At 70.5% G+C, this 115011-nt stretch carries 99 protein-coding genes and 1 pseudogene (2 of these 100 running past the window's edge); 67 read left to right on the top strand and 33 right to left on the bottom strand.

Going from position 1 to position 115011, the window contains the following annotated elements; translation table 11 throughout:
* Together DNL27_RS12060 and DNL27_RS12055 are read left to right on the top strand one after the other, a co-directional pair.
* Window positions 1-455, top strand: partial view of an amidohydrolase gene (locus DNL27_RS12060; protein WP_112235691.1) — the 3' end only. 1207 nt of this gene lie to the left of the window's left edge; 455 of the gene's 1662 nt are visible here — the last part of the coding sequence; its start codon lies off the left edge, out of view; it ends in the stop codon at window positions 453-455.
* A 43-nt stretch (window positions 456-498) separates the two neighbouring features.
* The gene (locus DNL27_RS12055) at window positions 499-1299 is read left to right on the top strand and encodes an SDR family NAD(P)-dependent oxidoreductase (protein WP_112235690.1); all 801 of its coding nucleotides are present in this window, start codon (window positions 499-501) and stop codon (window positions 1297-1299) included.
* Window positions 1300-1338: 39 nt separating this feature from the next.
* Here DNL27_RS12055 and DNL27_RS12050 read toward each other — a convergent pair whose 3' ends face one another.
* Complete coding sequence (locus DNL27_RS12050) at window positions 1339-1779, bottom strand: PaaI family thioesterase (protein ID WP_012399306.1); 441 nt, start codon at window positions 1777-1779, stop codon at window positions 1339-1341.
* Window positions 1780-1980: 201 nt separating this feature from the next.
* Between DNL27_RS12050 and DNL27_RS12045 the strand changes: the two genes are divergently transcribed.
* Window positions 1981-2931, top strand: a complete 951-nt coding sequence (locus tag DNL27_RS12045; protein WP_012399305.1) for a helix-turn-helix domain-containing protein — start codon at window positions 1981-1983, stop codon at window positions 2929-2931.
* A gap of 216 nt (window positions 2932-3147) precedes the next feature.
* Here DNL27_RS12045 and DNL27_RS12040 read toward each other — a convergent pair whose 3' ends face one another.
* Together DNL27_RS12040 and DNL27_RS12035 are read right to left on the bottom strand one after the other, a co-directional pair.
* Window positions 3148-4479, bottom strand: coding sequence for an NAD(P)/FAD-dependent oxidoreductase (locus tag DNL27_RS12040; RefSeq protein ID WP_012399304.1), 1332 nt, complete (start codon window positions 4477-4479; stop codon window positions 3148-3150).
* Between the two features lie 169 nt (window positions 4480-4648).
* On the bottom strand, window positions 4649-6133 hold the full coding sequence (locus DNL27_RS12035) for an APC family permease (protein ID WP_012399303.1): 1485 nt from the start codon (window positions 6131-6133) through the stop codon (window positions 4649-4651).
* A gap of 209 nt (window positions 6134-6342) precedes the next feature.
* Between DNL27_RS12035 and DNL27_RS12030 the strand changes: the two genes are divergently transcribed.
* The 3 genes from DNL27_RS12030 (at window position 6343) to DNL27_RS12020 (ending at window position 9524) form a co-directional block, all read left to right on the top strand.
* Window positions 6343-7749, top strand: coding sequence for an aldehyde dehydrogenase family protein (locus DNL27_RS12030; RefSeq protein ID WP_012399302.1), 1407 nt, complete (start codon window positions 6343-6345; stop codon window positions 7747-7749).
* 237 nt (window positions 7750-7986) lie between these two features.
* On the top strand, window positions 7987-9069 hold the full coding sequence (locus DNL27_RS12025; RefSeq protein WP_112235689.1) for an alkene reductase: 1083 nt from the start codon (window positions 7987-7989) through the stop codon (window positions 9067-9069).
* Window positions 9070-9317: 248 nt separating this feature from the next.
* Window positions 9318-9524 (top strand): cold-shock protein, encoded by a 207-nt coding sequence (locus tag DNL27_RS12020; protein WP_012399300.1) that lies wholly within the window; start codon window positions 9318-9320, stop codon window positions 9522-9524.
* A 188-nt stretch (window positions 9525-9712) separates the two neighbouring features.
* On the opposite strand, the gene DNL27_RS12015 is transcribed toward DNL27_RS12020, so the two are convergent.
* Window positions 9713-11317, bottom strand: coding sequence for a GMC family oxidoreductase (locus DNL27_RS12015; protein WP_112235688.1), 1605 nt, complete (start codon window positions 11315-11317; stop codon window positions 9713-9715).
* Window positions 11318-11643: 326 nt separating this feature from the next.
* Here DNL27_RS12015 and DNL27_RS12010 point away from each other — a divergent pair, with 326 nt between their 5' ends.
* From DNL27_RS12010 to DNL27_RS11995, 4 genes are all read left to right on the top strand, one after another.
* Complete coding sequence (locus DNL27_RS12010; RefSeq protein WP_112235687.1) at window positions 11644-12900, top strand: MFS transporter; 1257 nt, start codon at window positions 11644-11646, stop codon at window positions 12898-12900.
* A 49-nt stretch (window positions 12901-12949) separates the two neighbouring features.
* The gene (locus tag DNL27_RS12005) at window positions 12950-14566 is read left to right on the top strand and encodes a D-serine ammonia-lyase (RefSeq protein ID WP_112235686.1); all 1617 of its coding nucleotides are present in this window, start codon (window positions 12950-12952) and stop codon (window positions 14564-14566) included.
* A gap of 90 nt (window positions 14567-14656) precedes the next feature.
* Entirely contained in the window at window positions 14657-15322 is a 666-nt protein-coding gene (locus DNL27_RS12000; RefSeq protein ID WP_112235845.1) for a TetR/AcrR family transcriptional regulator, read from the top strand.
* 135 nt (window positions 15323-15457) lie between these two features.
* Window positions 15458-19099 (top strand): MMPL family transporter, encoded by a 3642-nt coding sequence (locus tag DNL27_RS11995; RefSeq protein ID WP_112235685.1) that lies wholly within the window; start codon window positions 15458-15460, stop codon window positions 19097-19099.
* 67 nt (window positions 19100-19166) lie between these two features.
* On the opposite strand, the gene DNL27_RS11990 is transcribed toward DNL27_RS11995, so the two are convergent.
* Window positions 19167-19730: a hypothetical protein gene (locus DNL27_RS11990; RefSeq protein ID WP_012399294.1), complete on the bottom strand. Its 564-nt coding sequence runs from the start codon at window positions 19728-19730 to the stop codon at window positions 19167-19169.
* 252 nt (window positions 19731-19982) lie between these two features.
* Between DNL27_RS11990 and DNL27_RS11985 the strand changes: the two genes are divergently transcribed.
* Together DNL27_RS11985 and DNL27_RS11980 are read left to right on the top strand one after the other, a co-directional pair.
* Entirely contained in the window at window positions 19983-20645 is a 663-nt protein-coding gene (locus DNL27_RS11985; RefSeq protein WP_112235684.1) for a CDP-alcohol phosphatidyltransferase family protein, read from the top strand.
* A 6-nt stretch (window positions 20646-20651) separates the two neighbouring features.
* Window positions 20652-21647: a phosphatidate cytidylyltransferase gene (locus DNL27_RS11980; protein ID WP_112235683.1), complete on the top strand. Its 996-nt coding sequence runs from the start codon at window positions 20652-20654 to the stop codon at window positions 21645-21647.
* Between the two features lie 264 nt (window positions 21648-21911).
* Here the strand turns inward: DNL27_RS11980 and DNL27_RS11975 are convergent, their stop codons facing one another.
* Window positions 21912-22385: an Hsp20/alpha crystallin family protein gene (locus tag DNL27_RS11975; RefSeq protein ID WP_041297440.1), complete on the bottom strand. Its 474-nt coding sequence runs from the start codon at window positions 22383-22385 to the stop codon at window positions 21912-21914.
* Window positions 22386-22690: 305 nt separating this feature from the next.
* On the opposite strand from DNL27_RS11975, the gene DNL27_RS11970 reads away from it, so the two are divergent.
* Together DNL27_RS11970 and DNL27_RS11965 are read left to right on the top strand one after the other, a co-directional pair.
* Entirely contained in the window at window positions 22691-23110 is a 420-nt protein-coding gene (locus DNL27_RS11970; protein WP_012399290.1) for a ChaB family protein, read from the top strand.
* Between the two features lie 436 nt (window positions 23111-23546).
* The gene (locus tag DNL27_RS11965) at window positions 23547-23759 is read left to right on the top strand and encodes a hypothetical protein (protein WP_162627137.1); all 213 of its coding nucleotides are present in this window, start codon (window positions 23547-23549) and stop codon (window positions 23757-23759) included.
* A gap of 160 nt (window positions 23760-23919) precedes the next feature.
* Here the strand turns inward: DNL27_RS11965 and DNL27_RS11960 are convergent, their stop codons facing one another.
* Window positions 23920-24399 carry a GNAT family N-acetyltransferase gene (locus DNL27_RS11960; protein ID WP_055082963.1) on the bottom strand — a complete coding sequence of 160 codons (480 nt, stop codon included), beginning with the start codon at window positions 24397-24399 and terminating at the stop codon, window positions 23920-23922.
* A gap of 61 nt (window positions 24400-24460) precedes the next feature.
* Here DNL27_RS11960 and DNL27_RS11955 point away from each other — a divergent pair, with 61 nt between their 5' ends.
* The 4 genes from DNL27_RS11955 to DNL27_RS11940 all read left to right on the top strand — a co-directional run bounded on the left by DNL27_RS11955 (window position 24461) and on the right by DNL27_RS11940 (window position 28808).
* The gene (locus tag DNL27_RS11955; protein ID WP_012399287.1) at window positions 24461-25423 is read left to right on the top strand and encodes a 1-phosphofructokinase family hexose kinase; all 963 of its coding nucleotides are present in this window, start codon (window positions 24461-24463) and stop codon (window positions 25421-25423) included.
* A 40-nt stretch (window positions 25424-25463) separates the two neighbouring features.
* Window positions 25464-26348: a 5'/3'-nucleotidase SurE gene (gene surE / locus DNL27_RS11950; RefSeq protein WP_041297762.1), complete on the top strand. Its 885-nt coding sequence runs from the start codon at window positions 25464-25466 to the stop codon at window positions 26346-26348.
* A 211-nt stretch (window positions 26349-26559) separates the two neighbouring features.
* Complete coding sequence (locus DNL27_RS11945; protein ID WP_112235681.1) at window positions 26560-28227, top strand: MFS transporter; 1668 nt, start codon at window positions 26560-26562, stop codon at window positions 28225-28227.
* A gap of 353 nt (window positions 28228-28580) precedes the next feature.
* Window positions 28581-28808 carry a hypothetical protein gene (locus DNL27_RS11940; protein WP_229577834.1) on the top strand — a complete coding sequence of 76 codons (228 nt, stop codon included), beginning with the start codon at window positions 28581-28583 and terminating at the stop codon, window positions 28806-28808.
* On the opposite strand, the gene DNL27_RS11935 is transcribed toward DNL27_RS11940, so the two are convergent.
* On the bottom strand, window positions 28805-29290 hold the full coding sequence (locus DNL27_RS11935) for an NUDIX domain-containing protein (protein WP_112235679.1): 486 nt from the start codon (window positions 29288-29290) through the stop codon (window positions 28805-28807). The two genes, DNL27_RS11940 and DNL27_RS11935, sit on opposite strands and share 4 nt — an antisense overlap.
* A 23-nt stretch (window positions 29291-29313) precedes the next feature.
* Here DNL27_RS11935 and DNL27_RS11930 point away from each other — a divergent pair, with 23 nt between their 5' ends.
* The 6 genes from DNL27_RS11930 to DNL27_RS11905 all read left to right on the top strand — a co-directional run bounded on the left by DNL27_RS11930 (window position 29314) and on the right by DNL27_RS11905 (window position 33528).
* Window positions 29314-30327 (top strand): nitronate monooxygenase family protein, encoded by a 1014-nt coding sequence (locus DNL27_RS11930; RefSeq protein ID WP_112235678.1) that lies wholly within the window; start codon window positions 29314-29316, stop codon window positions 30325-30327.
* A gap of 98 nt (window positions 30328-30425) precedes the next feature.
* On the top strand, window positions 30426-30935 hold the full coding sequence (locus DNL27_RS11925) for a TetR/AcrR family transcriptional regulator (RefSeq protein WP_112235677.1): 510 nt from the start codon (window positions 30426-30428) through the stop codon (window positions 30933-30935).
* Window positions 30932-31294 carry a multidrug efflux SMR transporter gene (locus DNL27_RS11920; RefSeq protein ID WP_112235676.1) on the top strand — a complete coding sequence of 121 codons (363 nt, stop codon included), beginning with the start codon at window positions 30932-30934 and terminating at the stop codon, window positions 31292-31294. Before DNL27_RS11925 ends, DNL27_RS11920 begins: the two co-directional genes overlap by 4 nt.
* Window positions 31291-31620: a multidrug efflux SMR transporter gene (locus DNL27_RS11915; protein ID WP_059281492.1), complete on the top strand. Its 330-nt coding sequence runs from the start codon at window positions 31291-31293 to the stop codon at window positions 31618-31620. Before DNL27_RS11920 ends, DNL27_RS11915 begins: the two co-directional genes overlap by 4 nt.
* Window positions 31621-31684: 64 nt before the next feature.
* The gene (locus tag DNL27_RS11910) at window positions 31685-32725 is read left to right on the top strand and encodes a Dyp-type peroxidase (protein ID WP_112235675.1); all 1041 of its coding nucleotides are present in this window, start codon (window positions 31685-31687) and stop codon (window positions 32723-32725) included.
* Between the two features lie 2 nt (window positions 32726-32727).
* Window positions 32728-33528 carry a family 1 encapsulin nanocompartment shell protein gene (locus tag DNL27_RS11905; RefSeq protein ID WP_012399275.1) on the top strand — a complete coding sequence of 267 codons (801 nt, stop codon included), beginning with the start codon at window positions 32728-32730 and terminating at the stop codon, window positions 33526-33528.
* A 70-nt stretch (window positions 33529-33598) separates the two neighbouring features.
* Here the strand turns inward: DNL27_RS11905 and DNL27_RS11900 are convergent, their stop codons facing one another.
* Window positions 33599-35485, bottom strand: coding sequence for an FAD-binding monooxygenase (locus tag DNL27_RS11900; RefSeq protein WP_058954939.1), 1887 nt, complete (start codon window positions 35483-35485; stop codon window positions 33599-33601).
* A 405-nt stretch (window positions 35486-35890) separates the two neighbouring features.
* Here DNL27_RS11900 and DNL27_RS11895 point away from each other — a divergent pair, with 405 nt between their 5' ends.
* The 12 genes and pseudogenes from DNL27_RS11895 to DNL27_RS11845 all read left to right on the top strand — a co-directional run bounded on the left by DNL27_RS11895 (window position 35891) and on the right by DNL27_RS11845 (window position 51301).
* A complete protein-coding gene (locus DNL27_RS11895) occupies window positions 35891-37423 on the top strand; it encodes a fumarylacetoacetate hydrolase family protein (protein ID WP_112235674.1) in 1533 nt (510 codons plus the stop codon).
* A 44-nt stretch (window positions 37424-37467) separates the two neighbouring features.
* The gene (locus tag DNL27_RS11890) at window positions 37468-38157 is read left to right on the top strand and encodes a GntR family transcriptional regulator (RefSeq protein ID WP_012399272.1); all 690 of its coding nucleotides are present in this window, start codon (window positions 37468-37470) and stop codon (window positions 38155-38157) included.
* A 38-nt stretch (window positions 38158-38195) separates the two neighbouring features.
* Window positions 38196-39731, top strand: a complete 1536-nt coding sequence (hpaE, locus tag DNL27_RS11885) for a 5-carboxymethyl-2-hydroxymuconate semialdehyde dehydrogenase (RefSeq protein ID WP_112235673.1) — start codon at window positions 38196-38198, stop codon at window positions 39729-39731.
* Window positions 39732-39860: 129 nt separating this feature from the next.
* A complete protein-coding gene (hpaD, locus tag DNL27_RS11880) occupies window positions 39861-41027 on the top strand; it encodes a 3,4-dihydroxyphenylacetate 2,3-dioxygenase (protein ID WP_012399270.1) in 1167 nt (388 codons plus the stop codon).
* A 210-nt stretch (window positions 41028-41237) separates the two neighbouring features.
* Window positions 41238-42023: a 2-oxo-hept-4-ene-1,7-dioate hydratase gene (gene hpaH, locus DNL27_RS11875; RefSeq protein WP_041297437.1), complete on the top strand. Its 786-nt coding sequence runs from the start codon at window positions 41238-41240 to the stop codon at window positions 42021-42023.
* Window positions 42024-42073: 50 nt separating this feature from the next.
* Window positions 42074-42844, top strand: a complete 771-nt coding sequence (locus tag DNL27_RS11870) for an HpcH/HpaI aldolase/citrate lyase family protein (protein ID WP_112235844.1) — start codon at window positions 42074-42076, stop codon at window positions 42842-42844.
* A gap of 16 nt (window positions 42845-42860) precedes the next feature.
* Window positions 42861-43085: pseudogene (locus DNL27_RS12525) on the top strand (dienelactone hydrolase family protein); the annotation flags it as partial.
* 8 nt (window positions 43086-43093) lie between these two features.
* The gene (locus tag DNL27_RS12520) at window positions 43094-43369 is read left to right on the top strand and encodes a dienelactone hydrolase family protein (RefSeq protein ID WP_239494497.1); all 276 of its coding nucleotides are present in this window, start codon (window positions 43094-43096) and stop codon (window positions 43367-43369) included.
* 276 nt (window positions 43370-43645) lie between these two features.
* A complete protein-coding gene (locus DNL27_RS11860) occupies window positions 43646-44077 on the top strand; it encodes a cytidine deaminase (RefSeq protein WP_112235672.1) in 432 nt (143 codons plus the stop codon).
* 894 nt (window positions 44078-44971) lie between these two features.
* Complete coding sequence (locus DNL27_RS11855) at window positions 44972-46054, top strand: ISL3 family transposase (protein WP_112235669.1); 1083 nt, start codon at window positions 44972-44974, stop codon at window positions 46052-46054.
* 174 nt (window positions 46055-46228) lie between these two features.
* The gene (locus DNL27_RS12200) at window positions 46229-49891 is read left to right on the top strand and encodes a hypothetical protein (protein ID WP_162627136.1); all 3663 of its coding nucleotides are present in this window, start codon (window positions 46229-46231) and stop codon (window positions 49889-49891) included.
* 244 nt (window positions 49892-50135) lie between these two features.
* Window positions 50136-51301, top strand: a protein-coding gene (locus DNL27_RS11845; protein WP_112235670.1) for an IS3 family transposase whose coding sequence is annotated in 2 segments (ribosomal slippage) — window positions 50136-50420 and window positions 50423-51301 — 1164 coding nt in all. Because the reading frame shifts where the segments join, the coding sequence is not laid out codon by codon here.
* A 94-nt stretch (window positions 51302-51395) separates the two neighbouring features.
* On the opposite strand, the gene DNL27_RS11840 is transcribed toward DNL27_RS11845, so the two are convergent.
* Entirely contained in the window at window positions 51396-52478 is a 1083-nt protein-coding gene (locus tag DNL27_RS11840; RefSeq protein WP_112235669.1) for an ISL3 family transposase, read from the bottom strand.
* A gap of 111 nt (window positions 52479-52589) precedes the next feature.
* On the opposite strand from DNL27_RS11840, the gene DNL27_RS11835 reads away from it, so the two are divergent.
* The 4 genes from DNL27_RS11835 (at window position 52590) to DNL27_RS11820 (ending at window position 57315) form a co-directional block, all read left to right on the top strand.
* A complete protein-coding gene (locus DNL27_RS11835) occupies window positions 52590-53249 on the top strand; it encodes a uridine kinase (RefSeq protein ID WP_239494387.1) in 660 nt (219 codons plus the stop codon).
* 59 nt (window positions 53250-53308) lie between these two features.
* Entirely contained in the window at window positions 53309-53665 is a 357-nt protein-coding gene (locus DNL27_RS11830; RefSeq protein WP_112235668.1) for a tetratricopeptide repeat protein, read from the top strand.
* Window positions 53666-53722: 57 nt separating this feature from the next.
* Window positions 53723-55054, top strand: coding sequence for an ISL3-like element ISPfr3 family transposase (locus tag DNL27_RS11825; protein WP_087137594.1), 1332 nt, complete (start codon window positions 53723-53725; stop codon window positions 55052-55054).
* A gap of 119 nt (window positions 55055-55173) precedes the next feature.
* A complete protein-coding gene (locus DNL27_RS11820) occupies window positions 55174-57315 on the top strand; it encodes a glycosyltransferase family A protein (protein ID WP_162627106.1) in 2142 nt (713 codons plus the stop codon).
* 117 nt (window positions 57316-57432) lie between these two features.
* Here DNL27_RS11820 and DNL27_RS11815 read toward each other — a convergent pair whose 3' ends face one another.
* The gene (locus DNL27_RS11815) at window positions 57433-58764 is read right to left on the bottom strand and encodes an ISL3-like element ISPfr3 family transposase (RefSeq protein WP_087137594.1); all 1332 of its coding nucleotides are present in this window, start codon (window positions 58762-58764) and stop codon (window positions 57433-57435) included.
* A gap of 108 nt (window positions 58765-58872) precedes the next feature.
* Here DNL27_RS11815 and DNL27_RS11810 point away from each other — a divergent pair, with 108 nt between their 5' ends.
* Complete coding sequence (locus DNL27_RS11810; protein WP_112235784.1) at window positions 58873-60210, top strand: ISL3-like element ISPfr3 family transposase; 1338 nt, start codon at window positions 58873-58875, stop codon at window positions 60208-60210.
* Window positions 60211-60946: 736 nt separating this feature from the next.
* On the opposite strand, the gene DNL27_RS11800 is transcribed toward DNL27_RS11810, so the two are convergent.
* Both DNL27_RS11800 and DNL27_RS11795 read right to left on the bottom strand, forming a co-directional pair.
* Window positions 60947-62164: an RNA polymerase sigma factor gene (locus DNL27_RS11800; RefSeq protein WP_239494385.1), complete on the bottom strand. Its 1218-nt coding sequence runs from the start codon at window positions 62162-62164 to the stop codon at window positions 60947-60949.
* Between the two features lie 23 nt (window positions 62165-62187).
* Entirely contained in the window at window positions 62188-62568 is a 381-nt protein-coding gene (locus DNL27_RS11795; protein ID WP_112235665.1) for a YciI family protein, read from the bottom strand.
* 741 nt (window positions 62569-63309) lie between these two features.
* Between DNL27_RS11795 and DNL27_RS11790 the strand changes: the two genes are divergently transcribed.
* Together DNL27_RS11790 and DNL27_RS11785 are read left to right on the top strand one after the other, a co-directional pair.
* A complete protein-coding gene (locus DNL27_RS11790; RefSeq protein ID WP_112235664.1) occupies window positions 63310-63825 on the top strand; it encodes a GNAT family N-acetyltransferase in 516 nt (171 codons plus the stop codon).
* A 214-nt stretch (window positions 63826-64039) separates the two neighbouring features.
* A complete protein-coding gene (locus DNL27_RS11785) occupies window positions 64040-64582 on the top strand; it encodes a hypothetical protein (RefSeq protein ID WP_239494383.1) in 543 nt (180 codons plus the stop codon).
* A 207-nt stretch (window positions 64583-64789) separates the two neighbouring features.
* On the opposite strand, the gene DNL27_RS11780 is transcribed toward DNL27_RS11785, so the two are convergent.
* Complete coding sequence (locus DNL27_RS11780; protein WP_112235663.1) at window positions 64790-65467, bottom strand: enoyl-CoA hydratase/isomerase family protein; 678 nt, start codon at window positions 65465-65467, stop codon at window positions 64790-64792.
* Between the two features lie 125 nt (window positions 65468-65592).
* Between DNL27_RS11780 and DNL27_RS11775 the strand changes: the two genes are divergently transcribed.
* Entirely contained in the window at window positions 65593-67017 is a 1425-nt protein-coding gene (locus tag DNL27_RS11775; RefSeq protein ID WP_112235662.1) for an NAD(P)/FAD-dependent oxidoreductase, read from the top strand.
* A 107-nt stretch (window positions 67018-67124) separates the two neighbouring features.
* Window positions 67125-67766, top strand: coding sequence for a DUF1345 domain-containing protein (locus DNL27_RS11770; RefSeq protein WP_112235661.1), 642 nt, complete (start codon window positions 67125-67127; stop codon window positions 67764-67766).
* Window positions 67767-67830: 64 nt separating this feature from the next.
* Here the strand turns inward: DNL27_RS11770 and DNL27_RS11765 are convergent, their stop codons facing one another.
* The 3 genes from DNL27_RS11765 to DNL27_RS11755 form a co-directional block, all read right to left on the bottom strand.
* Entirely contained in the window at window positions 67831-68550 is a 720-nt protein-coding gene (locus DNL27_RS11765) for a hypothetical protein (RefSeq protein ID WP_239494381.1), read from the bottom strand.
* A gap of 283 nt (window positions 68551-68833) precedes the next feature.
* Window positions 68834-69697: a hypothetical protein gene (locus DNL27_RS11760; protein WP_112235660.1), complete on the bottom strand. Its 864-nt coding sequence runs from the start codon at window positions 69695-69697 to the stop codon at window positions 68834-68836.
* A 94-nt stretch (window positions 69698-69791) separates the two neighbouring features.
* Window positions 69792-70607: a sulfurtransferase gene (locus DNL27_RS11755; protein WP_112235659.1), complete on the bottom strand. Its 816-nt coding sequence runs from the start codon at window positions 70605-70607 to the stop codon at window positions 69792-69794.
* Window positions 70608-70879: 272 nt separating this feature from the next.
* On the opposite strand from DNL27_RS11755, the gene DNL27_RS11750 reads away from it, so the two are divergent.
* Window positions 70880-71272, top strand: a complete 393-nt coding sequence (locus DNL27_RS11750; protein ID WP_012399255.1) for a membrane protein — start codon at window positions 70880-70882, stop codon at window positions 71270-71272.
* 14 nt (window positions 71273-71286) lie between these two features.
* Here the strand turns inward: DNL27_RS11750 and DNL27_RS11745 are convergent, their stop codons facing one another.
* The gene (locus DNL27_RS11745; protein WP_112235658.1) at window positions 71287-71466 is read right to left on the bottom strand and encodes a hypothetical protein; all 180 of its coding nucleotides are present in this window, start codon (window positions 71464-71466) and stop codon (window positions 71287-71289) included.
* A 143-nt stretch (window positions 71467-71609) separates the two neighbouring features.
* Between DNL27_RS11745 and DNL27_RS11740 the strand changes: the two genes are divergently transcribed.
* The 10 genes from DNL27_RS11740 to DNL27_RS11695 all read left to right on the top strand — a co-directional run bounded on the left by DNL27_RS11740 (window position 71610) and on the right by DNL27_RS11695 (window position 84286).
* Window positions 71610-72407: a carbon-nitrogen hydrolase family protein gene (locus tag DNL27_RS11740; RefSeq protein ID WP_112235657.1), complete on the top strand. Its 798-nt coding sequence runs from the start codon at window positions 71610-71612 to the stop codon at window positions 72405-72407.
* Between the two features lie 264 nt (window positions 72408-72671).
* Complete coding sequence (locus DNL27_RS11735) at window positions 72672-73799, top strand: Gfo/Idh/MocA family protein (protein ID WP_112235656.1); 1128 nt, start codon at window positions 72672-72674, stop codon at window positions 73797-73799.
* 46 nt (window positions 73800-73845) lie between these two features.
* Window positions 73846-75258, top strand: coding sequence for a TIGR01777 family oxidoreductase (locus tag DNL27_RS11730; RefSeq protein ID WP_058954958.1), 1413 nt, complete (start codon window positions 73846-73848; stop codon window positions 75256-75258).
* Between the two features lie 207 nt (window positions 75259-75465).
* Window positions 75466-77010 (top strand): hemolysin family protein, encoded by a 1545-nt coding sequence (locus DNL27_RS11725; RefSeq protein WP_012399250.1) that lies wholly within the window; start codon window positions 75466-75468, stop codon window positions 77008-77010.
* The gene (locus DNL27_RS11720; protein WP_112235655.1) at window positions 77007-78086 is read left to right on the top strand and encodes a hemolysin family protein; all 1080 of its coding nucleotides are present in this window, start codon (window positions 77007-77009) and stop codon (window positions 78084-78086) included. The genes DNL27_RS11725 and DNL27_RS11720 overlap by 4 nt, the downstream gene beginning before the upstream one ends.
* Window positions 78083-78682, top strand: coding sequence for a DUF3817 domain-containing protein (locus DNL27_RS11715; protein ID WP_012399248.1), 600 nt, complete (start codon window positions 78083-78085; stop codon window positions 78680-78682). Before DNL27_RS11720 ends, DNL27_RS11715 begins: the two co-directional genes overlap by 4 nt.
* 183 nt (window positions 78683-78865) lie before the next feature.
* Complete coding sequence (locus tag DNL27_RS11710; protein WP_112235654.1) at window positions 78866-80068, top strand: sensor histidine kinase; 1203 nt, start codon at window positions 78866-78868, stop codon at window positions 80066-80068.
* The gene (locus tag DNL27_RS11705; RefSeq protein WP_112235653.1) at window positions 80068-80967 is read left to right on the top strand and encodes a response regulator transcription factor; all 900 of its coding nucleotides are present in this window, start codon (window positions 80068-80070) and stop codon (window positions 80965-80967) included. Before DNL27_RS11710 ends, DNL27_RS11705 begins: the two co-directional genes overlap by 1 nt.
* 401 nt (window positions 80968-81368) lie before the next feature.
* Entirely contained in the window at window positions 81369-82064 is a 696-nt protein-coding gene (locus DNL27_RS11700; protein ID WP_012399245.1) for an ABC transporter ATP-binding protein, read from the top strand.
* Window positions 82064-84286 carry an FtsX-like permease family protein gene (locus tag DNL27_RS11695; RefSeq protein WP_112235652.1) on the top strand — a complete coding sequence of 741 codons (2223 nt, stop codon included), beginning with the start codon at window positions 82064-82066 and terminating at the stop codon, window positions 84284-84286. The genes DNL27_RS11700 and DNL27_RS11695 overlap by 1 nt, the downstream gene beginning before the upstream one ends.
* Before the next feature lie 263 nt (window positions 84287-84549).
* On the opposite strand, the gene DNL27_RS11690 is transcribed toward DNL27_RS11695, so the two are convergent.
* Entirely contained in the window at window positions 84550-85104 is a 555-nt protein-coding gene (locus DNL27_RS11690; RefSeq protein ID WP_112235651.1) for a TetR/AcrR family transcriptional regulator, read from the bottom strand.
* Between the two features lie 172 nt (window positions 85105-85276).
* Here DNL27_RS11690 and DNL27_RS11685 point away from each other — a divergent pair, with 172 nt between their 5' ends.
* The 5 genes from DNL27_RS11685 (at window position 85277) to DNL27_RS12660 (ending at window position 89130) form a co-directional block, all read left to right on the top strand.
* On the top strand, window positions 85277-86794 hold the full coding sequence (locus tag DNL27_RS11685) for an MFS transporter (RefSeq protein ID WP_041297431.1): 1518 nt from the start codon (window positions 85277-85279) through the stop codon (window positions 86792-86794).
* Between the two features lie 326 nt (window positions 86795-87120).
* Window positions 87121-87423: an urease subunit gamma gene (locus DNL27_RS11680; protein WP_112235650.1), complete on the top strand. Its 303-nt coding sequence runs from the start codon at window positions 87121-87123 to the stop codon at window positions 87421-87423.
* A 245-nt stretch (window positions 87424-87668) separates the two neighbouring features.
* Window positions 87669-87836 carry a hypothetical protein gene (locus tag DNL27_RS11670; RefSeq protein ID WP_112235649.1) on the top strand — a complete coding sequence of 56 codons (168 nt, stop codon included), beginning with the start codon at window positions 87669-87671 and terminating at the stop codon, window positions 87834-87836.
* A 221-nt stretch (window positions 87837-88057) separates the two neighbouring features.
* The gene (locus DNL27_RS12665; protein WP_370447102.1) at window positions 88058-88660 is read left to right on the top strand and encodes an aminotransferase class I/II-fold pyridoxal phosphate-dependent enzyme; all 603 of its coding nucleotides are present in this window, start codon (window positions 88058-88060) and stop codon (window positions 88658-88660) included.
* Window positions 88588-89130 (top strand): aminotransferase class I/II-fold pyridoxal phosphate-dependent enzyme, encoded by a 543-nt coding sequence (locus DNL27_RS12660; protein WP_370447115.1) that lies wholly within the window; start codon window positions 88588-88590, stop codon window positions 89128-89130. Before DNL27_RS12665 ends, DNL27_RS12660 begins: the two co-directional genes overlap by 73 nt.
* Here the strand turns inward: DNL27_RS12660 and DNL27_RS11660 are convergent.
* On the bottom strand, window positions 89088-89723 hold the full coding sequence (locus DNL27_RS11660; protein WP_112235648.1) for a hypothetical protein: 636 nt from the start codon (window positions 89721-89723) through the stop codon (window positions 89088-89090). The genes DNL27_RS12660 and DNL27_RS11660 overlap by 43 nt on opposite strands.
* A 245-nt stretch (window positions 89724-89968) precedes the next feature.
* Between DNL27_RS11660 and DNL27_RS11655 the strand changes: the two genes are divergently transcribed.
* From DNL27_RS11655 to DNL27_RS11635, 5 genes are all read left to right on the top strand, one after another.
* Window positions 89969-91339 carry an NAD-dependent succinate-semialdehyde dehydrogenase gene (locus tag DNL27_RS11655; protein WP_112235647.1) on the top strand — a complete coding sequence of 457 codons (1371 nt, stop codon included), beginning with the start codon at window positions 89969-89971 and terminating at the stop codon, window positions 91337-91339.
* Window positions 91340-91547: 208 nt separating this feature from the next.
* Complete coding sequence (locus DNL27_RS12195) at window positions 91548-91718, top strand: hypothetical protein (protein ID WP_162627135.1); 171 nt, start codon at window positions 91548-91550, stop codon at window positions 91716-91718.
* Window positions 91719-92545: 827 nt separating this feature from the next.
* Window positions 92546-93067: a DUF664 domain-containing protein gene (locus DNL27_RS11645; RefSeq protein WP_112235645.1), complete on the top strand. Its 522-nt coding sequence runs from the start codon at window positions 92546-92548 to the stop codon at window positions 93065-93067.
* Between the two features lie 132 nt (window positions 93068-93199).
* Entirely contained in the window at window positions 93200-94852 is a 1653-nt protein-coding gene (locus DNL27_RS11640) for a peptidoglycan DD-metalloendopeptidase family protein (RefSeq protein ID WP_112235644.1), read from the top strand.
* 234 nt (window positions 94853-95086) lie between these two features.
* A complete protein-coding gene (locus DNL27_RS11635; RefSeq protein WP_112235841.1) occupies window positions 95087-96268 on the top strand; it encodes an NAD(P)/FAD-dependent oxidoreductase in 1182 nt (393 codons plus the stop codon).
* Between the two features lie 201 nt (window positions 96269-96469).
* Here the strand turns inward: DNL27_RS11635 and DNL27_RS11630 are convergent, their stop codons facing one another.
* From DNL27_RS11630 to DNL27_RS11610, 5 genes are all read right to left on the bottom strand, one after another.
* Window positions 96470-97756: a cytochrome P450 gene (locus DNL27_RS11630; RefSeq protein ID WP_112235643.1), complete on the bottom strand. Its 1287-nt coding sequence runs from the start codon at window positions 97754-97756 to the stop codon at window positions 96470-96472.
* A gap of 36 nt (window positions 97757-97792) precedes the next feature.
* Window positions 97793-99013: an MFS transporter gene (locus DNL27_RS11625; RefSeq protein ID WP_112235642.1), complete on the bottom strand. Its 1221-nt coding sequence runs from the start codon at window positions 99011-99013 to the stop codon at window positions 97793-97795.
* Window positions 99014-99361: 348 nt separating this feature from the next.
* A complete protein-coding gene (locus tag DNL27_RS11620; RefSeq protein WP_112235641.1) occupies window positions 99362-100591 on the bottom strand; it encodes a DUF4097 family beta strand repeat-containing protein in 1230 nt (409 codons plus the stop codon).
* An 8-nt stretch (window positions 100592-100599) separates the two neighbouring features.
* Window positions 100600-101256, bottom strand: a complete 657-nt coding sequence (locus DNL27_RS11615) for a response regulator transcription factor (RefSeq protein ID WP_012399222.1) — start codon at window positions 101254-101256, stop codon at window positions 100600-100602.
* Window position 101257: 1 nt separating this feature from the next.
* On the bottom strand, window positions 101258-103123 hold the full coding sequence (locus tag DNL27_RS11610; protein WP_239494378.1) for a sensor histidine kinase: 1866 nt from the start codon (window positions 103121-103123) through the stop codon (window positions 101258-101260).
* A gap of 495 nt (window positions 103124-103618) precedes the next feature.
* Between DNL27_RS11610 and DNL27_RS11600 the strand changes: the two genes are divergently transcribed.
* A complete protein-coding gene (locus tag DNL27_RS11600) occupies window positions 103619-104947 on the top strand; it encodes an acyltransferase (protein WP_112235640.1) in 1329 nt (442 codons plus the stop codon).
* On the opposite strand, the gene lysX is transcribed toward DNL27_RS11600, so the two are convergent.
* From lysX to DNL27_RS11560, 8 genes are all read right to left on the bottom strand, one after another.
* On the bottom strand, window positions 104922-108221 hold the full coding sequence (gene lysX, locus DNL27_RS11595; RefSeq protein WP_112235639.1) for a bifunctional lysylphosphatidylglycerol synthetase/lysine--tRNA ligase LysX: 3300 nt from the start codon (window positions 108219-108221) through the stop codon (window positions 104922-104924). The two genes, DNL27_RS11600 and lysX, sit on opposite strands and share 26 nt — an antisense overlap.
* Before the next feature lie 116 nt (window positions 108222-108337).
* On the bottom strand, window positions 108338-109390 hold the full coding sequence (locus DNL27_RS11590) for an alpha/beta fold hydrolase (protein WP_239494375.1): 1053 nt from the start codon (window positions 109388-109390) through the stop codon (window positions 108338-108340).
* A 26-nt stretch (window positions 109391-109416) separates the two neighbouring features.
* Window positions 109417-110061: a GntR family transcriptional regulator gene (locus DNL27_RS11585; protein WP_012399217.1), complete on the bottom strand. Its 645-nt coding sequence runs from the start codon at window positions 110059-110061 to the stop codon at window positions 109417-109419.
* Window positions 110058-110966 (bottom strand): formyltetrahydrofolate deformylase, encoded by a 909-nt coding sequence (gene purU / locus DNL27_RS11580; RefSeq protein ID WP_112235637.1) that lies wholly within the window; start codon window positions 110964-110966, stop codon window positions 110058-110060. Before purU ends, DNL27_RS11585 begins: the two co-directional genes overlap by 4 nt.
* 58 nt (window positions 110967-111024) lie before the next feature.
* A complete protein-coding gene (locus tag DNL27_RS11575; protein ID WP_012399215.1) occupies window positions 111025-111714 on the bottom strand; it encodes a sarcosine oxidase subunit gamma in 690 nt (229 codons plus the stop codon).
* Window positions 111707-114619, bottom strand: a complete 2913-nt coding sequence (locus tag DNL27_RS11570) for a sarcosine oxidase subunit alpha family protein (RefSeq protein ID WP_112235636.1) — start codon at window positions 114617-114619, stop codon at window positions 111707-111709. Before DNL27_RS11570 ends, DNL27_RS11575 begins: the two co-directional genes overlap by 8 nt.
* Window positions 114616-114909 carry a sarcosine oxidase subunit delta gene (locus DNL27_RS11565; protein ID WP_012399213.1) on the bottom strand — a complete coding sequence of 98 codons (294 nt, stop codon included), beginning with the start codon at window positions 114907-114909 and terminating at the stop codon, window positions 114616-114618. Before DNL27_RS11565 ends, DNL27_RS11570 begins: the two co-directional genes overlap by 4 nt.
* A gap of 35 nt (window positions 114910-114944) precedes the next feature.
* A protein-coding gene (locus tag DNL27_RS11560; protein ID WP_112235635.1) for a sarcosine oxidase subunit beta family protein crosses the window boundary here: on the bottom strand, window positions 114945-115011 show its 3' end. The gene runs 1151 nt beyond the window's last position; the window shows 67 of its 1218 coding nt (coding positions 1152-1218); the start codon falls outside the window, past its right edge; it ends in the stop codon at window positions 114945-114947.

The following is a 115011-nucleotide window of genomic DNA, read 5'->3' as shown; positions in this document are numbered from 1 at the left end:
GCCGGATCATCGCGGCGTCCTCCACGGCCTTCCTGTACGAGCTGGGGGACTCCTACCTGGCGAACCTCGGGCCGCGGCGGATGGAGCGGACCTACCCCATGCGCACGTTCCTGGACCGCGGGATCGTGGCACCCAGCAACTCGGACTTCCCGGTGACCACGGCCAACCCGTGGTTCGGGATCTGCGCGTGCGTGACCCGCACGTCCGTGTCCGGGCAGGTCATGGACACCGCCCAGAACATCACGGTGGCCGAGGCCCTGGACGCCTACACCGTGGAGGCCGCCAAGGCGTCCTTCGACGAGGACAGGGTGGGCTGTGTTGCGGAGGGCTTCCTGGGAGACCTGGTGCTGTTGGACCGTCATCCCTTCGAGGTGGACGCCCAGGAACTCAAGGACGTCACCGCGGAGCTGACCGTGTGCGACGGACGGATCGTGCACCGCACGGACTCCGTCTGAACCACCCCACTGCTCGTCGATGTGCTGATCGAAGGAGATCGTGATGTCCGAGCATCCCGCCATGCCCCAGATGCTCAACGCCCAGTGGGTGGAGAAGGCCACCCCCGAGAGGTTCGCCGGCCAGACCGTGGTGGTGACCGGAGCGGCGTCGGGCATCGGCCGCGCCGTGGCCGTGCGCGTGGTGGCCGAGGGCGGCCGCGTGATCGCCGTGGACCTCGCGGAGGACGGTCTCACGAGCCTCGCCGAGGAGCTCGGGGAGAACCTCGTGCCCGTGACCGCGAACCTCACGGAGGAGGACGCCGCCCAGCGGGTCGTGGCCGCCTGCGACGGCCGGGTCGACGCGCTCGTGAACAACGCCGGGATCATGGACAACTTCGCGCCGGTGCACGAGGTCACGGACGCCACGTGGCAGCGCGTGTTCGCGGTGAACGTGGAGGCCATGATGCGCCTGACCCGTGCGGTGGTCCCGCTCATGCTCGAGGCCGGCCGCGGCAGCGTGGTGAACCTGGCCTCGGAGGCCGGTCTTCGCGGCTCCGCGGCGGGCATCGCCTACACGGCGTCCAAGCACGCGGTGATCGGCATGACCCGCAACTCCGCATTCATGTACGCCACCTCCGGGCTGCGCTTCAACGTGGTGGCCCCGGGCGGTGTGGCCACGGGCATCCAGATCCCGAAGGACGCCTCGCAGTTCGGCGGCGCCCGCCTGGCCACCGTGCAGGCGAACATGCCCGGCGTGGCCAGCGCGGCGCACCTGGCGTCCTCCATCTGCTTCCTGGCCAGCGACGACGGCGTCAACATCAACGGGGTCGTCCTGCCCTCGGACAGCGGCTGGTCCGCGGTCTGATCCCCGCTCCGGCCCCCTGCTGGGCGCTCCGCGCCGGCGTCAGGCCTGCACCTGCGTCTTCGGGGCCGGCGGGGTGGTGCCCTGCCCGGTGAAGTAGGCGACCACGTGACCGTCGGCCTCCAGCACGACGTCGCAGATCTGGTTCCTGCCGAAGCTCACCCGGCGCGTGGCCGTGGCGGTCACGGTCTTGCCCGTGTGCGCGGGGGCAGTGAACGTGATCTCGGCGTTGCGCGTGACGATCGGGGCACCCGCGGTGGCGCAGCAGTAGGCGAGCGTGGTGTCCGCGAGGGTGAACAGGTATCCGCCGTGGCAGATGCCGTGGCCGTTGGCCATGAAGTCCGAGACGGTCATGGACATGCTCACACGCCCCTGCTCGATCTCGCCCAGGTCGATCCCCAGGTGCAGCGGGGCGGGGTCGTTGCGCAGGATCTCGTGGAGCAGCTCGCGGATGGCGTTCATGTCGGTGGGATCGGCGTACATGGTGGTCCTCCGGACGTCGGGGCCGCAGCGGTGCAGGCCCGGGGAGCCGCACCCGAAGGCGGGCGGCGGCGCGGTCTGAGAACACTCTAGGGGCAGGGGGTGCGGGTGTTTCCCCGGTGACGCCCGGAGCCGCGGCCCGCGGCGGCGTAGCATGCGGACACGGGCCCGCAGTGCCGCGGGCGGATCGGAGAGGGGGCGCGCATGACGGGCCAGGAAGCAGCCGGGCGCCGCGCGGACCTCACCCTCGCGCAGTGGCGCGAGACCATCAACGCCTCTTTCGCGGCCCTGGAGATCACCGCTCCCGTGGACAGTGAGTTCCGTGCGGATCTCACCACGGTGGAACTGGACGACGTCCACCTCTTCGACATGACCACCAGCGCCCACCGGGTGGTGCGCACCGCCGAGATGGTGGCCCGGGACGCGGGGGAGTACCTCAAGCTGAGCCTGCAGCTGCAGGGCCGGGCGCGGCTGCGCCAGGACGGGCGGGAGTGCGTGCTGGGCCCCGGCGGACTGGGCCTGTACGCGGCCTACCGCCCGTACGAGCTGGTCTACGACGGCCCCCAGCACAGCCTGGTGATGACCTTCCCGCGCTCGGTGGTGCAGCTGATCCCCGCCCAGCTGGACCTGGTGACCGCCCAGCGCATCGGCCAGGAAGACGGTCTGGGCCGGGTGGCCGTTCCCATGTTCCGCAACCTGGCTGAGAACATGGACCTGCTGCGCGGCCCCCACGCGAGCAAGCTGGTGCGCTCCGCGCTGGACATGCTGGTCAGTGTGCTCTCCGCGGAGGTGGTGGAGCCGGCCGGGGCGCACGCGGGGGACCTCCTGGTGCAGCAGGCCACCGCGTACATCGCCGACCACCTCGCGGATCCGGAGCTCTCCCCGGGGTCCATCGCCCGCGCCCTGTACGTGTCGGTGCGTCAGCTGCACAGCCGGTTCGCGGCGCAGCACCTCACGGTGGCCGCCCACATCCGCGCGGTGCGCCTGGCCGCCATCCGAGCGGAGCTCGCGGACCCGGCCCACCGGGACGACACCGTCCACACCATCAGCGCCCGGCGCGGCCTCACGGATCCCGCCCACGTGAGCAAGGCCTTCAAGGCCGAGTACGGGGAATCCCCCACCGCCTACCGACGCCGCGTGCTCAGCTCCTCCTGAAAGTGCCGGCGCACGACGCCGCCCGGCGGCCTCCGTGTCGCACCGCGCGGAGCATCCCGCGCGCCGCAGGCACACCGGCACCGTGCACCGCATGTGCCGCGGCACCGAGGGCCGCGTGACCACGGACCGGGCGCACCTGGTGGCCCGGCACGGTTCGCACGCGCGGACGCCGCCCGCCCCGGGAAGGGCGCGAGCGGCGTCGTCCTGCGGTGCGGCTCAGGCGCGGATGTCCCGGAGGACGTCCCGGGCGGTGGACAGGCCCGTCTCGATGGCGCCGTCCACCACCACGCCGCGCCAGCCGCGCGCCCAGTCCGCCCCGGCGAAGCGCAGCCGCGAGTCGGTGGAGCGGAAGTGGTGCCAGCCGTTGGTGAACTGCCCTGAGCGCAGCGTGGCCCACGCCTGACCGCTCCACCTGTCCGCCACCCAGTCGTGGCCCGTGCAGTCCACGACCTCAAGGTCGGGGCGCCACTGGTCCACGATTGCCTGGGCGTCCCGCGGGTCGGTGAGGTCCACGGCGTCGTGGTGGGAGCCGAAGCCCACGCAGATGGTGGTGTCGTCGTCCATGAAGAACTCGCTGCGGAACACGGCGGCCTTGTGAGGGGTGGGGGCGTAGCCCAGGATGCTGTGGTGGCCCTTGACCTTGACCCAGATCTTGCAGCCCGTGGAGTTCCAGCGCTGGTCGATCACGGTGCGCATCCCCGAGGGCAGGCCCGGGGTGAACTCGATGGTTGGCAGCGCCCCCACCGGCACCGTGACGATCACGCTGTCGCACGAGATCTTCTCGCCGGTGCCCAGGGTGACCGTGGCGCCGTCGGAGCGGTGGTCGACCGCCGTGACCGGGGTGTTCAGGCGGATGGGGCAGCGCAGGTCCGCGGCGATGTTCTCGTACAGTCCCCGCATGCCGTGGGTGAGCTTGAAGCGCAGGGTCTGCTCGTCCACCAGGCTCAACCGGTGGTCGGACAGCGCCGCCCACTGCTTGGCCATGAGCGGTGACCCCTGGTGCGGGTCCCCGATGTACGCGGCGGACCAGTACGCGTCGCACAGGTCCCGCTCCTCCTGGGTGAAGTCGCCGCCCTTGAGGCAGTCCAGGACACTGCCCTGGTCCGCCGCGCGGAAGCGCTCCCGCAGCTCGGGGGTGCTGCCGCTGCTCTCGTCCAGCACGTGCAGGGGCTCGTACGGGTACGGGAAGAACTCCCGCGAGTCCTCGAAGATCTTGGCCATGGGGCGGGCCAGAGCGGCATCCAGGTCCGCCTCGGTGCCGTGCTCCACCCGGCCCCCGGTGATCCAGTAGGCGTCGTCGCAGAACGGGCTGGGGTAGATGCTCTGGTCGTAGCGGGTGATCTCGCTCCACACGTGCGGCTGCATCCAGTGCACCCACGTGGCGCCCAGTTCCAGGGGACGGCCCATGCGCTCCTCGGTCCAGGCGCGGCCGCCCACGCGGTCGCGGGCCTCCACGATCTCCACGTCCACGCCTGCCATCTGCAGTTCACGGGCGGCCACCAGGCCGGCGAAGCCGGCTCCGACGATCACGACATGCGGGTTGCTCACGGGTACCTCCAGGGGTTGCGGGTTATCGGGACGAACAGGGTGCGGACGACGCCGCCCGGTCACCCGGGTGCCGAGCGCGCCTCGGGCGCCCGGTGCCGGCGGGTGGTGCACGGTGGTGCAGGGCGTCCGTGGGCCGGGTGCGGCGTCGTCGTCCGGGAACGGGGTGGGCTCAGCGGCGCTCGGGGACCACGGGGATCTCCTGGGACTCGGGGATCTGGTCCACGTGGTCCATCCCGGCGTAGATCTCCGGGCGGGTGCGGCGCAGCACCTCGCCCCACAGCAGGCCCACCACGCCGGAGCCGATGATGATCCCGGGCATCACGACCACCAGCGGGGAGAAGCCCTCCGCGCCGATCATGAGGTCGAAGTTGGAGAGGATCAGTGCGGCCACGGCGATCAGGGCCACGGCCGAGATCACCGGGGCCACCAGCCGGGTCCAGAGCCCGTGGCCGTGGTGGTCCCGTGCGAACCAGGCCACCACGGCCACGGACGTCACGGCCAGCAGGAACACCAGGCCGAAGGCGGCGGCGTTGGTCAGCCACGTGAACAGGGTGAGTACGGGGAACATCTCCCCGAGCTCCGACCCCGCTCCGGCCACCGCGAAGACCACGATGACCACCAGGCCCACCACGGACTGCGCGAGGGACCCCGCGAAGGGGGCGCCGGAGCGGGCGGACACCCGGCCCAGCACGCGGGGCAGCACGCCGGTGCGGCCCAGGGCGAAGAAGTAGCGGGCCGCGCCGTTGTGGAACGCCACGAGGGCCGCGAGCAGCGAGGTGATGAACAGGACGTTGGCCACCGTGGCCAGGGCGGGGCTGCGCTCGCCGAGCCACGCGAACACCAGGTCCGGCCCGAGCTCCTGGGAGGCCCCCACGATCGCGGACGGGCCCACCCCCACGGAGAGCGCCCACGCGGACAGCGCGTAGAACACGGCGATCACACCCACCGCGATGTACGTGGCACGGGCCACGGTGCGGCGCGGGTTCCTGGTCTCCTCCGAGTAGATGGCGCCGGACTCGAAGCCCATGAACGCGGCGATGCCGAAGGCGAGCAGCACGCCCACACCCCCGGTGAGGAAGTGTGAGGGGTACACGGTCTCCAGGGACAGGCCCTCCGGGGCACTGACCAGGGCCATCACGGAGACCACGGTGACCACCAGGAACTCCAGGGCCACCAGGAAGCCCAGCACCTTCGCGGAGAGGTCCACGCTGTTGACGCCCAGCGCGGCGACCACCAGCCACCCGATCCCCCCGGCCACCCACCACGGGACGGCCACGCCCAGGGTCGAGGACAGCAGGGTGGCCAGGGAGAAGCCGAACAGGCCGTAGAGGCCCACCTGCATCATGTTGTAGGACACCAGGGCCAGGATGGCCGCGGCAATGCCCTGCCGGTTGCCCAGACCCTCGGTCACGTAGGCGTAGAACGCTCCGGCGTTCTGCACGTGCCCGCTCATGGCGCCGTAGCCCACGGCGAAGACCATGATCACGATCCCCAGCGCCAGGTAGCCCAGGGGCACGCCCAGCAGCCCGGACACCGCGAAACTGGTGGGGACGCCGCCCGCCAGCACGGTCAGCGGGGCGGATGCCGCAATGATCATGAACACCACGGACGTGGTGGACAGGTGACGTCTCGCAAGGGTGGTGGTCTCTGCCACGGGGGCCTCCTGTGGTCCGGGGATCGTTGTCCCCAGTGTGTCCTGGACCACATCGCAGCACCTTGTCCCACAGTGCGCCTCACTTGTCTCTGCCTGCGCTGCACCTCCGGCGCCTGCTGCGCGCGAGTGATCCACGGCACAATGGGGGCAGCCGGCCGCGCTCACCGCGCTCACCCGCGCCGCCCGTCCACCGCCCCAGAGGAGCCACTGTGAACACCTGCCAAGACCTGCTCTCCGCCATCACGGACCCGTCCGGCCGCGAGATCCTGGACCCCGCCACGGGGGAGGTGGTCGGCACGGTCCACGAGTCCACCACCGCCGAGCTCGACGACGCCGTGGCCGCCGCCCGCGCGGCCCAGCCGGACTGGGCGGGGCTGGGCCACGCGAAGCGCTCTGAGTACCTGCACCGGGCCGCGGACGCCGTCGAGGCGAACGCGGAGGCGCTCGCCGAGCTGCTGTCCCGCGAGCAGGGCAAGCCCGTGAAGAACGGGCCGAACGCGGCGTTCGAGGTGGGCGGCTGCGTGGGGTGGCTGCGTGCCAGCGCGGACTTCCCGCTGGAGCCCGAGGTGCTCGTGGACGACGAGTCCGGGTACGCGGAGATGCAGTACGTGCCGCTCGGCGTCGTGGGGGCCATCGGGCCGTGGAACTGGCCCATGATGATCACCGTGTGGCAGGTCGCGGCATCGCTGCGCATGGGCAACACCGTGGTGGTCAAGCCTTCCGAGTACACGCCGCTGTCCGTGGTGGGCCTGGTGCACGTGCTCAACCAGGCGCTGCCCACGGACGTCCTGCGCGTGGTCCCCGGCGGCGGCGAGGTGGGCAAGGCGCTGTCCACCCACGAGGGTGTCGACAAGATCATGTTCACCGGCTCCACGAAGACCGGTCAGGCCATCATGCGCGCCGCGGCGGACGGCCTCGCCCGCCTGACCCTGGAGCTGGGAGGCAACGACGCCGGCGTCGTGCTCCCGGACGTGGACGCCCGGGCGGTGGCCGGGGACCTCTTCTGGGGCGCGTTCATCAACACCGGCCAGACGTGCGCGGCGCTCAAGCGGCTGTACGTCCACGAGGACGTCTACGAGGAGGTGTGCGAGGCCCTCGTGGAGGTCGCCCGGCAGATGCCCATGGGCAACGGCCGCGAGGAGCAGAACGTGCTGGGCCCGCTGCAGAACAAGCAGCAGTACGACATCGTGGCCGGGCTCGTGGAGGACGCCAAGAAGGGCGGCGGCCGCGTGCTCATGGGTGGAGACCCGGTGGCCGAGCAGCCCGGCTACTTCTACCCCACCACGATCATCGCGGACCTGCCCAACGACAACCCCCTGGTGACCCAGGAGCAGTTCGGCCCAGCCCTGCCCGTCATCCGGTACTCGGACGTGGACGAGGCCGTGGCCATGGCCAACGGCCTGGACGTGGGGCTCGGTGCCTCCGTGTGGAGCTCCAGCACGGACAACGCCATGGCCGTGGCGCAGCGTCTCGAGGCCGGCACGGTGTGGATCAACAAGCACGGCGCCGTGGACCCGCGCATCCCCTTCGGCGGCATCAAGAAGTCCGGCTTCGGCCTGGAGTTCGGCGTGGAGGGCCTCAAGTCCGTGGCGGCGAGCAAGGTGATCTCCCGCTGACGACCGCACCTTGTGGCCGGGCCTGATGCGCGGGGCCGGATGCACCCATCGCAAGACGGGTGAATCCGGCCCATTCGCGTGACCGTCTGTGGGCTGCGGGGGGCGCTCGCCTGGTGGATGTCGGGACCGGTGGGCGAAGCTCGTGCGGGACCATGAAGTTTCCGCGGGAATGATCAGCGCGGCAAGGGTGTTCCGTAGATGACTCAGCAGTAGCACTCTACCGACGGAGGGACCCGCATGCCCACCCTGTTCGACCCCATCACCGTAGGCGCCTTCGAGCTCAAGAACCGTGTGGCCATGGCGCCGCTCACCCGGATGCGCTCCGACGAGGACGGCGTGCCCAAGGACATGAACGTGGAGTACTACGCCCAGCGTGCCTCTGCGGGCCTGGTGGTCACCGAGGGCACGTTCCCCGCGGTGACCGGCCGGGGGTTCTGGGGACAGGCCGGGATCGAGACCACCGAGCAGGCGCTCGGGTGGTCCCGCGTGGCCGAGGGGGTCCACGACAAGGGCGGCGTGATATTCATGCAGGTCATGAACGCGGGCCGCGTCTCGCACCCCGAGCTCACGGGAGGTGCCACGCCGGAGGCCCCGAGCGCCGTCGGCATCGACCAGCAGACGCACGTGCCCAGCGGCAAGCAGCCCATCCCAGTGCCCCGCGCGCTGGAAGCTGATGAGCTGCCGCGGATCCGGCAGGAGTTCGTCTCCGCCGCGCGCCGCGCGGTGGACGCGGGGATCGACGGCGTGGAGATCCACGGCGCCAACGGGTACCTGCTCCACGAGTTCCTGGCCCCGTCCGCCAACCACCGCGAGGACGAGTACGGCGGCTCGCCCGAGAACCGGGCGCGCTTCGTGGTCGAGGTGGTGCGCGCCGTCGTCGAGGAGATCGGCGGGGACCGGGTGGGTCTGCGGATCTCCCCCGAGCACAACGTCCAGGGCGCCACCGAGGACGACCACGACGACGTCCGGGCCACCTACTCCGCGCTGCTCGCCGGCCTGCGGGACCTGGGGCTGGCCTACCTGTCCGTGCTGTACAAGGACATCGACGGCGAGTTCGTGCAGGAGCTGCGCGGCCAGTTCGACGGGGTGTTCTACCTCAACAGCGGCTTCAGCAAGTACACCGAGCTCGAGGAGTCCGAGCACATCATGGCCGCGGACCTCGCGGACGGCGTCATGGTGGGGCGCGAGCTGATCGCCAACCCGGACCTCGTGGATCGCTGGCGCGACGGCCTGGAGCTGAACACCCCGGATCCCGAGACGTTCTACCTGGGCGGCCCCAAGGGCTACGTGGACTACCCGTTCGCCGCAGCGCGCGTCTGAGACCGGGCACCCGGGGCCGTCTGGAGGAGGGCGGGTCGGAGGGGCGCCGGGGGCGCGGCGTTTGACTCCGGCCCGCCGGGGCCGTAGCTTGAGGAGAAGTTGTTGAGGTTTCGTTTTGTCTTTTAAGCATCACCCCACCGTCTGAGGTGTGGCAGTTTTTCTGAAGAAACGTTCATGGCAAGCATCGCAACGCCGAGCCCCCGAAATTCGGGATGAGCTCACTTTCTTCCAGAAAGACAGGTCTGACTATGACTACTGGCACCGTCAAATGGTTCAACGCTGACAAGGGCTTCGGCTTCATCGCCCCCGAGGACGGCTCCGACGACGTCTTCGCCCACTTCTCCGGCATCAACTCCGGCGGCTTCCGCTCCCTCAACGAGGGTGACAAGGTCGAGTTCGAGGTCCAGCAGGGCGACCGCGGCCTGCAGGCCACGAACATCTCCGTGATCTCCTGATCACTCCCTGATCATTCGTCCGCGGGCGAGGACAGCTCCCCGGGGACCACGAGAAATGCGCTCTGCCGATTGCGGCGGGGCGCATTTCTCGTGGTCCGACGGGTGCCTGGGGGTCTGCACGCCGCCCCGGAGTGCACACGCTCTCCCGGGCTCTGGCCGGGCCTCGGCCCCGGTGACCCGGTCTCGGGTCACCCTCCCAGCAGCATCCGCGCCCCCTTCTCGCCGATCATCGCGGAGGGGGCGTTCGTGTTGCCGTTGGTGATGAACGGCATCACGGAGGCGTCCACCACCCGCACGCCGTCCACCCCCCGCACGCGCAGCGTGGCGGGGTCCACCACGGCCATCTCGTTGGTGCCCATGCGGCACGTGCCCACCTGGTGGTGGTACGTGGTCACGGCCCGGTCCATGTAGGCGTCCTCGTCCGCCTCGGTGACCACGTCCGGTCCGGGGTAGATCTCCCGCGCGCCCCACTCCTCGGCCAGAGGGGACGACGCCGCCATCGCCCGTCCCTGCCGCAGCGACACCCGCAGCGCCTCCCGGTCCCGGGGGTCCGAGAAGATGTTGGGGTCGTAGTGGGCGGGGTCCGTGCTGCTGGGCCCGGTCAGGGTGATCCTGCCCCGCGAGTACGGGCGCACCAGCCCGGTGTGCAGGGTGAAGGCGTTGGCAGGTCCCTCCATCTGGTCGTCGTACATGGGCACGCAGAAGTGCAGGGGCTGGGTGTCCGGGCGATCCTGGTCCGGGGTGGACTTCCAGAACAGGTGCGTCTGGGTCACCGCGATCTCGTTCTCGGGGTGCTCGATGGTCCGGGCGGTGGCCTCCGCGATCACAGGCACGAGCAGGTGGTCGTGCAGGTTCTCGCCCACGCCGGGCAGGTCCACCACCGGCTCGATCCCCACCTCCCGCAGGTGCTCCGCGGGGCCGATGCCCGAGCGCATGAGGATCTTGGGGCTGTCGAGCGCCCCGGCGCACAGCACCACCTCGTCCGCCTCGATGATCTCCCCGTCCGAGCGGAGGTCCGCGGTGGGCTCCTCGGGTGAGACGCCCTCCACCTCGGCGTTCGGGCCCGCGTGCAGCTGGACCCCCGTGACCCGGCCGTCCGTGACCACGAGCCGTTCCACCACCGCCCCGGTGCGGGCCTCGATGGCGCCCCGGTCCACCCACGGCTTCGCGTACGCCATGTAGGTGGTCACGCGCCTGCCGTCCGCCACGGTGAGCTGCTCCTGGGAGATGCCCTCCTGGGAGCCCGAGTTGTAGTCGGCGTTGAACGGCACCCCCACGGCCTCCGCGGCCGCGATGATGGAGTCGAAGATCGGGCTGCGCCGGTAGCTGCCGACCACCGGAACGGGACCGTCCGTGCCGCGGGGCGCGGCGGCGTCGTCGTCCGCGGTGGGCCCGTCCCAGGCCTCGAGCGCCGCGAAGACGGGGGCGACGTCGCGCCATGCCCAGCCCTCGCAGCCGGCCGCGGCCCAGTCGTCGTAGTCGAGCGGGTTGCCGCGCACCCAGATGGCGGCGTTGAGCGCGTGGGAGCCGCCGAGCACGCGCCCGCGGGGCCAGTGGATCACCCGTCCGGAGGCGTGCTCCTGCGGCACGGTGAAGTAGTCCCAGTCCTCGGGGCTGTGCCAGAGCTCGCCCAGGCGCGAGAGGTGCGGGATGGCCGGGTTGGTGTCCTCACCGCCCGCCTCGATCAGGGTGACGCGGTGCCCGGCCTCGGCGAGGCGCCCGGCGACGATGGATCCTGCGGTGCCCGCGCCCACGACGACGGTGTGGCGGGCGCTGTCTGCTGTGTTCGTCATGCCCCCAGTATGTGACGCAGGACACGCGGCCGCTGGTCCTGGCGTGCACGGCATTTGGGGATGCGTGCTGGGCCGTCTGCCCCCCGGCGAGGATTAAGTGCAGGTTTTGCTGTCTACCACCGAGTAGGCGGCAAAATCTGCACTTAATCCTGGGGTGGGCGTCTGCACCAACGGAGCAAACGCGGATTTTCGCTGCTCAGGCTGCGTTTACTCCACAAGACAGCACCATCCCCCGGCGGCGCCCCGGTAGAATCGGCGGCGTAGACAGGGGTTCTCCGCGTGTGTGGTCGGGTGCGCGGTTGTCCGACGTACCCAGGAGCACGCACATGAGCACACCCCCGCCCCACGAATCCCCGCGCACGACGACGCCCGCACCGGCCGGTGCCCCCTCGCTCGTGGCCGCGGGTGGCTGGCCGTTCCTGATCACGGGGCTGATCGGCCGCCTGCCCGCCGCCACCGTCCAGCTGGGGGTGCTGCTCTACGTGAGCGGCGCGGGACTGGGGCTGGGGCTCGCCGGTCTCACCGTGGCCGCCACGGGCCTGGGCTCAGCGGTGGGGGCCCCTCTGCTGGGTCGGATGGTGGACCGCTTCGGACCGTTGCCCGTGGTCGTGTCCGCCACCGTGGTGCAGCTGCTGGGCATGAGCTCCCTGCTGGCCGTGGTGCTGCTCGAGGCGCCCTCCTCCCTCATCCTCGTGTGCGGTGCCGTGATCGGCGCCGCCAATCCGCAGATCGGCGCGATCGCGAGGGCGCGCTGGTCGGCGCTCGCGCGGCGTCGTCGTACGCCCGGGCTGGTGAGCAGGGCGCTGGGCTACGAAACGGCGTGCGACGAGGTGGGGTTCGTCCTGGGCCCCGTGATCGCGGGCGTGCTGGTGGGGGTGCTGGGTCCGAACCCCGCGCTCGTGGTGCTCATGGTGTGGGTGCTGCTCGGTCAGGGCTGCTTCATCGTCTACCTCGCGCAGCGCCGGAACCTGAGCCTGGACACCCGCTCGATGGAGGTCACGGACGGCACCGCCCCCCGGATCCGCTGGGCTGCGGTGCTGCCGCCCATGCTCGCGTGCCTGTGCGTGGGCACCGTGTTCGGCTCCACGCAGACGGCCCTGACCGCCATCAACGCCGAGCGCGGCACGGAGGCCTACACAGGTCTGATCTACGGCTGCATGGGGGTGGGCAGCGCGCTCGCGAGCCTGCTGGTGTCCCGGCTGCCGTCGCGCGTGCCCCTGTCGGTGCGGGTGGCGGCCGGTGGTCTCATCGTGGGCGCCACGGCCGTGGCCCTCATGACCGTCCCCGGCCCGGTGCCCCTCGGTGTGCTCTACGCGGCCACGGGCCTCGGCGTGGGGACCCTGCTGGTCAGCTCCTACACCCGGGGCGAGGAGGTTGCGCCCTCGCACCGCATGGCCAGTGTGATGACCATGCTCACCACGTGCATCGTCCTGGGGGTCTCGTTCGGCTCCGCGATGGGCGGGCTCCTGTCCGAGGTGCCCGAACGCGGCTTCGTGCTCACCCTGGGGGCGGGCGTCGCGGGTTTCGTGGCGGCGGTGGCCATGCACGCCACCCGCCCGGAGAGCACGCGCCGGGTGGTGTGAGGCGGCCCCCCCGGTGGTCCCCTTCCCCTGACGGCGCCATGATGGACGCATGACAGCCCAGCGTCCCGACCCGCGCCCCGCATCCCTGCCCCCGGCTCGGGAGGACGCCTTCCCCGGCGGTCTCCTCGCAGATCCGCTGGCCGCGCGCCTGGCCCGGGAAGAGCCCCTGACCTGGTGGAATCCCGCCGCGACGGACGCCGCGCAGGGGCTCGCGGCGTCCGGGGTGGACCCCGCCATCGTTGACGACGCCGCCGCGCGCCTCGAGCGCTTCCGCCCCTGGATCGCGGCGACCTTCCCGGACACCGCCGCAGCGGGCGGACTCATCGAGTCGCCGCTGCAGGAGGCCTCGGCCTGGCAGGACGCCGCCGGGGTGCGGAGTGGGCGGGTGCTCCTCAAGAGGGATGACATCCTCCCGGTCAGCGGCTCCGTCAAGGCGCGCGGAGGAGTGCACGAGGTGCTGCAGTACGCGGAGTCACTGGCCGTGGCCCACGGCCTCCTGCCGGACCCGGGCCCGACAACGGGCTGGGACTCCACGGCGGACGCGGACTCGACATTGGGCCCGGGCCCGATGAAGAACCCGGACCTGGATTCGGACGCAGGCGCAGAGCTGGCCCCGGTCGTGGCCCCGGCACTCCCGGCCCACCGGCCGTCGTCGGGCGGGGCTGCTGCCCCCGGCTTGAGTGCGGGCGTTGCGGTCGGCGCAGCAGACGGTCCGGACGAGGCTGCGCGGACCGGTGCGGCACGCCCCACAGACGGCACAGCCTCCCGGGCGGTGGGCTACACCGCGTTCAGCAGCGCACCGTTCCGCGCACTCATGGCCGGGCACCGCGTGGTGGTGGGCTCCACCGGCAATCTGGGGCTGTCCATCGGGATCATCTCCGCTGCCCTGGGGCTGCAGGCCACCGTGCACATGTCCACCCACGCGCAGCAGTGGAAGAAGGACCTGCCGCGCTCGCGGGGCGTGGAGGTGGTGGAGCACAGCACGGACTACACGCGGGCGGTGGCGGCCGGGCGAGCGGCCGCGGAGCACGACGACGCCGTGCACTTCGTGGACGACGAGCACTCGCTGAGCCTGTTCGCCGGGTACGCCGTGGCCGGAGCGCGCGTGGCGGCCCAGTTGCGCGAGCAGGGCATCACCGTGGACCGGGACCACCCGCTCGTCGTGCACCTGCCGTGCGGGATCGGCGGTGCACCCGGTGGCGTGGCCTACGGGCTGGTGCGGGAGCTCGGGGACGCCGTGCGCTGCGCGTTCGTGGAGCCCACCCAGGCGCCGTGCATGCTGCTGGGGCTGCACACGGGCCTTCACGACGGCATCTCGGTTGCGCAGCTGGGTCTCAGCACCCGCACGGTCGCGGACGGTCTGGCCGTGGGGCGACCCTCGGGCTTCGTGGGACGTGCGATGCAGGGGCTCATCGCGGGGTGCGTCACGGCGTCGGACGAGCAGATGACGGACCAGGTCAAGGCTCTGTATGCCACAGAAGGCATGGTCGTGGAACCGTCGGCTGCCGCGGCGCTGGAATCCATCCTCCGGGTGGCGGGGGACGCGGCGCGCGGTGGCTCCCCCGAGGGTGCCGGGGCGCGGGTTCCGGAGGGCGCCACCCACCTCGCGTGGCTCACGGGCGGGGGCATGCTGCCCGCGGACGTGCGGGCGCGCTACCTGCACTGAGGTGGGGACCGGCGCTCCCGGGTGCGGACCGGTGAGACCCTCCGCACAGAAAGGTGCACACAGTGCAATGACTGCCGTACGATGGCGCACGTGACACCCCAGCTGATCTCCGGATGCCGCCAGCGGCCCGCGGCGGAGCCCAAGGACAAGCGCGAGGCCATCCGGCTGCGCAACCGCCGGGCCATCATCGTGGCCGCGGGGGAGCTGGCCACGGAGCGGGGCGCGGATCGTGTGACCGTCAACGAGCTCGCGGAGCGCGCGGGGGTGTCCCGCCGCACCATCTTCAACCACTTCCCCTCGGCGCAGGACGCGGTGTTCGAGCACCTGTCGGAACTGGCCACCGACCTCATCGACCGGGTGCTGGAGGAGCTGCCGGACCCCGGGCCGGCGGGGGAGGCGAGCCTGGGGGACGTCTACCGGCAGCTGATCCACGCCCTGCGCTCCCGCGGGCTGATCGCCGAGCTGCAGCCGGTGCTCTCCGTGGACGTCAAGGGCACCCCGGCGGCGTCCCTGTGGAGCTTCCGGGTCACCAGCACCGCGGTGCAGCGCCTGGACGAGGTGCTGCGGGAGCGGCTGCCCCGGTACACGCCGTTCCGGACGCACCTGGTGGCCACCACCCTCATCAACTCCTTCGCCGAGTGCCTGGACGAGTGGCTCGCCCGCACCGGCGGCGTCCTGGACGAGCGGGGCCGCCGCACGTGGGACGAGCTGCTCTCCACCGCCCTGGACGTCCTGGGGCGGGGCTTCGACTCCTGACCACGCGGCGTCGGCCTGTCCGCCGGCGCCCTCCGACCTCGCGCGGGGCCCGCCCCGCACCGCCCGGGCACGCGCTGCGGCGCACACCCGGCGGCGCACGCAAGAGAACCCTTCCGATTCAGTAGGAGACATCCCGTGGCACGACTTCTCTACAGGCTGGGCAAGAGCGCAGCCGCTCACGCGTGGGCGGTGATCCTGGTGTGGCTCGCCGTCCTGGCGCTGGCCGTGGGCGGGGTGGCCCTCTCGGGGGTGAACCTCAGCAACGCGGTCACCATCCCCGGGACCGAGACCCAGAACCTGGCGGACCGGCTCAAGGCGGAGATGCCCGAGGCCAACCAGGGCACCGGACGGGTGGTCTTCCACACCACGGACGGCTCCGCGTTCACGCAGGCGCAGAAGGACGGCATCGCCGATGCGCTCAAGGCCACGCAGGACGTCTCCGGCGTGGCCTCCACCGTGAACCCGTTCGAACGCCAGCAGCAGCTGGACGACGGCCGCCAGCAGCTCAAGGACGGCCGCGCGAAGCTGGACCAGGGCGAGAGGCAGATCGCCCAGCTCAAGCAGAGCCTGCCGCCCGGGGTGAGCGCGGAGCAGGTGCTCAAGCAGCGCGGGGTGGATCCCGCCGCGATGGAGCAGCAGAAGGCCCAGCTCGAAGAGGGCGAGAAGTCCTTCGAGCGCATGGGCGACTACCGCGTAGTGTCCAAGGACCAGAACTCCGCGATCAGCGTGGTCAACTTCACGCAGGAGCAGAACGCGGTGGAGGCGGACACCAAGAACGCCGTGATGGACGCGGTCCGCAGCCACCCGGTGGACGGCGTGGACGTGGACTTCTCCCAGGAGATCGCGCAGGACATCACCGCGCTGCTGGGCCCCTCGGAGGTCATCGGCGTGGTCGTGGCCGCGCTGGTGCTGCTGATCATGCTGCGGGCGGTGGTGCCCGCGGTGCTGCCCGTGCTCACCGCGCTGCTGGGCGTGGCCGTGGCCTCGTGCATCACCCTGTCCTTCTCCGGCGTGGTGGACATGATGTCCGTGACGCCCATGCTCGGCGTGATGCTGGGCCTGGCGGTGGGCATCGACTACTCGCTGTTCGTGCTCAACCGGCACCGCCAGCAGCTGCGCGGGGGAATGCCCGTGCGGGAGTCCATCGGGATGGCCGTGGGCACCGCGGGCACCGCGGTGTTCTTCGCGGCGCTGACCGTGATCGTGGCGCTCGTGGCGCTGAACGTCACCGGCATCCCGTTCCTGGGCCTGATGGGCACCGCGGCGGGTCTGGCCGTGCTGGTGGCCCTGCTCATGACCCTCACGCTCACCCCCGCGCTGCTGTCCCTGGCCGGCACGCGGGTGCTGCCCAGGAAGCAGCGTGGCGCCGAGCCGCGCGAGGGCGTGATCGACGAGCACAACGTGCCCCTGCACCTGCGCCACCCGTGGCTGAGCACCGTGGCGTGCGCGGCGGTGCTGATCGTGCTCGCCCTGCCGGCCCAGAGCATGCGCCTCGGGCTGCCGGACGCCTCCACCGAGGCCCAGGACAGCACCCAGTACAGGGCGTACCAGCGCATCGCCGAGGACTTCGGTGCGGGTGAGAACGGCCCGATCGCCGTCGTCGTGGACCTGCCCGAGGGTCTCGACGAGGCCCGGGCGCAGGAGAAGATGGACGCCGTCTCGGACCGCCTGGCGCAGCAGCAGGACGTGGCCAACGTCCTGCCCGGCCAGCTCACGGACGACCGCACCACCGGTGTGATCCAGGTGATCCCCGAGTCCGGTCCCGCGGAGGCGGCCACCGAGAACCTCGTGGGCAGCATCCGTGACCTCAACGGGGATCTCGGCTCCCAGCAGGACGTCCATGTGGGCGTGGCGGGCACCACCGCCGCGAACATCGACGTCTCCCAGCTGCTCGGCGAGAAGCTCCCGCTCTACCTGGGCGTGGTCATGGTCATCTCCATCCTGCTGCTGCTCATGGTGTTCCGCTCGATCCTGGTTCCCGTGATCGCCACCCTGGGCTTCCTGCTCTCGGTGCTCGCCTCCCTGGGCGCAGTGGTGGCCGTGTACCAGTGGGGCTGGGGCGGTGCCGTGTTCGGCGTGCACGATCCCGGGCCCATCCTGAGCTTCCTGCCCACCCTGATGATCGGCATCCTCTTCGGCCTGGCCATGGACTACCAGCTGTTCCTGGTCTCCGGCATGCGCGAGGCGTACGTCCACGGGCACCCCGCGCGCCAGGCCGTGGTGTACGGCTTCCGGGCCGGGCGCTCCGTGGTCACCGCGGCCGCGATCATCATGATCTCCGTGTTCGCGGGCTTCATCTTCTCGGAGCTGGCGATGATCAAGCCCATCGGCTTCGCGCTCGCGGGCGGTGTGCTGCTGGACGCCTTCGTGGTGCGCATGCTCCTGGTCCCGGCGGTCATGCGTCTGCTGGGCGAGAAGGCCTGGTGGCTGCCGCGCTGGCTGGACCGCATCATGCCGAACGTGGACGTCGAGGGCGAGTCCCTGGCCCGCGCGAGCGCCGGTGCGGCGGTCGCCGCTGGCACGGCCTCGGCGGACGACGACGCCGTACGCCGCTCCCACGGGAAGGGTCGCCACCGCGCGGAGTCCCCCGGGCGCCAGCGCGGCACCGCGCAGCACACCGGAGCGGCCGTGGCCGCACCGGTGGCTGCGGCGACCGTCGGCGCGGCAGCCCACCACGCGGCGTCGGGCACGGACTCACCGCGCGGTGAGGAGCCCGCGGCCGACACCCGCACCGAGACCGAGCGGCACCGCGCTCAGCGGCACGGCCGCCACGCTGCGGCCCCCACGGGGAACGACGCCGTGGAGCAGGACGCGGACCCCGACCCGGAACCCCGTGCGACGGCCGAGCCGGTCCTGGCGGAGATTGCGGAGCCGACGCCGGACGTGGTCCTGGTCCCGGCAGACCCCGCGCTGCGGGTGACCGACCAGGGGCTGCGGGTGCTGCCCAACGTGTGGGAGTCCGAGGAGAAGCTGCTGGCCTCCCTCGCCCGGCCCCGTGAGGAGGCCGCACCGCACCGGTCCATGCACAGGCGCGTGGAGTTCCAGAAGGTCATGGTGGCCGGACGGCCGGTGGTCGTCGCCCGCCCCCGGACCCCGCTCGCGGACGCCCCCGTGGTGGTCCACTGGCACGGCGGCGCGTATGTGCACCCCGTGACCACCACGCACTGGCGGTGGATCGACGCGCTGATCCAGCGCACCGGGGCCACCGTGGTGGTGCCGGGCTACGGGCTCGCCCCGGACCACACGGTGGACGAGGCGCTGGCCCTGGCCGACGGCGTGTGGGACCTGGCGCACGGCCTCGGACCGCGGGTGTTCCTCTCCGGCGACTCGGCCGGTGGCGGCCTGGCGGTCGCGCAGGCCATGCGGCTGCGCGATGCGGGGATGGGTGCGCCTGCCGGGCTGATCCTGATCTCCCCGTGGGTGGACGCGACCGTGAGCAACCCGGAGATCGAGCAGTACCGCTCCGTGGACCACATGCTGGACACCGAGGGCCCGCGCGCCGCGGCCCGCTGGTGGGCCGGCACCCGTGAGGTCACGGATCCCGCGGTGAGCCCTGCGTTCGGGGACGTCCACGGGCTGCCGCGCACGTTCGTGCTGCAGGGGGACCGGGACATGCTCTACCCGGACACCATGGAGTTCGTCACGGACCTGGTCCGCGCAGGCGTGGACACCACCACCGTGGTGTGCGAGGGCGGGCCCCACGTGTACGCGCTGATGGTGTGGTCCGAGCGCGCCACCGAGGACCTCGACCGCGTGGTGCGCTGGATGGGCCGCTGAGCGTCCCTCGCGCCGGCTCGACGGGCCCCGGGTGCCGACCGTTGCGGTCGGTGTCCGGGGCCCGTTCTCAGTCCCTGCCCACCGTGCGGAAGTACCACGCGTAGAACGCGGTCCACCCGGTGCCGAAGATCGCCCACCGCACCCGCTCGGGGGCGTGCGGCCAGAGCCGGCCGTGCAGGGCGGAGATCCCGCCGACCGCAGCGGTGACCACCACGAAGCGCGGGGTCCGCGCGGGCACGGACCACGCGAGGAACCGGGGCAGCGGGTCTCCGCGCAGTCCGGCGGTGCGGGCGTAGAGCTTGTAGGGGGTGCCCCGCAGCGGGCCCAGGAGCACGGCCGTGAACCCCCGCGCGGCCATCTCCCGCTCCACGCGCTCGACCATGGCGGGGGAGACCGCGGGGATCCGGGCGAGCATCCTGGCCGAGTCGTCCCCGGTGGCACGCGCGCCCCAGCGGTGCACCACGGCGCCGCCCACCAGCGCGCCCGCCGTGGCCGACGCCGCGCCCGTGAGCCCGCGGGGCAGGTTCCGGAGGGCGACCGCGGAGAGCCACACGTCCGGGACCACGAAGAACGCAGTGGCCTCGGCGAACCCCCACAGCCCGGCCACGGCGTGGTCACGCAGCGCGCTCACCGTGCTCCTCCGCTCCGGGGCGCGCACGGTGCGTCACGGCGGCTCCCGGGACGGCGCGCGGCCCGTCTCCGCAGGTCAGCCGTGCCTGGCGCGAGGGCCAAGGTGGTGCGGGCTCTTCAAAGGTGCTGCTGTGCACGGTGGTCTCCCGGTGGGATCGAGGTGGCGCGGTTGTGGACATCCAACCACCACGGGCCAGCGGGTATGCCACTGTTGGCGCAGATCCACAGTCCCCACGGCCCGAGGAGACGCCGCATGGCCACCACCGATCCCCTGCGCAGGCCCATCCCGCAGCGTTCCGCCGGGTGGGCCACCGCCATCGCGGGTGCCCTGCAGCGCGCGGGCCTGCGCCCCAACCACATCTCGGTGGCCTCGGTGCTCGTCTCCCTGGTGGGCTGCGGGTGCCTGGTGGTCTCGGTCCACGCGGACGACGCCGCCCGCGCCCTCTCTCTCGTCCTCGCCGCGCTCTGCATCCCCCTGCGTCTGCTGTGCAACATGTTCGACGGGATGCTCGCCGTGGAGGGCGGGCTGCGCACCCCCACGGGGGAGCTCTACAACGAGGTGCCGGACCGGATCTCGGACCTGGCGCTGCTCGCGGGGGCCGGCTGGGCGGCGTCGTCCGTGGCGGGCGGTGCAGCCCTGGGGTGGCTGGCCGGGAGCCTCGCGGTGCTCACCGCTTACGTGCGCACCCTGGGCGTGAGCGCGGGGTGCGCGCAGCAGTTCGGCGGGGTGCTGCCCAAGCAGCGGCGCATGTGGCTGCTCATGGCAGGGATCCTGCTGAGCGTCACCGACCCGTGGTGGGGGTGGCCGCGCGGGACCGTTCTGTGGGTCACGCTCGTGCTCGTGGTGCTGGGGTGCGCGCTGACCGTGGCCACCCGGCTGCGGGCCGTGGCGCGCGAACTGCGGGAGAAGGGGTAGGCCGTCATGATGATCGGACTGCTGGGCGGGCCCACGTGGTGGTTCCTCGCCGGACTGCTGGGGTTCCTGGTGCTGGCCACCGTGGTGGCGGAGCTGATGTACCGGCGCACGGCGTCGGAGGGGCTGCGAGCCACGCTGCTGAACGTGCGGCAGCGGATCTTCGCGTGGTGGATCATGGTGGCGGTGCTCGTGGGCAGCCTGGCGCTGGGGGAGACCGCCGTGGTGCTGCTGTTCCTCGCCCTGTCCCTGCTGGCCCTGCGGGAGTTCGCCAACCTGCTGCCGCCCGGGGAGCGGGACCGCCGGGTGCTGACGTGGATCCTGGTGGTCCTGGCCCCGCTGCACTTCTGGTTCGTGTGGGAGCACTGGTACGGGATGTTCGCCATCTTCATCCCGGTGTACGCGTTCCTGTTCCTACCCGTGCTGCTCGCGCTGTCCGGGCGCACGGAGTCCTTCCTGCACCGGGCCGCCCTGAGCCAGTGGGGTCTCATGGTGTGCGTCTACGCCCTGAGCTACCTCCCGGCCGTGCTGCAGCTGCCCGTGGCCATCCATCACGGCAAGGCCGCGGCGGACGGTTCCGCCGTGGGGTCTGGTGGCGTGGAGGCGGGGGCACTGCTGCTGTTCCTCGCGGTGGTGGTGCAGGGCTCGGACGTCCTGCAGTACCTCTGGGGCAAGACCATGGGCCGGCACCGGATCGCGCCCACCGTGAGTCCCAACAAGACGTGGGAGGGCTTCGTGGGCGGGGTCCTCTCCGCCACGGCCCTGGGCGCCGCGCTGTGGTGGCTGACCCCGTTCACCCCGTGGCAGGCCGGGGTGCTGGCCCTGGTCTCCTGCCTGCTGGGCTTCCTGGGCGGGCTCGTGATGAGCAGCCTCAAACGGGACCGCGGCATCAAGGACTTCGGCGCCCTCATCCCGGGTCACGGCGGGATCCTGGACCGGATGGACTCCCTGATCTTCGCGGCACCGGTGTTCTTCCACCTCACCCGGTTCTTCTTCGCGGGCTGAGCCGCGCACCACCGCGCACCGCCGCACAGCATGGGCGACGCCGCGCGCACCGCCGCACTCCACGGGCGACGCCGCGCACGCCGTCGCGGGCGGTCCCGGAGGAGGACCGGACATCGCGACGCCGCGTCGGCGGCTCCTCACGCGGTGGGACGGACGCTACGGGGCCCCGTGCGTGGAATCCCCGTCGGGCATGCCCGAGGGCCCGCGGGAGATCCCGCGGGCCCTCGTGGCTCACTCAGTGCATCCCGGGTGATGCCGGGGCGCTCAGCTCTCTGAGTCCTCGGAGGACTCGGTCTTCTGCTCCTGCTGACCGTTCTCCAGCACCACGCTGTCCTGGTTCTGGCCCGTGGCCACCTGGATCTTGCGCGGCTGGGACTTGGGGGACACAGGGATGGTCACGGTGAGCACGCCGTTGTCGTACGCGGCGGTGATGTTCTCCGTGTCGATGCCCTGGCCCAGGTTCAGCTGGCGGACGAAGGAGTGGTTGCGGCGCTCGCGCACGATCCACTTAGTGTCCTTCTCCGCGGAGGGCAGGCGGCGCTGCGCGCGAATGGTCAGCAGCTGGCCGTCCACGTCCACGTCCACGCTGGTGGGGTCGATGCCCGGGAGGTCCGCGGCGAGGTAGTAGTTGGAGCCCCGGCGGAACAGGTCCATGGGCATCTGCTCCAGGCCGTTGCGGGTGGAGAGGACCTGGTTGGCGAAGTTCTGGACCTCGGTGAACGGATCGAAAGTAGCCATGACAGTCATTCCTTCCATGTGCGTGACCTCCGTGGAGCGCTCGGCCGCTGGTGTCCGGATCCGGCGCTGTCACGTTTCTTGAGTCCCACTGACTCAACTACGAAAAATATAGCACTCGGTCCAGCAGAGTGCCAAGGGTTCGGGCACCTATCTTGAGCGGACTATGCTCAAGGCGAGCGGCGGTGCTTCCACGGACCCTCGCCCGGCCGTCACGGGAGGTGACGGGCCCGAAAGGGTGGGGCGGGCGGCGTCGTCGTTCCTAGAATCGAAGCACCGGAGACATCCCCGACAAGAAGGAGGACACCGTGCCGAAGGCGAAGAAGAACGGCCGCGCGCGGCAGGACGAGATTCCGTCCACGCTGCGCCGCTCCGACGAGAAGGCGCAGGACACGTTCGCGCAGGCGTACGACTCCGCACAGGAGAAGTACCAGGAGGAGTCCCGCGCGGCCCGCACGGCGTGGGCCGCGGTGAAGCACACCCACGAGAAGGTGGGGGGCCACTGGGAGCCCAAGGAGGAGAACGGCCCGTCGGACGCCAGCGCGGAAAAGGGTGGGCTCAACAAGGAGGACACCGCCGGCGGCGTGGACGCGAACGCCTCCAAGGAGCACCTCTACGAGATCGCCCAGGAGCTGGACGTCCAGGGCCGTTCGGGCATGACCAAGGACGAGCTGGTGGAGGCCATCGGGAAGGCGAACGACAAGAGGACGCGGGAGGCGCGGGACTGAGGTGACGCGAAGCGTGAACTCCGGTTCCTGTGCATCGGGACCGCCTCCCCTCAGCTCGAACCAGGGGTTTTCTCGGCAGTCATCGGTGTCGCGCCCCGCACTACGCTTCACGAAGGGCCCGGTACGAGCTCTACTCCCACGTCTTTGTTGATGAGTCCAAAGTGGGCGGCTACTACGTGGTGGCAAGCACGGTTGCCGCCGGAGACGTGAACCGCGCCCGAAAGGCTGTTCGGTCCTTGGCGCTGTCTGGTCAGAAGAGGATCCATTTTACCGATGAACGCGATGACCGCCGCAAGAAGCTGCTGAAGGAGTTCTCCGCCCTCGACACCGTGGTGAACGTGTACGTGGCGCGAGGGCTCAGAGACAAGGAAGCCAGGCCGCTGTGTCTGGGGCCCTCGCGCGAGATGCTGCGGCCAGCGGCGCGGACCACTTGTGGGTGGAAAAGGACGAGTCTTCGTATGCCCACGACAAGAAGATCATCGGGCAGGCGCTCCAGTCCTCCGAGAACCGACCGCGCTACGACTTTCCCAGGGCGCACGAAGAGACACTGCTCTGGGTGTCCGATGCCGTGGCGTGGTGCTACCAGAAGCGTGGCCGCTGGACGGGATTGGCCGCTCCGCTGGTGGCTGACGTGGTGGAGCTGACCTGACCTGTTATAAGCGCCTGTTAAAAGCGCGAGCCAGGCTCGTCGGACCGTGCGGATGACTGCCTGGCCTACTTCTCGGCGCTGGTGCTCCTCGCGAGTCCCACTATGGCCACCCCCGGGTCGGACGTCACGCCCTTGAGCGGCCACACGGGCCACCTCCGCCCTAGAGCACCCGCCCCAGGAACACCGAAGCGGTGGTGTCCCGGTGGAAGGACTCCACCGGTTCGTAGCCGCGGTTGCGGAACATCGCGATGCCCTCGGTCATCTCGGGGTTCAGGGAGACCACCGCGGTGCTGGCGCCGAAGGAGCGCACCTTGTTCTCGAGCGCCCGGACCAGGGTGCGGGCGTGGCCCCGGCCGCGGTGCTCCGGCGCCACCCAGATCCGGCGCAGCTCTACGCGGTCGTCGTCGATCCTGCGGACCGCGCCGCACGCGATCACCTCGCCCGTGACCAGGTCGGTCATCAGGAAGAAGTCCCCGTGGGGCGGGGTGACGTCCTCGGGGCCGGTCACCTCGGTGAGCTCGGGGTCGAACCCGCCGTCGATGCGGTGGTCGAGCTCGCTGAAGTACGCGCCCAGGGCCGCCAGGGTGTGCTCGCTGGCGGCCTGGCCCTCCACGATGCGGACCGGTGCGGTGGAATTCATCCCACCATGGTGGCACCTCGGTGTGCTGTTCACCAGGGACCGCGTGCGGTAGCTTTCGTGCGTGACCGATACCCGTTCCGGCGCCGCACCGCGCCTCTCCGTCCTGGTGCCCACCCCGCTGCTGATCACGGAGATCACGGAGCCCGCCGCGTACCGCAACCGCAGCGCCCACGAGTCGGACGTGCACATGCACCCGGGCGGGCAGGGGCTGTGGGTGGCCCGCATGGCCGGTTCCCTGGGCGCGGACGTCTCGGTGAACGGGCCGTTCGGCGGTGAGCTGGGCACCCTGATCCGTTCCATGCTGGACGGGCTCGGCATGCAGGTCAACGCCGTGCGCTACGGGTACGGCAACGGCGGCTACGTGTACGACCTGCGCGGGGAGGACCGGGAGACCGTGGCCCACATGCCGCCGCCGGAGCTCTCCCGCCACGAGCTGGACGATCTCTACGGCACGGCGTTCGTGGACGCCCTGGCCTCGGACGTCCTCACGGTCACGGGCGCGGAGCCCGGGGACGTGGTGCCGGCCTCCTTCTTCGGACGTCTCATCCGGGACACCCGGGACGCCGGGACCACCGTGGTCGCGGACCTCAGCGGCGCCCCGGCCCTGGCCGCGGTGGCCGCGCACGTGGACGTGCTCAAGATCAGCCACGAGGAGGTCCGGGACCTGGACCTCGGCTCGGACGACACCCCCGAGTCCCTCGTGGATGCCGGGCGGGCGCTCGTGGAGCGGGGCGCGGGCGCCGTCGTCGTCTCGCGCGCCAAGGACCCGGCGCTGCTCGTGGAGCAGGACTCCGTGCGGGAGGTCTGCGCGCCGTCCATCACGCCGCTGGACCACCGCGGGGCCGGGGACTCGATGACCGCCGGGATCTCCGTGGGGCTGGCGCGCGGGCTGGACCTGGTGGACGCCGTGGCGCTCGGTGCCTCTGCCGGGGCGCTCAACGTGGCCCGGCGCGGACTGGGCACGGGCAACCGCACCACCGTCGAGAAGTTCGCCCGTCAGATCACGGTGCGCCGGATCTCCTGAGCCCTGGCCCGGGTGCGTGACGCGTGCCACGATGGTGCACATGCACATCCTGGTGACCAACGACGACGGCATCTCGTCCCCGGGGCTGGCGGTCCTGGCGAGGGCGGCGCTGGAGCGGGGGCACACCGTGAAGGTGGCGGCGCCGGCGGAGGAGTACTCGGGTGCCAGCGCGTCCCTGTCCGGCGAGGAGGTCGACGGGAAGATCGCCCTGGTCCCCGCCAGCCCGCCGGAGATGCCCGAGGACGTGGAATGCGTGGGGGTGAAGGCCGCCCCCGCGCTGATCGCGTTCCTGGCCTCCTACGGCGCCTTCGGGCAGCGCCCGGACATGATCCTCTCCGGCGTGAACCTGGGGGCGAACACGGGCAAGGCCACCCTGCACTCGGGCACCGTGGGTGCGGTGCTCACGGGCGCGTCCCACGGGATTCCGGGGATCGCGGTGTCCATCACCTCCGGTGCCCCCCAGCACTGGGACACGGCCCTGCTGGTCACCCGCTACGCCCTGGAGCGCTGGGAGCAGCGCCCGTTCGACGAGTGGATTCTCAACGTCAACGTCCCGGACGTGTCCCCGGATCGGCTGCGCGGGCTCAAGCCCGCCCGGCTCGCGAGCTTCGGCGCGGTCCAGGCGCAGATCGGGCGCGGGGACGAGAAGCACATCGCGGTGACCTACAGCGCGGAGACCGGTCCGGAGGAACCCGAGAGCGACCACTACCTCCTCACCCACGGCTGGGCCACCGCCACCCTGCTGCGCGCCCCCGTGGACGATCCCACCCAGGACACCCACGCCGTGCCGCGCCAGGAGCTGGGGATCGCGGGGCCCACGCCGTTCTGGGACGTCACCCTCCCGGGCCTCACGGACGACGACGCCGCCGGGACCGGGTGCGGCGACGTCACCGTGGACTCCGCCACGGTCATGCGCCGGACCTGACGTCCCGCCTCCCGTGAGCGGTAGGCACACGACGATCACGACGTCCGCCACCGGTCCCTGCACGTTCACACGGTGAGCGGATAGTCTTCCCGCGAGAACACTCGCCCGTCCCAGCCGGCCACCGGCCGGGGCCAGGGTGGGAACGGACCCTCTGCCCCGGTGGAGCACGGGCGGTCGCGGACCGAGAACCAGCACGAAGCGGAGGCCCCCCATGGCGTCGACACCAGCGGCGGAAGCCCAACCCGGCGGCGTCGCCACCGTGGACGCCCCGAGCCGCAGGGACTGGGTGGCCCTCGGAGCGCTCGCTGCGGGGCTCGGAATGATCGTGCTGGACGGCACGATCGTGGGGGTCGCCCTGCCCGCGATCATCCAGGACCTGGGGCTGAACCTCACGGACGCGCAGTGGGTCAACAGCCTCTACGCGGTGCTGCTCGCGGCGCTGCTGCTGTCCACGGGCAAGCTCGCGGACCGCTGGGGACGCAAGACCATGTTCATGGTGGGGCTCGTGGTCTTCGCCGGGGGCAGTCTGCTGGCGGCCCTATCCGGCACGGCGGGGGCGCTCATCGCGTCCCGCGCGGTGCAGGCGCTCGGTGCGGCGTTCATCATGCCGTCCACGCTGTCCACGGTGAACGCGCTGTTCCGCGGGAAGTACCGCGGCCCGGCGTTCGGCGTGTGGGGCGCGGTGATGTCCGGCGCGGCGGCGATCGGCCCGCTGGTGGGCGGCGCGCTGACCCACTGGGCGTCGTGGCACTGGATCTTCCTGGTGAACCTGCCGCTCGCGGCGATCATCGCGGTGGTGGGGTGGAGCAGCATCACCAACACCCGCAGCGACGTGCGCGAACGCGGTGCGGACGTGGACGGTGCCATGCTCAGCGCCATTGCGTTCGGCGCGCTGGTGTTCGCGATCATCGAGGGCCCGGCCATCGGCTGGCTCACCCCCACGGCCGACTTCTCGATCTTCGGGTGGGTGTGGCCCGCCACGGCGCCGGTGTCCATCGTGGCGATCGCGCTCGTGGTGGGGTTCGTGGCGCTCGCCCTGTTCGTGGTGTGGGAGCGCCACCGCGCGAAGGTGCGCCGCTCGGCACTGCTGGACCTCGGTCTCTTCCAGGTGCGCACGTTCTCGTGGGGCAACCTGGCCGCCGCCATGGTGGCCGTGGGCGAGTTCGCGATCATCTTCGTGCTGCCCCTGTACCTCACCAACGTGCTGGGCCTGAACATCATGCAGTCCGGGCTGGTGCTCGCGGCCATGGCCATCGGCGCGTTCATCTCGGGCGCGTCCGCCCGGCACCTCGCCGCGAAGTTCGGGGCGCCCGGGACCGTGCTGATCGGCCTGGGGCTCGAGGTGGTGGGCGTGGTGGTGCTCGCCCTGGTCATGGGCCCGGGCACCGCCGCGTGGCTCGTGGCGCTGCCGCTCGTGGTCTACGGCGTGGGCCTGGGGCTCGCGTCCGCGCAGCTGACCGGCACCGTGCTGCGGGACGTGCCCGTGGCGTCGTCGGGGCAGGCCTCCGCGACGCAGAGCACCGTCCGCCAGATCGGCTCGGCGCTGGGCACGGCGTTCGCGGGCGCCGCGCTGTCCGTGTCCATGAGCCTCACCCTGCCCGCAGCACTGGACGCCACCGGGCTCGACGCCGCCCAGGCGGACCAGCTCGCGGAGGCCACCCGCCAGTCCGCGGGCGGCATGATCCCGCAGCTGCAGGCCCAGGCGGAGCAGCACCCCCTCGGGCCGGAGACGCAGCACGTGATCGACGCCCTCTCCACCGGCTTCACGCACGCCACCCAGTGGGCTCTCGTGATCGCCACCGGGTTCATCCTGCTCGGCTTCCTGGGCGCGCTGCAGGTGCGCCGGGCGGCGCGGCGGGACGATACGCCCGCGGCCTGATCGACTCTCGCGCGCCGCTTCCGAAGCCGCTGGCGCCGTCCAGCCGACGACGCCGCACGGCCGGCCCCATGCGTCGTCTCACCCCGGTCGCACGGCGGGGGAAAGTGGCCGAACGGTCATTGCCCGGGCCCGCCCGGTCGGAAACGGTGGGAGACCGGGAGATTCCCGGTGCAGCAACCGAAGCAGGTGAGACGGCAATGCCCACGACTGATTCAACCGCCTTCGAGGCACGCCATGGCGGACGGAGGTCTGCGAAAGGCGCACCAGTGGGCGACTCGGGCGAGTCCCAGCCCCGGCGGCAGGAGATCCTGAGGGCGGATCCGTACTATCCCCACACAGCGTGGCGGACGGTTATGACGTGGCTGCTCTACTTCTTCGTCTTCCTGGGGTTCGCGGCACTTCTCACCCTGATCGTTCCGGACCGCCAGTTCGGGTGGTATTACGTGACATACACCGCCGTGTTTGCCACGGTCGGCACGGCCATTCAGATCGTGAACCGCAAGGCTCGCGTGCGGATGCTGGAGAACTCGGACCAGATCTCGCGTGGGCACGAGACCCGGGCCACCCCGGGGATCAGCTAGCTCTGCGTCCCCCGCACCGCCGGCAGCGCGTACCAGCGCGCCAGCGGGGCGAGGTCCTCGACGTCCTCCACGTCATCCAAGGGCTGCCACCGCAGCTCCTCGATCTCCGCGGCCGGCACCGGGGTCTGCGTCAGCGCCACGGTGCCCATGAACACGTGGCTGTGCAGCCCGTGACCGGGTTCGTTGGCGGCGTCGCTGTGCCACTCGCCCACCGGTTCCAGCTCCGCGGCGGACAGCTCGATCCCCAGTTCCTCGCGCACCTCGCGGATCCCGGTCTCCTCGGGGGTCTCGCCCGCCTCCGGTTTCCCGCCGGGGAACATGAACATGCTGGTTCCGCGCTTGCGCACGGTCAGCACGCAGCCGTCCGAGGCGCGGCGCAGGACCACGCCGGTGACCTTGATGACGGGGCGGGCGGCGTCGTCGTTCCCGGAGGGGGAGGAGGACGGAACGGGGGCCTGGCGGGGATCATGGGATGCGGACACGCCTGCCAGTGTAAGGAGACACCATGACCAACCCCCTGACCACCCTGCCCGTGCCCGTGGTGCAGGCACCCATGGCGGGCGGGCCGTCCACGCCCGCGCTCGCCGTGGCCGTCGCGCGCGCCGGTGGGCTGGGCATGCTTGCCGCCGGGTACAAGAGCACCGAGGCGATGGCGGAGGAGGTCCGCGACGTCGCGGCGCACACGGGCCGCTTCGGCGTGAACCTGTTCGTCCCCGAGCGGGACCCGTCGGACCCCGCGGCGCTCGCCGCCTACGCCCGCGCCCTGGCGCCGGTGGCCGCCGAGCTGGGCGTGCCCGCCCCGGAGCCGGGCGAGTACGTGGACGACGAGTACCCCGCAAAACTCGACCACCTCACGGTCCACCCCGTCCCGCTCGTCTCGTTCACGTTCGGCCTGCCCACCGCGGACGACGTCGCCCGGTTGCGGAACGCGGGCAGCGCCGTCGTGCTCAACGCGACCTCCCCGGACGAGGTGACGGCCGCGGCCCGGCTGCGCCCGGACGCAATCGTGGTGCAGGGCGTCGAGGCGGGAGGGCACCGCGCAACCCACGGGCAGGCAGGGCAGCCGGAGGAGATCGCCACGGCCGCTCTCCTCGGCGCCGCACGGGAGCTGACCGACCTTCCCCTCGTCGCCGCGGGCGGGATCGCGGGCCGGGACGACGCCGCCGCCCTCCTCGCGCGGGGTGCGGCGGCCGTGCAGGTGGGCACGCTGTTCCTCACCGCGGTGGAGGCCGGCACCAAGCCCGCTCACCGGGAGGCCCTGCTGGACGGCACCCACACGGAGACCGTGGTGACCCGCGCGTTCTCCGGGCGGGCGGCCCGAGCGCTGCGCAACGGCTTCACGGACCGGATGGCGGCGCACGAGGTGACCGGCTACCCCCAGGTGCACTACATGACCGCACCGCTGCGGGCGGCGTCGTCCGCGGACCCCGAGGGGCTGAACCTGTGGGCGGGCACGGGCGCGGCGGCCTGCCGGGAGACCAGGGCGGCGGAGGTCGTGGAGCTGTTCCGGGGGCTGTGAACGGGTCTCAGCACACGCCGATCGACCGTCTGCGCCACCTGACCTGACTGAACGCCGCGTGAACTTTTACCTACCATACGTATGGTGGGCTCACCGCTGTGACAACCAAGACCGAGATCCTGGACAGCGCGCTGGAGGTGCTGCGCTCCGGGGGCGCCCTCACCATCGATGCCGTGGCCCGTGCCGTCGGCATCACCAAACCCGGGGTAGTGCACCACTTCCCCACCAAGGAGACCCTCACCGTGGCCGTCACGGAGCACCTCCTGGGCGGCTGGGAGGAGGAGCTCGCGGCCCGCACCGGGGACGGGGCCGAACCCGTGGACCGGCTGCGCGCCTACGTGGAGCTCACCCTGCTGGGGGAGATGGACGTCGCGGACGTGGCCCTCGTGGCGGACTTGCGCCTGCGCGAGAAGCTCGCGGCACTGTGGTCCGCGCGCATGTCCTCGTGGTTCGGGGAGCTGGACGCACCGGCCCTCGTGGCCGCCCGGCTGATGGCGGACGGGGCGTGGATCGACCGCTCACTGGGGCTGCTGGACCTGGACGCCTCCTGCCGCTCGGCGGTGGCAGGCGTCGCGCTGGAGCTGATCGAGAAGGAAGTGGGCCGATGAAGAAGTGGCTGTACCTGGTGGCCGCGATTGTGCTGGAGGTCTCCGGCTCGCTCTCGCTCAAGGTCGCCATGGACGCACCACAGTTCTACGTGATCGTGGTGCTGGGATACCTCGGGGCGTTCGTGGGGCTGTTCGCGGCCCTGCGCAACGGCATGAGTCTGGGCGTGGGGTACGGGATCTGGGGTGCCACCGGGGTGGCCGCCACGGCCGTGCTGTCCCTGGTGATCTTCAACGAGCCCATCACCCCGGTCATGGGTCTGGGCATCGTGCTGGTGATCGCCGGTGTCCTCACGGTGGAGCTCGGCTCCCAGCTGGCCCTCAAGAAGCACAACACCCTCACCACGGAGGAGATCCGATGACCGCCTTCGCCGCTCTGTCCCTGGCCTCGGCCATCCTGTGCGAGGTCGTCGGCACCGTGTCCCTCCGCCTGGCCAGTGCGGGCCGGAAGGTCTGGTGGGTGGGTGCCACCGTGGGCTACGTCCTGGCGTTCTGGCTTCTGGCCGTGGTGCTGAGCCACGGTGTCCCGCTGGGTGTGGCGTACGGGATCTGGTCCGCCACGGGAGTGGCGATCACCGCCGTCATCAGCCGCGTGTTCTTCAAGGAACCGCTCACCTGGCTCATGTGCCTGGGGCTCGCGCTGATCGTGGGGGGCGTGCTGTGCATCGACTTCGGGGCCATGCACTGAGCAACCCCGGGGGATAGTGTGGACGCACAGGCCTGAGACGGCAGCCCCCACCCACGGAGACACCATGCCCACCCAGAAGATCGTGGCCTCACCGGCCAAAGCGGCCCTGTTCCTGGTCCTCACCGTCAACGAGGGCGCCGAGGCCGAGGTGGCGGACGTGCTCACGGAGGTCTCGGACCTCACCAAGGCCGTCTCTTTCCGCGTGCCCACCAGCAACCTGCTGTGCGTGGTGGGCGTGGGCCACGACGCCTGGGGGCGGCTCTTCGATGCGCCCCTTCCCAGGGACCTCCACCCGTTCCGCGAGTTCCACGGGGACGTGCACTCCGCACCGGCGACCCCCGGCGACCTGCTCATCCACCTGCGGGCGGGCACGCAGGACGTGTGCTTCGAGCTGGCCAAGCACCTCATGACGCGCCTGGGCCCGCACGTGCACGTGGAGGACGAGGTGCACGGCTTCAAGTTCTTCGAGGAGCGGGACCTGCTGGGCTTCGTGGACGGCACCGCCAACCCGGAGGGCGAGGACGCCTGCACCGCCGCCCTGGTGGGGGACGAGGACCCCGACTACCGCGGCGGCAGCTACGTGCTGGTGCAGAAGTACCTGCACGACATGACCGCGTGGGAGGCGCTGTCCGTGGGTGAGCAGGAGCGGGTGATCGGGCGCTCCAAGCTCGAGGACATCGAGATGTCCGACGCGCAGAAGCCCGCCAACTCGCACGTGGCCCTCAACGACCTCGACCCCGTGGACGGCCGCAAGCGCGAGATCGTGCGCGACAACATGCCCTTCGGTCGGGTGGGTTCCGCCGAGTTCGGCACGTACTTCATCGGCTACGCCGCGGACCCCGCGGTCACCGAGACCATGCTGGAGAACATGGTGGTGGGGGACCCGCCGGGCACCTACGACCGCATCCTGGACTTCTCCACGGCCATGACGGGCGGGCTGTTCTTCGCGCCGCCGCGCTCCTTCCTGGACGACCCCTCCACCGTCGCGGCCCGCCCCTCGGCCACCGCGGAGACCACCCCGGACGACGGCACCGCCCCGGTTGCCGCCCCCGCCGACGGCTCGCTGGGTATCGGCAGCCTCAAGAACACCGAGTCAAGGAGTTGAGCATGAACAACCTGCACCGGGACCTCGCACCGATCTCCTCCGCCGCGTGGGCGGACATGGGGGACGAGGCCCGCCGAACCTTCGCGGCCCGTGCCGCGGCCCGCCGCACGGTGGACATGCCGGAACCGGCCGGCGCCGAGTTCTCCGCCCTGGGCACGGGACACGTGAGCCGCGTGGCCGCAGACACCCCTGGCGTGGAGGCCCTGCAGCGCCACGTGGTGCGCGTGGTGGAGCTGCGCGCGCCGTTCACGCTCAAGCGCTCTGACATCGACGACGTGGAGCGCGGCGCGGCGGACCCGGACTGGCAGCCCGTCAAGGACGCCGCCGTGGCGCTCGCGTCCGCCGAAGACCGCACGGTGTTCTACGGCTCGGACTCCGCCGGGATCCAGGGCATCGCCCCGGCCAGCGACAACGAGCGGCTGAGCCTGCCCCAGGACGTGCGCGAGTTCCCCAACGCCGTGGCCAAGGCCAAGACCGAGCTGCGCCTCGCGGGGGTGGCGGGCCCCTACAACCTGCTGCTGCCCGCGGAGCTCTACACCGAGGTCACGGAGACCACCGACCACGGCTACCCCGTGCACGAGCACGTCTCCCGCATCCTGGGGGAGGGCTCGATCATCTGGGCCCCCGCGCTCGACGACGCACTGCTGGTCTCCGCGCGCGGTGGCGACTACGAGCTGCACCTGGGCCAGGACGCCGCGATCGGGTACACGTCCCACACCGCGGAGACCGTGGAGCTCTACCTGCGCGAGACCCTGACCTTCCGGGTCAACACCTCGGAGGCCAGCGTGGTCATCTCCCGCTGACGGGCCACCCGCCACGAACGACGCCGCCGCGCCCTCCCCGGGGAGGGCGCGGCGGCGTCGTGTCCGGGTCTCAGTCCCTGCGGAGGAACCCGCTGAAGAACTCCGCGAGCTCGGCGGTGGCGTCCAGCGGCAGGACTGCGGCCACGTAGTGGTCCGGGCGGACCACCACCACGGCGCCGTCACGGCTGATGGTGCGCTGCTCGAAGATGTCGTTGCCGGGGATCGCGGCGTACACGCGCTCCCAGTAGTTCAGCTCGAACCGGCCCACCTGCGGCTTGAAGGCGCGCGGGACGGCGTTGATGTCCACCTGGTCGTAGGGCTGCTGGTAGGTGACGTCCACGTCGAACAGGGTGGCCTCGCCGTCGCCCTCGCGGCGGAACGCCACGAGCGGGGAGGTGGGGTCGTTGTGCAGCCACTGCGCGAACGCGGTGGTGGGGGAGTCCGCCCCGGCCACGGCGGCGTCGGCGTACACGTGGATGCGCCAGCGCCCGTCCGCCGTGGCCTCGTGGCCCTGGTGCACCACCATGGCATCGCACACGCGCTGGACCTCGGCGGACTTGAAGCGCTTGCCCACCGGGAAGCCCTTGGCGAGGTCCTGGTGCTCGGTGCCCGCCACGATCAGCGAGGGCTGGTACTCGGTCATGAAACCGGCCGGGAACTCGGCCGTCTTCACGTAGAACTCCTCCAGGTACTTGGGGTCCGGGAGCTTGTCCTGCGGGGTGGCCATGAGCATGGACCACTCGCGGTCGAAGTCGATGAGGTTCTTGGCGATCACCTGCCGCTCCTCGGAGTAGGTGTCCAGGAGGGAGGCGTCCGCGCGGCCCGAGAGCACCGCGCCGAGCTTCCAGCCCAGGTTCCAGCCGTCCTGCATGGACACGTTCATGCCCTGGCCGGCCTTCGCGGAGTGGGTGTGGCAGGCGTCCCCGGCAATGAACACGCGGGGGCAGCGGGTGCCGCGGTCCTCGGTGTCGACGTCGTCGAAGTGGTCCGTGAGGCGGTGACCCACCTCGTACACGGAGGACCACGCCACGGACTTCACGTCCACGCTGTAGGGGTGGATGATCTGGTTGGCCCGGCGGATGACCTCCTCCACGGGGGTCTTGCGGATCTCGTGGTTGTCGTCCTCGGGCACCTCGCCCAGGTCCACGTACATGCGGAACAGCAGGCCGCCCTCGCGGGGGATCAGCAGGATGGAGCCGTTCACGGAGTTGATCGCGCACTTGGTGCGGATGTCCGGGAAGTCGGTGTTGGCCAGCACGTCCATCACGCCCCACGCGTGGTTGGCGCCCTGGCCCTCGAGCTTGCGGCCGATGGACTTGCGCACCCGGGAGGCCGCGCCGTCGCAGCCGAACACGTACTTGGCGCGCACGGTGCGCTCTTCGCCCTCGCGGGGTCCGGCGGCGTAGCGCACGGTCACGGCTACGGGATGCTCGTGGTCCTGGTTGATCTCCAGGCCCACGAACTCGATGCCGTAGTCCGGCTCGATCCTTCCGGGGCCGCGCTTGGCTGAGCGCAGGAAGTAGTCCATCACGCGCGCCTGGTTCACGATCATGTGCGGGAACTCGGAGACGCCGTGGGGGTCGTCCGCGGGGCGGCCCGTGCGCACGATGTTCTGCGGGTTGGTGGGGTCCGGGTTCCAGAAGCACATCTCGCGGAGCATGAACGCCTCCTGGATGATCTCCTGGGCGAAGCCGAAAGACTGGAAGGTCTCCACGCTGCGGGCCTGGATGCCGTCCGCCTGGCCGATCTCCAGGCGGCCCGGGCGGCGCTCGATCAGCCGGGTGCTCACCTCCGGGTACTGGGACAGCTGGGCCGCGGCGATCACACCGGCCGGGCCGGAGCCCACGATGAGCACGTCCATGGTGTCCGGGAGGTCCTCCGGGCGGTCGATCCCGTGACCGCGCGCCTCCTCGATCCGGGGATCCTCGGAGACGTATCCGTTCTGGTGAAAGAGCATGCCTTCTCCTGCGTTCTGCGATGGGGTGGGCCGGCAGGCCCTGTCCGGGAGGAGCCACGTTGCTCGCTCCGCGGGGAGTCGGTGGAGTTCAGGGTGTAATCCAGATCATATACGATGTGTGGCCGGGGTAACAGGGGTCACGGTGCCCGGCACGACGCCGCTCCGGCCGTCGCTCTCGGAGGCTCCGCTCTCGGCCGGGTTCCGCGGCGCGTCGACCCTGGTCTCGCGGGCCCCACCGGGGAGGACGGTGGATGCATGTCGCAGCGCTCGGGGCCCACGAGGGTTTGCCTGCGGGACTTTCCTGGCTTCCCCGCGCACAATGGTGTGAGCGGGACCACTTGCCCACCCCCTCAGGATAATATACGATTTCGAATAACATTCTGATGATCCGAGGAGGCCCTCGCCGTGACCGAGAACCCGCAGAACGCTCAGAACCCGTCCGTCGGGGCCGGTGAGGTGCAGCCCGTCCCGGTGCGGCCCGGCAAGATCATCGCCGTGCACGTGGCCTACGAGTCCCGCGCCGCCCAGCGCGGCCGCAAGCCCGCGGTGCCTTCCTACTTCCTCAAGCCCACGAGCTCCCTGGCCGGGTCCGGTGCCGCCGTGGAGCGCCCCGCCGGGACCGAGCTGCTGGCCTTCGAGGGGGAGATCGCCCTGGTGATCGGCTCGCCCGCCCGCAACGTGTCCCTCGAGGACGCCTGGAACCATGTGGCGGCAGTCACAGCCTCGAACGACTGGGGCCTCTACGACCTGCGCGCCGCGGACAAGGGCTCCAACCTGCGCAACAAGGGCCGGGACGGCTACACCTCCCTGGGCCCCTCCCTCATCGACGCCCGCGAGGTCTCGCCGGAGCAGCTGCGCGTGCGCACGTGGCTCAACGGCCAGGTGGTCCAGGAGGACACCACGGCCCCCGAGAACATGATCTTCCCGCTCGCCCAGTTCGTGGCGGACCTTTCCCAGCACGTGACCCTGGAGGAGGGGGACGTGATCCTCACGGGCACCCCCGCCGGTTCCTCCGTCGCGCAGCCCGGGGACGTCGTGGAGGTGGAGGTGGACGCGCCGACCGCGGCCGGCGCGCCGTCGTCCGGCCGCCTGCTCAGCCGCGTGACCGAGGGCAACGAGCGCTTCGACGAGGGCCTGGGCGCGATGCCCGCCGTGAACGACACCCAGCGCGAGGAGGCGTGGGGCTCGCGCGAGTCCGCGGGCCTGCCCGAACAGGGGGCGGAGCACGCGCTGAGCCCCGCCCTGCGCGCGAAGCTCGACAAGGCCCCCACTGCGGGGCTCTCCGCCCAGCTGCGCAAGCGCGGGCTGAACAACGTGGTGGTCGCGGACGTCTTCCCGCAGACCCCCGGCACCAAGCTGGTGGGCACCGCCAAGACCCTGCGCTTCGTGCCCAACCGCGAGGACCTCTTCAAGGCCCACGGCGGTGGCTACAACGCCCAGAAGCGCGCGTTCGACGCCGTGGGCGAGGGCGAGGTGATCGTGATCGAGGCGCGCGGGGAGACCGGGTCCGCGACCCTCGGTGACGTCCTCGCGCTGCGCGCCCGCCACAACGGCGCGGCCGGTGTGGTCACGGACGGCGGCGTGCGGGACTACGCCGCGGTGCAGGAGATCGGGCTGCCCGTGTTCTGCAAGGGCCCCAACCCGGCCGTGCTCGGCCGGCGGCACGTGCCGTGGGAGTCGGACGTGGCCGTGGCCTGCGGCAACGTCACGGTGCTCCCGGGTGACGTGGTCGTGGGGGACGACGACGGCGTCGTCGTGATCCCGCGCGAGCTCGCCGAGGAGGTGGCCCAGGACGCCCTGGCCAAGGAGCACGAGGACGCCTGGGTGGCCGAGCGCGTGGCCGAGGGGCACCCGGTGGACGGGCTGTTCCCGCCCACCGGCGAGTGGAAGCAGAAGTTCCAGCAGTGGCTCGCCGAGAACCCGCTGCCCTCCGAGTGACCCGCGCCTGACCCCCGAGCCCTCCGAACCGAACCGAGGACCACATGCCCCTGACCGCGAATGCCGCACCCTCCAAGGCGCAGCGCGCGTACGACTGGATCAAGGCCCAGATCATGTCCCAGGCGTTCTCCCCGGGCTACCGCCTGGTGCTCGCGAGCATCGCCGAGACGCTGAGCATGTCCGTGGTGCCGGTGCGCGAGGCCATCCGGCGGCTCGAGGCCGAGGGCCTGGTGACGTTCGAGCGCAACGTGGGCGCACGGGTCTCCATGGTCGACGGCGAGCAGTACACCTACAGCATGGAGACCCTCGCGGTGCTGGAGGGCGCGGCCACCGCACTGTCCGCGGCGCACATCACCGCCGAGGACCTCGCCCACGCGCGGGAGCTCAACGCCTCCATGGAGGCCTCGCTGAAGAACTTCGACCCGCAGACGTTCACGGAGACCAACCACGAGTTCCACCGCGTGCTCGCGTGCCGGTGCCCCAACGAGCGCCTCAACGACCTGGTCACGGTGGAGTGGGAACGCCTCAACCACCTGCGGACCTCCACGTTCTCGTTCGTCCCGGAGCGCGCCCGCGCCTCGGTGAACGAGCACCACCACATCCTCCACCTCATCGAGACCCACGCCCCGGCGGACGCCGTGGAGCGTGCCGTCCGCCAGCACCGCGCCGCGACCCTCGCCAGCTACCTCAGCAGCCGCGAGGACCGTGGTGCGGCGCAGCGGCGCACCACGTGAGACAACCCACCGAATCCACTGATACGAGGAGTCATTCCATGGCCGCTCTGCAGGACACCAAGCCCGAGAACCTTCCCGAGTCCATCCGCCACTACATCAACGGCGAGTGGGTGGACTCGATCGACGGGGACACGTTCGACGTGCTCAACCCCGTGACCAACGAGCCCTACATCACGGCCGCCTCCGGCAAGAAGGCGGACATCGAGGCCGCCGTGGCCGCCGCCAAGAAGGCGTTCGAGGAGGGCCCCTGGCCCAAGATGCTCCCGCGCGAGCGCTCCCGGATCCTGCACAAGATCGCGGACATCGTGGAGTCCCGCGGTGACCAGCTGGCCGCCATGGAGTCCTACGACTCCGGGCTGCCCATCACCCAGGCCCTGGGCCAGGCGCGCCGCGCGGCGGAGAACTTCCGCTTCTTCGCGGACCTGATCGTCGCCCAGATCGACGACGCCTACAAGGTCCCCGGGCGCCAGGTGAACTACGTGAACCGCAAGCCCATCGGCGTGGCCGGTCTGATCACCCCGTGGAACACCCCGTTCATGCTCGAGTCCTGGAAGCTGGGCCCCGCCCTGGCCACCGGCAACTGCGTGGTGCTCAAGCCCGCGGAGTTCACCCCGCTCTCCGCCTCCCTGTGGCCGGGGATCTTCGAGGAGGCCGGCGTGCCCGCCGGTGTGTTCAACCTGGTCAACGGCTTCGGCGAGGAGGGCTACGCCGGTGACTCCCTGGTCAAGCACCCGGACGTGCCCCTGATCTCCTTCACGGGCGAGTCCCGCACGGGCCAGATCATCTTCGGCAACGCCGCCCCGTACCTCAAGGGCCTGTCCATGGAGCTGGGCGGCAAGTCCCCGGCCGTGGTCTTCGAGGATGCGGACCTCGAGGCCGCGATCAACGCCACGGTCTTCGGGGTGTTCTCCCTCAACGGCGAGCGCTGCACCGCGGGCTCGCGCATCCTGGTGCAGCGCGGGATCTACGACGAATTCGTGGAGCGCTACGCCGCGCAGGCCAAGCGGGTAAAGGTGGGTCTGCCCTCGGACCCGTCCACCGAGGTGGGCGCCCTGGTGCACCCGGAGCACTACGAGAAGGTCATGTCCTACGTGGAGATCGGCAAGCAGGAGGCCCGCCTGGTGGCCGGTGGCGGCCGCCCCGAGGGCTTCGAGACCGGCAACTACGTGGCGCCCACGGTGTTCGTGGACGTCAAGCCGGACGCCCGGATCTTCCAGGAGGAGATCTTCGGTCCGGTGGTGGCCATCACCCCGTTCGACACGGACGAGGAGGCCCTGGAGCTCGCGAACAACACCAAGTACGGCCTGGCGGCCTACATCTGGACCAGCGACCTCAAGCGCGCCCACAACTTCGCGCAGAACGTGGAGGCGGGCATGGTGTGGCTGAACTCCAACAACGTGCGCGACCTGCGCACCCCGTTCGGCGGTGTGAAGGCCTCCGGGCTGGGCCACGAGGGCGGCTACCGCTCGATCGACTTCTACACGGACCAGCAGGCCGTGCACATCAACCTGGGCGAGGTGCACAACCCGGTGTTCGGCAAGCAGGAGGACGCCGCCGCCAAGACGGACGGCTGAGCCCCGCCCACGCAGCACTCCCACGCCGCTCCCGCCGCCGCGGGCCGCACGGTCCGCGGCGGGGCGGCGCCAGAACCCCACGACCCTTTCACTGTCATCACGAGGCACTCTCACCACGAAGGACACACCATGACGAATCCCGCTGACCGGACGATGACGTCCTCGGGCTTCTATGTTTCGCAGGAAGCCCCGATCACCACCGACAACCCCATCAAGACCCCCTCCGTGCCCGCGCCGGACATCCTGCGCTGCGCGTACATGGAGCTCGTGGTCACGGACCTCGCGGCCTCCCGCGAGTTCTACGTGGACGTGCTGGGGCTCACGGTCACGGAGGAGGACGAGAACACCGTCTACCTGCGCTCGATCGAGGAGTTCATCCACCACAACCTGGTGCTGCGCCAGGGTCCCGTGGCCGCCGTGGCCGCGTTCTCCTACCGCGTGCGCACCCCCGAGGACCTCGACAAGGCCGTGGCCTTCTACGAGGAGCTCGGTTGCCGCGTGGAGCGCCGTGCGGAGGGCTTCACCAAGGGCATCGGCGAGTCGGTGCGCGTGGAGGACCCGCTGGGCTTCCCGTACGAGTTCTTCTACGACGTGGAGCACGTGGAGCGCCTCGCGTGGCGCTACGACCTCTACACCCCGGGCGCCCTGGTGCGCCTGGACCACTTCAACCAGGTCACCCCGGACGTGCCCCGCGCCACCAAGTTCATGCAGGACCTGGGCTTCCGCGTGACCGAGGACATCCAGGACGAGCAGGGCACGGTGTACGCCGCGTGGATGCGCCGCAAGCCCACCGTGCACGACACCGCCATGACCGGCGGCGACGGCCCCCGCATGCACCACGTGGCCTTCGCGACCCACGAGAAGCACAACATCCTGGCCATCTGCGACAAGCTCGGTGCGCTGCGCCAGTCGGACAGGATCGAGCGCGGCCCCGGCCGCCACGGCGTGTCCAACGCGTTCTACCTCTACCTGCGGGACCCGGACGGGCACCGCGTGGAGATCTACACGCAGGACTACTACACCGGTGACCCGGACAACCCCGTGGTCACGTGGGACGTCCACGACAACCAGCGCCGCGACTGGTGGGGCACCCCCGTGGTCCCCTCCTGGTACACGGAGGCGTCCCTGGTGCTGGACCTGGACGGCAACCCGCAGGAGGTCGTCTCCCGCACGGACGACTCCGAGCTCGCCGTGACCATCGGCGCGGACGGCTTCTCCTACACCCGCCCCTCCGAGGGCGAGGAGTCCATGCCGGACTGGAAGAAGGGCGAGTACAAGATGGGTCACCAGCTCTGACCCGCTCCTCCCGCGCGTGAGCCGCGCCCGCACGCCCCGGCGGCGGCGGGTGCGGCTCACGCCGAGCGGACGACGACGCCGCTCGCACTCTTTCCGGGGAGCGGCACCCGGCCCTGTGGGGCACCCGGGTGACGGAGCGTTGGGACACCGGCGCAGCGGCGTCGTCGTCCCCTGCGGGCACGGCGCACGGACCAACCGAAAGGCAAGGACATGCTGGAGCACGAACGCGTGGTGGCCATCGCGGACGAACTGGCCGCCGCGGAGGCGAACCGCACGATGATCGAGCGGCTCACGCTGCGCTACCCGGAGATGACCGTGGAGGACTCCTACGCGGTGCAGAACGAGTGGCGCCGGCGCGCGCAGGAGGCCGGGCGGCGGCTCGTGGGCCGGAAGATCGGGCTGACCTCGAAGGTCATGCAGGAGGCCACGGGGATCACGGAACCGGACTACGGGGCGATCTTCGCGGACCAGGTGCACGAGAACGGCTCGGTGATCGAGCACGGGCAGTACTCGAACGTGCGGATCGAGGTGGAGCTCGCGTTCGTGCTCAGGGACGAGCTGCGCGGGCCGCACACGAGCATCTTCGACGTGCTGCGGGCCACCGAGTACGTGGTGCCGGCGCTGGAGATCCTCAGCTCGAGGGTCCAGATGGAGGGCCGCACGATCGTGGACACCATCTCGGACAATGCCGCCCTCGGCGGGATGGTCTACGGCGGCAACCCCGTGGCTCCGGACGCCGTGGACCTGCGGTGGGTCTCCGCGCTGCTGTACCGCAACGAGACCCTGGAGGACACGGGCGTGGCCGCGGCCGTGCTCAACCACCCCGCGAACGGCGTGGCGTGGCTCGCCAACAAGCTGGCCGCGCACGGGGACGCGCTGGAGGCCGGGAGCATCGTGCTGGCCGGGTCCTTCACCAAGCCCATGTGGGTGCACCCCGGGGACACCGTCCACGCGGACTACGGAGAATTGGGAGCCATCACGTGTCGCTTCGAGTGAACGAGCTGATCCACACCTTCCGCGCTGAGGGCGCCGCCAACCTGCCGGGCGTGCTGCCGAGCCTCAAGGACCTCTTCGCGCTGCCGCGCACACCGGAGGACCCGGTCACGGGTATTTTCCTGTCCTCCGGTGATCCGACCGCGGCGGAGATCTGCGCGAGTGCGGGCTTCGACTACCTCCTGGTGGACAGCGAGCACTCGCCCCTGTCCCTGGAGTCCATCCAGGCGCAGCTGCGCGCGATCGCCGGGTACCCCACCCTGTCCGTGGTGCGGGTGCCGGACAACGACGAGGTCATCATCAAGCAGTACCTGGACCTCGGGGTGCAGTCGCTGATCGTGCCCATGGTGGACTCCGTGGCCGAGGCGGAGGCCGCAGCCCGGTCCGTGGCGTACCCGTCCGCGGGCGTGCGCGGCGTGGGTGCGGCACTGGCGCGTTCCGGGCGCTGGGGTGGGATCCCTGGCTACCTGCCGCGGGCCCGGGAGACCATCACCCTTGTGGTGCAGGCGGAGTCTGCCGCCGCCGTGGCGGGCATCGAGGAGATCGCCGCGGTGGACGGGGTGGACGGCGTGTTCGTGGGCCCCTCAGACCTCGCCGCCTCCATGGGGCTGATCGGGCAGCAGACCCACCCGGACGTCGTCGCCGCCGTGAAGCACGTGATCACCGCGGTGCAGGCGGCGGGCAAGTTCGTGGGCGTCAACGCGTTCGCGCAGGACCAGGCGCGGGACTACCTCGCCGCGGGCGCGGACTTCGTGAACGTGGGCGCCGACGTCGCCCTGTTGGCTTCCGGGGCGCGGAACCTGGCGGGGGCGTTCCGGGGCTGAGCCCTCCGGGGCATGAATGAACCCCGGCCGCATAGCCGGGTGGGGCTACGAGGTCGTCGTCCCGGACCTGTACTTGGACGGCAGGGCGCGGCGGCACCTGGTTGCCACGATCCGTGCCCTGAGCACGGGTAAGGGCAAGGCGCTGGTGGACATCGAGACCAGCCTGCAGTGGCTGCTCGCCCAGCCGGAGACCACCGAGGCCGTGGGCATCATCGGCTTCTGCATGGGCGGGGGCTTCGCGCTGCTGACGTGCGACCGGGACCGCTACGCCGTGGCGAGCGTGAACTACGGAACCGGGGTGCGGCGCAGAAGCTGGAGGCAAAGCTCGACGCCGCCTCGGTGGGGTACGACATCCAGGAGTACCCGAGCGCGGGGCACGCCCTTCTCAACGACTCGATGCCGGGACCTGCCGCCCTGGCCCCGCTGTGGCACGTGGCGGGTTTCGGGGGCACCCGAGAGGACCGCGAGCACGCGTGGCGGAGGATCGAGGACTACTTCGCGGCGCACCTGAGTGCTTCTGCGTAAGTGTCTGACGACATGACCGGGCAGAGGGCGTGGTGTGCAGTGCGTCGTCGCGCATGGGTGTATGCACGTGGAACCGGAACCGGAACCGGAAGGACCAGACCGCACGCAAGTGGGTGCCTCACATAAGCGCGGAGGCCCCAGTAGGGCCTCCGGCAGACAACGCCCCGGTGACCGGTTCGTCGTGATGACCACGATATTGGCGGAGATTCCGGGTGTCCAGGAACGCGCTCACGCGGGTACCGCAAAGGTGTCCTGGCGCCAGCCTAGAGTTCCAGTATGAAGCGGGAGCAACTGGATGAAACCGTCAACGCCTGTCTGAATCTGATGGAAGTTCGCTTTCCTCAGGGCGACCAGCGCGGGGCTGCCGCGATGCTGCTCGCGGATGGGACCGTTCTCACCGGCACCGCTCCGGATGCGGTGAACCCGGCGGTGGAGGTGTGCCACGAGATCGAGCCCTACGCGGCGGCGTTCCGGCTCGACCAGGAGATCGTGGCCTCTGTGTGCTTGCACCGGGATGAAGCGGGAAGGTTCCTGGTCCTCAGCCCGTGCGGCGTGTGCCGGGAGAGGCTGGCCGTTCACGGACCCGACGTGCTGGTGGGTGTCGCGGCGCCGGACGATCCCACGCAGCTTGTGTGGAAGTCGTTGCGCGAGGTGCTGCCGGACTACTGGATGACTGTGTTCCCGGGTGAGGCTACCGGCGGCTGGTGATGGAGCAGTGTCCACGGGGCGCAGGCATCGAGACCTGCGCTGAGAAGACCGTAGATTGCCAAATGGATTGCCGGGGATGAGGATTTCCAGTGTTTTTGCCGCGTTGGTGACCGTACTTGTCCTGGCGTGTGGTTTCGTTGTCGTCGTGCCGCGATCCCCGGGCGGGTACGTGGGGCTGGTGACCGCCGGGACCTTTGGGGCGGGCGTGTTCTACGGGCGTCCCACCCAGCGGCTGCTCGCCCACCAGTGGCGACGAACAGCTCTGGGGTCCTCGATGATTCGCTGGACCAGGCCACGTTCGCTGGCCCGAGTGCTGGACCGGGCGCGGTGGAACCGGCAGGTACGTCGCCCCATCAGGTCCTTCACCGACCTTGATCCGTTCAGGTCTGATGCCGCCGGGTCGCTGGTCAGTCACGCTGTGTCGCTTGCGATCCATCTGCTGGCCGCAGCTGCTCTCACGGTCTCCGCTCATCCCTGGTGGGCCATGGGTTGCTTGGGTTTGGGGCTGGTGGTCCACGGGTGGCCGTGCCTACTTCAGATTGAGGTGCTGGTACGACTGGATGAACTCCGCGCCAAAGCACGAAGACGCGGCCGGGGAGGATTCCTCTACTAGCTGTTGCGGGTCATGACGTTGTGGTCTCTGGGGGTGAAACTTCACGCATGTGAATAACGCAAACGAAAATTATCCAGACCGGGTAGCAGCTCTTCCGTGCACGACGGTCGGTCATCCCGGACACGGCTGGGAGACTCAGGGTATGAGTCGTCATGAAACCGGCCCTTCACAGATGAGGGTGTAGCTGTGGTGCGACCTGGGGCGGCGCGTCGGTGTCGGGGTGAGGGTCGAGGTCTTCCGATGATGGGAGTTCTCACACAACCCGTCCGGAAGACCTCGACGTGCCTGACGCTACCTTCACGCGCCCTGACCTGACTACCTTCACCCGCCTCGACGGCCTCGGTCTGGAGGTCACCGGCCAGCTGCTCGAGCCTGACCGGTCCCTGCTGGCGTGCCGGGTCGTGGAGCCGGACGACTGGTGCAGGCGGTGCGGCTGCCAGGGCGTGCCCCGTGACACGGTGAGCAGGGAGTTGGCGCACGAGCCGTTCGGGTGGCGCCCTACCACGCTGGTGCTCACCGTGCGCCGCTACCGCTGCAAGGAGTGCTCGCACGTGTGGCGGCACACCCGGCGCGGTGACAAGTACGTCACCGTGATCATCGACCTCATCCCGGTCCGGGACGGCACCGGGCCCTCACGCCTGCTGGACGTGGTCGAAGGTCGGTCGAAAAAGGCGTTCAAGGACTGGCTGGCCGAGCGGGACCAGGCTTGGCGCGATGGGATCGAGGTCGTGGCCATGGATGGGTTCGCGGGCTTCAAGACCGCCACCACCGAGGAGCTGCCGGACGCCGTCACGGTTATGGATCCCTTCCACGTCATCCGGTTGGCCGGGGACGCTCTCGATGAGTGCCGCCGCCGAGTCCAGCAGGAACTGCACGGACACCGCGGACGCAAGGGCGACCCGCTCTACACCGCGCGGCGGACCCTGCACACCGGGGCTGACCTGCTCACCGACCGCCAGCACGAGCGCCAGCACGAGCGCCTTGACAAGCTCTTCGCTGGGGACCGGCACGTGCAAGTCGAGTGCACCTGGGGGATCTACCAGCGCATGATCTCCGCCTACCGTCACCCCGACCGGGCAGCCGGCCGCGTCGAGATGAGCTCCGTGATCGACGCCCTCGCCGACAGTGTGCCTGAGGCGTTGGTAGAACTGCGCAAGCTCGGCCGCACCCTGACCAGACGCGCCTGCGACGTCCTGGCCTACTTCGACCGGCCGCGCACGAGCAACGGACCTACCGAAGCCGTGAACGGTCGCCTCGAGCACCTGCGTGGCCTGGCCCTCGGCTTCCGCAACCTCACCAACTACATCGCCCGCGCACTCCTCGAAGCCGGCGGATTCAGACCACACCTACACCCCGAATTGTGAAGAGCCCGTAAACCTGCCTGTCACCGCACTAGTGTGGACTCAGGAGAGTCAGGAGAGGCACGCTTCATGGCACGTAACGAGGGTCTACCCCACCTGGCGGGGGCTAGCGAGCTTGAGCGCTGGGCCGATACTCGGTCTGCGCAGGCAGGCCTCCCGATCCTGGTGCGCCGCCTCGTGCGAGCCGAGAACGATCAGGTCCAACGCGTGGAGATGCGAGGTGGAGATGGTGTTGGGCTGACGGGGTACGACGGGTTTGTTGAAGCGACTCGGTCAACCCCGTTTGTGCCCGACGGTTTGAGCGTCTGGGAGATGGGTGTCAGCGGCGATCCAGAAAAGAAAGCGCAGAGCGACTATCGGACTCGCACGAAGAACCCAAACGGCATCGACCGAGCACACACGACTTTCGTGTTCGTCACCCCCCGGCGTTGGGAAAAGAAGAAGACGTGGGAGCAACGTCGGCGTGACGAAAAAGTGTGGCGTGACGTTCGCGTCCTCGATGCAGATGACATAGAGCAAGCACTCGAGGTCTCTCCAGCGGTACAAATTTGGTTGTCGGAACTACTCGGCATGGATCCGTTTGGTGCGACTTCGATCGAGGACTGGTGGGACCGGTTCTCGCGAGGCTTTGATCCCAAGCTGACAAGCACTGTCGCGTTGGCCGGGCGGGAAGACCAAGCTGCATCGTTAATACGCCGCCTTGCGGACGAGGTCGGCCGAACCTTTATCCGTGCGACGAGCATCGACGACGGCCTCGCCTTCGCGGTGTGCTCGATGACGATGATGGAACCGGATAAATCCGAACCCATGCTGGCTAAGTCCCTCCTGGTTCACGATGGTGCGACGCTCCGCCGGCTGGAGCGAACGTCAAGCTTGCTCATTCTTCTGCCGTACGAAGAGCGTCTACAGCGGGACGCACATCTAATCAATAATCACCACGTCGTGTTCGTGACCACTGAATCTGACGGAGACGTCGACGTCGAGCTTCCGCCGCTGAACCACCTGGCTCTTAGGACGGCCCTCAAGGAGGCAGGGGTGCCTGACACCGACCTTGATCGGTATATGCGAGCCGGGAACAAAAGTCTCGTCGCGTTACGACGGGTCTCTACTCAGTCGCGTGAGCCCAAGGCGTGGGCTGCTGACCTTGCGGATAGACCGGTCCGTCGCTTTTGGCTTGCCGGAGCGTGGAGTCAAACACGCAGCGGAGACGCCGAAGTGATTGAGGCGCTCATCGAAACCGGCGTCGAAGAGCTCGAAGAGCGGCTTGCCGCTGCGATTCGTCAACCTGACCCTCTCTTCACGAAAGTCGGCGCTACTTGGGCCGTTGCCGCACCAATGGATTCATGGCAAATGGCTCGTCAGGTCATCTCAGACCGGGACCTCGATGCTCTTGAACGTGCGATTCAGACAGTCTTGGGTGCAGTCGATCCTCGACTAGAGCTTCCGGCGGAGGATCGCTGGCTCGCGGAGATACACGGGAAAAGTCGGATCCACTCCAACGATCTCCGGAAGGGACTGGGTCGTTCGCTGGCACTGCTTGGCACACGCGGGGATGAGCTCCGGTTGTCCAGGGGGCGATGTGCCCGCCAATGGGCTGAGCGTGTCGCATGGAATTTGTTCGAGCGGGCAACCCAGGACGAGTCAGCCCAACTGTGGACTTCGCTAGAGGACGTTGTGCCGTTGCTGGCTGAAGCAGCACCGGACCCATTCCTGCGGGCGTTGTCTCAGAGCACCAGCGGCACCAAACCGCTCGCTGGAAAACTATTTCAGGACGTTGATCAACACTGGAACGCGGGTAGTCCTCACACTGGTTTTTTGTGGGCCCTGGAGGGGCTTGCCTGGTCTGAACAGTACATGGGCTACGCCGCCGAGGTATTAGCGCAACTCGCAGAAATCGATACAGGAGGGCGACTTAGTAACCGGCCGTCCGCCAGCCTCGAGGCAATTTTCAGGCCCTGGCATCCGCAATCCGCCGCGTCGATGGCGACGCGCGTGCAGACGCTCGACGTCCTAATTCGGCGCCATCGTGAAGTCTCCTGGAAGTTGCTGATCGACCTAATCCCCAAACCGTCGGTGGTCGCCTTTCAGAGCCACCGCCCTCAGTTTCGCGCCTGGGGCGGTCCAAGTGAACCAAGCGTCCCACGCCCGGAAGTCATCGAAATGGTCGAGGCAGTCGTTGATCGAATACTGATGCTCGCAACGGAAGAACCGAGCAGATGGGTCTCTGTCCTGCCAAAGCTCCGTCAAATGCCACCTGAGTCGCGCCGGCGCGCTCTGGATGCCCTGGGGACGCTCGATCCCGCGAACCTAACCCGCGATGAAAGGCTGCCACTCTGGGAGGCGATCGATCGCCTTGTACGTCGATCTGGAGAGAGCAATAAGGCTGAAAGGTCTCTGGATGAGGAGTCTCTGAATGCGCTTATTAACCTCCGTGACCGGGTGAAGCCCGATCTGCCAAGTGACGTTCATCGGTGGCTATTTGACGATTGGCATCCGAGTATCGGTATTTCAGCGGCAGACAACCTCGAAAAGTATGACGTCGCGCTGAAGGCTGCTCGTCAGCAGGCGGTCCTCGAGGTACTGGAGAGCGAAGGGTGGGAGGCGGTGGTTGCCTTAGCGGCCGCCGTAGAGCTTCCCTGGGCGGTAGGTTTCTCACTAGCTCACGTGAGTAATGTCAACGATGTTGGCGCGCTTGCGCTTCTCGAGGGTCCGGATCGTTCCCAGGTCCAGTTCGCGGAAGGTTACGCACGGGGGCGTTTCGCCGGTGATTTCGACAGCATCCAAGGGTGGGTTGAACGATTCGCCGGGCACCCCGTGCTCCAAGCTCGACTGCTTCAAATGAGCGATGATGTCGAGAGTGCCTGGCGACTGCTAGCTGAGCATGAACCGGAAGTCGACTCGGCTTATTGGTCTGAGTTCATGCCTTTTGGGCGCGGAGCGGATTTTCCCTTTGTCAACGAAGCCGCGCGAAAATTGATCTTGCACGGCCGTGTTGCCATGGCCCTCGACACTCTGAGCATGTATGCCACGCACCAGTCTGATCTAGATTCTGATCTGATCATTCAGGCGTTGAAGACTCTTGGAACGCAGGAAGATCCAGAAGCCGCGCGCGTGTCAAGCTACGACATCTCAAGACTGATCCAGTACCTCAAGGAAGAGGGTGTCGATGAGGAGAAAATTGCAAGCCTGGAATGGAAGTACCTTTCGCTCCTCGATGACGATTCCCGAACGTTGACGTTGGAGAGTCTTCTTGCTCGCAATGCTCGAATCTTCGTCGAGTTAGTGGAGCTCATCTTTCGAGGCGCCAACGATGACGCAGATAGCCAACCGCAGAGCGGTAAATCCATGCTCGCCTCGAATGCATATCGGCTTCTTCGTGAATGGAAAATCGTCCCTGGTACCCAGGCGGATGGCACCGTGGACGGATCTGCCCTCAATGAATGGCTGGCAGAAGCGCGCAGACTTCTCGCCGAAGCTGACCGACTCGATGTCGGCGAGCTCCAGATCGGAGAGGTTTTCGCGCATGCTCCAGAAGACCCAGATGGCACTTTCCCCACCCTTCCAGTCAGGGAAGCTCTCGAAACGTATCCGAACAACCGTTTGGAGCGTGGATTCAGTACCGGCCTATTCAACAAGAGAGGTGTCACGTCACGAGGGCTGACGGACGGCGGGGCGCAAGAGTATGCCCTGGCAGCCAAGTACGAATCATGGTCCATCGCTGTGCAAGCTACGCACCCCAGGACGGCTTCGGTATTGAGAGACATGGCAGAGACTTATCGCGATGAAGGTCGGCGCAATGACGAGGAGGCGAGGCGTTACCTAGAAGGCCTCGACCTCTAACAAGCCCGGTCCGCGGAGCGCGCAAGCTACGGGTAAGTCGACTTTGCGGGCCCTTCACAGATGAGCATGGGTAGCCGGGTGCGTGGGGGCGTTTCGGAGCGCGTGTTGTGGGGTCTGGGTAGAGGTCGAGGCCTCCAGGATGGGTAGCGACCAAGCAACCTGATCCATAAAGGCCTGGGACTGATGCACGCATAGGTGACATACAATCTGTGGTGTTCCCACACCACAGGGAAGGATGTGCACCATGCCCGCCCCCTACCCCAAAGAGTTCCGCGAGGACGTCGTCCGCGTCGCTCAGAACCGTGAAGCCGGCACCCGGTTGGCCCAGATCGCGAAGGACTTCGGCATCTCCGAGTCCTGTCTGACGAACTGGATGCGTCAGGCCGAGATCGAGGCCGGCAACACCCCCGGCACCACCAAAGCCGAGGCTGAAGAACTCCGCGCCGCGCGCCGCAGGATCCGTCTGCTCGAGCAGGAGAACGAAGTCCTACGCCGCGCCGCGGCCTATCTGTCCCAGGCGAACCTGCCGAAAAAATGATGTACCCGCTCGTGTCCGAGCTCGCCGGCCACGGTGTCCCCGTGGCGGTGTCCTTGCGGGTCCTCAAGCTCGCTCGCCAGCCCTATTACCGCTGGCGGGAGAAGCCCATCACCGCCTCTGAGGTGCAGCAGGCCTACCGGGCCAATGCCCTGCACGCCGCCCACCACAACGATCCCGAGTTCGGGTACCGGCTGCTGCGGGACGAGGCCGAGGCGGCCGGGGAGCCCATGGCCGCCCGAACCGCCTGGCGGCTGTGCCACGAGAACCATTGGCACTGCGCGTTCGGGACCAGGCGTGGCAAGAACGGGCGCCGGCCAGGCCCGCCCGTGCACGATGACCACGTCCAGCGTCAGTTCGCCGCAGAAGCACCGAACAGGCTCTGGCTGACAGACATCACCGAGCACCCCACCGGCCAGGGCAAGCTCTACCTCTGCGCGGTCAAGGACGTGCACGCCGGGCGGATCGTGGGGTACTCCATGGCCGGCCGTATGCAGGCCTCGTTGGCCGTGGACGCCCTTCAGCAGGCCGTAGCACGCCGTGGCGGCACCTCGGTGGTGGCCGGGTGCATCGTGCACTCGGACCGAGGCACCCAGTTCCGTTCGGCCCTATTCCAGGACGCGCTCTCCCGCTACGGGCTGATCGGCTCGATGGGCCAAGTCGGCGCAGCGGGGGACAACGCGGCAATGGAGTCCTTCTTCGCGCTGCTGCAGAAGAACGTGTTGGACCGGCGCGACTGGGCCACCCGAGACGAGCTGCGGGCGGGGATCATCACCTGGATCGAGAGGGCATACCACCGCCGCCGCAGACAGGACCGTCTGGGCCGGTTGACCCCCATCGAGTACGAGCTGATCATGGACCACACGCCCGCTTAAGCGGCGTGACGACGCCTGTCACCTATGCGTGCACCAGTCCCCCTCGACGTGTCTCATGCTATCTGCGCGCCCGCGTGCGCGCTTTTTGGGCTCTTCACAATTCGGGGTGTAGGTGTGGTCTGAATCCGCCGGCTTCGAGGAGTGCGCGGGCGATGTAGTTGGTGAGGTTGCGGAAGCCGAGGGCCAGGCCACGCAGGTGCTCGAGGCGACCGTTCACGGCTTCGGTAGGTCCGTTGCTCGTGCGCGGCCGGTCGAAGTAGGCCAGGACGTCGCAGGCGCGTCTGGTCAGGGTGCGGCCGAGCTTGCGCAGTTCTACCAACGCCTCAGGCACACTGTCGGCGAGGGCGTCGATCACGGAGCTCATCTCGACGCGGCCGGCTGCCCGGTCGGGGTGACGGTAGGCGGAGATCATGCGCTGGTAGATCCCCCAGGTGCACTCGACTTGCACGTGCCGGTCCCCAGCGAAGAGCTTGTCAAGGCGCTCGTGCTGGCGCTCGTGCTGGCGGTCGGTGAGCAGGTCAGCCCCGGTGTGCAGGGTCCGCCGCGCGGTGTAGAGCGGGTCGCCCTTGCGTCCGCGGTGTCCGTGCAGTTCCTGCTGGACTCGGCGGCGGCACTCATCGAGAGCGTCCCCGGCCAACCGGATGACGTGGAAGGGATCCATAACCGTGACGGCGTCCGGCAGCTCCTCGGTGGTGGCGGTCTTGAAGCCCGCGAACCCATCCATGGCCACGACCTCGATCCCATCGCGCCAAGCCTGGTCCCGCTCGGCCAGCCAGTCCTTGAACGCCTTTTTCGACCGACCTTCGACCACGTCCAGCAGGCGTGAGGGCCCGGTGCCGTCCCGGACCGGGATGAGGTCGATGATCACGGTGACGTACTTGTCACCGCGCCGGGTGTGCCGCCACACGTGCGAGCACTCCTTGCAGCGGTAGCGGCGCACGGTGAGCACCAGCGTGGTAGGGCGCCACCCGAACGGCTCGTGCGCCAACTCCCTGCTCACCGTGTCACGGGGCACGCCCTGGCAGCCGCACCGCCTGCACCAGTCGTCCGGCTCCACGACCCGGCACGCCAGCAGGGACCGGTCAGGCTCGAGCAGCTGGCCGGTGACCTCCAGACCGAGGCCGTCGAGGCGGGTGAAGGTAGTCAGGTCAGGGCGCGTGAAGGTAGCGTCAGGCACGTCGAGGTCTTCCGGACGGGTTGTGTGAGAACTCCCATCATCGGAAGACCTCGACCCTCACCCCGACACCGACGCGCCGCCCCAGGTCGCACCACAGCTACACCCTCATCTGTGAAGAGCCATGAAACCCTCTCGTGCCTGGCCGAACACCTGTGCGCCGTTGCACCGGATCGTCCTGCTCTGGTGACCATTGACGGATTCGACGGAGCGGGAAAGACGGTCCTTGCGCAGGAGCTGGTGGCCCTGGTGTCGGCCCGAGGCACGCGGCCGGCCATCAACGTCAGCATCGATGGCTTCCACCACCCTCGCGCTCAGCGGTATGCAACTGGGCGAGGTCCTGAGAGCTTCTATCGCGCCTCCTATGACTACGAAGCGTTTCGTCGCTGTGTCGTCACACCACTTCGAACGGGCCATGCCATCATCCCGGCAGCGTGGGACGTCGACGAAGACCGGCCTGTCGATGCACGGCCCATCGAGACGGCACCCGACACCCTGGTGCTGGTAGACGGGATTTTTCTGCATCGCCCTGATCTGCGCGATGAGTGGGATGGTTCCGTGTGGGTTGATGTTCCGTTCAGCGTCTCGGTGCCGAGAGGAAACGCGCGTTTTCCCGGCGAACACGACCCAGATCCGGAGGCCGAAGAACATCATCGCTACGTGGGTGGCCAGCGGCTCTATCTGGCGGAGGTTTCTCCCCGGGAGGTTGCGACGTGGGTTCTCGAAAATGCGAGCCTTGACCGCCCCAGACTTTCCTGGGGAACCATGGGCTAATGTTGATGCCCTGCTGAAAATTGGAGTGCTGGAGAGGTTCTGGGTGTAATAATTCGCCCATGAACCTTGACGCTCAACTCGATCGGATTGTTGCGGCGCGCGACCGCAGCAACATGCAACCCACCATCGACGCGCTGAAGCCCCTCTACCAAGCGCATCCGGAGAACTCGCGTGTGCTGTACGAGATCGGTGGTGCCTACGACACGGACGGCCAGGAAGAAAAGGCGGCCAATTTCTATGAGCGGGCTCTCGCCCACGGACTCAGTGGTGACCTCTTACGCCGTTGCTACCTGCAGTACGGTTCGACCTTGCGAAACATCGGTCGCGTGGAGGAGTCACTGGCCGTGTTCAGGCTCTTCCCAGATGAGGGTGTAGCGCACGTCGCGCGGCGGGCCGGCGCGTCGGTGGCCGGATAGAGGTCGAGGTCTCCCGAGGATGAGAGCTCCTACACACTCAGCCCGAAAGACCTCGACGTGCACGACGCTACCGTCGGCGGGCGCGCTGATGCGTTCGCCAGCCCCGACCTGACTGCCTTCTGCCGCCTCGACGAACTCGGCCTCGTTGTCACCGGGCAGCGACTCGAGCCGGATCGTGCCGTATTGGCCTGTCAGGTGGTCGAGCCCGACCAGTGGTGCCGGCGCTGCGGCTGCGAAGGGAGACCACGTGACACCGTGGTCCGACGGCTTGCCCACGAACCACTGGGCTGGCGGCCCACGACGCTGGAGGTCGTCGTGCGCCGTTACCGCTGCAGCGGCTGCGGGTATGTGTGGCGCCAGGACACCACCGCCGCGGCCGAGCCCCGGGCCAAGTTGTCTCGGCGCGCTCTGCGGTGGGCGCTGGAAGGGATCGTGGTCCAGCACCTGACCGTGGCTCGGGTCGCCGAGGGGCTCGGGGTGGCCTGGGACACCGCCAACGACGCCGTTATGGCCGAGGGCAAGCGGGTGCTGATCGACGAGGAGCACCGCTTCGAGGGGGTGAAGGTCGTCGGGGTCGATGAGCACGTGTGGAGGCACACCCGTCGCGGCGACAGGTACGTCACCGTGATCATCGACCTCACCCCAGTGCGAGATGGCACCGGCCCGGCACGGCTGCTGGACATGGTCGAAGGACGCTCCAAGCAGGCGTTCAAGACCTGGCTGGCCGACCGCCCGCAGGAGTGGCGCGACGGCGTGGAGGTGGTCGCGATGGACGGCTTCACCGGGTTCAAGACCGCCGCCGTCGAGGAACTGCCCGACGTGGTGACCGTGCTAGATCCCTTCCACGTCACGCGCCTCGCTGGCGAGGCGCTCGATGAGTGCCGACGGCGAGTTCAGCAGGCCATCTGTGGGCACCGCGGCCGCAAGGGCGACCCGCTCTATGCCGCCCGCCGGACCCTGTCCACCGGCGCCGACCTGCTCAACGACAAGCAGAAGGACCGACTGGACACCCTGTTCGCCGACGACGCCCACGTCGAGGTCGAGGTCACCTGGAGCGTCTACCAGCGCATGATCGCCGCCTACCGCCACGAGAACCGGCGCCACGGCCGCGAGCTGATGGCCCGGCTCATCGACTCGATCAGCACCGGCGTCCCCAAGGCCCTGGTCGAGATCACCAAGCTCGGCAGGACGCTGAAGAAGCGCGCCGCCGACGTCCTGGCCTACTTCGACCGGCCCAGCACCTCCAACGGGCCCACCGAGGCGATCAACGGCAGGCTCGAGCACCTGCGCGGCTCGGCGCTGGGGTTCCGCAACCTGACCAACTACATCGCCAGATCCCTGCTCGAGACCGGCGGGTTCAGACCCCGACTACACCCTGGATTCGGATGAGCCATTTCACCTCCCATGACCAGAGCCCTCATCCGAGTGTCTCAGTCGCGCCTCAAGGGACCGGACTCCTCGACCCCCGCGTCACTGCTGGCGGCGCGCGATTTCGTGGAGGTCGCCCGATGATCGCGCACCCCATCGTCGTTTGCTGCTTCGAGATCACTGAGACCGTGGACACGGAGGAGTTCGGCAACTTCATCCAGCTGCTACACAGCTCGTTGCCCACCGGAGTCTTGAATGTGGGCGTGGCTAACAATACTTTCGCCAACCTGGACCTCAGGGAAATCCCCCACGTGGTCGAATTTCCGGCGGGCACGAGCCGTGCAGAGATGTACAACCAATTAATCTCTCAGAACCCGGGCGAGTACATTCTGCTCCTCGACGGCCCCGTCATCCCCAGTGACGTCCCGCAGCTGCCCTTGGCGTCGCCCAGTTCTCTGCCGATGGTCGACGATGAGAACACTGCCATCCGGTGGATCGAGTTCGACGGGGTCCGGCTCCAGCCAAACCCTGACACGGACCCGTCCGCCATCTCCGCAGACCACCTGGGCGATCTCGACTTCACCCGCGACGTCCACGAGTACTCTCCCCTGGCCATCCTTGCCCGGGCACGGGATCTCCTCCACGTCCGAGGGTTCGACGAACGTGAAAGCCTTGCTTCCGCAATGATGTTGGACCTGGTCATCCGGCTGCGCCGATGCGGCGGGGTTCCCATCGAAGCGTTCGACGGCAGCTCGCGCCACGGTACGAGAGCGCCCCGGGCGTGGGATGTCAGCTCCGTGTGGCCGACGATCGCCAGCCAACCACTCCGGACATCGGCCAGCTATCGGGACAACCAGGTCTCTCAGGTGCAGAAGGACCCGTCAATCTACCGCAACTTGGTCGAGTGGTCGGTGCCCCTCGAGGACCGCCCCGTCCTAGTCTCTGTCGCCATAGCCACGCGGGATCGCGCTGAGTACATTGGAGACTGCCTCAACTCGATCCTGGCCCAAGACTTCCAAGAGTTCGAGGTCATCGTGGTCGACGACGGCTCCACAGACGGGACCAGTGAGGTGGTGAAGCAATTCTCCGATCCGAGAATCCGATTGGAGGTCTTGCCACCGTCTGGAATCAGCGCGGCCCGGAACAGAGCGGCCGCATTGAGCAGGGGATACTTCACTGCGGTGCACGATGATGACGACATCATGCTCCCACACCGTCTGGTCAAGAGCCTGCAAACCCTGGACTCGGAGCACCGGGCCAGCTACGGGTCGTGGGTAAATTTCGACAACGAGACCGCCGATATGGTCCTCCACATCACTAAGTCCGGATTCAGCCGTGAACTCGTGGCGTACTCGGGCCAAACCCCGGGGCACGCCACGTGGTTGCTCCCCACCTATCTGGTGAATCGTCTCGGGTACGACGAGAGCTATTCCAGTTCGGTGGACCACAACTTGGCCACTCGAACTCTCCTGGTGGGCCTGCGCTGGAAGCACAGTAAAACCGTCCTGTTCCTGCGGCGGATCCACCCCACGCAGGTCAGTTTCACCGATTCCAAGCGCCAGCGCGGTGCGGCACAGTTGACCAAACTCGCCAGCACCATTTCCGCCTCGACCGAGGGTCGAAAATCTCTCGCGGACGCTGGGAGAACGCTGCCGTTCCCCCAGCCGGCCGACCGAAGCGCGCTCTTCGAGACCTTCGGTGCGTATCTTCCCGACCACCTCGTGAGGCGGCGCACCACCGTCACCAGTCTCGTGGGGAAGAAGGTGCTGGCTCTCGATGCGCACGACCGGCTGCGGGTGGTCCTCTCGGACACCGACCTGCTGTCAGGAACGACGACCTCCGAGATCGGCGTGCTCGAAGACTTTTCGTGGGACGACATGGCCAAGGCCCGCACGCTCGGCCTTCCCGGACTGTCCTACACGGCAACGCGCAGAGACGCGCCGGTCGAGCACGAGTCAGCGTCCGTCCTGGACTCCCAAACCCAGCTCCAGAATCGGCTGCGCCTGCTGCTGAACCAGGTCGTGGCAACAGACAGGAATGCTTGCCTCCTGGTGTTCGACGGGGAGGGTCTGCCCTATTCGTTGATATCCTCACGCGAAAAAGATCTCGTTTTCGCCCGCAAGATCGCAGTCAGCGCGGAGCCTGAAACTCGTCTTGCCCGCGTCGTATGCGGCTTCAGGTCGCCGGACCAGGCCATCGACTTCGCGGTGAGCAACTCCCTGGACTACAACATCTGGCAGATAGTAGGAGCAATTGACGGCTCTTCCCAGATGAGGGTGTAGCGCACGTCGCGCGGCGGGCCGGCGCGTCGGTGGCCGGATAGAGGTCGAGGTCTCCCGAGGATGAGAGCTCCTACACACTCAGCCCGAAAGACCTCGACGTGCACGACGCTACCGGGCTCATCCGAATCCAGGGTGTAGTCGGGGTCTGAACCCGCCGGTCTCGAGCAGGGATCTGGCGATGTAGTTGGTCAGGTTGCGGAACCCCAGCGCCGAGCCGCGCAGGTGCTCGAGCCTGCCGTTGATCGCCTCGGTGGGCCCGTTGGAGGTGCTGGGCCGGTCGAAGTAGGCCAGGACGTCGGCGGCGCGCTTCTTCAGCGTCCTGCCGAGCTTGGTGATCTCGACCAGGGCCTTGGGGACGCCGGTGCTGATCGAGTCGATGAGCCGGGCCATCAGCTCGCGGCCGTGGCGCCGGTTCTCGTGGCGGTAGGCGGCGATCATGCGCTGGTAGACGCTCCAGGTGACCTCGACCTCGACGTGGGCGTCGTCGGCGAACAGGGTGTCCAGTCGGTCCTTCTGCTTGTCGTTGAGCAGGTCGGCGCCGGTGGACAGGGTCCGGCGGGCGGCATAGAGCGGGTCGCCCTTGCGGCCGCGGTGCCCACAGATGGCCTGCTGAACTCGCCGTCGGCACTCATCGAGCGCCTCGCCAGCGAGGCGCGTGACGTGGAAGGGATCTAGCACGGTCACCACGTCGGGCAGTTCCTCGACGGCGGCGGTCTTGAACCCGGTGAAGCCGTCCATCGCGACCACCTCCACGCCGTCGCGCCACTCCTGCGGGCGGTCGGCCAGCCAGGTCTTGAACGCCTGCTTGGAGCGTCCTTCGACCATGTCCAGCAGCCGTGCCGGGCCGGTGCCATCTCGCACTGGGGTGAGGTCGATGATCACGGTGACGTACCTGTCGCCGCGACGGGTGTGCCTCCACACGTGCTCATCGACCCCGACGACCTTCACCCCCTCGAAGCGGTGCTCCTCGTCGATCAGCACCCGCTTGCCCTCGGCCATAACGGCGTCGTTGGCGGTGTCCCAGGCCACCCCGAGCCCCTCGGCGACCCGAGCCACGGTCAGGTGCTGGACCACGATCCCTTCCAGCGCCCACCGCAGAGCGCGCCGAGACAACTTGGCCCGGGGCTCGGCCGCGGCGGTGGTGTCCTGGCGCCACACATACCCGCAGCCGCTGCAGCGGTAACGGCGCACGACGACCTCCAGCGTCGTGGGCCGCCAGCCCAGTGGTTCGTGGGCAAGCCGTCGGACCACGGTGTCACGTGGTCTCCCTTCGCAGCCGCAGCGCCGGCACCACTGGTCGGGCTCGACCACCTGACAGGCCAATACGGCACGATCCGGCTCGAGTCGCTGCCCGGTGACAACGAGGCCGAGTTCGTCGAGGCGGCAGAAGGCAGTCAGGTCGGGGCTGGCGAACGCATCAGCGCGCCCGCCGACGGTAGCGTCGTGCACGTCGAGGTCTTTCGGGCTGAGTGTGTAGGAGCTCTCATCCTCGGGAGACCTCGACCTCTATCCGGCCACCGACGCGCCGGCCCGCCGCGCGACGTGCGCTACACCCTCATCTGGGAAGAGCCCGCTACCGTCGGCGGGCGCGCTGATGCGTTCGCCAGCCCCGACCTGACTGCCTTCTGCCGCCTCGACGAACTCGGCCTCGTTGTCACCGGGCAGCGACTCGAGCCGGATCGTGCCGTATTGGCCTGTCAGGTGGTCGAGCCCGACCAGTGGTGCCGGCGCTGCGGCTGCGAAGGGAGACCACGTGACACCGTGGTCCGACGGCTTGCCCACGAACCACTGGGCTGGCGGCCCACGACGCTGGAGGTCGTCGTGCGCCGTTACCGCTGCAGCGGCTGCGGGTATGTGTGGCGCCAGGACACCACCGCCGCGGCCGAGCCCCGGGCCAAGTTGTCTCGGCGCGCTCTGCGGTGGGCGCTGGAAGGGATCGTGGTCCAGCACCTGACCGTGGCTCGGGTCGCCGAGGGGCTCGGGGTGGCCTGGGACACCGCCAACGACGCCGTTATGGCCGAGGGCAAGCGGGTGCTGATCGACGAGGAGCACCGCTTCGAGGGGGTGAAGGTCGTCGGGGTCGATGAGCACGTGTGGAGGCACACCCGTCGCGGCGACAGGTACGTCACCGTGATCATCGACCTCACCCCAGTGCGAGATGGCACCGGCCCGGCACGGCTGCTGGACATGGTCGAAGGACGCTCCAAGCAGGCGTTCAAGACCTGGCTGGCCGACCGCCCGCAGGAGTGGCGCGACGGCGTGGAGGTGGTCGCGATGGACGGCTTCACCGGGTTCAAGACCGCCGCCGTCGAGGAACTGCCCGACGTGGTGACCGTGCTAGATCCCTTCCACGTCACGCGCCTCGCTGGCGAGGCGCTCGATGAGTGCCGACGGCGAGTTCAGCAGGCCATCTGTGGGCACCGCGGCCGCAAGGGCGACCCGCTCTATGCCGCCCGCCGGACCCTGTCCACCGGCGCCGACCTGCTCAACGACAAGCAGAAGGACCGACTGGACACCCTGTTCGCCGACGACGCCCACGTCGAGGTCGAGGTCACCTGGAGCGTCTACCAGCGCATGATCGCCGCCTACCGCCACGAGAACCGGCGCCACGGCCGCGAGCTGATGGCCCGGCTCATCGACTCGATCAGCACCGGCGTCCCCAAGGCCCTGGTCGAGATCACCAAGCTCGGCAGGACGCTGAAGAAGCGCGCCGCCGACGTCCTGGCCTACTTCGACCGGCCCAGCACCTCCAACGGGCCCACCGAGGCGATCAACGGCAGGCTCGAGCACCTGCGCGGCTCGGCGCTGGGGTTCCGCAACCTGACCAACTACATCGCCAGATCCCTGCTCGAGACCGGCGGGTTCAGACCCCGACTACACCCTGGATTCGGATGAGCCCGTGTTCAGAACGGCCCGGCAGACCTTCCCTGATTCGCCCTCGCTGGCGACCTTCCAAGCCGTGACGATGCATGCGGCAGGCCGCCCCAATGATGCCATCGCGACCCTTCTCCAAGTGATCGCCGAGCACGTCACCACGGCGGACATTGACAGGTACAAACCAGCGATTCTCGGGAACGCAGCCTATATACGCGATCTCCAGTAGAAGCTCACGCTCCCGCACTTGCGCACCTTTGGCTGGCAGTGACTGCGACCGTGATAGCACTGCACGCGACACAGTTTCTATGAGCGCCAACTATCGTTGCAGAAGCTCCCGGTCCTCTGAGACAGTAGTAACCGATGGAGGAACTGCTGTAGGAGCGGAAATGGTCCGCGCGTCTGATCGATCGAGCTGGGCATCATCAGGGGAAGGAAAGTTTTCGTCCTAAGCCGTGAATGGGCCAGCATGCATTCCCGACGCCCTTTCGCCCTCGGACGGAATCCGACGGGCCGATTAGCTCGCATGTCTCGTTAGCCAACACACAATGTCACGGGCGTCCGCGGTTATAGCCGCGGTCGCCCGTCTGACCAAGCGTACACAAACCGGGCCACCTGTCGCTGGGCGATACCCTGCTCGCGCACTAGCTCAGTATCCCGCTACGATAGACTGGTCCGTAGGGGTGTGCTTTCTATCTGGCGACGAGAGTCGTGAGATGACAGGCACGCCAAGACGCTGTGTGCGGCACGCTGCGCGCTACGCGCGTTGTTTCCATCGAGTGAGCAGCTTCGCTAAGTGCTCGTGTTCACTGGTGATTGTGGTCAGAGTCATGGCTCGCTCTAGTGTCGAGATGGCGTCTTGGTTTCTCCCCATGGCGCGGTAGAGATGGCTTCGCAAGACCCATGCGGGTTGGTAGCTCTCCGCTGCTTTTGGGAGGCTGCTGAGGGCGGCCAGGGCCGCGGCTCCTCCTTCCGCATGCTGAAGAGTTGCGGCTCTGGAAACTCGTGCTCCTAACGAGGGGGCGATCCGTAGAAGGTGGTCGTGTTGCCGTAGTAGGGCATGCCAGTTTGGTTTTCCAGTGCGCACACCTTGCATGTGGAGGGCTTGGATGCTCGCTTCGATGGCGTAGCGGCCGATTTCTCCGCATCGGTGGACTTCACGAAGATGCCATTCACCCTTCGCCAGATGGCTTGCGTTCCACATGGTTGGGTCTTGATCGTCGAGAGGCACCAGCGCGCCGCTGGGGCTCCGTCGTGCGTTGAACCGTGCCACTGACAGGTGGATGAGAGCGGCAAGTCCGTGAGACTCTCCATCATCGGGGCAGAGGGCGGAAACTAGTTCAGAGAGATAGACCGCTTCTCCAGCGAGGTCTTCGCGCAGATCCGTTGCCGCATTGGCCCACTCGATGGTGAACACCCCGTAGATGGCTTCGTGGATGGACGAGAGGCACGCATGCAGTTCGGATCGGTCGGGCACGTGCATCTGAAGACCATTCGTGGCGATCTTCTTCTTCGCTCGGGTCAGCCGCGCTGCCACTGTCGCGGCGGGCAGGATCATTCCTTCCGCGATACGTCGGGTAGGGAGCCCGAGGACTGCAGACAGCATGAGCAGTGGGCGAGTGGCGGGATCGATGTCGGGGTGTGCGCAGGCTGCGAGAAGTTGGAGGCGGCTGTCGGGGAGCTCATCGAGCCCTGCGTTGATGCTGGGGTGTAGCGCTTCGTGTACTTCCGAGTTCAGCTCGACGCTGGTTCGGTGCGCGGCGGACTTCCAGACATCGCGTCGAAGGTTCAGCGCAGTGCGATAGATCCACCCGGAGGGATTCTGCGGGATGCCCTTGCTGGGCCAGGTATGAAGGGCGCGCTCAGCCGCACCGGCTACTGCATCCTCTGCACCGGCGATATCGCCGTCTCGTACAGAAAGCAAGGCGATGATCCTGCCCCAGTCATCGTGGGTCAGAACCACCGCCTGCTCCACGTCAGGAGACGTCATTGCTGCGACTACTGGCGCCAGCTGCCATCGACGTAGGAAACCCCCGCTGCACGCACCTCGACTGTTCCATAACTCGCGCCAGGGAACCGCTCTGCCCACGCCAGTGCCGCCTCGCGGTCGGGAACATCGATCACGAACACACCGGCCAATGCTTCTTTCGTCGCCGCGAAGGGACCATCCTCGATGACCGTCTTGCCATTGCGTCGCGTCACCGTCGAGGCAGTCGGCGATGGGGTGAGCATCTCGGCGGCCACCATGACCCCGGCAGCCTCGAGCGAGTCGGCGAAGTCGGTCATCAACTGCTGCATCTCGGCCATCTCCTCTGCCGACGGCTGCTCCTCGGTGCTGATGCCTGGTTCCTCAGCATGGAAAGCAAGTACGTATCGCATGGTGGAGTTCTCCTTGTACTGCTCAGGGAGAGCGCCGTTCGCCCTCCTGCACTAGAGACGATTCAGCGACCGCACTTTCGACACCCTGCCATATGCTCATCCGGATGGACCGGCCAGGGGATGCCGCTCAGGACGTGCGTAGGCCGTTGCGGGCGGACGACTGGATGATCGTGATCTCGTCCGAGTCCTCAGGTATCAGACAGTAGTGGATGTCACTAGTATGTGCGCCGAGCGAAGATTAAACATGCGCTAGACAGGATCGGGGTGGTGAAGCTTGAGCGACACAGGTCGCATGCACGTCACGTCCCGTGGTAATCGGCTGGCATCGGCAAGGCTGTCAGTGGGTGTGTCGGTTGATCCGGAAGCCGGGACGGTGACACTCCTGGCACCCCTCTATCGCCGCTCCCTGCTGCTGCCCGACATCGCCTCTGTCTGTACTCACGAGGACGACGGTCTCAATCACGGCTTTGTGAATTGGGTTGTGACAGGTCGAGCAAAGTCCCCCCGTGGCGTCCGACTCAGCACGGGTGGGAAGGGCCGAGTCGACATCGCAACCCGTGCGGGAAATCGATACGCGGTTGTTGTGGACTCGGTCGCGCAAGCCCGGCAGGTCGCCCACGCTATAGAGTGTGCGCAGGCATTCCACCGCGAGTGACTGCTTTCCCCGTGCCTCGGCTGTGTCCTTATTCATCCGCTACGGCGTTACCCGTTGCCGTCTCAGCACCCAAGGTCTTTGAGTAGATGCCCGTGATTCGTCTAGCATTCCCTGCAGACGTGCTCAGCCTGCCGACCATTGAAGCCGCCGCGGGAGAGGCTTTCCGCTCGATTGGGATGCCGGAGATTGCCGACGACCCCTTGCCCGATGTCCAGCAACTCTCGGGGCATGCATCGGACGGCCGGGTGAGGGTTGCCACGGTCGACGACCAGGTCGTGGCCTACGCCCTAGCCGTCGAGCGCGACGGGAGCGCTCACCTCGAGCAGGTCAGCGTTCACCCAGATCATGTCGGGCAGCGCATCGGAGCAGACCTGGTCGATGCCGTCGCCTCGTGGGCGCGCGACCGCGGCGATGAACGGCTGACGCTGACCACCTTCGCCGACGTCCCGTGGAATGCCCCCTACTACCGGAAGCTGGGGTTTCACCCTCTTCCGGATGAGGCCCTCGGCCCGCAACTTGCTGCCGAACTCTCCGAGGAGAGGGCCCGGTTCGCGGCGCCTCGTCTCGCAATGGCCTGCGGAAGCGGACAGGCCCATCTTTGAGATGCGGTTGGTCCCGGAGGACAGCCATGACTCCTCGGCCTTGACCACGGTGCACCTCGGGGAGAACATCAGCCCGCGCCATATGACAACCGGCTGATCACGATGACCCCAGCCCGACCTCCCTGGGGGCGGCGGCGCGTCTCCGTCCCCTCACACCCAACTACGCAAAGAAACCTCGGGGTGCTGCGGGGAGCCGCGGCACTAGTCTCTAAGCATGGATTTGATGACGAAAGTGCTCGGCAATTCGGTCATGCAGATGCGGTCGTTGTTGAGTGCAGTCGTGAACACCTCGTGGGTAGTGCCCGCCGGCGACGTGGAGTGGTCCTGCCGTGACACGGCGGCGCACGTGGCAGACGATCTGTTCTCCTACGCGTCCCAGATGATCGCCGAACCCCAGGACAACTATCTGCCCATTGACGCCGTGATCGATCCGAACGCAACTAACCGCCAGATTCTTGACGCAATCGCCATGTGCGGCCGAATGCTTGAGCTGGCCGTCGAGAACGCCCAGCCCGAGGCCACGGGCTGGCACCCTATGGAGTGTCGGACGGCTCCGGGTTCGCTGCAATGGGTGCCGTCGAGGTCCTTGTCCACACCTATGACATGGCCTGTGGCCTGCGTCTGGAATGGAAGCCACCCGCGACCTTGTGCACGCCACTACTGGATCGGCTCTTCCCCAACTCACCCACCGGTGATCCCACTGCCGTGCTTCTCTACAGCTGCGGTCGAGCACCCCTGGGCGAATGCCCTCGGTTAGACGCGTGGTCGTGGGACGCCACTGTCCCTATCACGCACTGACTTCTTGCGTTCGTTGGGTGCTGCGGCTTCTTTCAGTTGTCACCGGCCGTGGAACACGGGCGGGCGTGAGCCCACCGCGCCAGTCCCACCCGTCCCGCGACATGCTGGCGCGAAGACAGTGTGACTCGGGTGGTGCGCCGCGTACGCACAGCATCAAGAGGTTGGCTCAGGCGCCCGACTTTACGGTGAGCTGCTCCGGGCGGTGCAGCGCGTCCACCACGTCCGCGTACCGCCGCCGCTTGTTCGTGGCCAGGACGGAGCCGCGGAGCGGGCTCAGCTCACCGGCCCGGCGCACGGCGTGGGCCAGCAGATCCGCGCCGGGAACGGCGTCGTCGACAATTCCTGCCGCGGCGGCCGCGGGGGCGTCGTAGCGCTGGGACAGGATCATCGCACGGTGGACCTCGCGCGGCGTGAGGCGTGCGGAGACCAGGGCGGTTAGCCCGGAGGTGAACGGGACCCCGATGGAGGTCTCCGGGAGGCACAGGAACCCGCGCTCCGACCGGGCGCAGCGCTCGTCGCACGCCAGGGCCAGCAGCAGCCCACCGCCGTAGCAGTGGCCGTTGGCCGCGCAGACGGTGGGGACCTCCAGGACCAGGAGACGGGCGAGGAGCCCCTGGAACGCCTTGCCGTATCCGGGCTCGACGAACAGATCCGGCACGAGACCGTTCGAGAAGAACTTGCCCTGCGCCGTGATCACCAGCGCGAGATCCCCCGGTGTGGACTCCACCTGCGTGAGCGCGGCGTCGATGGCCTGCATCCGCTCGTACGTGAAGCGGTGGTCGCCCTCGGGCGAGTCACTAATGTCGAGGACGAAGACATTTTCCTGGCGGGTCAGCTGAGTCATCTCGTCAGCATCGCACACGCCCGCGCATGGACGCGGTTGGGCAACCAGCGCCGGGGCCGCCCCGGGAACAGCGGTGCGCACCATTCTTCTAGACTCGCCCCACACCCACGACGAACGGAGCCCTCATGACCACCGCGAACCAGAGCACCCCGGAAACCGGCACGAGCGCGGAGGACGTCGCGGACGTCGTCGTGATCGGCGGCGGGCCCGCGGGGGAGAACGTGGCGCAGTACGCCCACGAGGGCGGGCTCTCCGCCGTCATCGTGGAGGAGGCCCTCATGGGTGGGGACTGCTCCTACTACGCGTGCATGCCCAGCAAGGCCCTGCTGCGCCCCGTGGAGGTGGCGCGCACCGCCGCGCACCTGGACGGCGTGGACTCCCCGGCCGTCCGGGTGCGGGAGCTGCTCGCGCGCCGGGACGCGTGGGTCTCCCACTACGACGACGCCGGGCAGGTCCGCTGGGCGGAGGGCGCCGGTCTGCGCGTGGTGCGCGGGCACGGCGAGATCACGGGGCCCCGCACCGTCCGGGTCACCGGTCCGGACGGCGAGCGGACGCTGGCCGCCCGGCGAGCGGTGGTAATCGCCACCGGCTCCGTCGAGGTGGTCCCGCCCGCCCTGGAGGGTCTGCACGCGTGGAGCTCCAAGGACGCCACCGGGGTCGTGGAGGTCCCGCCGCGCCTGGCGATCGTGGGCGGCGGCGTGGTGGCTGTGGAGGCCGCCACCTGGCTGGCCGCGCTCGGCTCCTCCGTCACGCTGCTCGTGCGCGGCGACGCGCTGCTCGCGAAGAACGAACCGTTCGTGGGGGAGCTCGTCCGCGCGGGCCTGGAGGACGCCGGGGTGGACGTGCGGCTGAACACAACTGTGGAGACCGCCCACCGCGAGGACGCACGGGACACCGGTCTCGGCCGGATCCACGGCGGCACGGTCCGGCTGCGCACCACGGGCGATCCGCTGGAGGTGGACGAGGTGCTCGTGGCCACCGGCCGCACACCGCGCCTCACCGACCTGGGGCTGGAGTCCGTGGGGGGCACCCCGGAGGACGCCCACGCCGGGCGGCTGCCGGACTGGCTGCACCTGATCGGGGACGCCGCCGGCACCGCCCTGCTCACCCACTGGGGCAAGTACGAGGCCCGAGTGCTAGGCTCCCGGCTCGCCGGACGGCACGAGACCGCCCCGGACGGTCCCGTTCCCGTGCCGCAGGCCGTGTTCACCGATCCCCCGGTCGGTGCCGTGGGCATGACCGAGGCCGGAGCGCGGGAGGCGGGGCACGGCGTCGTCGTCGCGGAGGCCCCGATCACCGGTGCCGCGGGTGCCGCCCTGCTGCGGGACGACGCCGCCGGGCGCGCCACACTGGTGGTGGACGAGGACTCGGGGTGCCTCCTGGGTGCCACGTTCGTGGGACCGGAGGCCACCGAACTGGTGCACGGGGCGACGATCGCGATCGTGGGGCGGGTGCCCGTGAAGCTGCTGCGCCACGCCGTGCCCAGCTATCCCACGGTCTCCGAGATCTGGCTGCGGCTGCTCGAGAGCCTCCCCGTGGCGCTGCGCTGAGCACCCTGCCTCACGGACCTGCCGGAGCGGGCGCGCGGCCGCGCCTGCACCGGAGTCACCGGAACGACGCCGCCACGCCGCCCGGGCGCGCCCACTAGCCTGGACGCATGGCGACGACCGACCGGCGGCCCATCTCCGCCCACGTGAGACTTGCCGCCGCGGTGGTGATCGGGGTGGCCGCCGGGGCCGCCTCGGCACTGTTCCTGGACGGGCTGCTGGTGGTGCTGGTGGGGGCGTGCGCGGTGTCCCTGGCCTACGTGGTGATGGCGGTGTCCGTACTGTGGCCCATGTCCGCCGAGCGCACCGGGGAGAACTCCGTGCGGGAGGACTTCCAGCCCATCGTGCAGGAAGCGCTCGTGGTGGCGCTGTCCCTGGTGAACCTGCTGACCATCATGGTGATCCTGGTGCGCGGAGGCACCGAGGCCCGCACCACCGGAGCCGTGCTGGGGCTGCTGGGCATCCTGCTCACGTGGGCCATGCTGCACCTGATGTACGGGGCGCGCTACGCCCACGAGTACTACAAGAAGCCCACGGGCGGAATCGACTTCAACACCCAGGACGCGCCGCGCTACGTGGACTTCCTGTACTTCTCCTTCAACCTGGGCATGACGTTCCAGGTCTCGGACAACAACGTGGTGACCACGGGCCTGCGCGCCATCATCCTGCGCCACTGCCTGCTGTCCTACATCTTCAGCACGGTCATCCTGGCGGCCACGGTGAACGTGGTGCTCGGTGTGCTGCCAGGATGACCGCGCCGGTTCCCCTCCCCGCTCGGTGTGCCCCGCAATGACGGACCGTGGGTGATGGGGGACCCTACGCGCCGGCGCGGACGGACTTCAGGATCGCGTCCACGGTGCCGGCATCGTCCGTCTGGTTGATCTCGTTGACCAGCTCCACGCCCTTGCGCTGGGACAGTGGCCGGTTGCCCTCGTTGACCGGGCCGTAGTGGAATTCCGCCCACAGCTCCGCAGGGTTGCCCTTGTTCTTCAGGTGCACGATCCCCTTGTTGTCGGACTCGGTGAGGCCCCACAGCACGGAGTCTCCCGTGTCCTTGTGGGAGGGCGCGGCGATGTAGCTCGCGTACGTGTACACCTTGGTCTTCAGCTGCTCACCGAGGGGCGTCTCGTGGCCGATCAGCGGATGGGACGGCCGGGTGAACCAGTCCCCCTTGGGCGGGCGGGCCTTGGTGGAGGCCACCGTTCCGGTGACCTTCCCGTTCGGGCTCGTGAGCTCCAGGTAGCCCCGGTTCTGCTGCGCGGTCCAGTCCTTGGGGTACTTGACCGTGAACAGCTTGTCCGGGTCCGTGTACGTCTGCGTGAGCTCGTAGGTGTCGGCGCTGTTCGCCTCCGCCGGGGTCACGCCCTGCGCCTGCGGCAGCGCGCTCTCCGTGGAGCCGCCCGCGCTCGCGGGACTGCTCGTCGCAGTGGTTCCCTGGGGCTCCGGGGAGGGCCCGCCCGCACATCCGGTCACCGCGACCGCGCCGAGGACCGCGGCCGCGGCCAGCCACGTCCGGGAGTGAATTCGCTTCGCCATAGCAAACAGATTCGCAACTGGGGGCGGCGAGCGCAAGATCACATCGGGGCCGTAACCGAGTCGTGATGATGCACCTGCATACAGTGCCCGCCGATCGGCAGAGTTTCCCGAGCTGACCTGCGGTGATGCGCGGGCAAGAAGTCACTGCTCTTCGGGGGACAACCTGTCCGATGAGCCGCGGGCGGTCCCGGCGCCGAGCACGACGACGCCCGGCCGGAAGGCGTTCCGGCCGGGCGTGGATGGGCCTGCCCAGGGACGGGCGGGCCCTCGAGGGCTGAGGTGCTCAGACCTCCGGGGTGTCCCTCGGGGTGAGGTAGCGCTCGCCGTCCTCGGTGGTGCCGAGGTCGTAGTCCCGCTCCTGCTCCTGCACGCGGTCCTCCACCATCTGGGAGTGGCGCACGGGCTCCACCTCGGGCACGTCCCGGGGGTCCTGGTACTGCGAGGCGTCGTTGTCCTCGTCCCCGGCCCGGGGGTCACGCCCGTCCGCAGTGTTGTGCTCCGCGCCCGGCCCACCGGAGACGCGGCGCCCGGTCTCGGACGCATCCGCCTCCACATGCACGGCCCCGTCCGGCACGCCCCCGCGGGGACCGGCCACGTGGGCCGCCGCAGCGGGCTCGTCCCGGACGGTGTCCGCACCGGAGCGGGCACCCTCGCCGGACGCGCGCTCACCGGCTCCGCGGGCGTGCTCCGACTGGCCGGCGTGGTCCAGGCGGTCCTGCGGGTTGTCGGAGATGTTGGGGTTGGCGTCCCCGGGGCGCGGCTGGAACTTGCGGGTCCCGGCCAGTGCCTCGGAGTCCACATCGCGGCTGTGCTGGGCATCCACCGTGCCCTCCTCCACGATCGGGAAGCCGGTCTCGCGCAGGGCCTTGGGGGGCTTGCCCCCGTGCTCGTCCTCGACGGTGCGACCGTCCCGGGCGGTGCCGTGGGGCGCGGAGGTGGCCGTGGCGGCGTCGCCCCGCACGGGCGCCCCGGCGGAACGGTGCCGGGAGCCCGGTTGTTCGGGGTCCCCGTCCGCCGAGCTCTCGTCGGGCTGGGTGTCGCGCCCGGCGCGGGAGTCGTCCTTGCCGTGCACCGTGGTGGGCTGGTCGGGGTCGTCGATCTGGCCTGCCGACGCGATGGGGTCCGTGTTCTCGGGCTGCTGAGTCATGTGATGCCTCCTGCTGTCGGGGTGGCCTGAGCCACTGTCGTGTGCTCCATCTTGGCACTGCGGTGGGGAGTGTGTCAGTAGCCTGACGGTCGGTTCAGCTGGTGGGGGACGTCTCCACCGGGCGGTCCGTGTGGGAGTACTGGGACCAGCTGCCGGGGAACAGTCGCCCGTTGCCCAGTCCGGCGTGCTCGGCCACGAGCAGGTTGTGGCACGCCGTGACCCCGGAGCCGCAGTAGGAGATCATCCGGGAGGCGTCCGTGACCCCGGCGGCCTCGAAACGCTCCCGCAGCGCCTCGACGGGCTGCAGGGTCCTGTCCTCCCGCAGGTGCTCGCGGCACGGCACGTTCACGGCACCGGGGATGTGCCCGGAGCGGGGATCCACGGGGTCCGGGGTGTGCCCGGCGAAGCGCGTGCGGTCCCGGGCGTCCACCACCACGGGACCGTGGGTCGCCTCGTCAATGGTGGCCAGTGCCTCGCGCGGCCACGGGGCGGGCGTGAACTCGGCGGTGGGCAGCACGGTGCGGTGCCGCTCCCGCTCGTCGGTGGGGAAGGCGTCCAGGCCGCCGTCCAGCAGGGCGGCACGGTGGCCGGTGGTGCGCAGCATCCACACGAGACGCGCGGCCATCACGCCGCCGGCGTCGTCGTAGGCCACCACCGTGGTGGAGTCCCCGATGCCCGCGCGGGACATGGCCGCAGCGAAGTGCTCGGGCGTGGGCAGCGGGTGCCGGCCACCCTCGGGGCGCCCGTGCTCCGCGAGGTCCGCGCCCACGTCCACGAACACGGCGCCCGGCAGGTGCCCCTGCAGGTACTCGGCCTCGGCGTTGCGCCCGTCCAGGTACATCCGCGCGTCCGCGAGCACCACCTCGTCCCGGTGCTCGGCCAGCCACTGCGGGGTCACAAAGGGGTCCATGACCGCCTCCTCGTTCGACGACGTCGCTGCTCGCCTCCCAGCGTAGGGCGCGCGTCCGGCGCTGGGAACGACGCCGCCCGGCAGAGTTCTCCGACGGCCTGCCCGCAGCTGCGGGTACGGCAGGTGTCCTCGAGGGGTGGGCGGCCCCGCGCCGAACGGAGCGCTGGGCCCGAGGGTCACGGGTGCGGCGCGCGGTGGGCGCGAGCGGCGTCGCCGACCGCTGCGGGTGGACCTGCGAACCCCGCGGCGAGGCGCATGGGTACGGTGAGGGGATGAACAGGACACTGACGACCACTCGCCGCAAGGCCAACCGCTCCGCCGTGCTCTCCGGGCTGGCTCTGACCGGGATGGGCGTGCTGCACCTGGTGAAACCGCAACCGTTCGACGCGCTGATCCCGGAGCAGCTGCCGGGCACCGCGCGGCAGTGGTCCCTCGGTTCGGGATATGCGGAGCTGGCCACCGCGGCGCTGCTGCTCGTGCCGCGCACTCGCAGGATCGGCGGGGCGGTGTCCGCAGCGCTGTTCGTGGGCGTGTGGCCGGGGAACATGAAGATGGCGTGGGACTCGCGCAATGCGGCACCCGCCCGGCAGGCGATCGCGTACGGGCGGCTGCCGCTGCAGATCCCGCTGATCGTCAGCGCGGTGAAGATCGCGCGCAACGCCTGAGCAGGACCCCGCGACTACTGCTGGACGCGGTTGAGGCGCACGGCCCAGAACCTGGTGACGGCCACCGCGACGATCCCGACGAGGACCGCGAAGGGCACCATCGGTCCGCCCAGCGCGAGGCCGAGAACCACCGCGAGCAGCACGGCGAGCCACGCGGCCGAGACGGCGAAGAGAGCGGTCCGGTTGCGGGTCATGCAGTTCTCGTTCCGGAATCGACGCCCGTGCCGGGGGCCCGGCGCGGGTGTCGAGGATAAGCACAGATCCCGCACGAACGACACCGTTCCACTGGCGTGCTTTGCTCTTTCCGAAGGCTGGCGGGGCCTCTAGGGTGGCAGGCATGCGCATCGCCCTCGGACAGCTGCTCAGCACCTACGACCCCGCGGAAAACCTGCGGGCCGTCGCGGATCTCGCGCGGCGCGCGGGCGAGGACCGCGCGGACCTGCTCGTGCTTCCCGAGGCCACGATGTTGGCGTTCGGGCGCCGCCTCACTGACGTTGCCGAGCCGCTGGACGGGCCGTGGGCGAGCGCCGTCGCCGATCTCGCGCGCGAGCACTCGGTGGCGATCGTCGCGGGCATGTTCACCCCCGGGGACGGCGAGCGCGTGCGCAACACCACGCTGATCGCCCTGACGGACGGCGCCGTGCGCGGCTACGCCAAGATCCACCTCTTCGACGCGTTCGGCTTCCTGGAGTCCGACACCGTGGACCCCGGCGACGAACCGGTCACCTTCCCCGTGGGGGGCACCACCGTGGGTGTGGCCACGTGCTACGACATCCGCTTTCCGCGCCTGTTCACTCGGCTCGCGCACGACGGCGCCACGGTCACCGTGGTCGGTGCGTCCTGGGGTGACGGGCCGGGCAAGGTGGAGCAGTGGGAGCTGCTGGCGCGCGCCCGCGCGCTGGACACCACCTCCTGGGTGGTGGCCGTGGGCCAGGCGAACCCGCTCGCCGCGGGGGTGGAGAACCCGGAGAAGGCCCCGCGCGGGGTGGGGCACAGCCTCGTCGTCGCCCCGGACGGATCCGTGGTGGCCTCCCTGGGGGACGCCCAGGACTACACGGTCGTGGACCTGGACATGGACCTCGTGGAGCGCACCCGGACGTCCATCCCGGTGCTGGCCAACGCGCGGGAGCTGTAGGGCCGGAGGGTGAACCCCGGGGCGCCCGCGCAGGGAAGGCCGCGGCGGCGTCGTCGTGCGGGACGGCGCACGGGACGAGGCGGGGGCGGGTCCACAACGGGTGACGGGCACGGGGAAACGGCGAGGATGCCGCGCCTGTGCGCGGTGGGTGAACGGGCGCTGACACGCGCCGGAGGGCCTGCCTACAGTGGACGCGGAACACGTCATCAGCCCACTGACGGGTGGGTGTGACCCGCAGTCTCGACCCCTCGGAGGTTCACCACCATGGTTGCCAGCATCCCGAACGACCGCCCGGTCCGCTTTGCGGTGGTGGGCGTGGGACAGATCTCCCAGCAGGCGTTCATCCCCGGTCTGGACCGGACCGAGGGCGCCGAGCTCTCCGCGCTGGTGACCTCCAGCGCGGAGAAGGCCGAGGAGCTGGGCCAGGAGTACGGCGTGGCCGTGCACTCCTACGAGGAGTACCCCGCGCTGCTGGAGTCCGGCGACGTGGACGCCGTCTACGTGGCCACTCCCGTGTTCCGGCACCGCGAGTTCGCCGAGCCCGCGCTGAAGGCCGGCATCCACGTGCTGCTCGAGAAGCCCATGGAGACCTCCGTGGGGGACTGCCAGGCCATCATCGACGCCGCGGAGCAGAGCGGGGCCACGCTGATGCTCGCCTACCGCCTGCACCAGGAGCCGGGCACGGTGGAGATGATCGAGAAGGTCCGGGACCAGAAGGTCATCGGGGACCCCCGCTACTTCACCGCCGCGTTCTCCCAGGACATCACCGAGGAGAACCACCGCGGCCACTCCGGCTACTGGGGCGGCCCCATCCCGGACCTGGGCACCTACCCGCAAAACATGGTGCGCAACCTCTTCCACGACGAACCGGTGGAGGTCTACGCCAAGGGCGTGCGCACCCCGGGCCGCGAGTTCAACTTCGACGACACCGTGGCCGTGACCCTCACCTTCCCCGGGGACCGGCTCGCGCAGTTCACCATCTCCTACGCGTCCGAGTCCGTGGAGCGCTTCACGGTGTCCGGCACCGAGGGCGAGATCTCCGCGGAGCCGTGCTTCGGTTTCGGCCCGGACACCGGCATCGAGTACACGCTCACGAAGAACGGCTCCTCCGAGAGCTTCGCGCACGACCCCGTGGAGCAGTTCGGCGGGGAGACCCAGTACTTCGTGGACTGCCTGCGCCAGGGGGTGGCCCCCGAGCCCGACGGGGAGGAGGGTCTGCTGGATGTCCGCGTGAACGCGGCGATCCTGGAGTCCCTGGAGACGGGTGCTCCGGTGACACTGGAGCCGCGGCGTCGTGAACGCGTCCTGGACTCGCGCCAGGTGCGCCGCGTGACCCCCGCGGCCGAGCCCGGCGACGACGAGCTGGTGGACCAGGTGCCCCAGAACGGCTGATCGACCCCAGCAACCCGCCCCACGAGTGAACGGAAACGGCAGCGCCATGACCCACGAATACGTCCACGAGACCCGCCTGACCCAGCCGCGGGAGCAGGTGTTCGCGTGGCACGAGCGCCCCGGGGCGCTGCCCCGTCTGACCCCGCCGTTCGGCGGTGGCCCGGACCAGGTGCGCCAGGCGCCCTCGGACGGGATCGAACCCGGTTCCGAGGCCAAACTGGGGGTGTCCGTGCCGGGCACGTTCGGCATGGTCCACCTGCCCTGGACCGCTGAGCACGGGGAGTGGGACCCGCCGCACTACTTCACGGACCGCATGGCCAAGGGCCCGCTGGGGGAGTGGGAGCACCGCCACGTCTTCGAAGAGACGGAGGCCGGCGGCACGCTCATCCAGGACCGGGTCACCGTGCGGCCGCTGCCGCAGTGGGCGGGCAAGCTCAACGACGTGGGGGAGCGCGTGATGACCCCGCAGCTCAACCGGATCTTCGCCTACCGGGAGCGGCAGCTGAAGGCGGACCTCGCGTTCCACGACCAGCACGACGGACCCCGGCTCACCATTGCGGTGGCCGGCTCGTCCGGTCTGGTGGGCACGCAGGTGTGCGCGCTGCTGGAGACCGGCGGGCACACCGTGATCCGCATGAAGCGCGGCGCGTCCACCGGGGACGGCGTGATCGGCTGGGACCCGGACAAGGGCGTGCTGAACCCGCACGACCTCGAAGGTGTGGACGTGGTGGTCCACCTGGGCGGGGCGTCCATCGCCACCCGCTTCACCGCGGAGAACAAGAAGAAGATCATGAACTCCCGAGTGGACAGCACCGAGCTGCTGGTGCGCGCCCTGGGTCAGGTGCCCGCGGAGAAGCGCCCCAGGGCCCTGGTGGTCTCCTCCGCCGTGGGCTACTACGGAACGGGCCGCGGGGACGAGGTCCTCACGGAGGACTCGCCCTCCGGGGACGGCTTCCTGGCCGAGGTGTGCCGTGCGTGGGAGCGCGCCGCCCACGGGGCCACCGCCTACGGCATGCGCGTGGTCAACATCCGCACCGGGCTGGTGCTCTCGCCCACGGGCGGGCTGCTCAAGCCCCAGCTGCCGCTCATGGAGGCGGGACTGTCCGGGCCTCTGGGCGGGGGGCAGCAGTGGCAGAGCTGGATCGGACTGGACGACATGGCCGGCGCGGTGGCGCACCTGGCGCTCAGCGAGGACGCTGAGGGCCCGTTCAACGTGGCCGCGCCGCAGCCCGTGCGCCAGAAGCAGTTCGCGAAGACCGTGGCCGGGGTGCTGCACCGGCCCGCAGTGGTCCCCACGCCCCTGGCCGGACCCAAGGCCCTGCTGGGCACCCAGGCCACCGAGGAGCTCGTGGCCGCGAGTCAGCGCGTGGACGTGTCCAAGCTGCTGGCCAGCGGCTACCGCTTCCGCACCGAGGACCTCCGCAGCTGCGCCCAGCACATCCTGGGTCGCACGAACTGACACAAGCCGCGGGCCGGTGGTGCAGATTCGGTATTCTTGTTTCGTGACATCTCAACACAACCGGCCCCCGGCGCACCTCGGTGCGCTCGCCTCGGCCGATGACAAGGAGTCGGACAGTCCGGCGCAGCTCCGCTGCTCCCCTGATTCCCGTTCGACCGGATCCCCGTTGCCCCCGCGCGCGCTCACGTCGCACCACGAGGTGAGCTGGTGCTGACAGCCTGGCTCCTTCTGCTCGTCTTCATCTTCCTGGTGCTGGCCAACGCCCTGTTCGTGGCCGTGGAGTTCGCGTTTCTCACCGTGGACCGCCAAGCGGTCCAGCGCGCCCAGCAGTCCGGCGACAAACTGGCCGGGACCATCGAGCAGAGTCTGAAGAAGACCTCCACCAACCTCTCCGGTGCCCAGCTGGGCATCACCGTCACGAGCCTCATGGCGGGCTTCCTCACCGGGCCCAGCCTGGGTGAACTGTTCAGCGAGGGCCTCGGGTGGGCGGGGGTTCCCGACGCCGCCGCGGTGGGCATCGCGACCACCGCCGCCTTCATCGTGGCCACCTTCACGCAGATGGTGTTCAGCGAGCTGGTGCCCAAGAACTGGGCGATCGCGGACCCCATGCGGGTCACCCGCGTGGTGGTGCTGCCCCAGAAGCTGTTCATGGTGGTCTTCGGCTGGCTCGTGTCCCTGCTCAACAGCTCCGCCAACGCGGTGCTGCGCATGCTCGGCTTCACGCCCACCGAGGACGTGGCCAACGCCCGCACCGCGGAGGAGCTTGCCTCCGTGGTGAGCCGCTCCGGGCGCGAGGGCACCCTGGACGCGGGCACCGCGGAGCTCGTGGCCCGCTCGATCGAGTTCGGGGACCGCACCGCCGCAGACGTGATGCGCCCCCGGCCCCGCGTGACCTTCCTGGACGCGGACGACACCGTGGAGCACATGCTGCTCACGGCCTCCGAGACCGGGCACTCCCGCTTCCCCGTCACGGGGGAGTCCGTGGACGACATCGTGGGCGTGGTGCACTACACCCACGCCCTTGCCGTGCCGTTCGACGAGCGCGCCGTGGTGCGCGTGAGCGACGTGTGCGTGCCCGCGGACGTGGTCTCCGAGTCCATGACCCTGGACCCCCTGATGCGCCAGCTGCGCGTGAAGGGCCTGCAGATGGCCGTGGTGGTGGACGAGTACGGCGGCACCGCCGGGATCGTCACCCTGGAGGACCTCATCGAGGAGATCGTGGGCGAGATCGACGATGAGCAGGACACCCGCGTGCAGCGCTTCCGCCGCACCCGGGACGGCGGCCTGGTGGTCTCGGGCCTGCTGCGCCCGGACGAGCTGGGCGACGTGCTGCGCGTGGACATGCCCGAGGGCGAGGAGTCCGACACCCTGGGCGGCCTGATGGCAGAGGAGCTGGACCGGCTGCCGCGCGTGGGGGACACCCTCACCGTGGAGGCCGTGGACCACTACCACCGGGACGAGGACGACCTGCCCACCAAGGCGGAGATCCGCCTGGACGTGATGCGCATGGACCAGCACCGGGTGGACCGGATCCTGGTGCACCGCGTGGGCGGCAACCCCGACGAGCGCGGCGGCTCCACCACGTCCACCGCGTGGCAGCCCCCGGGGCGCCCCGATCCGCTGGGCGGGGACGGCCGGGAGCCGGAGACCGCAGAGGAGTTCCGCGCGTCCCAGGGCGAGAACCGGGGAGCCCCCGGCTTCCACCGTGACGAGGACGTGTCCCAGGAAGACCCGAACGAGGAGCAGCGATGACCACGAGCACCGCGATCATCATCCTGGTCCTGCTGCTGGCCGGCAACGCGTTCTTCGTGGCGAGCGAGTTCGCGGTGGTCTCCGCCCGCCGGGACCAGCTGGAACCCCTGGCCGCAGAGGGTTCGAGCTCCGCGAAGTACGCCCTCAAGGGCATCGAGAACGTCTCCACGTCCCTGGCCGCCACGCAGCTGGGCATCACCGCGTGCTCGCTGCTGATCGGTGCCGCGGGTGAGCCCGCGATCGCACACCTGATCGAGGTGCCCATGCACTGGCTGGGCGTGCCCGAGGCGCTCATGCACCCGATCGCCCTGGTGATCGCGCTGCTGATCGTCACGTTCCTGCACATGATCCTGGGCGAGATGGTGCCCAAGAACATCGCGATCGCGGTGCCCAGCCGGGTCGCACAGGTGCTGGGTCCCGTGCTGCACGGGTTCGTGGTGGTGTTCCGCCCGTTCATCTGGATCATGAACGCCACCGCCAACCAGCTGGTGCGCTGGCTGTTCCGGGTGGAGCCCAAGGACGAGGTGGCCTCCGCGTTCACCTCGGACGACGTCCGCGGCTTCGTGGCCGAGTCCGGGCGCGAGGGTCTGCTGGACAACGACGAGATCCGGCTGCTCACCGGCGCCCTGAACTTCGAGAACAAGACCGCGGCGGACGTCGCGCTGCCGCTGACCGGCATGCGCACCGTGCCCTCGGACATCACGGTCTCCGGCGTGGAGCTGCTGTGCGCGGAGACCGGCTACTCGCGCTTCCCCGTGCGGGACGCGGACGAGCGGCTTGCGGGCTACATCCACGCCAAGGACGTGCTGGGCCTGCCCGAGACCGCCCGCGAGCGGCCCATCCCCCCGGCGATCGTGCGCCGCTTCGCGCGCGTGGCCCCGGGGGACAAGCTGCGCAAGGTCACCCGCACCATGCAGGCCAAGGGCGCGCACTTCGCCCTTGTGGGCGAGGTGGCCCGCGATTCCCGCACCTCGGACGAGTCCGTGTACATCGTCGCGCTCGAGGACGTCCTGGAGGAGCTCGTGGGCGAGGTCCGCGACGCCACCAGCAAACCCGATCAGGAGAACGCCGCATGAGCCCCCGGAAGCTGTACCGCACCGCCGCCACCGCCGAGGCCGTCACCTGGGCGCTGCTGATCCTGGGCATGCTCGCCAAGTACGTCCTCCACGCCGGGGACCTGCCCGTGCGCGTGGGCGGCGGGATCCACGGCTTCGTGTTCCTGAGCTACTGCGTGGCCACCGTGGTGGTCTGGACGGACCGCCGCTGGCCCGCGTCCACCGGTGTGGTGGGGCTGCTGCTGTCGATCGTCCCGTTCGCCACGGTGCCCTTCGAGCGCCACGTGGAGCGCCGCGGCCTGCTCGCCGACTCGTGGCGCGTGGCCCCCGCGGGCCGTTCCACCGCGCACGACGACGCCGCACGGCCGGCTTCCTCCGCCACCTCGCCGCAGCGCGGGGCCGGGTCCGGCTCCCCGGAGGGAACTGCGGCCACGGCGGCGTCGGCCCCCGTGGCGGGAGACGTGACCGGGCGCGAACCCGCGCGCACGCCCGCCGAGAAGCTGCTCGCGGTGATCCTGCGGTGGCCGGTGCTCTCCGGGCTGGCGCTGCTGGTGTTCGTGGTGCTGCTCTTCGCCGCGCTGCTCACGGCGGGCCCGCCCACCCAGTGGTTCAACTGACCGGTTGAGGCGCGGCCGCTGCAGCGCCTCGTCGGCACTGCTCCGAGCGCCCCGCCGCGCGCCGCGCGACCGGCCCACCGTGGACGCCCCGCGTTCCTCCCCGGCAGGGGCTGGAGCGCGGGGCGTTTCTCGTCCCGCGGGATGACGTGCCCGGCCGCCCCCGGCGGATAGGCTTCCCCCGTCATGGCTGCACACATCAGACTCGCCCGCTGGGTGGAGGACCACCCCCACCAGAGCAACGCCGTGCTCATGGTCCTGGGCGGAGTGGTCACGGCATTCTTCTCCGCGTTGTCACTGGGAGACACGCGGACGTGGTGGTTCACGCTCGCGTGCTGGATCCCGCTGTTCTTCCGTCGGGTCAACCCCGTGGCCACGGCGTACTGCGTGGGCGCCCTGAGCCTGCTGGGCCTGCTGGTGCTCAACGTGGCACCCATCGGGCTGTGCCTGTGGGCCGTGCCGTGCGTGGTCTACACCGCGGCGAAGCTCTCGCCCACCCCCGCCGGGCGGCGCGTGTACGCGGCGGCGCTGCTGGGCAGCGTGGTGCTGGGGGTGCGCAGCAACCACTGGTTCCTGTTCATGTTCGACGGCTACTCCACGCTGGAGTGGGCGCTCGCGGGCACCATGTTCACGGTGGTCACCGCGGCGATCGTCACGGTCGCGTTCCTGGCGGGGGATCTGGCGCGCGGGCGGCGTCGTCGTCGGGAGCAGCTCGAGGACCGCGCGCGGCGCCTGGAGGTGGAGCGCGAGCAGGAGGTGCGCCTGGCCGCCCAGGACGAGCGGGCGCGGATCGCGCGGGAGATGCACGACGTGGTGGCGCACTCGCTGTCCGTGGTGATCGCGCAGGCGGACGGGGCGCGCTACGCGGCGTCGTCGACCCCCGAGGTGGCCGTGGAGACCCTGGGGACCATCGCGGAGACCGCGCGCGGCTCCCTCGCGGAGATGCGCAAGCTGCTGGGCGTGCTGCGCACCGAGGACGGGACGGGCACCGCACCCGTGCCGCAGCTCGAGCAGATCCAGCACCTCGTGGCGTCCGTGCGCGCGGCCGGGCTGCCCGTGGAGTACCTGGTCAGCGGGGACGCGCACCTGTCCCCGGGCGCGCAGCTGACCCTGTACCGCGTGGTCCAGGAGGCCCTGACCAACGCCCTCAAGCACGCGTGGCAGGCCACGAGCGTGCGGATCGTGCTGGAGCACCGGGACACCGGCTCCGCGGTGGAGATCACCAACGACGGCGCCGGGGCCGTCACGCGCGCGCCCGGCGGGGGCTTCGGGCTGCAGGGGCTGCGCGAACGCGTGGGCCTCTACGGGGGCACCCTGAGCGCGGGCCCGCACCCCGAGCGCGCGGACGTGTTCGTGGTCCGCGCTACCCTGCCGGGGGAGGAGACATGATGGCAGAGACTTTGGGCGCCGCACCCGTGCGCGTGCTCATCGTGGACGACCAGCCGCTCGTGCGCGGCGGCTTCCGCATGCTCGTGGACTCGCAGCCGGACCTCACCGTGGTGGGGGACCTGGACGACGGCGTGGCCGCCGTGGAGGCCGTGCGCACCGCGGCGCCGGAGCAGTGCCCGGACGTGATCCTCATGGACGTGCGCATGCCCCGGATGGACGGCATCGCCGCGACCCGGGAGATCCTGCGGCGGCGCCCGGAGGTCAGGATCATCGTGCTCACCACGTTCGACCTGGACGAGTATGCCCTGGAGGGCATCCAGGCCGGCGCCAGCGGGTTCCTGCTCAAGGACGCCCGCCCCGAGGAGCTGCTGGACGCGATCCGCACCGTGGCTCGCGGGGACGCCGTGATCGCACCGTCCACCACGCGGCGGCTGCTCTCCCACCTGGTGTCCGGGGGCTTGCAGCCCGCGGACCGACCGGCTCCGGGCGGGGCGTCCCAAGCCTCCCGCGCGGGGTCCGGGGGCACGACGCCGCCGGAGGAGCCCCGGTGGCTCGGCGCGGCTCCCGCACCGGGTGCCGACCCCGGCGCTCCCCTCGGTGGTGCCCCCTTCGGTGGCGCGCCCGGCACCCCGCAGGCTCGTGCGGGCGGCAGCGCCGGAGGGGCCCCGGCGCGGGACCCGTGGCAGGACCCGCGGCTCGGCACGCTCACGGCCCGCGAGCGCGAGGTCTTCGAGCTGATCGGCGAGGGGTGCTCCAACGGGGAGATCATGCAGCGGCTGTTCCTCTCCGAGCCCACGGTCAAGACGCACGTGTCCCACATCCTGTCCAAGCTGGACGCCCGGGACCGGGTGCAGGCCGTGGTGATCGCGTACGAGACCGGTGTGGTGCTGCCCGGCTGAGCCCCGGTCCCCGGCCCGCCCTCATCCCCCGGTATGAGCGGACGGCCCCGGGCGAGACCCGTGCCACCGTGCGGCGGGCGCGCGGCGGGCCAAAGCTCGTACCCCCGTCCGATGTGCGCCGCCCCGGGGGCTCGGAGAATGGAAGCATGACTTCTCCGGACCCCACCCACACCCCACACGACTCCGCTCCCTGGGCCGCCTCCGGCGGCACGGCCACCAACGGCACCGCACCCAACGGCGCGGCATCCCACCGTGCCGTTCCGCAGGGCACCGCCGCTCAGGACACCGCGGACCGCGGCACCGACGGCTCCCGTCCCGCGGCCGCCCCGGCACCGACCGCCCCCGACCGCGGGAACGACGCCGCCGCTCCGGCCCCCGCACACCCCGGCACCTCCCGGCGCATGGCCGTGAGCGCGGCCCACGTCTCCCGCACGTACGGTGCCGGCGGCACGGCCGTCCAGGCGCTGCGCGACGTGAGCCTGGAGATCCCCGAGGGCACGTTCGTGGCGGTCATGGGCCCCTCCGGTTCCGGCAAGTCCACGCTGGTGCACTGCCTGGCCGGTCTGGACACCCCGGACCGCAACCCCGAGACCCGCATCGCGGTGGGCGGCCAGAACATCGCCGGGCTCTCCGACGACCAGCTGACCCGCTTCCGCCGCGACCACGTGGGCTTCGTGTTCCAGGCGTTCAACCTGGTCCCCACCCTCACCGCCCGCCAGAACATCGAGCTGCCGCTCTCGCTCGCAGGCAAGAAGGTGGACGCCGCCCGCCTGGACGCCCTGGCCACCACGCTGCAGATCACCAAGCGCCTGGACCACCGTCCGGACGAGATGTCCGGGGGGCAGCAGCAGCGCGTCGCGATCGCGCGCGCCCTGCTCTCCCAGCCGGACGTCGTGATCGCGGACGAGCCCACGGGCGCGCTCGACTCGGCCACGTCCCAGGAGGTGCTCGCCCTGCTGCGCCGCTGCGTGGACGAACTGGGCCAGACCGTCGTCGTGGTCACCCACGACGCCACCGTGGCCGAGGCCGCGGACCGCGTGGTGCGCGTGCGCGACGGCCAGATCGTGGCCGACGACGCCCGGGGAGGTGTGCGCTGATGCTGAAGGTCGTCTACTCCCGCCTGACCCGGCAGTGGAGCCGCTACGCCCTCGTGGTGCTGTGCGTGGCCGTGTGCGCCGCGTTCATGACCGCGGCCCTGGGGCTTGCGAGTACGCTGTCCGCGAGCCTGGCCACCAGCCTGGCCGCGCCCTACAAGAATGCCGACGCCGTCGTGACCAGTGCGGACGACACCCAGCCCATGGCGCCCGTGACCGCCCAGCAGGTGCACCGGATCGAGGGGCTGGACGGCGTGGAGAGCGCCTGGGCCCCCGGCACCAAGTTCGTGGGGACGCAGGCCTCCGGGCAGTCCACGATGCGGCTGGGTGACCTGCCCTCCGACACCTCCCTGATGCCCACGGAGCTCACCCAGGGCTCGTTCCCGGACTCCGCGCAGCAGGTGACCGTGTCCGAGAAGACCGCGGGTGAGCAGCACGTGGGGGTGGGAGACACCGTGACGCTGCGGGACACCTCCAGCGAGAACGGTGCCACCGCACAGTTCACGGTGAGCGGGATGACGGCGCCGGAGGACTCCGGCTCCGGGCTGCCCGAGTGGTACGCGACCACCCAGGGCCTGCAGCGGATGCCCGGCGATGACATGTCCGGGCAGGGCATGAGCTCCGGAATCCTGCTGCGCACGGACGGCACGCTGACCCAGGACCAGCGCCAGCAGCTGGCCGGTGAGATCAACCGCATCCTGGGTACGGGCGCGGGTGGTGCACCTGCCGTCACGGTGCAGACCCCCGAGGAGATCTCGGAGGCCTTGCTGAAGCAGATGTCCCAGGGCACGGACATGCTCGCCGTCGTGCTGGGAGCGTTCGCGGGACTGTCCATGCTGGTGGCCCTGCTGGTGGTCACCAACACGCTGTCCGTGCTCACCGCCCAGCGGGCCCGGGAGCTCGCCCTGCTGCGCTGCGTGGGCGCCACCGGTTCCCAGCTGCTCCGCGCGGTGCTGCTCGAGGGTCTGGTGCTGGGCGCGGTGTCCTCCGCGCTGGGCGTGGCCGCGGTCGCGGGTCTCGTGGCCCTGGCCCGCACGCTGTTCTCCACCGGCTCGCTGACCCTCACGCTCGCACCGCGGGACGTCCTCGTGGGTCTGGTGGGCGGCATCCTGCTCACCGTCCTGGCCTCGCTGGGCCCGGCACGTCGGGCCCGCGGTGCCTCCGCTCTGGATGGGCTGCGGGGTTCGCGTGCCGCGGACGGGCTGCCCGTGGTGCGCACCGTGCTCGGTGTCCTGATCCTGCTGGTGGGCGCGGGAACCCTGGTGTACGCCGCCACCGAGCACAGTGCCGGTCTGGGCATCGCGGGCGGGCTCGCGTCCTTCCTGGGCGTGATCCTGACCTCCCGCGCCTACATCCCCGCCCTGGTGCGGGGTGCCGGCAGGCTGCTGCCCGGCGGGGTCCCCTCCCGGCTGGCGGCGGCGAACGCGGCCCGCTACCCCACCCGCACGAGCACCACGGCCACGGCCCTGCTGATCGGCGTGCTGCTCGTGGCCACCGTGCTCACGGGCCAGCAGGTGGCCCGCGTGAACCTGCTCGACGAGCTGGACCAGCAGAGCCCCGTGGACATCTCCGTGCCCGCGGAGGCCGGGCAGCCGAACCCCGAGCAGATCGCCGAGCTGGAGAAGATCCCCTGCGTGCTGGGCGTCCAGACGGACGGGGACCTGCCCGCCGGTTCCACCGCGGCGATCGACGCCGCCCAGTACCTGGACACGGCCCGCGCCTCGGACCTGCAGCACCGGGTGGCCGACATCCTCCACGTGGACGTCAGCCAGCTCGGCGGTGCCCTGCTGGAGAAGGCCAGCTACGTGAGCATCCTGGACATCATGCTCTCCGTGGTCCTGGGTCTGCTCGCCGCCGCCGTCGTGGTTTCGGTGCTGGGCATCGCGTCCACCACGTCCCTGTCCGTACTGGAGCGCTCACGCGAGAACTCCCTGCTCCGGGCGCTCGGGCTGTCCAAGCGCCAGCTGGGCGCGCTGATCCGCCGGGAGACCCTGGTGATCGCGCTGGTGGCCACGTTCGTGGGCCTCGCGGTGGGCTGGGCCTTCGGGATGCTCGGGATGATGGCCGTGCTGCCGGCGAGCGTCGCCCTGCACCCGGTGGTGCCGTGGCAGGGGTTCCTCATGATCCTCGCCGGAGCCGTGGTGGTGGCTGTCCTCGCCTCGGCCCTGCCAGTGCGGCGGGCCACGAAGCTCAGCCCGGTGGAGGGCATGGCCCGGGCGGAGTGACACCGGGGTGAGCCCACGAACCAGGGGCGTGGTCGCGTACGGGCGGCCACGTCCCTTTCCCTGTGCCGGGGCTGCGCGCATCGGGCCTGCGGCGTCGGGCAGGCTCTCGGTTGCCGCGGCGTCGCGAGGGTGCGGTAGTCGGTAGTCGGCAGTCGGCGCGAGGGCGGCCGGTGCGAGAACGCCCGGTGCGAGGGCGGATACCTGCCTGCCGGGTCAGCCGCGGCCGACGTGCAAAGGCGGCCCAGCGGCGTCGTGCGCCGCGCTCAGTCCGCGGGGTGCGAGCCCGTGAGCCGGTCCAGCGCCTCCAGGAGGCGGTCGAGGATCTCGTGGCGCTCCCGCGAGTCCTCGGGCAGCAGGCCCATGGCCGCCTGCTGGTAGAGCCCGTCCCCCATGGACAGCACGGCCGTGGCAATCACCGGGTCCCGCACGTCCGCGAGGATCACGCCGTACCAGTCGCCCGTGACGCGCTCGCAGGTCTCCCGCGCGCCGGGTTCGCGCGCCTGCACCAGGCGGAAGGCCACTCCCAGGCTGCGGTCCAGGGGGCTGTCCTCGTAGAGGGAGGTGGTCAAGAACTCGCGAGCCGCACCCGCCGGGGACGCCGTGAGCCGGTCGAGGTCTTCGCGGGCGAGCTCCGCGCAGCGGGCCATGGCGGCGTCCACGAGGGCCTGGCGGTGGGGGAAGTGGTAGAGCAGCCCGCCCTTGGAGACTCCGGCCTGGGCGGCCACGGCGTCCAGGGTGGCGGCGCGCTCGCCCTCCGTGAGCACCAGGTGCTCGAAGGCGGCCAGCAGCTTGTCTCGGGCTTCCGGTTTGCGGGGCATGGACGTGCGGGACCTCACGTGGTGACGGGAATCATTGCGGACTTGACGAGGTTAACTGTACCGTCTGGACGGTAAAGACTGGTGAGGTGCTCCTCGAGCGGAGCGCGGTACAAGGGCGTACGTCTCCCGTCCCCCGCAATCCGAGTCCGAGGAGGTTCCCGAGGTGTCCGTGATGGTCGAAGAACAGCGCAAGGCAGGGCCCCGCCAGTGGGCCGCCCTGGCCGTTCTGATGCTCCCCGTGCTGCTGGTGTCCGTGAACAACACGGCCCTGAGCTTCGCGCTGCCCGCGATCTCCCAGGGGCTGCGCCCCACCGCATCCCAGCTGCTGTGGATCGTGGACGTCTACCCCCTGATCCTCGCGGCGCTGCTGATCCCCATGGGCAGCCTGGGGGACCGGATGGGCCGCCGGAAGATGCTGATGATCGGCTCCTCGGGCTTCGGCCTGGTGTCCCTGTTCGCCGCGTTCGCCCCCTCCGCCGAGTGGCTGCTGGCCGCGCGCGTGGGGATCGCCGTGTTCGGCTCCATGCTGCTGCCCACCACGCTGTCCCTGCTGCGCACCGTGTTCCGGGACGACCGCCAGCGCAGCCTGGCCATCGCCATCTGGACCGCCGGGTTCAGCGCCGGTGCCGCCCTCGGGCCCATTGCCGGCGGGTTCCTGCTCAACCACTTCTGGTGGGGCTCCGTGTTCCTGCTGGCCGTGCCGGTGCTGCTCGCGTTCCTGGTGGCCGCGCCCCTGATCCTGCCCGAGTCCAGGGACCCCCACCCCGGGCCCGTGGATCCGCTGTCCATCGTGCTGGCCGTGCTGACCATGGCCCCGGTGGTCTACGGCATCAAGTCCCTCGCCACCGGCGGCTCTGTGCTGCACGGCGTGCTGTTCATCGCCGTGGGCGCGCTGTGCGGGCTGCTCTTCGCCCGCCAGCAGGTGGCCAAGGACTACCCGATGCTGGACCTGCGCTTCTTCCGCAGCCCGCGCTTCTCCGGCGGCCTGTCCGTGAACATGGTCTCCAACGTGGCGCTGTTCGGCTTCCTGTTCTTCTTCACCCAGTACCTGCAGCTGGTCAACGGCATGGACCCCATGACCTCTGGGCTGCTCATGGTCCCCGGCCTGGTGCTCTCCATCCTGGCGGGCCTGGGCGCCGAGCGGATCGCACGCCTGGTGGGCATCCGCACCGCCGTGGTGCTGGGCCTGCTGCTCGTGGCTGCCGGGTTCTTCATCGTGGCGTTCACGGACCAGATGAGCTCGTCGGCGCCCGTCCTGGTGGCGTTCACCGTGATGAGTGCGGGCACCGGCCTGGCCACCACCCTGTCCACGGACCTCGTGGTCTCCTCCGTGCCCGAGGCCAAGGCCGGCGCCGCCTCGGCCGTGTCCGAGACCGGCTACGAGGTGGGCGCCGTGCTCGGCACCGCCGTGCTGGGCGGGCTGACCACCGCGTTCTACCAGGCGCACCTGGACCTGCCCGCGGCCGTCACCCCGGACAGCGCCCAGGCCGCGCGCGAGACCCTCGGTGGTGCCCTGGACGTCGCCGCGGAGTCCCCCCTGGGCTCCTCGATCGCCGACGCCGCCGTGGCCGCCTTCTCCTCCGGGATGCAGTGGACCTCGCTGATCGGCGGGGTGCTGGTCGCCGCGGTCGCGCTGGTCCTGTTCCGCGTGCTGCGCGCTGACCGTCGGGTGCGCCGCGTGCAGGGCTGACGCCCCCTGCCCACGACGACGCCGCACCGCTCCGCGCCCCGTCTCACGTCTGAGGTGCACTTCTGCCAGGATCCCGTGCCGCGGGAGCGTCAGAAGTGCACCTCAGGCGTCCGCAGCCCGCGGGGTCCCGGCCGCATCCGTGGATATTGAGCCCGCTCCCGTCCTCCGGACACCCGGGAGCGGGCTCAGATGTTTTACACGGCTGTCACACGGCGGGGGAGTGTGCGGGTGTGGAGGTACGGTGACGATCACCGCGTACCGGGCGGTAGCCGTACCCGCCCGCTCCGTGGCGCACCGCCGAACCCGCCCAGTGGAGGGAAACCAGCATGCACCTCCAGCCCAAGGACCAGGAGAAGCTCCTGGTGGTCGCCGCCGCGGACCTCGCGCGCAGGCGCCAGGTGCGTGGGCTGAAGCTGAACCACCCCGAGGCCATCGCGATCATCACGTACGAGCTCCTCGAGGGGGCCCGGGACGGGCGCACCGTGGCGGAGCTGATGAGCTGGGGCAGCACCATCTTCAGCCGCGAGGACGTCATGGAGGGCATCCCCGAGATGATCCCGGACGTCCAGGTGGAGGCCACGTTCCCGGACGGCACCAAGCTCGTGACCGTCCACGATCCCATCCGCTGACCCGCACCCCAGCACCGTCGCGGCGCACCCCACCCGCGCCGGGCAGCACGAGGACACCCCTGCTCGTGAGGTGGACGGGCTTCGTCGGCAAGGCGACCACGGTGACCACCAGGTCCACGGGCAGGGCCAGAACCACGCCCCACGCGATGACCTGCCATCCGGGCATGCGAGAGGACAGCCGCCCACCCTCGGCGTAGCCCGCCGCTGTCTCCCCGTTCCTCGGGTTCGTGGTCTGGTACCGCGGCATGGGACTAATGGGCGTCACCCGTGCCAGCCAGCTCCAGCTCACCCAGCCGCCGCTGACGCTGGTGTGGGCCGTCCTGCTCCTGGGGGAAACCTTCACAGCGGTGGTGCCGGTGACCGCGGTGGCGGTCCTCGCCTGCGTGGCACTCACCCAGCGCACCCGAGCCTGAGCCGCCCCGTCTGATCTCACCCTTTCCCACCCGTCACCATCACCCAGGAGATCCCGTCCCATGAGGAACTTCACGCAGTCCAGCAAGCTCGCCGCCGTCCGCTATACGTCCGTGGTCTCATCCTCAAGGAGGCTCAGCGGCTGGAGGAGGCCGGTCACGAGATCATCAAGCTCAACATCGGCAACACCGCCCCGTTCGGGCTCCACGCCCCCGGGGAACTGGTGGCGGAGATGGCCCGTTCCCTGCCGGAGGCCGAGGGCTACTCGGACAGCCGCGGCATCCTCCCCGCCCGGGAGGCGGTGGCCGGCTACTACGCGGACCGGGGCTTTCCCTCGTGCGACCCCGGGGATGTGCTGATCGGCAACGGGGTCTCCGAGCTGATCTCCCTGACGCTGCAGGCCTTTGTAGACGCCGGTGACGAGGTGCTCGTGCCCATGCCGGACTACCCGCTGTGGACCGGCGCCACTCGGTTGGCCGGGGGTGCCGCCGTGCACTATCGGTGCGACGAGAGCACGTGGTGGGAGCCTGACCTCGCGGACGTGGCCGCCAAGATCACGTCGGCCACCCGGGCGCTGGTGATCATCAACCCCAACAATCCCGCGGGCAGTGTGTACTCGCAGGAGATCGTGCGCGGGCTCGTGGGCCTGGCCCGCACGCACGACCTCATGGTGCTCACGGACGAGATCGACGAGCAGCTCACGTTCACGGGGCACAGCACCACCACGCGGCCGTCCACGCGGGGGAGGGCGTCCTGTGCCTCACGTTCTCGGGGCTGTCCAAGGCCTACCGAAGCTGTGGGTTCCGTGCCGGCTGGGTCATGGTGACCGGTCCTCGCGAGCGTGCGGGAGACTTCCTCGAAGGCCTGGAGCTGCTCTCCAACATGCTCATGTGCGCCAATGTCCCCGGTCAACACGCGGTGTGCGCCGCGCTCGCGGAGGACAGCGGTCTCGCGGAACTGGCAGCTCCGGGCGGTCGCCTGTACGAGCAGGCGCGCACTGCCACGGCGGCGCTGCAGGAGATTCCCGGCATCTCGTGTGTCCAGCCCCGCAGCGCGCTGTACTGCTTCCCCCGGATGGATCCGGGTCTCTACCCGGTGAGCGACGACGAGGCGCTCGCCCTGGACATCCTGCGCAGCCAGCACGTCCTCGTCACCCACGGCAGGGGCTTCAATTGGGATGCGCCGGACCACTTCCGACTGACATTTCTTCCCGAGGCGCCGTTGTTGCGAGAGGCTATGGACCGCTTGGGGACCTACTTCGACGGGACGGTCTCCGGGAGACGCCCGTTACCGTGACGCGTGGAATCAGCGTTGCCAGTTCGGTGGGCGGCCTGCCGTTCAGCCTCTCCATCCTGGCTCGCGGCGTCATTGAGTGTCAGGTACGCCCACGCGGAGGGCACCCGGGCCGCGGTGAGCAGCGCCACGACCAGCAGGCCACCCAGCGCCCCGAACCAGGACAGGTCCGGTCTGACGAGTGCGGCGCAGCCCAGACCTGCGAGGAAGCACCAGAGGAGCCCTGCGGACCAGAGTCTGTTGTAGGAGGCGCGGGTGGCCATTAGTCGCACGTCCGGAAGTTCTGGAACCGTCCGGTGGCGGCGAGCGGATGCGAGGGCCTTCTGCCAGGGCAGGGCGTCCCCGCCGGGAGGCTCGTGAGGCAGACGCCTGCGGTCCAGCATCATGATGCCGAACATGAGAACGAGCACCAGCACGATGATGGCGGTGGACCAGAGGGAATCCCGCCCGTCGTGCGGAGCGAGCAGAGCGAGAGTCGGTGTGCCGATGATGCCCAGCGCGCACGCCGGCAGCGCTCGCAGCACGGCCCCGCGCGGACCGGGGACCATCGTGGCCGCGCACGGTGGGACCGGCGGGTCCTGGGGGATGAACGTCATGGGCTCACTGTAGGGCCCGCCCGGACGGGCAGCTGCGTGCGCGCCCGAACGACAGCGCTCGGTGTCGTCCGCCTGGAACGTGACGGTGCGGCGTCGTCCTCCGCCACGGTGCCCGCAGGCGAGTGGCGTGCCCGGCGGGAAGTCAGCATGCTGTCCTCGGGAATCTTCCCCCGCGGGCCTTCGTTAACCCCAGTGAGGACATGCTCGATCGTCCGAGAAGAGAATCCGAGACAGAAGGAGACCTCATGGCCTACCGCACAGAGAATCCAGCCACCGGAGTCGTCGAGCAGGAGTTCACCTCCGCCACGGACGCGGACGTCGCCAGCGCCGTCGAGCGCGCGGATGCCGCCTTCACGTCCTGGCGGAAGACCCCCGTGGAGCAGCGCGCCGCCGCGCTGACCGCCGTGGCGGACGCGTTCCAGGAGCGCGGGGACGAGCTCGCCCGCGTGATCAGCACCGAGATGGGCAAGCCGTTCAAGCAGGCGCAGGGCGAGGTGGCCCTGTCCTCCGCGATCTACCGCTGGTACGCGGAGCACGGCCCGGCCCTCCTGGAGGAGGAGACCCTGGACGTGGGGGACAGCGCCAAGTCCGTGGTCGTCACCGAGCCCGTGGGTGTCCTGGTGGGCGTCATGCCCTGGAACTTCCCGCAGTACCAGGTGGCCCGTTTCGCGGCACCCAACCTGATGCTGGGCAACACCGTGCTGCTCAAGCACGCCTCCATCTGCGCCCGCACGGGTGAGCTGATCGAGGAGATCCTGCACGCCGCGGGCATCCCCGAGGACGCCTACATCAACCTCTTCGCAAGCACCGACCAGATCACGGACATCATCGCGGACCCCCGCGTGCGCGGTGTGTCCCTGACCGGCAGCGAGGGCGCGGGCAAGGCCGTGGCCACCACCGCCGCCCAGAACCTCAAGAAGAGCGTCCTGGAGCTCGGCGGCTCCGATCCGCTGATCGTGCTGGACGACGTGGACGTGGCCAAGACCGCCAAGACGGTGGCCGTGACCCGCATGCGCAACGCGGGCCAGGCCTGCAACTCGCCCAAGCGGATCCTGGTGCCCTCGTCCATGCTCGACGAGTTCGTGGCCAAGGTCGTGGAGACCGTCGAGGGCATGACGGTGGGCGACCCCCTGGCCGAGGACACCAAGATCGGCCCGCTGTCCTCCGTGCAGGGTCGTGACGACGCCGTGTCCCAGGTGGAGCGCGCCGTGGAGCAGGGCGCCACCCTGCACACCGGCGGCAAGGCCCTGGACAAGGATGGCGCCTGGATGGCTCCGGCTGTGCTGACCGGCGTCACCCGGGAGATGGACGCCTACAAGGAGGAGATCTTCGGCCCCGTGGCCGTGATCTACTCCTACGACTCGGTGGACGAGGCCGTGGAGATCGCCAACGACTCCGACTTCGGCCTGTCCGGTTCCGTGTGGGGCCAGGACACGGCGAAGGCAGAAGAGGTGGCCCGCCGACTGGAGGTGGGCATGACCTACGTCAACGAGCACGGCACCACCATGCCGGGCCTGCCCTTCGGCGGCGTTCGCCGCTCCGGCTACGGCCGTGAGCTGGGCCGCTGGGGCTTCGACGAGTTCTCCAACACCAAGCTGGTGCGCGTGGCGGGCTGACCCCGCATGCTCCACCACACGGGTGCCCGGGGTTGCGTGTTCGCACGCGGCTCCGGGCACCTGCCCTGTCGGATGACGCCACACGCGCCACCGACCGCACGACACCCGCAGTCCCGAGGCCTCACTGCGCGAGAGAAGCAGTCACCGTGACGGACTGAAGAACCTCACCGAGCAGGAACAGGCCAATCTGGAGCTGGCCAAGGAGTACATGCGCATCGCCTACACCCCGGGTGGGGCTGGCGGGGACACCGTGACGCACCTGTACGCACCGCACAACCGCTTCGTGGGCCCCACCACGTTCCCGGGTACCGAGGCCCTGGAGCAGTACGCGGACACCCACGGCGAGCCCATGACCAAGCTGGACGACCTGTACTTCTGAGCTTCGCCGTGGAGTTCGTCGAGGACGACCGTGCGGTCCCGCGTCGTCGTCCCCGTGGCAAGAGGAACAGTGCGCAGATCACCACAGCCATCCCGATGAGCACGATCCCGTGCAGGGACTGGCCGCGCACGATCCGGTCCAGCACGGCCGTCACTGCCGGGACCAGGAACTGCACGCTGGTCACGGTGACCACGTCCACCCGCCGTACGAGCCAGTAGAGCAGCCCGGTGGCCACCACACCGATCACGGCGCCCATCCACAGCACTGGCAGCCCGGTGCCGAGAACCGCCACCCACTCGCGCCGTGTGCGGAGCAGGACGGAGTACAGCAGCCAGCACAGCACCCACGCGATTCCGGCCGTGACGAGCGCCCGGAGCAGCCGGAACGGCTCCGCGTCCAGGTGCCCCAGCCACAGGGCCGCGGCCACCGCACCGCTGGAGCACAGCAACGGCGCGTGTCACCTCACGCAACTCACCGCGCCCGACGCCGCGGTGGTGAACGCCCAGGGCGGGACCACCACGGCACCGTGGCTCGAGGACATGGGCCCCAGGGAGATCCTCACCGTGAACGGCGTGAACGGAGTGGACGAGTGGATCGTGGCGATCGCCGCGGGCCCGCGCCGGTCCACCTGGTGTGGCGCGCAGGGGAGGGCTCACTGGCGGTCACGGAGTTCGTGCGGCTGGTGCTGGAGCGCGCCTGACGGTGAGCGGGCGGCGTCGTGCCCGGAACCCGCCCTGCACGGGCCGCGCCCACCCCTCCCGCGTTCCGCACCGCGGTCGTACAGTGGGAGGTGGATCACACGGAACCGATGCGGAATCAGGTGGAACATGGGTGCTCGGGAACTGGTGGCGGACGCGGCGCGGCGTCCCGTGGAGGCGGCGGAAGCCGCCGTGGAGGGCGTCTCCGCGAAGGTGCTCAACCGCATGCCGGACGGCACGCACAACTCCATGTCCTGGTTGCTGTGGCACGCGGCCCGGCAGCAGGACGCGCAGATCGCGCAGCTGTGCGGGGCGGAGCAGATCTGGACCGCCGAGGGGTGGAGCGACTCCTTCGGCCTGGACCGGGCCGTGGGGGACTTCGGCTTCGGGGACGGCCCCGAGCAGGTGGCGGGCGTGCGCGTGGAGGACCCGGGGCTGCTGGTGGGCTACCTGCGCGCCGTGTGCTGCGCCACCGCACAGTACGTCGGCTCGCTCGACGACGCCGCTCTGGACGAGGTGGTGGACGAGTCCTGGGACCCGCCCGTCACGCGCGGCATGCGCATCGTGTCCACCATCGACGACGCCGTCCAGCACGTGGGCCAGGCCGCGTACGTCCGCGGGCTGGTCTCCGACTGGTCCGGGCGGTACTGACCCCGTCATCTGCGCACATCCACGTCCATGAACCTTCATGAACAGTGGGAGTTCGCCTAGACTCGCCCTAGTGACCACCGGCGCACGGGCTCACGGCGCCGAGGTCCATCACGGGGAGGAACGATCGCACCCATGGCTCGTTCACGCGCACGCTCATCCGCCACCAGGGGTCCGTCCATGGCGCTGGTGGCGTTCACCTCGTTCTCCCTCCTGGTGGCCGGCGGCGTCGCATTGAGCAACGGCACCGAGGTGGCTCCCTGGCAGCCGGCCATGGCACACGACGCGAACGGCCCCCAGCGCGCCGGCGCCCCGGCCCGCGCACAGGACGACGCCGCCGCGCGGCCGGCCGAGCTCTCCCTGTTCGCCTCGCGGCCGGACCGCGCCGCCATCGACTCCGCCCGGGACGCCTCCCTGGTGGCCCTCAGCAGCACCGCGCCCTCCGCGGGCGGCGGCCACGGCGGCAACGGGCGCGGAGGCCCGCGCAGGGCCACGGTGCCCCCGGTGACCACAGCGGAGCACGCGCCGCCCGTGTTCGACGGCAAGTTGCCCGTCAACACGCTGATCGCCCCCGCGCAGCCCGTGATCGTGCTCAAGGGCGGCGAGTTCGGGTGGCGCACCGCCCCGGACACCGGTCAGCACGAGCTGCACAACGGCACGGACATCTCCGCCCCCGAGGGCACCCCCGTGGTCGCGGCCCTCGACGGCACCGTGACCGCGGTGTTCTGGGACGTGTGGGGCGGCAACCGTGTGGAGGTCTCCCACGCCAACGGCATGAAGACCACGTACAACCACCTGAGCAGGATCATGGTGCGCGAGGGGGACACCCTCAAGGCCTCCGAGCAGCTCGGCGAGGTGGGCCACACCGGCATGCGCGTGACCGGACCGCACCTGCACTTCGAGACCTGGGTGGGCGGCGAGGTCGTGGACGCGCAGTCCTTCGACTGGAAGACCGGCAAGGACATCATCCGCGCCTCACGCCCCGCGTACTCCACCGCGGACCAGGCCCCTGCCACGCCCCCGGGCGGCGGCACGCACCGTGCACCCTCCCCGTCGAAGGGCGGGAAGGGCACCGACGAGGTCGTGGCGCTGGGCGGTCAGAGCCCCAAGGCCAAGGACGCCCCGAAGAAGTCGACGGCGGGGCAGGGGAAGAAGCCCTCCACGGGCCCCCGCACACCGGCTCCCACGGGCGGGAAGGGCTCGCAGAAGCCTGCACCGTCCACCTCCTCGAAGCCCAGGCCCTCGACCCCGGCGCCCACCCGGCCGGGGACCGGCCACCCGACGCAGCCCAAGCCCACGCAGCCCGAACCGACGAAGCCTCAGCCGACGCAGCCTGAGCCCAAGCCCACGCAACCCAAGCCCACGCAACCCGAGCCCAAGCCCACGAATCCCGGGACCCCGCCGTTGGATCCGCGCACGGCGCCCATCGACACGCTGACCACCGCGCAGCAGCTGCACCAGCGCACGCAGTCGGTCCTGGCCGCACACCTGCAGCTGGGGGCCGGGGACCAGGCAAAGGCGTACGTGATCGGATCCCCGCTGGAGTCCCAGCTGCAGGCGCTCGTGACGCGCTCCGTGGCCCTCAAGCTCCCCGCGGAGGATCCGTACGTGGCCCAGCTCAACGCGGCGCACCGCGCGGTGGTGGCCGCCGCCAAGGCTCCCCAGGACGCAAAGGCTGCGACCGCGAAGCTGCAGGCCCTGCAGGAGATCGCCACCCGCACCCCGCCCTACACCCCGCCCGCGGCGGCATCGGACGCGGTGCCCGCACCTGCCGCCCCGAACCGGTGAACCTGTGCCGGTGATCCCAAGCCGGTGATCACCGGCGCGTGACCCCCGCCCTGCTCCGGGGGCTGCGGCGGTGGGCTCCGTCCCTGCCTTCCCGTGCTCTAGCGAGCCCGCGAGCGCCCACCGGGCCGGCCGACCGGCAGACCCGCAGCCCGTTCCGGGACCCCCTGCCCCGGTGCTAGCCTGCCTCCACGGAGCGCCGCGGAGGGCGGTCCGACCGGAGAAGGGGACGTGCGCGTGCGCGAGATCGTGGTCATCGGGGGCGGCAACGCCGGGTTGAGCTGTGCGGCGCGGATCCTGCGCCGGAGGACGGGCGAAACGGCGCGGGTGACCGTGGTGGAGCCGAGCCCCACCCACACCTATAGCCCTCTGCTCTCCTACGTGGGGTCGGGCATGGCCGGTCTGAGCAGCGTGTGCAAGGCCCAGCGGCGGTACATGCCCTCCGGAGCCCGGTGGCTCCGTGCCCGTGTCACGCGGGTGGATCCGCAGGCCCGCACGGTGGCGCTCGACGACGGCACCGAGCTGGACTACGGCGACCTCGTGGTGGCCCCCGGCATCGCCCCGGACCTCGACCGCGTGCCCGGCCTGACCGAAGCCCTTAACGGCCCGCACGCTGCCTCCAACTACATCACGCAGCTCGCGCCCAAGACCTGGGACCTGATGTCTGGGCTGCGCGGGGGCACGGCAGTGTTCACGGTGCGTTTCGACGATGCCGCGTGCGGCGGTGTGGGCTACAAGCCCTTGTTCATGGCGTGCGACCACTGGCGCCGCACCGGGGTGCTGGAGGACCTCCGCGTGCGGGTGGTCGTGGAGGCGCCCGAGCTGTTCCCGGAGCCCCGGGTGGCCGGGCACATCGCGGACGCCCTGCGGCGCTACGGCGTGGAGGCCGTCCTGGACGCTCGCATCGAGTCCGTGGACCCGGAGGCCAGGGCTCTGCGCATCACCCGCAACGGGGCGCCGGAAACAGTGGAGTACGACGCCCTGCACGTGGTTCCCCCGCACCGCGCCCCGGCGTGGATCGTGGACAGCGGGCTCGCGGACGACGGCGGGGCGGGCCGGGTGGCCGTGGACCCCGAGACGCTGCGGCACGTCCGCTTCCCGCACGTGTGGTCCCTCGGGGACGCCGCCGGGCTGGGCGTGATGTCCTCCGGCGGGGCCATCCGCAGCCAGAGCCCGGTGCTCGTGCACAACCTCTTCGCGGCGGGCCCGGCACAGTTCCAGCGCTACGACGGCTACACCGTGGCACCCATCGCCCTGTCCCGGCGCACGCTGCTGCTCGCGGAGGTGGACCGGCAGCTGCGCCCGGAGCCCTCGTTCGGCGTGCGGGACCTCGCCAACCCTCGCCCGTGGACGTTCCTCTTCGACCGCTGGCTGCAGCCCGCCCTGTACTGGAAGGGCATCCTGCGCGGCCTGATCTGAGGCGGCCCGGCCCCTGGTCCCGGGCCACGACGCCGCCGCGAGACTCCAACGCAAGACCCCCACGTGGGGCTTCCACGCCACGTGGGGCACCCTCGTGAAAGACCCGCGCGAGCCGCCCGGCGGCGTCGTCCGGGGCCGTGCGTGGCGGGGCGGTGCGTGCTGGGGCGGCGCCGGGACCGTGTGGGCCCGGCGCCACCGCGCTCAGCGGGTGGTGCGGACCCGCACCCCGGTGACCGGGCGGGTCAGCATGTGGGTCCACGAGAACGTGAGGTCGTCCTGGTCGCTCGGCAGCTGGACCTCCGGCCGGCACAGCGCCACCACGGCGGCGGAGAGGGACGTGACCGCGATCTTCTCGCCGGGGCAGCGGTGGCCCGTGCGGACCTCAGCGCCGCCCTGGGGGATGAACGTGGTGATCGCCTCGGCGTCCTCGACCCCCAGGAAGCGCTCGGGGTCGAACGTGGCCGCGCGGTCCCAGGACGTCGGATCCGTGTTGGTGCCCAGGATGTCCAGGACCACGCGCTCCCCCTTGTGCACGGGGCAGCCCTGGATCTCGGTGTCCTGTGTGACCTCCGCGGGGAGCATGGGCACGAACGGGTAGACGCGGCGGACCTCCTGCGCGAAGGCCACGGCCTCGGGGACGTCCAGCAGGGTGCCGCCGCGCTGCTCGGAGGCGGCGCGGATGCGCTCGACCCACTCAGGGTGCTCCACCAGGGCGGTGGCCGCGAACGCGGCGAAGCGGGCCACGGCCACGTTCGGGCGGGTGAGGTTCTGCAGCTCGATGCCCGCGGTCTTCGCGTCCACCAGCTCGCCGTGCTCGTCCACCAGGGCGGCCATGTGCGCGAGCACGGAGTCCTCGGGTGCGTTGACCTTGCCCGCGCGCACGTCCTTGATGAGCGCGGCGAAGCGGCGGTCCAGGGAGATCCGGTCCAGCCGGGACACCAGGTGCGTGGCGGGGCGCCCGAAGGTGTCCAGCAGGCGGCTCATGCGGCGGGCCCAGCGGTCCATCTCCGGCACGCCCCACTGCAGACCGGCCCACCGGAAGGACGCGCGGCCGAAGGCGATGGCGGTGCTGTCGTAGACGTTGTCGCCGTCCTTCCACCGCGCGACGAGGTTCTCGAGCTCCTCCGCCACGAAGGGCTTGTAGGCCGCCACGCGCTCGTCCTCGTAGGCCATGTCCGCGAGCTGGTTCTTGCGCACCCGGTGGGCCTCGCCGTCCAGCCCGTGCACGGCGCCCGCACCGAAGAGCGGCCCCTGCACGACTCCGGGCATGGCGCCGTGGCGCCGCACGCGGGAGGTGTCGTAGAAGAGCTTGACGCCCTCCTCGCCGCGGACCAGGACGGTCTGCTTGCCCAGCAGAGGCATGCGGACGGGGCACCCCGAGTCGGAGGAGAGGCCCGCGCGGCGTCGTGCGCGGGAGGCGAAGAGGTAGCCGGAGCGGAGTAGGGACGGGCCCTGCTCGGAACGGGTCTGACCGAACGGTGAAGTCATGACCCCAGTATGACCCCGAGCACGGACACGCTCGGCTCAGGAGCGGGCGCGCACGCGCAGGGCACCGGCGAAGCAGAACGCCAGCACGCCCATGAGCGGGAAGACGAGCAGCGCGGTGCGCAGTCCCACGGCGTCCGCGAGCAGGCCCACGAGCGGCGGGGAGGCCACGAAGACGATGCGCATGCACCAGCTCACGAGCGTGAGCCCCGTGCCCGGCTTCAGGCCCGGCGCGTGGTCCGCGGCGGCGTAGGCGGTGGGGACCATGGTGGCGCAGCCGAACCCGGCCAGGGCGAAGCCCACCAGGGCTAGCCAGGGGGCGGGGGCGAGCGCCACGGCGCCCAGGCCCACGAAGATCAGCACCCCGCCGATGCGGGTGACCCGCACGGCACCGAGCGCGTCGATGAGCCTGTCCCCCAGGATGCGACCCACGAACTGGGCGCCCACGAGGCTCACGTAGCCCAGCCCCACCATGGCCACCGGCGCGGTGAGCGCGTCCCGCAGGTACACGGCGGACCAGTTGGAGCCCACGTCCTCCACGAGCACCCCGGACATCGCGACCACGGCGATGGGCAGCAGGGCGAGCAGGGCGGCGCCCGTGCTTTTGGGCAGGCGGGGGAGGCCGGCGGTGTCCACGGGGACGTTCTCGGCCTGGGCGGCGGCGTGGGCCTCGTGGTCGTCCGGGACCGCCCAGCGCAGCGCCACCACGGCCACCGCGGAGAACAGGACGGCGCTCGTGAGGAAGTGCCACACCAGGGGGACGTGCAGGGCCGCGGCCGTGGTGCCCATGAGCCCGCCGATCACGGCACCCACGCTCCACAGTGCGTGCATGGAGTTGATCATGGACGTGCCCGCGAGACGCTGGACCCGCAGGCCCTGCGCGTTCTGGGCGGTGTCCACCACGGCGTCCAGCACCCCGGCGATGAACAGCCCCGCGCCGAACACCGCGAGCACGGGAACGGACCCGGCCACGAACACGGCCGCGGCCAGGAGCACGGAGCCTACTGCGGCGGTGCGGGCCGTCCCGAAGCGCCGCAGCACGGGGGCAGGCAGCGGACCGGCCACTACCCCGCCGATCGGGAACGCGATCACCGCGAGTCCGTACGCGGCGTTCGAGAGCTCGAACATGTCCTTGATCTCGGGCAGCCGCGGCAGCAGGTTGGAGAAGATCGCGCCGTTGGTCAGGAAGAACAGGGACGCGGCGAGCCGGGCGCGGCGGATGCGCGTCCGGTCCAGGGCTGCGGGATCGGTGGAGGTCACCCGACCAAGTTACGGGGCGCGCCACGGTCCCCGTCATCCGGGGTCACCGGTGCTTCCCCTCCCGCCAGGGCCCGGCCGCGGGACGACGCCGCGCGCCCGCCTTCGCCTCGTGGGGCCGGCCCGCGCCTCGCCGCAGGACGACGCCGCCCGGCCGCCTCCGTCTCCCAGGGCGGGCCCGCGCGACCGATGGGGGCGGTCCCGCACCATGAACGGGGGGCGGGCCCGCACGACCGGCGGGGAACGGGCGTGGCGCGGGGCGGGAAGCGGACAGGGAAAAGCCCCGCGGCCCGCCTGGTCAGCGGTGCCGCGGGGCGCCCGTCCGGGGCCCGTACGCCCCGGACGGGAGATCTACTGCTCCCGGGCCGGAGCGGTGGTCACTGCCGGGGTCGGGGAGCCCGAGGAACGGGGGGAATCCGACGACCTCAGGGAACCGGGGGAGTTCTCCGTGGGCTCCTGCCAGTCGCCGTTCCGCGAGTCCACGGTTCCGGAGTCCCGCACGTCCACCGGCGTCCCCTTCAGGAACAGGCAGGGCCGGCCCTTGGGCGCGGCGTCGCACTTGGAGTCCGCGTCGTACTCGGTGCTCCGCGCCCCGCCCTGGGTGGCGGCCTGCAGGCCCTCGTCCGAGTTCCACGAGTCACCGTTGCCCCACGAATTCCCGGCGTACTCGGAGCCACCGGGGGTGGTCGTGCGCGGATGGTGGGGATCCGCGACGTCGTGCTGGCTGCTCTGCGGGTACCAGTAGTCCGCGCCGGGCATGTCCACCCCGTACGCGCCGGTGGTCGCGGTGACGGAGGTGCGGTGCGGGGCGGGGCCCTGGGCCTCGACGAGCGCCATCCCCAATGTCACGTGGGCGTCAAGGCGGTTCTTCACACGCACCCCGTCCAGCACCACCTGCCCGGTGGTCGCCCGGGCGTCCAGCACGGAGGCCTTGACGTCCGTGGCCGTGACCGAGCCCATCTCGGAGAAGGCGGAGACGTCCTGGTAGGTACCCTGCACGTTCACTGCGCCGCTCGTGCTGGAGATATCCAGGGAGGCTGCGGGGGCGTCCTGCGGGACGACCACCGAGATCTGCCGGGGACCGGTGGCCCACGCGGACTCCTCCTGTGGCACGGCGTCCAGGCTCAGCACGCCGTTCTCGACCGTGGGGGTGATCTGGTGATCGGGCAGCCACCAGCCAGTTTCGTGCCACTGCACCTCCACGTGCTCCACGGTGGGGCTCGTGGTGACGTTCACCGTGGCGGTGCGGGTGTCCACGCGGATCTTCTTGATGGCGGAGGCTGCGGTCCAGGAACCGTCGCGCTCCTGCGTCAGGGCCAGCGCCGCCGCCGTCCCGGCGCCGCCCAGGACCAGCCCGAGGGCAACCACCCCGCCGAGGACGGCGGTCGCGGTGTTCCACGCGCGGCGCTCGCCGCGGGACATGGGACGGTCGTGGGGCTCGTGGGACGCCCCGCTGAGGTGCCCCGCGCCGAGCGGCGCCGCGTTCGGGAGGTCCTGCGGAGGGCGGCCGTCGCCGGGAAGGCCCGCGGGCGGCGTCGTCGAGGAGGAAGAGGATGAGGGATCGGGAAACTGTGTGCTCATGACGTGTCCTAGAGAGAGTGGTCCGAGTAGCCGAGGTACTTGAGAACGGCCAGGACCCTGCGGTTGCCGGTCTCGCAGATGACGCCCAACTTGGCGAAGATCGAGCCGATGTGCTTCTCCACGGCCGACTCGGTGAGGTAGAGGTTCGCGGCGATCGAGGCGTTGGACAGCCCCTGCGCCATGAGGCCCAGCACCTCGCGTTCGCGCGGGGACAGCAGCTCCATGTCCTCGCGGCGCCGGGAGCGCACCAGGATCTGGGTGAGCACCTCCGGGTCCAGCACGGTGCCACCGGAACCCACGGTCTGCACCGATTCGAGGAACTGGTCCACGTCCGCCACACGGTCCTTGAGCAGGTAGCCCAGGCCCTCGCGACGGGACGCGATCAGCTCGGACGCGTAGCGCTCCTCCACGTACTGGGACAGCACCAGCACGGCCACCTCCGGGTGGGCGGAGCGGATGAGCACGGCGGCGCGGATGCCCTCGTCGCTGAACGTGGGCGGCAGCCGCACGTCCACCAGGGCGAAGTCCGGGCGGTGCTCCTCCACGGCCTTCACAAGTCCCTCGGCGGTGTCCGTCTCGGCCACCACCTGGTGCCCGGCGTCCGTGAGCAGGCGCACCAGTCCGGCGCGCAGCAGCACGGCGTCCTCGGCGATCACGATGCGCATCTCAGTACTCCTCTCCCGCTGTGGGGTACGCGTTTCCGGCCGCGGGGTACGACGACGCCGCCCCGCCCGTTCCCTGCCCCGGCCCACCGGAGGTGCCCGGTGCGCTCGCGCCCCCGTGGTGAGCGGCGTGGTCCGTGCCGGCTGTGCTCCGCGCGGTGCGGGGCGCGGTGGGGCCGGTGAGGGGCAGCTCCACGATGATCTCCGTGGGGCCGCCGGCCGGGGAGTCCACGAAGAACCGGCCGCCCGCGGAGCGGATGCGGTCCTGGATCCCGGACAGGCCGCCGCCGGGGACCACCCGGGCGCCGCCGCGGCCGAAGTCGCGGACACCGGCCACCACCACGCTCGTGCCGGGGGCCGCGCCGTTCTGCAGGGACACGGCCACGTCCGCAGAGAGGGTGCCGGAGTACTTGACGGCGTTGGTGAGGCTCTCGGAGACCGCGAAGTAGATGGCGGCCTCGGTGCGCGGCTCCAGCCGGGGGACCGTCACGGAGACGTCCACGGGGAACGGGGCCTGCGCGGCCACGGCGGACAGGGCGGCGTCGAGCCCGCGGTCCTCGAGCACAGCGGGGTGGAAGCCGCGGGCGAGGCGGCGCAGCTCCGTGATCGCGGCCTTGGTGGTGCCGTGGGCCTCCGCCACGAGCTGCTTGGCGGCGGCGGGATCGGTGTCGATCCGGGAGGAGGCCATCGAGAGGTTCATGGCCACCGAGACCAGCTGCGGCTGGACGCCGTCGTGCAGGTCCCGCTCGATGCGGGAGCGCTCGGTCTCCGCGCCACGGACTGCTGACTCCTTGGCGGCGGACTCGTGCTCGGCGCGGCGGCGGGCCTCCAGCGCCTCACGGCGCAGCCGCATGGACTCGCTCTGGCGCAGCAGCCCGGCGGAGAGCCCGCGGTGGGCCAGCGTGGCCAGCAGGCCGAGCAGCACGCTCAGCACCACCGCGGCCACGGCGAGCACCACGGCGGCCCACTCGGGCAGGTCCCCGACGGCGGCCAGGGCCTGGCGCACCACGGAGTCGTCGGGAGCGTAGAGCGGGGCGAGGGCGAGCGCGGTGCCCGCGCCCACCGTGATGAACGGCAGCAGCGCGAGCCAGCCCAGCGCGCACGTGAGCACCAGGTGGAGCAGCCCGAGCCACAGGGAGCCGTCGCTGAGGTCCAGCCACACCTGGTGGGGCCAGCGCACCCAGTCCCTGCGCGGGCTGCGCCGCCGCCGGGGATCGCGGATGTCCAGGCCGAACGAGGACGCCGAGCGACGCCGCTCCAGCCACACCGCCGCCATCATCACGTACACCGTGCCCGCGAGCACGAGCACGCCCGCGCCCAGGAACGGCAGGGTGGCGATGCCCGCCACGAGCAGCCCGAACACCAGGGTGATCAGCGCCGCGTTCAGCACCGAGTCCACCACCAGATCCAGGGTTCCGAAGAACAGGGGTTTGGGGGAGAACATCCGCCACTCCCGCGGGGCGGGGGCCTCGGTGGTCGGCGCGCCTCCGGTCGGAGTGCCGCCGTTCACGCCTCCGCCGCGGTTCATGCCCACGCCATGGTGCACGCCCCCGCCGGTGTTCACCGCGCCGCCGTGGGTGACGACGCCGCCCGCACGGGTTCCCGGCGCCGGCAGCGCCTCGGTGGGCTGCTCGGTTCCGGAGGGCCGCGTCCTGCCGGTGGGCGCGGGGCGGCCGGGGGTGTCGTCCCGGCCGTGCTCCCGGCCCTGCCCGCGCGGGGCGTCCTGCTCCCGCTCCTCGGGCAGCAGCAGGCTGCTCGGGGGCAGGGGCCGGGTGGCCTCCGCGGTGGGTTCGAGGTGCTCCGTGGTGTCCTGCGCTGTGTGCCGCGGTGCGTCCCACGGCGGGGTGGAGTTCGTGGCTCGTGTGCTCATGGCCTCCACGCTACGGACACCCCGGCCCGCGGCGCGCGAGTGCTGGCCACCGGGTCGGGGTGGGGTTTTCCCCACCTCGACCCGTGGGGCCCGAGGTGGGTGCGAACCGTCCGGCGCACGGGGTGGTGCAGGCGAACACGTGGAGGTGGCGGGACTGCACAGTCGCGCAAGCAGGGCCACCGGGCCTCGCAGCGCCTTACAGTGTGATCCATGCCCCAGCACGCCCCGGACACCTCCGGCCCGCGCTCCGCCGCTGCGCCCACGCCGGCCCCAAGCCCCTCCGGCCCGCCCTCCGCCGCTCCGCCCACGCCGGCCCCAAGCCCCTCCGGCCCGCCCTCTGCTGCTCCGAACGCGTCGGCCTCTCGCCGCGCTGGCACGCCCCCCGTGGCTCCGCCCGCGCCGGCCCTGCACCCCGCCAGCCATCCTTCGGTCGCGTCGCCCGCACCGGCACCGAGCCCCATCGGCTCGCGCCGCGCACCCGCAGGCGACGCCGCCATGACGCCTCCCGAGCGCGACCCCGCCGTGGACGCGGCCCGCGTGGGGTGTGTGATCGCGGTGGTGTGCATCCACATCCTCATGGTCACCATCACCAGGGATCCCGCCTCGGGGGAGATCCGCTCGGTGCTCGTGCCCACGCTGCAGCCCTGGTACTGGTGGGCCACGTGGGTCTTCCAGATCATGCCCCTGTTCTTCGTGGTGGGTGGGGCGGCCGCGGCGGGGGCGTGGCGGCGTCGTCGTGCGCGGGGCGTGGCCGCGGGAGAGTACGTGCGCGAGCGCACCCTGCGGCTCGTGCAGCCGGCCGCGGTGCTGTGGGGAGCTCTGGCCCTCGGCGCGGGGGCCGCGCTCGTGGCGGGCGCTCCGTACGAGCTCGTGGGCTTCGCGCTGTCCGGGATGGGGATGGCGCTGTGGTTCCTCGCGGCCTACCTGATCTGCCAGGCGCTCACGCCCTTGTTCATGCGTATGCATGAACGCATGGGGTGGGTGTGGAGCTGGTTCCTGCTCTCGGGCACCGTGGCCGTGGACCTGCTGCGGATGGCCACCGGGCAGCAGTGGTGGGGGCTGCTCAACATGGTGTTCGTGTGGCCGCTCGTGCAGCAGCTCGGGTTCTTCCGCGCGGACGGCTGGTTCGCCGCGCGGTCCCGGGTGGTGCTCGTGGCGCTCGCCGCCGGGTGCTACGCGCTGCTCGGGCTGTGCGTGGCCTCCGGGGCCTACGTGCCGGACATGCTCACCAACCTCAACCCGCCCACGGTGTGCATGGTGCTGCTCGGGGTGGCGCAGGCGTGCCTGCTGGAGGTGCTCTCCCCGGCACTGCGGAGGCTCATGCGGTGGCGGTCCGCGCAGGCGGTCGCGTCCGTGGTGGGCACGCGGGCCCTGACCATCTACCTGTGGCACCTGCCGCTGGTCGTGGCGGTCATGGCCGTGTGGTTCCTGGCCGGTGGCCCGGACCCCCTCCCCGGATCGGCCGGGTGGTGGTGGCTGCGGCTGCCCCTCGCGGTGCTGTGCTGGGCGGTGGTGCTCGTGGTGGCCGCTGCGCTGCGTCGGGTCGAGGCGGCGTCGACCGCCCCGTGGGGATCCCGCCCGGTGGCGCTGTCCTCCGCCGCGGTGGCCGTGGCGGTGGTGTGCGCCGCGGTGCCGCCGCTGTGGGAGATCGTCACGCTGCTCACCATGCCCCTCACGGTCGCCGGGGCGGCGGGATCTGCGCTGGCGGTGGTGCTGCTGCGCACCGGGCGGGTGCCCTCGGCCGCCACCCGCGGGAGGAACCCGTGGGCGGCAGCCGTCTCCGGTGAGGAGGAAACCCTCAGCGCTGCTCGTTGGGGCGGGTGAACGGGAACGCCAGGGTGGCGCGGATGTTGGTGCCCGTGAGCATCATGATCATCCGGTCCACGCCGATGCCCAGGCCACCCGTGGGAGGCATGGCGTACTCCAGGGCGGTGAGGAAGTTCTCGTCCACCTCCATGGCCTCCGGATCGCCGGCGGCGGCCTTGTAGGACTGCTCCGTCAGGCGGTTGCGCTGGTCCACGGGGTCCACGAGCTCCGAGTACGCGGTGCCGATCTCCGCGCCGAACGCCACCAGGTCCCAGCGCTCCGAGAGCTTCGGGTCCGTGCGGTGCGTGCGCGTCAGCGGGGAGGTCTCCAGCGGGAAGTCCGTGTAGAACACCGGCAGGGTGGTCTGGCCCTCCACGAGCTCGTCGTAGAGCTCCAGGACCACTTCACCGGCGGTCATCTCCTCGCTCCAGTGCACGCTGTGCGCTGAGGCCACCGCCCGCACCTCCTCCAGCGGGGTGTGCGAGGTCAGCAGGGTGCCGGTGGCCTCGGAGACCGCCTGGTGCACGGGGATCACGGGCCACTCGTGGTCCAGCCGGATGCGGGTCTCCCCGCCGTTGCCGTCCGGGCGCACGGCCACGGGCTCGCCGTGGATCGCGGTGGCCACCTCGATGATGAGGTCCCGGGTGAGCACCCGCATGGTGTTGTAGTCGCCGTGCGCCGCGTACGCCTCCACGGAGGTGAACTCGGGGTTGTGGGTGGCGTCCGCGCCCTCGTTGCGGAAGTTGCGGTTGAGCTCGAAGATCTTGTCCATGCCACCCACGCACAGGTGCTTGAGGTACAGCTCCGGGGCGATGCGCAGGTAGAGGTCCGCGTTGTAGGCGTTGATGTGGGTGCGGAACGGGCGGGCGCTTGCTCCGCCGTGCACGGCCTGCAGCATGGGGGTCTCCACCTCCATGTAGCCGCGCTCCATGAAGGACTGCCGCATGGCCGCGATGCCGCGCGAGCGGGCGCGCAGCAGCCGTGCGGAGTCCTTGTTCACGATCAGGTCCAGGTAGCGCTGGCGCACGCGCGCCTCCGGGTTGGTGAACCCGGTGTGGTCGCTCGGCACGGGGCGCAGGGACTTGGAGGCCATGGCCCAGGAGGTCGCCAGCAGGGAGGGCTCCCCGCGGCGGCTGCGGCCAAGCGTGCCGGTCGCGGAGATGTGGTCCCCCACGTCCACCGCGCGCCGCCACAGGCTCAGCAGCTCGGGGCTCACGGCGGAGTCCTCCAGGATCACCTGCAGCCGCACGTCGTGCTCCTCGATCACGGCGAAGACGACGCCGCCGAAGTCACGCAGCTCGCGCACGCGCCCTCCCAGCGAGACGGGCTCGGCGACAGTGGCCTCTGCGCCCTCCTCGATGATCTGCCGTGCCCGTTCCAGGGACATCGTGTAGGGCACGCCCACGGGGTAGGGCTCCATCCCGGCCTCGCGCAGCAGATCCAGCTTGGCGTGGCGGACCCGCTGCTGCTCGGTGAGGTGGCGCACCGGGCGGGGCGGGGTGAGCAGCTCGCGGTCCTGCGCGATGGCGAGGTCCGCGAGGGGGGTGGGAGCGCCGTCGGGCCCGGTCAGCAGGGCCTCGCCATCGTGACCGGGCCGCGGCGGACGGCCCGGGAGGAAGCCCTCGGCGCGGCCCGCGGCGATGCCGATGTAGGGCAGGTTGGCGGTGGAGTCGTAGCAGACGAAGCGCGCATCCCAGCGGGGCAGGTACTTGGCGTTGGCCTCGTAAAGCGACTCGAGCTGCCAGAAGCGGTTGCCCCACGTGAGCACGCGGTCCGCGAGGCGCACGCCGATGCCCGCGCCCACCTTGTCCGCGCCGGTGAACACGGAGCGGAACATCGCGAAGTTCAGGGAGATCTCCCGCACGCCAAGATCCCCGCCCTCCTCGGCGAGGGTGGCCACCATGGCCTCGTTGACGCCGTTGGGGGCCTGCGTCGAGCGGCGCATCAGGTCCAGGGACAGGCCGCGGGTGCCCCACGGCACGTAGGACTGCAGGGCCACGATCTGCCCGGAGGCGTCCCGCACGAGCACCGCCACGCTTCGCCTGTCCGTGCGGTCCGCGAGGCGGTTAAGGGCCATGGAGAAGCCGCGGTCCGCCTCGTCCCCGCGCCACTGCTCGGAGAGGTCGATGATCTGCTGCATCGTGGCGGCGTCCAGCTGGCTGTGGCGCTCGGCGGTGACGGTGCAGCCGGCCTCGCACACGCGGGCGACCGCGCGCTTGACCGGGCGCATGGCCCGGCCCTCCAGGGTGAAGGACTCGGTGTCGAGCACGGCCTCGTCCCCGAGCGGGCGGGCCTTCAGGCCGGCCTTGATGTACGCGCGGGCGCCGGTCTCCGAGGCGGAGAGCACGCCCATGCGCCACGCGTGCACGCGGCCCTCGCGCTGCCACGCGGCAATGGCGTCCTGCCACGCGTCCGGGTGGCCCAGGGGGGCCCCGGAGGCCAGGCACACGGAGCCGATCACGCGGTAGGACACGGCGGCACGCCCGTCCGCGGAGAAGATCACGGACTTGTCCCGACGGGTGGCGAAGTACCCCAGGGAGTCCTGGTTGCCGTTCGTGGCGAGCAACCGGCGCACGTGCAGCTCGTCCTCCGGGCCCATCACCTCGGAGCGCTGCGCGGACTGCGTGAAGCTCCACACCGCGTAGAACAGCACGGCGGCACCCAGCACGCCGCCCAGCGTTGCGAGCCAGTGCGGTCCCGCCGAGCCGTCGGAGATGCTGCGCGGCAGGGACAGCCCCGTGACGCTGCGGAAGGAGAACCACAGGTGCTCGATGCCGTGCAGGTGGCTGGGGATGAACCAGGAGACGGTGGAGACCAGGACGATCACCAGGGCCAGGCCTTCCACGAGGGTGAGCAGGGCCTGGCGGGTGGCGCCGTGGCGCATCCGTGCGGGGAAGTCGCGGCGGCGCACGACGAACGCCACGATCCACGCGAGCGTGACCACGCAGCCCACGCTGAGCAGCACCCAGTCCAGGGCGTCCAGCTCACCCTCCAGCGAGTCCGAGACCAGCACGACGCCCGTGAGCACGTACACGAGCATCTCCACCGCCAGCACGGCCAGGGACACGAACCACGCGATCCGCAGCCTGCGGCGCAGCGCGGCGCCCACGATGAACAGGCTCAGTGCGAGGAACAGGTTGGGCCCGGCCGGGACGCCGAGCGCGGTGAACGCGTCGTCCACCAGGTAGAGGGCCTCACCGCGGGGGAACGGGATGGAGACGAGGGACCACAGGGAGGCCAGGAACACCAGGGTGCTGGCCAGCCGTGGCAGGTGGTCGTGGGTCTTGTCCATCTACGTCACTTTCTGCACGCGGTGGCCAGGCACCGGGCACGGCGGCGTTCGCATCGGTTCTCGGAGTCCTTGTTATCACGGGTGGGCCGCGCAGGAAGCGTTCTGGTGGCCAGAGATCATGGCGCCAGGTGCGGGAGCACGAGCTCGAGCAGGCGGGGGACCACCAGGGGGTGCACCTGGTGGCCCATGCCGGGCACGGTCTCGAAGCGCGCCCCGGGGATCGCCCGGGCCGTGGCGGGCCCGCCGTCCGGGCGCACGATCCTGTCCCGGTCCCCGTGCAGCACGAGCGTGGGGGCGGTGATCGAGCGCAGCTGCGGGGTGCGGTCCCCGGAGGCCCGGATCGCGCCGATCTGACGCCGCATGGCCGAGGCCTCGTGACGCGGGTCCAGGCTGCGCCGCCAGTGCGTCTGCGCCAGGTGGCGTTCGTACCCAGGGTCCACGGGGAACCCCGGGCCGGCCAGGTGCCGGGACATGACCATGCGTGAGCGGACGTACAACAGGCGGGTGCGGGCCCCGGGCAGGGCCAGCATCGCGGCCGTGGACGCCGCCACCGAGCCCACGGAGGGGTCACCGGTGGTCGAGCACAGGAACACGAGCCGCCGAACCCGCTCCGGGTGGTGGGCGGCCAGGGCCTGCGCAATCATCCCGCCCAGCGAGAACCCGAGGACGTCCGCGCGCGCCACGCCCAGCACCGCCAGGGCGTCGGCGACGTCGTCGGCCATGTCCTCCACCGTGTACTGCCCCGCGGGCAGGTACCCGCTCAGCAGCTGGCGGGCCGTGGGAGGGGCGCTGGTGGCGCGGAACGAGCGCCCCGTGTCCCGGTTGTCCACCCGGAGCACGCGGTGCCCGTGCGACGCCAGAGCGTCCACGAACGCCTCCGGCCACGTGGTCAGGTCGAAGCCCAGCCCGGTGATCAGCACCACCGGGCGGCCGTCCCGGGGGCCGTCCGTGCGCACGCACACGAACCGCTCGTCGTCCAGATGCACCGTGCGCTCCACCCCGTCCGTTCCCGTCCCGGTGGGGGCAGGCGGAGACGGGGCGTGCCGGGCGTAGGGCCCACGTGCAGCGTCGTCCGCGGGGCGCGGGGCGCCTCCCGGGGCCGGCGGGTGCGGGCGGCGACGACGCCGCTCGGCCGGCTCGCGGCCCGCGGGTCCGGGACGTGGGGTCATGCCCCCGAGTCTAGGGAGGGTGCGGTTCACAGCACCTGCCGGATCTGCTCCTCGAAGTCCTGCACGTGGTGGCGCATGACCTCGGTGGCGGTCTCCTCATCCCCGTCGAGCACCGCGCGCAGCAGGGTGGTGTGGATGTCGATGTGCCCGCGCAGCTGCGGCACCCGGTCCGCGGCCACGCACCAGATGCGGGTGGCCAGGTTGCTGTAGCGCTCCAGGGTGGCCTGCAGGTGGGCGTTGCCCGCGGCGGCGTACACCGCGCGGTGCACGTGCAGGTCCCAGCGCAGGGCGTTGTCCTGGCGCAGCTCGTCGTCCGAGAGCGTGGAGAGCTCCTGGACCAGTGCCTCCAGCTGCTCCCGTTCCCGCCCCCCACGACGCGCCGCCGCCGTGCGGGCGGCGAGCGGTTCGAGCACCTCGCGCACCTGCGAGATCTCGGACAGGGCGGTGATGTCTACGGGGGTCGCGAACGTGCCCCGGCGCGGGTACGTGACCACCAGGTGCTCGGACTCCAGCCGCTTGATCGCCTCCCGCAGCGGGGTGCGGCCCAGCTCCAGCTCGACCGACAGGCGTGCCTCGTTGAGCGGCAGCCCCGGGGCGATGTCCAGGAAGATCAGCCGGTCCTGCAGCTGCTGGAACGCCTGCTCGGCCAGGGAGGCCGTGGGGCCTGTCATCGCAGCACCACCGTCTTGGCGCCGTGCAGGATCACCCGGCCCTCGCAGTGCCAGCGGACGGCGTCCGAGAGCGCCTTGCACTCGGTGTCCCGGCCGGCGGCCACGAGGTCCTCGGGGCCGTAGGCGTGGTTCACCTCCACGACCTGCTGGGTGATGATCGGGCCCTCGTCCAGCTCCGCGTTGACGTAGTGGGCGGTGGCGCCCACGGTCTTGACCCCGCGGTCGTAGGCCTGGTGGTAGGGCTTGGCGCCCTTGAAGGACGGCAGGAACGAGTGGTGGATGTTGATCACGCGCCCTTCCATGCGAGTGGCCAGGGAGTCGCTGAGCACCTGCATGTACCGGGCCAGCACCACCAGGTCCACCTCGAAGCGGTCCACGAGGTCCAGCAGGCGGGCCTCGGCCTCCGGCTTGGTGTCCTTGGTGACGGGCACGTGGAAGAACGGGATGCCGTGCCACTCCACGAGGCGCTGGTGGTCCAGGTGGTTGGACACCACGGCCACGATCTCCACCGGCAGCTCCCCGGTGCGGGCGCGGAACAGCAGGTCGTTGAGGCAGTGCCCGAACTTGGAGACCATCACGAGCACCCGGCGCTTCGCTCCGTGCTCGTGCAGTTCCCACCGCATCCCGAAGCGCTCGGCCACCGGGGTGAGGTCCTCCCGCAGGCTCTGCTGGTCCAGCGCCGCGCCCTCGGTGGGAGCCATGTGCACCCGCATGAAGAAGTGCCCCACCCGGCGGTCGTCGTACTGGGTCAGCTCCACGATGTTGGCCCCGTGCTCCAGGAGCACACCGCTCACGGCGTGCACGATCCCGGGCTGCTCGGGGCAGTCGAGGGTCAGCACCAGTTCGGGGGTGCGGGGCTCGGCGCCGGGGGCCGCTGCGGACGTCACGGGCTGCGGGGTGCTCACGGGCTCTCCTCGGGGTGGGGTGCAAAGGGGGCGGGCGGGCTGGCCGACCGGTCCCGTGTCAGGGGATCTCGGGGGACCCGAACTCGATCATGGCATCCAGGAGCCACTGGGCGGTGTACTGCGCGAAGGAGGCGCGCGGCATGATCCGCCACTGCTGCTCCCCCGTGCGCCAGAGAAGCACCTGCACGGGACCCAGCGTGGTGGACACGGCCCGGCCCACGGGGAACTCCCGCGGGTGAAGGTCCATGGGGCAGCCCTTCTCGAGCGTGGCGCGCGCCGAGGGTCCGCTGAGCTCCAGCGTGGTCCGGTTGGCGGAGAGGTCCACCACCTGACCGCGGGCGCCGGACTCGGCGAGCACCCGGGCCAGCCGCACGATCAGCGGGTGGGTGGACAGGCTCGGCAGTGCACCGGGTTCGCGCTCGTGGTCCGCGAGCTCGGCGGGGACCACGGTCTCGTCCGGCGCCACGAGCAGGAACTCGTCCGGGCCCTGCCACAGCAGCGCGGTGGCCTCCGTGGCGCCGCTGACGTCCCCGGGTCCCGCGGGCAGGTCCAGCCCGACGACGTCGCACAGTGCCTCCGCTGCCCCCGTCCCGGGGCTCACGCGGATCCCCGCCATGGCCAGGAACGGGATCTCCCGCAGGCTCACGCCCCGGGCGCCGTCCACGGAGCCCTCGCGCATGGCCTCGGCCAGTGGTTCGAGCGGGCTGTGGTGCAGCCCGGTGATGTCGGTGGTGGGTGACTCAACCATCTCGGCGGTTCCCTTCGGGGTCGTAGATGACGGGTTCGGCGATCGTGACGTCCACCAGCGTGCCGTCGAGCGGGGCCTGGAGGGTCTCGCCGATGCGCTGGCGGCCGTTCTCCACCAGTGCAAGACCGAACGTGCGGTCCAGGGCCGCGCTGCGGTAGGCGGAGGTCACGTGCCCGACCATGGGCACGGGGCCCTGCTCGGGCGTCACGGGGGTGCCCGCCGCGATCAGCTGCGCGCCCTCCGGCAGGCGGGTCACACGGTCCGTGGGCAGCACGGCCACGAGCTGCTTGCGCTGCGGGTCCGTGGCCGAGGGGCGGTCGTAGGAGCGCTTGCCGATGAAGTCCTTGGTCTTGGACACCACCCACTCCATGCCCAGGTCCTGCGGGGTCACGGTGCCGTCGGTGTCCTGGCCCACGATGGGGAAGGCCTTCTCCGCGCGCAGCACGTGCATGGTCTCGGTGCCGTACGGGGTGATCCCGAACTCCTCACCGGCGGCGAGGACGTCCTCCCACACGGACAGCCCGTACCACCCGGACACGTTGACCTCGTACGCGAGCTCGCCCGAGAACGAGATCCGGCAGATCCGCGCCGGGACCCCCGACGCGAGCACGGTCTCCCGGAACGCCATGAACGGGAACGCGTCCTGGGAGACGTCCAGCTGCGGTGCGAGCTTGGCGATCACGTCCCGGGACCTCGGACCGGCCACGGCCACCGTGGTCCACTGCTCGGTCACGGACGTGAAGGTGACGTCCAGCTCGGGCCACTCCGTCTGGGACCACTCCTCGAGCCACTCGAGCACCGCGGCGGCGTTGCCCGTGGTGGTGGTCATCAGGTAGCGGTCCTCGTCCAGGCGCAGGGTCACGCCGTCGTCGAAGACCATCCCGTCCGGGGTGCACATCACGCCGTAGCGGCCCATGCCGGGCTTGAGCTTCTTGAACGCGTTCGTGTACACGCGGTTGAGGAACTCCCCGGCGTCCGTGCCGCGGATCTCGATCTTGCCCAGCGTGGTGGCGTCCATGAACCCCACGGAGGTTCGCACGGCCGCGCACTCGCGCAGCACGGCGGCGTCCATGTCCTCACCAGGCTGCGGGTAGAACCACGGGCGCTTCCACTGCCCCACGTCCTCGAACTCGGCGCCGTGCGCCACGTGCCACGGGTGGACCGGGGTCAGGCGTGCGGGGTCGAAGAGCTGCCCGCGGCGTCGTCCGGCCAGCGCCGCGAAGGCCACGGGTGTGTAGGGCGCCCGGTAGGTGGTGGTGCCGAAACCGCCCACGTCCTGCTGGTTCAGCGCCGCGGCGATCACGCCGATGGCGTTGACCGCGGAGGTCTTGCCCTGGTCGTTGGCCGTGGAGATGGAGGTGTAGCGCTTCACGTGCTCCACCGAACGCATTCCCGCACCCACGGAGCGCAGCACGTCCGCGACGGTCTGGTCCCGCTGCAGGTCCACGAAGTGCCGGTCCCAGTCCTGCTCCGCGCCGGGCCCGCTCGGGACCAGCCACAGGGGGTGGGTGGGTGTGATGGGCGTGGCGGCGGCGTGGGGAACCCGGGGCGTGCACGCGAAGCCCGCGTCCTGGGCGGCCTGAGCGCCCGCGCGGGCACCCTCGGCGAGGCACCCGGCAAGGTCCAGGGTGCCGTTGACCGCGCCGGCTGTCTGCTGGTCGCGCACCGCGCCCGCAGGCACGAAACCGGCGAGGTCCTCGTCCCAGCGCAGCCGGCCCTGACGCTGACTGTGCAGGTGCACCACGGGGCTCCAGCCCCCGGCGACGGCCAGCAGGTCCGCCTCGACGCGCTCCGGTTCGCCCACGGGCTGGTCCGCGGCGTCGAGCGCGGTGACCAGCACGGCGCTCACGCGCCCGTCCTCGGCGCTGCCCTCGGTGCCGCACACGGCGCTGCCGGTGCGCACCGCCACGCCGGTCTCGCGGGCCACGCGCTGTGCGGTGTCCGTGAGGTCGGGGCGGGAGTCCACCACGGCGGCCACCTCCACACCGGCGGCCACGAGATCCGCGACGAGGTCGTAGGCGGAGTCGTTGGTGGTGGTAACCACCGCCCGGTGGCCCGCGGTGACCCCGTAGCGGTTGAGGTAGGTGCGCACGGCCCCGGCGAGCATGATCCCGGGGCGGTCGTTGTCCGCGAACACTAGCGGACGCTCGTGCGCGCCGGTGGCCAGGACCACCTGGGCCGCCCGCACGTGCCAGACCCGCTGCCGGGACACCCCGGGACCGGGATCACGCGTGAGGTGGTCGGTGCGCCTCTGCAGGGCCACCACGTAGTTGCTGTCGTAGCTGCCGAAGGCCGTGGTGCGTTGCAGCACGGTCACCTCGGGCTGCGCGGCGAGCTCCTCGGCGCACTGCCGCGCCCACTGCCACCCGGGCACCCCGTCCACGACGTCCTCCGGGCGGCTCAGCAGCGATCCGCCCGGGCGCGTCTGCTCGTCCATGAGCACCACACGGGCCCCGGAACGGGCCGCTTCGCGGGCCGCGGCGAGTCCCGCCGGGCCCGCGCCGACCACCAGCACGTCCGTGTGGACGTTCCTGGTGTCGTAGTAGGCGCCGTCCCGTGCGGGGTCCAGAGGGCCCTGTCCGCTGACGAACTCCGCCACCATGGCCTCGGTGAGCTCCACCGTGGGGGCGGGCAGCATGGACTCGGCGACGTCGCGCGGCGTGCGCGGCTGGACCGTGACCAGGGCATTGGGCTCCTCGACCCCCGCGCTCACGATCCCGCGCGGGCGCCCCAGGTACATGGAGTCCCCGCAGCGGATGTGCCCGGCGGCCAGCAGTGCGGACGCGAGGGTGTCACCGGGGTGGCCGGTGTACTGCTTGCCGTCCACGGTGAAGGACAGCTCGGTGCCGCGGTCGATGCCCGTGCCCTCACGGACGGACGCGGGACAACGGTTCGATGCGCTCATCGCGTGCCTCCTGGTTCCTGCTCGGGGGCGTTCTCGCCCATGCGGTAGACGGCCGTGATCTCGTACGTGGCGGTGTCCCGGACCACGTTGAACCAGCGGCGGCACCCCACCGTGTGGGCCCAGCGCTCCTTGAGCAGGCCCTTGGGGTTGTTGCGGTAGAAGAGGTACTCGGCCCACTCCCGGTCCGAGAGCTCGGAGGGGTCCTCCGGGTAGGGCACGTGGGCCTCACCGCCGTAGTGGTACTCGGTCTCGTCGCGCGGCCCGCAGTAGGGGCATTCGATCAGCAACATGGGGATTCACTCCTGACGGGTGTTGCGGGTCTCGGTCAGTGGGCCACGGCGGCGGCGCCGTGCTCGTCGATGAGCACACCGGTCTCGAAGCGCTCCAGGCAG

Origin of the sequence: Kocuria sp. BT304, from assembly GCF_003290245.1 — a bacterium.
In the GTDB taxonomy this organism is placed as follows: Bacteria; Actinomycetota; Actinomycetes; order Actinomycetales; family Micrococcaceae; genus Kocuria; species Kocuria rhizophila_A.
This window is presented reverse-complemented; position numbering and strand designations above follow the sequence as displayed.

What these genes read in the sequence shown, in the direction of transcription:
- DNL27_RS12055 (WP_112235690.1), top strand. Translation starts at nt 499, where the DNA reads ATGTCCGAGCATCCCGCCATGCCCCAGATGCTCAACGCCCAGTGGGTG.
- DNL27_RS12050 (WP_012399306.1), bottom strand. Translation starts at nt 1,779, where the DNA reads ATGTACGCCGATCCCACCGACATGAACGCCATCCGCGAGCTGCTCCAC.
- DNL27_RS12045 (WP_012399305.1), top strand. Translation starts at nt 1,981, where the DNA reads ATGACGGGCCAGGAAGCAGCCGGGCGCCGCGCGGACCTCACCCTCGCG.
- DNL27_RS12025 (WP_112235689.1), top strand. Translation starts at nt 7,987, where the DNA reads ATGCCCACCCTGTTCGACCCCATCACCGTAGGCGCCTTCGAGCTCAAG.
- DNL27_RS12020 (WP_012399300.1), top strand. Translation starts at nt 9,318, where the DNA reads ATGACTACTGGCACCGTCAAATGGTTCAACGCTGACAAGGGCTTCGGC.
- DNL27_RS12015 (WP_112235688.1), bottom strand. Translation starts at nt 11,317, where the DNA reads ATGACGAACACAGCAGACAGCGCCCGCCACACCGTCGTCGTGGGCGCG.
- DNL27_RS12010 (WP_112235687.1), top strand. Translation starts at nt 11,644, where the DNA reads ATGAGCACACCCCCGCCCCACGAATCCCCGCGCACGACGACGCCCGCA.
- DNL27_RS12005 (WP_112235686.1), top strand. Translation starts at nt 12,950, where the DNA reads ATGACAGCCCAGCGTCCCGACCCGCGCCCCGCATCCCTGCCCCCGGCT.
- DNL27_RS11985 (WP_112235684.1), top strand. Translation starts at nt 19,983, where the DNA reads ATGGCCACCACCGATCCCCTGCGCAGGCCCATCCCGCAGCGTTCCGCC.
- DNL27_RS11980 (WP_112235683.1), top strand. Translation starts at nt 20,652, where the DNA reads ATGATGATCGGACTGCTGGGCGGGCCCACGTGGTGGTTCCTCGCCGGA.
- DNL27_RS11975 (WP_041297440.1), bottom strand. Translation starts at nt 22,385, where the DNA reads ATGGCTACTTTCGATCCGTTCACCGAGGTCCAGAACTTCGCCAACCAG.
- DNL27_RS11960 (WP_055082963.1), bottom strand. Translation starts at nt 24,399, where the DNA reads ATGAATTCCACCGCACCGGTCCGCATCGTGGAGGGCCAGGCCGCCAGC.
- surE (WP_041297762.1), top strand. Translation starts at nt 25,464, where the DNA reads ATGCACATCCTGGTGACCAACGACGACGGCATCTCGTCCCCGGGGCTG.
- DNL27_RS11945 (WP_112235681.1), top strand. Translation starts at nt 26,560, where the DNA reads ATGGCGTCGACACCAGCGGCGGAAGCCCAACCCGGCGGCGTCGCCACC.
- DNL27_RS11940 (WP_229577834.1), top strand. Translation starts at nt 28,581, where the DNA reads ATGACGTGGCTGCTCTACTTCTTCGTCTTCCTGGGGTTCGCGGCACTT.
- DNL27_RS11930 (WP_112235678.1), top strand. Translation starts at nt 29,314, where the DNA reads ATGACCAACCCCCTGACCACCCTGCCCGTGCCCGTGGTGCAGGCACCC.
- DNL27_RS11920 (WP_112235676.1), top strand. Translation starts at nt 30,932, where the DNA reads ATGAAGAAGTGGCTGTACCTGGTGGCCGCGATTGTGCTGGAGGTCTCC.
- DNL27_RS11915 (WP_059281492.1), top strand. Translation starts at nt 31,291, where the DNA reads ATGACCGCCTTCGCCGCTCTGTCCCTGGCCTCGGCCATCCTGTGCGAG.
- DNL27_RS11910 (WP_112235675.1), top strand. Translation starts at nt 31,685, where the DNA reads ATGCCCACCCAGAAGATCGTGGCCTCACCGGCCAAAGCGGCCCTGTTC.
- DNL27_RS11905 (WP_012399275.1), top strand. Translation starts at nt 32,728, where the DNA reads ATGAACAACCTGCACCGGGACCTCGCACCGATCTCCTCCGCCGCGTGG.
- DNL27_RS11900 (WP_058954939.1), bottom strand. Translation starts at nt 35,485, where the DNA reads ATGCTCTTTCACCAGAACGGATACGTCTCCGAGGATCCCCGGATCGAG.
- DNL27_RS11890 (WP_012399272.1), top strand. Translation starts at nt 37,468, where the DNA reads ATGCCCCTGACCGCGAATGCCGCACCCTCCAAGGCGCAGCGCGCGTAC.
- hpaE (WP_112235673.1), top strand. Translation starts at nt 38,196, where the DNA reads ATGGCCGCTCTGCAGGACACCAAGCCCGAGAACCTTCCCGAGTCCATC.
- hpaD (WP_012399270.1), top strand. Translation starts at nt 39,861, where the DNA reads ATGACGAATCCCGCTGACCGGACGATGACGTCCTCGGGCTTCTATGTT.
- hpaH (WP_041297437.1), top strand. Translation starts at nt 41,238, where the DNA reads ATGCTGGAGCACGAACGCGTGGTGGCCATCGCGGACGAACTGGCCGCC.
- DNL27_RS11860 (WP_112235672.1), top strand. Translation starts at nt 43,646, where the DNA reads ATGAAGCGGGAGCAACTGGATGAAACCGTCAACGCCTGTCTGAATCTG.
- DNL27_RS11830 (WP_112235668.1), top strand. Translation starts at nt 53,309, where the DNA reads ATGAACCTTGACGCTCAACTCGATCGGATTGTTGCGGCGCGCGACCGC.
- DNL27_RS11820 (WP_162627106.1), top strand. Translation starts at nt 55,174, where the DNA reads ATGATCGCGCACCCCATCGTCGTTTGCTGCTTCGAGATCACTGAGACC.
- DNL27_RS11795 (WP_112235665.1), bottom strand. Translation starts at nt 62,568, where the DNA reads ATGCGATACGTACTTGCTTTCCATGCTGAGGAACCAGGCATCAGCACC.
- DNL27_RS11790 (WP_112235664.1), top strand. Translation starts at nt 63,310, where the DNA reads ATGCCCGTGATTCGTCTAGCATTCCCTGCAGACGTGCTCAGCCTGCCG.
- DNL27_RS11785 (WP_239494383.1), top strand. Translation starts at nt 64,040, where the DNA reads ATGGATTTGATGACGAAAGTGCTCGGCAATTCGGTCATGCAGATGCGG.
- DNL27_RS11780 (WP_112235663.1), bottom strand. Translation starts at nt 65,467, where the DNA reads ATGACTCAGCTGACCCGCCAGGAAAATGTCTTCGTCCTCGACATTAGT.
- DNL27_RS11775 (WP_112235662.1), top strand. Translation starts at nt 65,593, where the DNA reads ATGACCACCGCGAACCAGAGCACCCCGGAAACCGGCACGAGCGCGGAG.
- DNL27_RS11770 (WP_112235661.1), top strand. Translation starts at nt 67,125, where the DNA reads ATGGCGACGACCGACCGGCGGCCCATCTCCGCCCACGTGAGACTTGCC.
- DNL27_RS11765 (WP_239494381.1), bottom strand. Translation starts at nt 68,550, where the DNA reads ATGGCGAAGCGAATTCACTCCCGGACGTGGCTGGCCGCGGCCGCGGTC.
- DNL27_RS11760 (WP_112235660.1), bottom strand. Translation starts at nt 69,697, where the DNA reads ATGACTCAGCAGCCCGAGAACACGGACCCCATCGCGTCGGCAGGCCAG.
- DNL27_RS11755 (WP_112235659.1), bottom strand. Translation starts at nt 70,607, where the DNA reads ATGGACCCCTTTGTGACCCCGCAGTGGCTGGCCGAGCACCGGGACGAG.
- DNL27_RS11750 (WP_012399255.1), top strand. Translation starts at nt 70,880, where the DNA reads ATGAACAGGACACTGACGACCACTCGCCGCAAGGCCAACCGCTCCGCC.
- DNL27_RS11745 (WP_112235658.1), bottom strand. Translation starts at nt 71,466, where the DNA reads ATGACCCGCAACCGGACCGCTCTCTTCGCCGTCTCGGCCGCGTGGCTC.
- DNL27_RS11740 (WP_112235657.1), top strand. Translation starts at nt 71,610, where the DNA reads ATGCGCATCGCCCTCGGACAGCTGCTCAGCACCTACGACCCCGCGGAA.
- DNL27_RS11735 (WP_112235656.1), top strand. Translation starts at nt 72,672, where the DNA reads ATGGTTGCCAGCATCCCGAACGACCGCCCGGTCCGCTTTGCGGTGGTG.
- DNL27_RS11730 (WP_058954958.1), top strand. Translation starts at nt 73,846, where the DNA reads ATGACCCACGAATACGTCCACGAGACCCGCCTGACCCAGCCGCGGGAG.
- DNL27_RS11720 (WP_112235655.1), top strand. Translation starts at nt 77,007, where the DNA reads ATGACCACGAGCACCGCGATCATCATCCTGGTCCTGCTGCTGGCCGGC.
- DNL27_RS11715 (WP_012399248.1), top strand. Translation starts at nt 78,083, where the DNA reads ATGAGCCCCCGGAAGCTGTACCGCACCGCCGCCACCGCCGAGGCCGTC.
- DNL27_RS11710 (WP_112235654.1), top strand. Translation starts at nt 78,866, where the DNA reads ATGGCTGCACACATCAGACTCGCCCGCTGGGTGGAGGACCACCCCCAC.
- DNL27_RS11705 (WP_112235653.1), top strand. Translation starts at nt 80,068, where the DNA reads ATGGCAGAGACTTTGGGCGCCGCACCCGTGCGCGTGCTCATCGTGGAC.
- DNL27_RS11700 (WP_012399245.1), top strand. Translation starts at nt 81,369, where the DNA reads ATGGCCGTGAGCGCGGCCCACGTCTCCCGCACGTACGGTGCCGGCGGC.
- DNL27_RS11695 (WP_112235652.1), top strand. Translation starts at nt 82,064, where the DNA reads ATGCTGAAGGTCGTCTACTCCCGCCTGACCCGGCAGTGGAGCCGCTAC.
- DNL27_RS11690 (WP_112235651.1), bottom strand. Translation starts at nt 85,104, where the DNA reads ATGCCCCGCAAACCGGAAGCCCGAGACAAGCTGCTGGCCGCCTTCGAG.
- DNL27_RS11685 (WP_041297431.1), top strand. Translation starts at nt 85,277, where the DNA reads ATGGTCGAAGAACAGCGCAAGGCAGGGCCCCGCCAGTGGGCCGCCCTG.
- DNL27_RS11680 (WP_112235650.1), top strand. Translation starts at nt 87,121, where the DNA reads ATGCACCTCCAGCCCAAGGACCAGGAGAAGCTCCTGGTGGTCGCCGCC.
- DNL27_RS11670 (WP_112235649.1), top strand. Translation starts at nt 87,669, where the DNA reads ATGGGACTAATGGGCGTCACCCGTGCCAGCCAGCTCCAGCTCACCCAG.
- DNL27_RS11660 (WP_112235648.1), bottom strand. Translation starts at nt 89,723, where the DNA reads ATGACGTTCATCCCCCAGGACCCGCCGGTCCCACCGTGCGCGGCCACG.
- DNL27_RS11655 (WP_112235647.1), top strand. Translation starts at nt 89,969, where the DNA reads ATGGCCTACCGCACAGAGAATCCAGCCACCGGAGTCGTCGAGCAGGAG.
- DNL27_RS12195 (WP_162627135.1), top strand. Translation starts at nt 91,548, where the DNA reads ATGCGCATCGCCTACACCCCGGGTGGGGCTGGCGGGGACACCGTGACG.
- DNL27_RS11645 (WP_112235645.1), top strand. Translation starts at nt 92,546, where the DNA reads ATGGGTGCTCGGGAACTGGTGGCGGACGCGGCGCGGCGTCCCGTGGAG.
- DNL27_RS11640 (WP_112235644.1), top strand. Translation starts at nt 93,200, where the DNA reads ATGGCTCGTTCACGCGCACGCTCATCCGCCACCAGGGGTCCGTCCATG.
- DNL27_RS11630 (WP_112235643.1), bottom strand. Translation starts at nt 97,756, where the DNA reads ATGACTTCACCGTTCGGTCAGACCCGTTCCGAGCAGGGCCCGTCCCTA.
- DNL27_RS11620 (WP_112235641.1), bottom strand. Translation starts at nt 100,591, where the DNA reads ATGAGCACACAGTTTCCCGATCCCTCATCCTCTTCCTCCTCGACGACG.
- DNL27_RS11615 (WP_012399222.1), bottom strand. Translation starts at nt 101,256, where the DNA reads ATGCGCATCGTGATCGCCGAGGACGCCGTGCTGCTGCGCGCCGGACTG.
- DNL27_RS11610 (WP_239494378.1), bottom strand. Translation starts at nt 103,123, where the DNA reads ATGAGCACACGAGCCACGAACTCCACCCCGCCGTGGGACGCACCGCGG.
- DNL27_RS11600 (WP_112235640.1), top strand. Translation starts at nt 103,619, where the DNA reads ATGACGCCTCCCGAGCGCGACCCCGCCGTGGACGCGGCCCGCGTGGGG.
- lysX (WP_112235639.1), bottom strand. Translation starts at nt 108,221, where the DNA reads ATGGACAAGACCCACGACCACCTGCCACGGCTGGCCAGCACCCTGGTG.
- DNL27_RS11590 (WP_239494375.1), bottom strand. Translation starts at nt 109,390, where the DNA reads ATGACCCCACGTCCCGGACCCGCGGGCCGCGAGCCGGCCGAGCGGCGT.
- DNL27_RS11585 (WP_012399217.1), bottom strand. Translation starts at nt 110,061, where the DNA reads ATGACAGGCCCCACGGCCTCCCTGGCCGAGCAGGCGTTCCAGCAGCTG.
- DNL27_RS11575 (WP_012399215.1), bottom strand. Translation starts at nt 111,714, where the DNA reads ATGGTTGAGTCACCCACCACCGACATCACCGGGCTGCACCACAGCCCG.
- DNL27_RS11570 (WP_112235636.1), bottom strand. Translation starts at nt 114,619, where the DNA reads ATGAGCGCATCGAACCGTTGTCCCGCGTCCGTCCGTGAGGGCACGGGC.
- DNL27_RS11565 (WP_012399213.1), bottom strand. Translation starts at nt 114,909, where the DNA reads ATGTTGCTGATCGAATGCCCCTACTGCGGGCCGCGCGACGAGACCGAG.